Annotated in this window: 115 protein-coding genes and 1 other RNA gene (1 of these 116 running past the window's edge); 62 read left to right on the top strand and 54 right to left on the bottom strand. The window is 62.3% G+C overall.

Features of this window, described 5'->3' with window-relative positions:
• Both AAC029_RS02240 and AAC029_RS02235 read left to right on the top strand, forming a co-directional pair.
• Positions 1-205 carry the final stretch of a glycosyltransferase family 2 protein gene (locus AAC029_RS02240; protein WP_339743500.1) on the top strand. The gene continues 530 nt to the left of window position 1, outside the view, so 205 of the gene's 735 nt are visible here — the last part of the coding sequence; its start codon lies beyond the left edge, outside the window; the stop codon is at positions 203-205.
• A gap of 103 nt (positions 206-308) precedes the next feature.
• Positions 309-728: a hypothetical protein gene (locus AAC029_RS02235; protein WP_339743498.1), complete on the top strand. Its 420-nt coding sequence runs from the start codon at positions 309-311 to the stop codon at positions 726-728.
• A 156-nt stretch (positions 729-884) separates the two neighbouring features.
• Here AAC029_RS02235 and AAC029_RS02230 read toward each other — a convergent pair whose 3' ends face one another.
• Positions 885-1,049: a hypothetical protein gene (locus AAC029_RS02230; protein WP_339743496.1), complete on the bottom strand. Its 165-nt coding sequence runs from the start codon at positions 1,047-1,049 to the stop codon at positions 885-887.
• 394 nt (positions 1,050-1,443) lie between these two features.
• Here AAC029_RS02230 and AAC029_RS02225 point away from each other — a divergent pair, with 394 nt between their 5' ends.
• Entirely contained in the window at positions 1,444-2,019 is a 576-nt protein-coding gene (locus AAC029_RS02225; protein ID WP_339743494.1) for a DUF1003 domain-containing protein, read from the top strand.
• A 33-nt stretch (positions 2,020-2,052) separates the two neighbouring features.
• Here AAC029_RS02225 and phaR read toward each other — a convergent pair whose 3' ends face one another.
• Entirely contained in the window at positions 2,053-2,646 is a 594-nt protein-coding gene (gene phaR, locus AAC029_RS02220; RefSeq protein ID WP_339743492.1) for a polyhydroxyalkanoate synthesis repressor PhaR, read from the bottom strand.
• Positions 2,647-2,804: 158 nt separating this feature from the next.
• On the opposite strand from phaR, the gene phbB reads away from it, so the two are divergent.
• Together phbB and AAC029_RS02210 are read left to right on the top strand one after the other, a co-directional pair.
• Positions 2,805-3,530 (top strand): acetoacetyl-CoA reductase, encoded by a 726-nt coding sequence (phbB, locus tag AAC029_RS02215; RefSeq protein ID WP_339743490.1) that lies wholly within the window; start codon positions 2,805-2,807, stop codon positions 3,528-3,530.
• Between the two features lie 58 nt (positions 3,531-3,588).
• Complete coding sequence (locus AAC029_RS02210) at positions 3,589-4,323, top strand: DUF4908 domain-containing protein (RefSeq protein ID WP_339743488.1); 735 nt, start codon at positions 3,589-3,591, stop codon at positions 4,321-4,323.
• Between the two features lie 9 nt (positions 4,324-4,332).
• Here the strand turns inward: AAC029_RS02210 and AAC029_RS02205 are convergent, their stop codons facing one another.
• Positions 4,333-4,764, bottom strand: coding sequence for a cupin domain-containing protein (locus tag AAC029_RS02205; protein ID WP_339743486.1), 432 nt, complete (start codon positions 4,762-4,764; stop codon positions 4,333-4,335).
• The gene (gloB, locus tag AAC029_RS02200) at positions 4,764-5,534 is read right to left on the bottom strand and encodes a hydroxyacylglutathione hydrolase (RefSeq protein ID WP_339743484.1); all 771 of its coding nucleotides are present in this window, start codon (positions 5,532-5,534) and stop codon (positions 4,764-4,766) included. Before gloB ends, AAC029_RS02205 begins: the two co-directional genes overlap by 1 nt.
• Before the next feature lie 73 nt (positions 5,535-5,607).
• Between gloB and AAC029_RS02195 the strand changes: the two genes are divergently transcribed.
• Together AAC029_RS02195 and hisC are read left to right on the top strand one after the other, a co-directional pair.
• On the top strand, positions 5,608-6,366 hold the full coding sequence (locus AAC029_RS02195) for a class I SAM-dependent methyltransferase (RefSeq protein ID WP_339743482.1): 759 nt from the start codon (positions 5,608-5,610) through the stop codon (positions 6,364-6,366).
• Between the two features lie 9 nt (positions 6,367-6,375).
• Positions 6,376-7,464: a histidinol-phosphate transaminase gene (gene hisC / locus AAC029_RS02190; protein WP_339743480.1), complete on the top strand. Its 1,089-nt coding sequence runs from the start codon at positions 6,376-6,378 to the stop codon at positions 7,462-7,464.
• 6 nt (positions 7,465-7,470) lie between these two features.
• Here the strand turns inward: hisC and AAC029_RS02185 are convergent, their stop codons facing one another.
• From AAC029_RS02185 to ftsE, 5 genes are all read right to left on the bottom strand, one after another.
• Positions 7,471-8,469: a DUF2125 domain-containing protein gene (locus AAC029_RS02185; RefSeq protein ID WP_339743478.1), complete on the bottom strand. Its 999-nt coding sequence runs from the start codon at positions 8,467-8,469 to the stop codon at positions 7,471-7,473.
• 8 nt (positions 8,470-8,477) lie between these two features.
• A complete protein-coding gene (locus AAC029_RS02180) occupies positions 8,478-9,218 on the bottom strand; it encodes a lysophospholipid acyltransferase family protein (RefSeq protein ID WP_339743476.1) in 741 nt (246 codons plus the stop codon).
• On the bottom strand, positions 9,215-9,805 hold the full coding sequence (locus AAC029_RS02175; protein WP_339743474.1) for a YdcF family protein: 591 nt from the start codon (positions 9,803-9,805) through the stop codon (positions 9,215-9,217). The genes AAC029_RS02180 and AAC029_RS02175 overlap by 4 nt, the downstream gene beginning before the upstream one ends.
• A gap of 100 nt (positions 9,806-9,905) precedes the next feature.
• Complete coding sequence (locus AAC029_RS02170; protein ID WP_339743472.1) at positions 9,906-10,811, bottom strand: hypothetical protein; 906 nt, start codon at positions 10,809-10,811, stop codon at positions 9,906-9,908.
• Positions 10,804-11,610: a cell division ATP-binding protein FtsE gene (gene ftsE, locus AAC029_RS02165; RefSeq protein ID WP_339743898.1), complete on the bottom strand. Its 807-nt coding sequence runs from the start codon at positions 11,608-11,610 to the stop codon at positions 10,804-10,806. The genes AAC029_RS02170 and ftsE overlap by 8 nt, the downstream gene beginning before the upstream one ends.
• A gap of 62 nt (positions 11,611-11,672) precedes the next feature.
• On the opposite strand from ftsE, the gene AAC029_RS02160 reads away from it, so the two are divergent.
• The gene (locus tag AAC029_RS02160) at positions 11,673-12,476 is read left to right on the top strand and encodes an MJ0042-type zinc finger domain-containing protein (RefSeq protein WP_339743470.1); all 804 of its coding nucleotides are present in this window, start codon (positions 11,673-11,675) and stop codon (positions 12,474-12,476) included.
• A 26-nt stretch (positions 12,477-12,502) separates the two neighbouring features.
• On the opposite strand, the gene AAC029_RS02155 is transcribed toward AAC029_RS02160, so the two are convergent.
• The 3 genes from AAC029_RS02155 to argH all read right to left on the bottom strand — a co-directional run bounded on the left by AAC029_RS02155 (position 12,503) and on the right by argH (position 16,727).
• Positions 12,503-15,046 (bottom strand): DUF4175 family protein, encoded by a 2,544-nt coding sequence (locus tag AAC029_RS02155; RefSeq protein WP_339743468.1) that lies wholly within the window; start codon positions 15,044-15,046, stop codon positions 12,503-12,505.
• Positions 15,047-15,130: 84 nt separating this feature from the next.
• Positions 15,131-15,301, bottom strand: a complete 171-nt coding sequence (locus AAC029_RS02150; RefSeq protein WP_339743466.1) for a lipoprotein — start codon at positions 15,299-15,301, stop codon at positions 15,131-15,133.
• 10 nt (positions 15,302-15,311) lie between these two features.
• On the bottom strand, positions 15,312-16,727 hold the full coding sequence (gene argH / locus AAC029_RS02145) for an argininosuccinate lyase (RefSeq protein WP_339743464.1): 1,416 nt from the start codon (positions 16,725-16,727) through the stop codon (positions 15,312-15,314).
• A gap of 27 nt (positions 16,728-16,754) precedes the next feature.
• Here argH and AAC029_RS02140 point away from each other — a divergent pair, with 27 nt between their 5' ends.
• Positions 16,755-17,339 carry a TlpA disulfide reductase family protein gene (locus tag AAC029_RS02140; protein ID WP_339743462.1) on the top strand — a complete coding sequence of 195 codons (585 nt, stop codon included), beginning with the start codon at positions 16,755-16,757 and terminating at the stop codon, positions 17,337-17,339.
• 222 nt (positions 17,340-17,561) lie between these two features.
• Here AAC029_RS02140 and AAC029_RS02135 read toward each other — a convergent pair whose 3' ends face one another.
• The 5 genes from AAC029_RS02135 to AAC029_RS02115 form a co-directional block, all read right to left on the bottom strand.
• Positions 17,562-18,491 (bottom strand): FAD-binding protein, encoded by a 930-nt coding sequence (locus tag AAC029_RS02135; protein ID WP_339743460.1) that lies wholly within the window; start codon positions 18,489-18,491, stop codon positions 17,562-17,564.
• Between the two features lies 1 nt (position 18,492).
• The gene (locus tag AAC029_RS02130; protein WP_339743458.1) at positions 18,493-19,242 is read right to left on the bottom strand and encodes an electron transfer flavoprotein subunit beta/FixA family protein; all 750 of its coding nucleotides are present in this window, start codon (positions 19,240-19,242) and stop codon (positions 18,493-18,495) included.
• Positions 19,243-19,372: 130 nt separating this feature from the next.
• A complete protein-coding gene (locus AAC029_RS02125; RefSeq protein WP_339743456.1) occupies positions 19,373-19,978 on the bottom strand; it encodes a hypothetical protein in 606 nt (201 codons plus the stop codon).
• A 234-nt stretch (positions 19,979-20,212) separates the two neighbouring features.
• The gene (locus tag AAC029_RS02120) at positions 20,213-20,761 is read right to left on the bottom strand and encodes a hypothetical protein (RefSeq protein ID WP_339743454.1); all 549 of its coding nucleotides are present in this window, start codon (positions 20,759-20,761) and stop codon (positions 20,213-20,215) included.
• Positions 20,758-21,117, bottom strand: a complete 360-nt coding sequence (locus tag AAC029_RS02115; RefSeq protein ID WP_339743452.1) for a PadR family transcriptional regulator — start codon at positions 21,115-21,117, stop codon at positions 20,758-20,760. The genes AAC029_RS02120 and AAC029_RS02115 overlap by 4 nt, the downstream gene beginning before the upstream one ends.
• 102 nt (positions 21,118-21,219) lie before the next feature.
• On the opposite strand from AAC029_RS02115, the gene AAC029_RS02110 reads away from it, so the two are divergent.
• Positions 21,220-22,725, top strand: coding sequence for a serine hydrolase domain-containing protein (locus AAC029_RS02110; RefSeq protein WP_339743450.1), 1,506 nt, complete (start codon positions 21,220-21,222; stop codon positions 22,723-22,725).
• 65 nt (positions 22,726-22,790) lie between these two features.
• Here the strand turns inward: AAC029_RS02110 and AAC029_RS02105 are convergent, their stop codons facing one another.
• The 7 genes from AAC029_RS02105 to AAC029_RS02075 form a co-directional block, all read right to left on the bottom strand.
• Positions 22,791-23,384 (bottom strand): YceI family protein, encoded by a 594-nt coding sequence (locus AAC029_RS02105; protein WP_339743448.1) that lies wholly within the window; start codon positions 23,382-23,384, stop codon positions 22,791-22,793.
• Positions 23,385-23,512: 128 nt separating this feature from the next.
• Positions 23,513-24,088, bottom strand: a complete 576-nt coding sequence (locus AAC029_RS02100; RefSeq protein WP_339743446.1) for a cob(I)yrinic acid a,c-diamide adenosyltransferase — start codon at positions 24,086-24,088, stop codon at positions 23,513-23,515.
• A gap of 7 nt (positions 24,089-24,095) precedes the next feature.
• A complete protein-coding gene (locus AAC029_RS02095; RefSeq protein WP_339743444.1) occupies positions 24,096-24,305 on the bottom strand; it encodes a twin transmembrane helix small protein in 210 nt (69 codons plus the stop codon).
• The gene (locus tag AAC029_RS02090; RefSeq protein WP_339743442.1) at positions 24,305-25,342 is read right to left on the bottom strand and encodes a Rieske 2Fe-2S domain-containing protein; all 1,038 of its coding nucleotides are present in this window, start codon (positions 25,340-25,342) and stop codon (positions 24,305-24,307) included. Before AAC029_RS02090 ends, AAC029_RS02095 begins: the two co-directional genes overlap by 1 nt.
• An 86-nt stretch (positions 25,343-25,428) precedes the next feature.
• The gene (locus AAC029_RS02085) at positions 25,429-26,355 is read right to left on the bottom strand and encodes a hypothetical protein (RefSeq protein ID WP_339743440.1); all 927 of its coding nucleotides are present in this window, start codon (positions 26,353-26,355) and stop codon (positions 25,429-25,431) included.
• Positions 26,356-26,437: 82 nt separating this feature from the next.
• Positions 26,438-27,298, bottom strand: a complete 861-nt coding sequence (gene gluQRS / locus AAC029_RS02080; RefSeq protein ID WP_339743438.1) for a tRNA glutamyl-Q(34) synthetase GluQRS — start codon at positions 27,296-27,298, stop codon at positions 26,438-26,440.
• Between the two features lie 62 nt (positions 27,299-27,360).
• Positions 27,361-28,452: a HEAT repeat domain-containing protein gene (locus AAC029_RS02075; protein WP_339743436.1), complete on the bottom strand. Its 1,092-nt coding sequence runs from the start codon at positions 28,450-28,452 to the stop codon at positions 27,361-27,363.
• A gap of 133 nt (positions 28,453-28,585) precedes the next feature.
• On the opposite strand from AAC029_RS02075, the gene AAC029_RS02070 reads away from it, so the two are divergent.
• The 3 genes from AAC029_RS02070 to AAC029_RS02060 all read left to right on the top strand — a co-directional run bounded on the left by AAC029_RS02070 (position 28,586) and on the right by AAC029_RS02060 (position 30,409).
• Positions 28,586-29,248 carry a phospholipase gene (locus AAC029_RS02070; protein ID WP_339743434.1) on the top strand — a complete coding sequence of 221 codons (663 nt, stop codon included), beginning with the start codon at positions 28,586-28,588 and terminating at the stop codon, positions 29,246-29,248.
• A gap of 211 nt (positions 29,249-29,459) precedes the next feature.
• A complete protein-coding gene (locus AAC029_RS02065; protein WP_339743432.1) occupies positions 29,460-30,044 on the top strand; it encodes an HNH endonuclease in 585 nt (194 codons plus the stop codon).
• Positions 30,045-30,109: 65 nt separating this feature from the next.
• Positions 30,110-30,409 carry a hypothetical protein gene (locus tag AAC029_RS02060; protein WP_339743430.1) on the top strand — a complete coding sequence of 100 codons (300 nt, stop codon included), beginning with the start codon at positions 30,110-30,112 and terminating at the stop codon, positions 30,407-30,409.
• A gap of 120 nt (positions 30,410-30,529) precedes the next feature.
• Here AAC029_RS02060 and AAC029_RS02055 read toward each other — a convergent pair whose 3' ends face one another.
• Both AAC029_RS02055 and AAC029_RS02050 read right to left on the bottom strand, forming a co-directional pair.
• Positions 30,530-31,009, bottom strand: a complete 480-nt coding sequence (locus tag AAC029_RS02055) for a hypothetical protein (protein ID WP_339743428.1) — start codon at positions 31,007-31,009, stop codon at positions 30,530-30,532.
• A 28-nt stretch (positions 31,010-31,037) separates the two neighbouring features.
• Positions 31,038-31,784 (bottom strand): hypothetical protein, encoded by a 747-nt coding sequence (locus AAC029_RS02050; protein WP_339743426.1) that lies wholly within the window; start codon positions 31,782-31,784, stop codon positions 31,038-31,040.
• Positions 31,785-32,044: 260 nt separating this feature from the next.
• Here AAC029_RS02050 and AAC029_RS02045 point away from each other — a divergent pair, with 260 nt between their 5' ends.
• Positions 32,045-32,356 (top strand): hypothetical protein, encoded by a 312-nt coding sequence (locus AAC029_RS02045; protein ID WP_339743424.1) that lies wholly within the window; start codon positions 32,045-32,047, stop codon positions 32,354-32,356.
• A gap of 28 nt (positions 32,357-32,384) precedes the next feature.
• Here the strand turns inward: AAC029_RS02045 and AAC029_RS02040 are convergent, their stop codons facing one another.
• From AAC029_RS02040 to AAC029_RS02025, 4 genes are all read right to left on the bottom strand, one after another.
• Complete coding sequence (locus AAC029_RS02040; protein WP_339743422.1) at positions 32,385-32,918, bottom strand: hypothetical protein; 534 nt, start codon at positions 32,916-32,918, stop codon at positions 32,385-32,387.
• A gap of 1,509 nt (positions 32,919-34,427) precedes the next feature.
• Positions 34,428-36,017 carry an ATP-binding protein gene (locus AAC029_RS02035; protein ID WP_339743420.1) on the bottom strand — a complete coding sequence of 530 codons (1,590 nt, stop codon included), beginning with the start codon at positions 36,015-36,017 and terminating at the stop codon, positions 34,428-34,430.
• 193 nt (positions 36,018-36,210) lie between these two features.
• Positions 36,211-37,257, bottom strand: coding sequence for a deoxyhypusine synthase (locus tag AAC029_RS02030; protein WP_339743418.1), 1,047 nt, complete (start codon positions 37,255-37,257; stop codon positions 36,211-36,213).
• The gene (locus tag AAC029_RS02025) at positions 37,254-38,492 is read right to left on the bottom strand and encodes a type III PLP-dependent enzyme (protein ID WP_339743416.1); all 1,239 of its coding nucleotides are present in this window, start codon (positions 38,490-38,492) and stop codon (positions 37,254-37,256) included. The genes AAC029_RS02030 and AAC029_RS02025 overlap by 4 nt, the downstream gene beginning before the upstream one ends.
• A gap of 567 nt (positions 38,493-39,059) precedes the next feature.
• Here AAC029_RS02025 and AAC029_RS02020 point away from each other — a divergent pair.
• The 7 genes from AAC029_RS02020 (at position 39,060) to AAC029_RS01990 (ending at position 46,779) form a co-directional block, all read left to right on the top strand.
• Positions 39,060-39,647, top strand: coding sequence for a hypothetical protein (locus AAC029_RS02020; protein WP_339743414.1), 588 nt, complete (start codon positions 39,060-39,062; stop codon positions 39,645-39,647).
• 426 nt (positions 39,648-40,073) lie between these two features.
• Entirely contained in the window at positions 40,074-40,196 is a 123-nt protein-coding gene (locus AAC029_RS02015) for a hypothetical protein (RefSeq protein WP_339743412.1), read from the top strand.
• Positions 40,193-41,197 (top strand): YeeE/YedE thiosulfate transporter family protein, encoded by a 1,005-nt coding sequence (locus tag AAC029_RS02010; RefSeq protein ID WP_339743410.1) that lies wholly within the window; start codon positions 40,193-40,195, stop codon positions 41,195-41,197. The genes AAC029_RS02015 and AAC029_RS02010 overlap by 4 nt, the downstream gene beginning before the upstream one ends.
• A gap of 264 nt (positions 41,198-41,461) precedes the next feature.
• A complete protein-coding gene (gene phnC / locus AAC029_RS02005; protein WP_339743408.1) occupies positions 41,462-42,259 on the top strand; it encodes a phosphonate ABC transporter ATP-binding protein in 798 nt (265 codons plus the stop codon).
• On the top strand, positions 42,256-44,262 hold the full coding sequence (gene phnE, locus AAC029_RS02000; protein WP_339743406.1) for a phosphonate ABC transporter, permease protein PhnE: 2,007 nt from the start codon (positions 42,256-42,258) through the stop codon (positions 44,260-44,262). The genes phnC and phnE overlap by 4 nt, the downstream gene beginning before the upstream one ends.
• Positions 44,263-44,459: 197 nt before the next feature.
• The gene (locus AAC029_RS01995) at positions 44,460-45,662 is read left to right on the top strand and encodes a porin (protein ID WP_339743404.1); all 1,203 of its coding nucleotides are present in this window, start codon (positions 44,460-44,462) and stop codon (positions 45,660-45,662) included.
• 61 nt (positions 45,663-45,723) lie between these two features.
• Positions 45,724-46,779, top strand: a complete 1,056-nt coding sequence (locus AAC029_RS01990; RefSeq protein ID WP_339743402.1) for a substrate-binding domain-containing protein — start codon at positions 45,724-45,726, stop codon at positions 46,777-46,779.
• A gap of 60 nt (positions 46,780-46,839) precedes the next feature.
• Here AAC029_RS01990 and AAC029_RS01985 read toward each other — a convergent pair whose 3' ends face one another.
• A complete protein-coding gene (locus AAC029_RS01985) occupies positions 46,840-48,099 on the bottom strand; it encodes a glycosyltransferase family 1 protein (protein ID WP_339743400.1) in 1,260 nt (419 codons plus the stop codon).
• Between AAC029_RS01985 and AAC029_RS01980 the strand changes: the two genes are divergently transcribed.
• The 5 genes from AAC029_RS01980 (at position 48,098) to AAC029_RS01960 (ending at position 55,946) form a co-directional block, all read left to right on the top strand.
• Positions 48,098-48,301 (top strand): hypothetical protein, encoded by a 204-nt coding sequence (locus tag AAC029_RS01980; RefSeq protein ID WP_339743398.1) that lies wholly within the window; start codon positions 48,098-48,100, stop codon positions 48,299-48,301. The genes AAC029_RS01985 and AAC029_RS01980 overlap by 2 nt on opposite strands.
• A gap of 114 nt (positions 48,302-48,415) precedes the next feature.
• Positions 48,416-51,559, top strand: a complete 3,144-nt coding sequence (putA, locus tag AAC029_RS01975) for a bifunctional proline dehydrogenase/L-glutamate gamma-semialdehyde dehydrogenase PutA (RefSeq protein ID WP_339743396.1) — start codon at positions 48,416-48,418, stop codon at positions 51,557-51,559.
• A 276-nt stretch (positions 51,560-51,835) separates the two neighbouring features.
• Positions 51,836-53,740 (top strand): ribonucleoside-diphosphate reductase subunit alpha, encoded by a 1,905-nt coding sequence (locus AAC029_RS01970; RefSeq protein WP_339743394.1) that lies wholly within the window; start codon positions 51,836-51,838, stop codon positions 53,738-53,740.
• Positions 53,741-53,971: 231 nt separating this feature from the next.
• A complete protein-coding gene (locus AAC029_RS01965) occupies positions 53,972-54,790 on the top strand; it encodes a lipid A-modifier LpxR family protein (protein WP_339743392.1) in 819 nt (272 codons plus the stop codon).
• A gap of 124 nt (positions 54,791-54,914) precedes the next feature.
• Positions 54,915-55,946: a ribonucleotide-diphosphate reductase subunit beta gene (locus AAC029_RS01960; RefSeq protein ID WP_339743390.1), complete on the top strand. Its 1,032-nt coding sequence runs from the start codon at positions 54,915-54,917 to the stop codon at positions 55,944-55,946.
• A 381-nt stretch (positions 55,947-56,327) separates the two neighbouring features.
• Here the strand turns inward: AAC029_RS01960 and AAC029_RS01955 are convergent, their stop codons facing one another.
• Positions 56,328-58,955 (bottom strand): bifunctional aspartate kinase/diaminopimelate decarboxylase, encoded by a 2,628-nt coding sequence (locus tag AAC029_RS01955; RefSeq protein ID WP_339743388.1) that lies wholly within the window; start codon positions 58,953-58,955, stop codon positions 56,328-56,330.
• A 155-nt stretch (positions 58,956-59,110) separates the two neighbouring features.
• Here AAC029_RS01955 and AAC029_RS01950 point away from each other — a divergent pair, with 155 nt between their 5' ends.
• From AAC029_RS01950 to AAC029_RS01935, 4 genes are all read left to right on the top strand, one after another.
• Positions 59,111-60,574: an AMP nucleosidase gene (locus AAC029_RS01950; RefSeq protein ID WP_339743386.1), complete on the top strand. Its 1,464-nt coding sequence runs from the start codon at positions 59,111-59,113 to the stop codon at positions 60,572-60,574.
• A 69-nt stretch (positions 60,575-60,643) separates the two neighbouring features.
• Positions 60,644-61,414, top strand: a complete 771-nt coding sequence (locus AAC029_RS01945) for a tyrosine-protein phosphatase (RefSeq protein WP_339743384.1) — start codon at positions 60,644-60,646, stop codon at positions 61,412-61,414.
• Positions 61,411-62,715, top strand: coding sequence for an aminodeoxychorismate synthase component I (gene pabB, locus AAC029_RS01940; RefSeq protein ID WP_339743382.1), 1,305 nt, complete (start codon positions 61,411-61,413; stop codon positions 62,713-62,715). The genes AAC029_RS01945 and pabB overlap by 4 nt, the downstream gene beginning before the upstream one ends.
• Positions 62,712-63,515 carry an aminotransferase class IV gene (locus AAC029_RS01935; RefSeq protein ID WP_339743380.1) on the top strand — a complete coding sequence of 268 codons (804 nt, stop codon included), beginning with the start codon at positions 62,712-62,714 and terminating at the stop codon, positions 63,513-63,515. The genes pabB and AAC029_RS01935 overlap by 4 nt, the downstream gene beginning before the upstream one ends.
• 49 nt (positions 63,516-63,564) lie before the next feature.
• Here AAC029_RS01935 and AAC029_RS01930 read toward each other — a convergent pair whose 3' ends face one another.
• From AAC029_RS01930 to AAC029_RS01920, 3 genes are all read right to left on the bottom strand, one after another.
• The gene (locus AAC029_RS01930) at positions 63,565-64,107 is read right to left on the bottom strand and encodes an RT0821/Lpp0805 family surface protein (RefSeq protein ID WP_339743378.1); all 543 of its coding nucleotides are present in this window, start codon (positions 64,105-64,107) and stop codon (positions 63,565-63,567) included.
• A gap of 42 nt (positions 64,108-64,149) precedes the next feature.
• Positions 64,150-64,956 carry a hypothetical protein gene (locus AAC029_RS01925; RefSeq protein WP_339743376.1) on the bottom strand — a complete coding sequence of 269 codons (807 nt, stop codon included), beginning with the start codon at positions 64,954-64,956 and terminating at the stop codon, positions 64,150-64,152.
• A 102-nt stretch (positions 64,957-65,058) separates the two neighbouring features.
• Positions 65,059-66,339, bottom strand: coding sequence for a S8 family serine peptidase (locus AAC029_RS01920; protein WP_339743374.1), 1,281 nt, complete (start codon positions 66,337-66,339; stop codon positions 65,059-65,061).
• Positions 66,340-66,431: 92 nt separating this feature from the next.
• Between AAC029_RS01920 and AAC029_RS01915 the strand changes: the two genes are divergently transcribed.
• Complete coding sequence (locus AAC029_RS01915; RefSeq protein ID WP_339743372.1) at positions 66,432-66,962, top strand: sigma-70 family RNA polymerase sigma factor; 531 nt, start codon at positions 66,432-66,434, stop codon at positions 66,960-66,962.
• Positions 66,959-67,708, top strand: coding sequence for a hypothetical protein (locus AAC029_RS01910; protein WP_339743370.1), 750 nt, complete (start codon positions 66,959-66,961; stop codon positions 67,706-67,708). Before AAC029_RS01915 ends, AAC029_RS01910 begins: the two co-directional genes overlap by 4 nt.
• On the opposite strand, the gene AAC029_RS01905 is transcribed toward AAC029_RS01910, so the two are convergent.
• The 3 genes from AAC029_RS01905 to AAC029_RS01895 are packed head-to-tail and all read right to left on the bottom strand — an operon-like array spanning position 67,705 to position 69,294.
• On the bottom strand, positions 67,705-68,244 hold the full coding sequence (locus tag AAC029_RS01905) for a TadE/TadG family type IV pilus assembly protein (protein WP_339743369.1): 540 nt from the start codon (positions 68,242-68,244) through the stop codon (positions 67,705-67,707). The genes AAC029_RS01910 and AAC029_RS01905 overlap by 4 nt on opposite strands.
• Complete coding sequence (locus tag AAC029_RS01900) at positions 68,237-68,797, bottom strand: TadE/TadG family type IV pilus assembly protein (protein WP_339743367.1); 561 nt, start codon at positions 68,795-68,797, stop codon at positions 68,237-68,239. Before AAC029_RS01900 ends, AAC029_RS01905 begins: the two co-directional genes overlap by 8 nt.
• 44 nt (positions 68,798-68,841) lie before the next feature.
• Positions 68,842-69,294 carry a pilus assembly protein N-terminal domain-containing protein gene (locus AAC029_RS01895; protein ID WP_339743365.1) on the bottom strand — a complete coding sequence of 151 codons (453 nt, stop codon included), beginning with the start codon at positions 69,292-69,294 and terminating at the stop codon, positions 68,842-68,844.
• A 272-nt stretch (positions 69,295-69,566) separates the two neighbouring features.
• Here AAC029_RS01895 and AAC029_RS01890 point away from each other — a divergent pair, with 272 nt between their 5' ends.
• The 10 genes from AAC029_RS01890 to AAC029_RS01845 all read left to right on the top strand — a co-directional run bounded on the left by AAC029_RS01890 (position 69,567) and on the right by AAC029_RS01845 (position 79,281).
• On the top strand, positions 69,567-69,725 hold the full coding sequence (locus AAC029_RS01890) for a Flp family type IVb pilin (protein ID WP_339743363.1): 159 nt from the start codon (positions 69,567-69,569) through the stop codon (positions 69,723-69,725).
• Positions 69,726-69,882: 157 nt separating this feature from the next.
• Complete coding sequence (locus tag AAC029_RS01885; protein ID WP_339743361.1) at positions 69,883-70,380, top strand: prepilin peptidase; 498 nt, start codon at positions 69,883-69,885, stop codon at positions 70,378-70,380.
• Positions 70,381-70,496: 116 nt separating this feature from the next.
• Positions 70,497-71,336 (top strand): Flp pilus assembly protein CpaB, encoded by an 840-nt coding sequence (gene cpaB / locus AAC029_RS01880; RefSeq protein WP_339743359.1) that lies wholly within the window; start codon positions 70,497-70,499, stop codon positions 71,334-71,336.
• An 11-nt stretch (positions 71,337-71,347) separates the two neighbouring features.
• The gene (locus AAC029_RS01875; RefSeq protein ID WP_339743357.1) at positions 71,348-72,922 is read left to right on the top strand and encodes a type II and III secretion system protein family protein; all 1,575 of its coding nucleotides are present in this window, start codon (positions 71,348-71,350) and stop codon (positions 72,920-72,922) included.
• A 14-nt stretch (positions 72,923-72,936) separates the two neighbouring features.
• On the top strand, positions 72,937-73,605 hold the full coding sequence (locus AAC029_RS01870) for a CpaD family pilus assembly protein (RefSeq protein ID WP_339743355.1): 669 nt from the start codon (positions 72,937-72,939) through the stop codon (positions 73,603-73,605).
• 22 nt (positions 73,606-73,627) lie between these two features.
• Positions 73,628-75,199, top strand: a complete 1,572-nt coding sequence (locus AAC029_RS01865) for an AAA family ATPase (RefSeq protein ID WP_339743353.1) — start codon at positions 73,628-73,630, stop codon at positions 75,197-75,199.
• Positions 75,200-75,205: 6 nt separating this feature from the next.
• Positions 75,206-76,720, top strand: a complete 1,515-nt coding sequence (locus tag AAC029_RS01860; RefSeq protein ID WP_339743351.1) for a CpaF family protein — start codon at positions 75,206-75,208, stop codon at positions 76,718-76,720.
• Between the two features lie 2 nt (positions 76,721-76,722).
• On the top strand, positions 76,723-77,715 hold the full coding sequence (locus AAC029_RS01855) for a type II secretion system F family protein (protein ID WP_339743349.1): 993 nt from the start codon (positions 76,723-76,725) through the stop codon (positions 77,713-77,715).
• A gap of 10 nt (positions 77,716-77,725) precedes the next feature.
• Positions 77,726-78,724 carry a type II secretion system F family protein gene (locus tag AAC029_RS01850; RefSeq protein WP_339743347.1) on the top strand — a complete coding sequence of 333 codons (999 nt, stop codon included), beginning with the start codon at positions 77,726-77,728 and terminating at the stop codon, positions 78,722-78,724.
• 62 nt (positions 78,725-78,786) lie between these two features.
• Positions 78,787-79,281, top strand: a complete 495-nt coding sequence (locus AAC029_RS01845) for a hypothetical protein (protein ID WP_339743345.1) — start codon at positions 78,787-78,789, stop codon at positions 79,279-79,281.
• Between the two features lie 29 nt (positions 79,282-79,310).
• Here AAC029_RS01845 and AAC029_RS01840 read toward each other — a convergent pair whose 3' ends face one another.
• Positions 79,311-80,105 carry a tetratricopeptide repeat protein gene (locus AAC029_RS01840; protein WP_339743343.1) on the bottom strand — a complete coding sequence of 265 codons (795 nt, stop codon included), beginning with the start codon at positions 80,103-80,105 and terminating at the stop codon, positions 79,311-79,313.
• Between the two features lie 120 nt (positions 80,106-80,225).
• On the opposite strand from AAC029_RS01840, the gene AAC029_RS01835 reads away from it, so the two are divergent.
• The 3 genes from AAC029_RS01835 to AAC029_RS01825 are packed head-to-tail and all read left to right on the top strand — an operon-like array spanning position 80,226 to position 82,809.
• Positions 80,226-81,584, top strand: a complete 1,359-nt coding sequence (locus tag AAC029_RS01835) for a leucyl aminopeptidase family protein (protein WP_339743341.1) — start codon at positions 80,226-80,228, stop codon at positions 81,582-81,584.
• A gap of 32 nt (positions 81,585-81,616) precedes the next feature.
• The gene (locus AAC029_RS01830; RefSeq protein ID WP_339743339.1) at positions 81,617-82,018 is read left to right on the top strand and encodes a MarR family transcriptional regulator; all 402 of its coding nucleotides are present in this window, start codon (positions 81,617-81,619) and stop codon (positions 82,016-82,018) included.
• Positions 81,958-82,809 carry an NlpC/P60 family protein gene (locus AAC029_RS01825; RefSeq protein ID WP_339743337.1) on the top strand — a complete coding sequence of 284 codons (852 nt, stop codon included), beginning with the start codon at positions 81,958-81,960 and terminating at the stop codon, positions 82,807-82,809. Before AAC029_RS01830 ends, AAC029_RS01825 begins: the two co-directional genes overlap by 61 nt.
• Positions 82,810-82,896: 87 nt before the next feature.
• Here AAC029_RS01825 and AAC029_RS01820 read toward each other — a convergent pair whose 3' ends face one another.
• Entirely contained in the window at positions 82,897-83,577 is a 681-nt protein-coding gene (locus tag AAC029_RS01820) for a cytochrome c family protein (RefSeq protein WP_339743335.1), read from the bottom strand.
• Positions 83,578-83,925: 348 nt separating this feature from the next.
• Here AAC029_RS01820 and AAC029_RS01815 point away from each other — a divergent pair, with 348 nt between their 5' ends.
• Positions 83,926-84,450 carry a porin family protein gene (locus AAC029_RS01815; protein ID WP_339743333.1) on the top strand — a complete coding sequence of 175 codons (525 nt, stop codon included), beginning with the start codon at positions 83,926-83,928 and terminating at the stop codon, positions 84,448-84,450.
• Between the two features lie 86 nt (positions 84,451-84,536).
• On the opposite strand, the gene nudC is transcribed toward AAC029_RS01815, so the two are convergent.
• A complete protein-coding gene (gene nudC, locus AAC029_RS01810; RefSeq protein ID WP_339743331.1) occupies positions 84,537-85,460 on the bottom strand; it encodes an NAD(+) diphosphatase in 924 nt (307 codons plus the stop codon).
• A 266-nt stretch (positions 85,461-85,726) separates the two neighbouring features.
• Here nudC and ffs point away from each other — a divergent pair.
• The 5 genes from ffs to AAC029_RS01785 all read left to right on the top strand — a co-directional run bounded on the left by ffs (position 85,727) and on the right by AAC029_RS01785 (position 89,399).
• An RNA gene (gene ffs / locus AAC029_RS01805) (signal recognition particle sRNA small type) lies at positions 85,727-85,825 on the top strand.
• A gap of 69 nt (positions 85,826-85,894) precedes the next feature.
• On the top strand, positions 85,895-87,664 hold the full coding sequence (locus AAC029_RS01800; RefSeq protein ID WP_339743329.1) for a DNA polymerase III subunit gamma/tau: 1,770 nt from the start codon (positions 85,895-85,897) through the stop codon (positions 87,662-87,664).
• A complete protein-coding gene (locus AAC029_RS01795) occupies positions 87,661-87,984 on the top strand; it encodes a YbaB/EbfC family nucleoid-associated protein (RefSeq protein ID WP_339743327.1) in 324 nt (107 codons plus the stop codon). The genes AAC029_RS01800 and AAC029_RS01795 overlap by 4 nt, the downstream gene beginning before the upstream one ends.
• A gap of 19 nt (positions 87,985-88,003) precedes the next feature.
• Positions 88,004-88,609 carry a recombination mediator RecR gene (gene recR / locus AAC029_RS01790; protein WP_339743325.1) on the top strand — a complete coding sequence of 202 codons (606 nt, stop codon included), beginning with the start codon at positions 88,004-88,006 and terminating at the stop codon, positions 88,607-88,609.
• 67 nt (positions 88,610-88,676) lie between these two features.
• Positions 88,677-89,399 (top strand): queuosine precursor transporter, encoded by a 723-nt coding sequence (locus AAC029_RS01785; RefSeq protein WP_339743323.1) that lies wholly within the window; start codon positions 88,677-88,679, stop codon positions 89,397-89,399.
• Here the strand turns inward: AAC029_RS01785 and AAC029_RS01780 are convergent.
• The gene (locus AAC029_RS01780; RefSeq protein WP_339743321.1) at positions 89,396-90,514 is read right to left on the bottom strand and encodes a GNAT family N-acetyltransferase; all 1,119 of its coding nucleotides are present in this window, start codon (positions 90,512-90,514) and stop codon (positions 89,396-89,398) included. The genes AAC029_RS01785 and AAC029_RS01780 overlap by 4 nt on opposite strands.
• A gap of 135 nt (positions 90,515-90,649) precedes the next feature.
• On the opposite strand from AAC029_RS01780, the gene rmuC reads away from it, so the two are divergent.
• The 3 genes from rmuC (at position 90,650) to AAC029_RS01765 (ending at position 93,975) form a co-directional block, all read left to right on the top strand.
• Positions 90,650-92,110 (top strand): DNA recombination protein RmuC, encoded by a 1,461-nt coding sequence (rmuC, locus tag AAC029_RS01775; protein ID WP_339743319.1) that lies wholly within the window; start codon positions 90,650-90,652, stop codon positions 92,108-92,110.
• Positions 92,111-92,141: 31 nt separating this feature from the next.
• Positions 92,142-92,669, top strand: a complete 528-nt coding sequence (gene def, locus AAC029_RS01770) for a peptide deformylase (RefSeq protein ID WP_339743317.1) — start codon at positions 92,142-92,144, stop codon at positions 92,667-92,669.
• 106 nt (positions 92,670-92,775) lie between these two features.
• The gene (locus AAC029_RS01765) at positions 92,776-93,975 is read left to right on the top strand and encodes an MFS transporter (protein ID WP_339743315.1); all 1,200 of its coding nucleotides are present in this window, start codon (positions 92,776-92,778) and stop codon (positions 93,973-93,975) included.
• Here AAC029_RS01765 and AAC029_RS01760 read toward each other — a convergent pair.
• Positions 93,972-94,820 carry a pirin family protein gene (locus AAC029_RS01760; protein ID WP_339743313.1) on the bottom strand — a complete coding sequence of 283 codons (849 nt, stop codon included), beginning with the start codon at positions 94,818-94,820 and terminating at the stop codon, positions 93,972-93,974. The genes AAC029_RS01765 and AAC029_RS01760 overlap by 4 nt on opposite strands.
• Before the next feature lie 167 nt (positions 94,821-94,987).
• Between AAC029_RS01760 and AAC029_RS01755 the strand changes: the two genes are divergently transcribed.
• A complete protein-coding gene (locus AAC029_RS01755; RefSeq protein ID WP_339743896.1) occupies positions 94,988-95,566 on the top strand; it encodes a hypothetical protein in 579 nt (192 codons plus the stop codon).
• On the opposite strand, the gene AAC029_RS01750 is transcribed toward AAC029_RS01755, so the two are convergent.
• The gene (locus AAC029_RS01750; protein ID WP_339743311.1) at positions 95,563-95,928 is read right to left on the bottom strand and encodes a Kazal-type serine protease inhibitor domain-containing protein; all 366 of its coding nucleotides are present in this window, start codon (positions 95,926-95,928) and stop codon (positions 95,563-95,565) included. The genes AAC029_RS01755 and AAC029_RS01750 overlap by 4 nt on opposite strands.
• An 86-nt stretch (positions 95,929-96,014) precedes the next feature.
• Here AAC029_RS01750 and fmt point away from each other — a divergent pair, with 86 nt between their 5' ends.
• Together fmt and truA are read left to right on the top strand one after the other, a co-directional pair.
• Complete coding sequence (gene fmt / locus AAC029_RS01745; RefSeq protein ID WP_339743309.1) at positions 96,015-96,947, top strand: methionyl-tRNA formyltransferase; 933 nt, start codon at positions 96,015-96,017, stop codon at positions 96,945-96,947.
• Positions 96,947-97,690: a tRNA pseudouridine(38-40) synthase TruA gene (truA, locus tag AAC029_RS01740; protein ID WP_339743307.1), complete on the top strand. Its 744-nt coding sequence runs from the start codon at positions 96,947-96,949 to the stop codon at positions 97,688-97,690. Before fmt ends, truA begins: the two co-directional genes overlap by 1 nt.
• Before the next feature lie 9 nt (positions 97,691-97,699).
• Here the strand turns inward: truA and AAC029_RS01735 are convergent, their stop codons facing one another.
• Both AAC029_RS01735 and dapE read right to left on the bottom strand, forming a co-directional pair.
• Complete coding sequence (locus tag AAC029_RS01735; RefSeq protein ID WP_339743305.1) at positions 97,700-98,281, bottom strand: hypothetical protein; 582 nt, start codon at positions 98,279-98,281, stop codon at positions 97,700-97,702.
• Positions 98,278-99,444: a succinyl-diaminopimelate desuccinylase gene (gene dapE, locus AAC029_RS01730; protein WP_339743303.1), complete on the bottom strand. Its 1,167-nt coding sequence runs from the start codon at positions 99,442-99,444 to the stop codon at positions 98,278-98,280. The genes AAC029_RS01735 and dapE overlap by 4 nt, the downstream gene beginning before the upstream one ends.
• A gap of 50 nt (positions 99,445-99,494) precedes the next feature.
• On the opposite strand from dapE, the gene AAC029_RS01725 reads away from it, so the two are divergent.
• Together AAC029_RS01725 and AAC029_RS01720 are read left to right on the top strand one after the other, a co-directional pair.
• On the top strand, positions 99,495-99,965 hold the full coding sequence (locus tag AAC029_RS01725) for a cupin domain-containing protein (protein ID WP_339743301.1): 471 nt from the start codon (positions 99,495-99,497) through the stop codon (positions 99,963-99,965).
• 114 nt (positions 99,966-100,079) lie between these two features.
• Positions 100,080-100,781, top strand: a complete 702-nt coding sequence (locus AAC029_RS01720) for a hypothetical protein (protein ID WP_339743299.1) — start codon at positions 100,080-100,082, stop codon at positions 100,779-100,781.
• 50 nt (positions 100,782-100,831) lie between these two features.
• On the opposite strand, the gene AAC029_RS01715 is transcribed toward AAC029_RS01720, so the two are convergent.
• The gene (locus AAC029_RS01715) at positions 100,832-101,173 is read right to left on the bottom strand and encodes an aspartate decarboxylase (RefSeq protein WP_339743297.1); all 342 of its coding nucleotides are present in this window, start codon (positions 101,171-101,173) and stop codon (positions 100,832-100,834) included.
• A gap of 127 nt (positions 101,174-101,300) precedes the next feature.
• Here AAC029_RS01715 and AAC029_RS01710 point away from each other — a divergent pair, with 127 nt between their 5' ends.
• Positions 101,301-102,581: a TIGR03862 family flavoprotein gene (locus AAC029_RS01710; protein WP_339743295.1), complete on the top strand. Its 1,281-nt coding sequence runs from the start codon at positions 101,301-101,303 to the stop codon at positions 102,579-102,581.
• Here the strand turns inward: AAC029_RS01710 and dapD are convergent.
• The 7 genes from dapD to rpmH form a co-directional block, all read right to left on the bottom strand.
• Positions 102,562-103,386, bottom strand: coding sequence for a 2,3,4,5-tetrahydropyridine-2,6-dicarboxylate N-succinyltransferase (dapD, locus tag AAC029_RS01705; protein ID WP_339743294.1), 825 nt, complete (start codon positions 103,384-103,386; stop codon positions 102,562-102,564). The genes AAC029_RS01710 and dapD overlap by 20 nt on opposite strands.
• The gene (locus AAC029_RS01700; protein ID WP_339743292.1) at positions 103,379-104,107 is read right to left on the bottom strand and encodes a pyrimidine 5'-nucleotidase; all 729 of its coding nucleotides are present in this window, start codon (positions 104,105-104,107) and stop codon (positions 103,379-103,381) included. Before AAC029_RS01700 ends, dapD begins: the two co-directional genes overlap by 8 nt.
• Positions 104,082-105,077: a DUF1036 domain-containing protein gene (locus tag AAC029_RS01695; RefSeq protein ID WP_339743290.1), complete on the bottom strand. Its 996-nt coding sequence runs from the start codon at positions 105,075-105,077 to the stop codon at positions 104,082-104,084. Before AAC029_RS01695 ends, AAC029_RS01700 begins: the two co-directional genes overlap by 26 nt.
• A 19-nt stretch (positions 105,078-105,096) precedes the next feature.
• Positions 105,097-105,669, bottom strand: coding sequence for a ribosome biogenesis GTP-binding protein YihA/YsxC (gene yihA, locus AAC029_RS01690; protein WP_339743288.1), 573 nt, complete (start codon positions 105,667-105,669; stop codon positions 105,097-105,099).
• A 65-nt stretch (positions 105,670-105,734) separates the two neighbouring features.
• Complete coding sequence (gene yidC, locus AAC029_RS01685) at positions 105,735-107,537, bottom strand: membrane protein insertase YidC (protein WP_339743286.1); 1,803 nt, start codon at positions 107,535-107,537, stop codon at positions 105,735-105,737.
• Between the two features lie 14 nt (positions 107,538-107,551).
• Complete coding sequence (gene rnpA / locus AAC029_RS01680) at positions 107,552-107,929, bottom strand: ribonuclease P protein component (RefSeq protein ID WP_339743284.1); 378 nt, start codon at positions 107,927-107,929, stop codon at positions 107,552-107,554.
• A gap of 5 nt (positions 107,930-107,934) precedes the next feature.
• Positions 107,935-108,069 carry a 50S ribosomal protein L34 gene (gene rpmH, locus AAC029_RS01675; protein ID WP_339743282.1) on the bottom strand — a complete coding sequence of 45 codons (135 nt, stop codon included), beginning with the start codon at positions 108,067-108,069 and terminating at the stop codon, positions 107,935-107,937.
• Between the two features lie 131 nt (positions 108,070-108,200).
• Between rpmH and AAC029_RS01670 the strand changes: the two genes are divergently transcribed.
• Positions 108,201-108,962: a VTT domain-containing protein gene (locus tag AAC029_RS01670; protein WP_339743280.1), complete on the top strand. Its 762-nt coding sequence runs from the start codon at positions 108,201-108,203 to the stop codon at positions 108,960-108,962.
• A 19-nt stretch (positions 108,963-108,981) separates the two neighbouring features.
• Positions 108,982-110,457 (top strand): HAMP domain-containing sensor histidine kinase, encoded by a 1,476-nt coding sequence (locus AAC029_RS01665; protein WP_339743278.1) that lies wholly within the window; start codon positions 108,982-108,984, stop codon positions 110,455-110,457.
• Positions 110,458-110,591: the final 134 nt, after the last annotated feature.

Raw genomic sequence — 110,591 nt, 5'->3', positions numbered from 1 at the left:
CGATCACCAGCATCGTTTCCTGCCAGCGCTGATGAATCGAGGCGGCTATTTGTGCGAATTTCGCCCCGTTAGCCATCGTCACCGCACGATCGGCGCATCAAAATATACGAATTTTGGTCGTCTTTTCGCCTCTTTGACAGACATGATGGGAATGATGTGGTTAAATTCACGGGCGCGGAACCCGCGTGGTTCAGACGAGTTATAGTGAGGATCTGATTATGTCAGGTGGCGGGGATAATGGTGTAATGTTGGGTATGATGGCTGCCAATCGCGCACAGCGAGGCGGCCCTGCCAAGGGGAAGAGTTCGATGTTCAATATGTTTCCACTGATGGTCATTCCGGTCATCATCTATGTGATTATCGCTTACACGGTGGGCGGCGCCGACCAGGCTTCAATGGTTGTCACGCTCAATGGGCCGGTTTTCCATATCCCGATGTCAACGGGTCAATGGGCGCTGCCTCTGGGCGATCTGATCGTCATTCTCGGCATGCTCGGACTGTTCGTTGAACAGATCAAAGCGGCCGGTTCCGGCACGTCAACCATCATCAATCACGGCCTCTCCATGGTCGTATTTGTGGTCGCGATGGCGCTGTTTCTGCTCGTTGGAAAATTCGGCACGTCGGCCTTTTTCCTGCTCACGCTGATGGCGTTGATGGATACGGTTGGTGGTTTTGTCGTCACCGTGGTTGCGGCCCGTCGCGATCTCGCGGTCGGCGGCGAAGGCTAAGGTTCTCGCAATCGCACTGGAGCCGTCTCACCAGAGTGAAACGGCTCCAGCTCTTTGAATTTCTGCGATTGTTCTAGAACAGCACGAAGATCAGGGCGGCGCCAAACGCGGCATCACACCAGAAGCCGAAACGTCTCAGGGTCACATCACCAAGCATCAGGCGCGTCGCTCCCACATCGGGGTCGGCGCGCTTTTTTGCGACGCGTCATGATAGGCGCGGCGATAGCGGGCCTGCTCGCTATTCTCGGCACGGATACCGCGACGCGGCGTTCCGGCGATGATCTGGACAATAAGCTCAGCCGTGGCGACCTGCGCCCTCACAGACGACTGCGGCTGGGCCGTAGTTGAATGCGGGGTCGGGACAGGAGCGTGGGCGCGGTCGTGCCGCGGCTGTCGATCATTCGACCCGCGAGCCGAACCAGCCGGCTCAATACGCCGGTTGGTCAGGGTCGGGACAGGATATGGGCTGCGGATCGTGATCATATCGATACCCTCGCAAGGGTGATGCCAAGCTTTAACACCTTATTAACCATGATTCTGGTCGCAACAGCGCACTAAATGCAGCATTTCTGGCCCGATCAGGGCTGACAGCGTCTGGGGCTGGTCTGAAATGATACGAAAGTCTTAACGTGGCCCGAGGGCCAAATTGCCGGTATCGCCAAGCCGTCGACGCTTGGTAAGCTCGATGAGCTTGAAACGAACCAGGAGATTGGCGATGAAACGGGATGCCGCGACGCTTGCGCGTGAAATGTTGCACACGGATCTGGGGGACCTTACCAAAACGGAACGTCGTGTTCTCGACCGCATTGTCGAACGTCGGCAGATCTCGAAAAATCTCAACCGCACCGACGAAGCGGAAAACACCTTCGGCGAACGCATGGCTGACCGGGTCGCCGAGTTTGGTGGGTCCTGGGTTTTCATCGGCATTTTCATGATCGTGTTGTTTGGCTGGATCGGCGCTAATGTGTTGCTGGCCCTGTTTCAGATATCAGCCTTCGACCCCTATCCCTTCATTTTTCTCAATCTGATTTTGTCCATGCTGGCAGCCGTGCAGGCGCCGATCATCATGATGTCCCAGAACCGACAGGCTGCGAAGGATCGTGACGCGGCTACACATGACTATGAGGTCAATTTGAAGGCTGAACTGGAAATCATGGAATTACATGACAAGCTGGACGGGGTGCGCCAGAGCCAGTTGACCAGCCTGCTGCAGCAGCAGGGGCGTCAGATCGAAATGATTGAAGCGTTCCTGGCCGCTAATGGTGGTCAGGCCCGTCCGGTACATGATTGAGCGCCGGGCCTGTGTCCCGGTTGCCCTCACGTGCTATTTTTGTGCTTTCAGCACCTGGTCCAGCTTGTTGCGCATCTCGTCGAGCTCTGCGCGCATCTTGGTGAGGTCGTCTTCGCCGTCCTTGGGGGCGGCCGGCGCGGCAGCTTCGTGAGCCTCCGCCCCAGCAACAAACGGAGTGAACATGCGCATGGTCTTGCCGAAGGCTTCCATATTGCGACGCGTCTGTTCCTCGATCAGCGCCATGGTGGCCTGAGGTGACATCATCGCCTCGCCAACCTTGGTGCGATATTCTTCCTGCTGCTGCGTGAAATTATTCATCGACATCTGCAGATAGCCCGGCACGACGCTCTGAAGGCTATCGCCGTAAAACCCGATCAATTGCCGCAGGAAGTCGACCGGCAGCAAATTGGCGCCGCGCGATTCTTCCTCGAAAATGATCTGGGCCAACACGCCATGCGTCAGGTCTTCGCCGCTCTTGGCGTCGATGACCTGGAAATGCAGGTCCTGTTTCACAAGCTCACGCAAGTGATCGAGGGTCACATATTGGCTCGTCGAGGTGTCGTACAAACGCCGGTTCGCGTATTTCTTGATGATGATGTCCGGCTTGGCGTTTTTGGATTTACTCACCGCGCATTCCCCTATTCGTGTAAAATGCGAGACCCATTGTCGATATTCGCTCGACACGGGCGCGCACCTATTTCATTACGGTTTACGCTCAGCAAGTGGTGTGCTGCAAGCGCGAAGACTTAAAGCCCAACCCACGAACGAGAATTTGAGGATTGATCATGACACGTACGGCGCTGGTTACAGGTGGAACCCGCGGCATTGGGGCCGCGATTTGTCTCGAACTCAAGGCCGCTGGCTATACGGTGATCGCCAATTATGCCGGCAATGAGGAAGCGGCAAAATCCTTCACGGCGGACACCGGCATCGGTGCCGTCAAATGGGATGTCGGCGATTATCAGTCGTGCGTTGACGGCATTGCCGCGGCTGAGGCCGTCGCCGGGGCACCGTTCGACATTCTGGTCAATAATGCCGGGGTTACCCGCGATGGCATGTTCCACAAAATGACGCCGGACCAATGGAATGACGTCATCCGGATCGATCTGACCTCGATGTTTAACATGACACGTCCGATCATTGACGGCATGCGCGAGCGTGGCTTTGGCCGCATCATCAATATCTCATCGATCAATGGCCAGAAGGGCCAGATGGGCCAGGTCAATTATTCCGCCGCCAAGGCCGGTGTGATCGGTTTCACCAAGGCGCTGGCGCAGGAAACCGCGCGTAAGGGCATCACGGTCAATTGCATCGCGCCGGGCTATATCAATACCGACATGGTCGCTGCAGTACCGGCCAATGTGCTGCAATCCATCATCGCCGCGATACCGGTCAATCGGCTCGGAGAGGCCTCGGAAATCGGTGGCCTGGTGACTTATCTGGCTTCGGATGCGGCCGGTTTCATGACCGGATCGGTGCTGACCATCAATGGCGGACAGTACATGGCATGATGATTGGGCGGGCCTCTGCCCAAAAAATGCCGTCTTGCCGGTGTCAATGCTGTCGGTGATGACCCGTATTCTCCTCGTGATATTGACCGCGGCGCTGTTCGCTGGGGCTGCCATCGGGTTTCAAAACCCGTTGCGCGACCGACTCTTGCGTAATGAGCGGGCCGAGGAGAGCGTCGGCTGGTATCAGCGCGCCGATACCGGGGAGTTCTTCCTGTTCGACCGCTCAAGCACGGTTGCCCTGCTGCGCGAGCGTGATGACCCGACTGGCGAAGTGCTCGTGCTGTTTGCCAATCGGGCCCCTGGCGGCGGCACCGCCTACGTCTCCGATACCGGCCGGGAAGTCATTCGTCTCACCGCACTGGGCGGCGCCACCTATTTCCCGGCTGATGCGCCCAATGGCGTCATCGCCGACTTTGCCAGCGCTGCCGGTGGCCTCGCCCCGACGCCGCGCTCGACCGAAGAGGTCCGGCTGCGGGCCGAGGAATTGGTCAATGAACTCAGCGGCGATCTCAACCGCACCATCTCGGTCGGCTATGCGCCAGCCCCGCGCGCCGGGCTCGGGGTCCAATATGACAGCTTGCACATGATCGCTTTGGCTTTCCGCTCCCAGCGCGGCGAACGTCGTCGGCTGCGCGGGATTGAACGGGTGGACATCTCGATCGGTGAACAGCCCGCCGCCTATCGGCGCGATAACAGTCTGGTTGTCGTCATTGCCCCTGAGTTCGGCTTCGCCGGCCGGTCATCCTCGGCCTATATCGCCCGCGCCCTGGTGAGCGAAGACCAGACCAACTGATCAGGCTGGCTACAGGCCGGGCTCCCAGCCGGGCGGTGCCATCTCAAATCCCGAAAACTCGAATCCGGGCGTCACGGTACAGCCGACCAGCGTCCACGCGCCGCAGGATTTTGCACTCTGCCAAGCCTGCGGCTTGATGATCACCTGAGGCTGCTGAGCCCTCGCAATGTCTGGCCCGAGCGTGATCGCAGTCTGGCTCACACCATCTTCGCTGATACCCAGCTTCAGCGCCGCACCGGCATGCCAGTGCCAGATTTCAGTCGCATCGACACGATGCCAGTGCGAACGCTGCCCGGCCTCCAGCAAATAATAGATCGCCGTCCCGCGCGAGCGCCCATCTGCACCGGGCGCATCGCGCCAAGTCTCAACATACCAGCCACCTTCTGGATGGCGTTGCATGCCGAGTGATTCGACGATTTGTGTGGCTGTCAGCCCGGCCATCAGAACGCATCCTTGCGGCGGCGGATCTCGGCAAACACCTCGGCGTCGGCGGCATGGGCAAGATCAAGCCGGGCGCGGATCACCGGATCGGCAGCGCGCACGAAGGGGTTGGCGGCTTTCTCGGCAGCGACTGTCGTCGGCACGGTTGCTTCGCCGCGCGCGCGCTTGGCATAAACGCCGGCCGCATAGGTCTGCAGCGCGCCATTGTCAGGATCGATGCTAAGCGCGAAGCGGGCATTGGCTGCCGTGTATTCATGGGCGCAATAGATCACGGTCTCATCGGGCAGTGCCGCCAGACGCGACAGGCTGGCCCACATCTGCTGCGGCGTGCCCTCGAACAGGCGGCCGCAACCGAGCGCAAACATCGTATCGCCGACAAAGGCGATATTCTCGCCCGGCAGAGAATAGACGATATGGCCGCTGGTGTGGCCGGGCGTGAACATCACTTTCGCCTCGACATTACCGAGCCAGACGCTGTCACCTTCGCTCACCGCAAGGTCAATGCCGGGGATCCGTGAGCGCTCATAGGAAGGGGCAACGATGCGGGCCCCGGTCGCGGCCTTGATCGCGGCATTGCCGCCGGCATGGTCGAAATGGTGATGCGTGTTCCAGATCTGGGTGATGGTCCAGCCGGCCGCTTTCGCCTCCGCCAGGATGTGTTCGGCATCGGGCGTGTCGATGGTCGCGGTTTCGCCGCTCGCCGGATCATGGATCAAGAAGCCGTAATTGTCGGACAGGCATGGAAACTGCCGGATGCTCAGTTCGCTCATTGTTGATTTCGCCGGTTTGGTTAGTGTTGCTTTGGAAGCCCCATGATCGGGGTAAAAGCCTGGAGTGTGAAGCGTGCGCCGCGAAGCTCTCGAACTCGACCGTTTTTATCGCAGTCGCCAGGGCTTGGTGGCGCGAGAAATGATCGGCCGCCGCTTGGCCGCGATCTGGCCTGATGTGAAGGATCTGGACCTGCTCGGTCTCGGTTTCGCCACCCCCTATCTGGACGCTTATCGGGACAGCGCCCGGCGCTGTGTTTGCTTCATGCCGGCGACACAGGGCGCTGTGGTGGCCTCTACGGCCTGTTCCGGCATTGCGCTGGGCGACGAGACGCATTTGCCCTTCCCTGATGCTCTGTTCGACCGTGTGCTGCTGGTTCATGCGCTCGAGGAGGCGGATTCGCTGCAGGCCTCCCTGCGGGAGATCTGGCGCGTTCTGGCCCCGGAGGGGCGGGTCGTGATCGTTACTGCGGCCCGGTCGGGGATATGGGCTTGGCTCGACTCGACGCCTTTTGGCCATGGCCGGCCGTTTTCGCGAGCCCAATTGTCGCAATTGCTCGACGACGCTCTGTTTGAGCCGACCGCCTGGTCGCGCGCCCTGTTCGCGCCGCCGTGGAAATGGAGCACAAACACACGCATCGCCCGGATGTGGGAGGATGCCGGTGAACGGGCTTGGCCGGCGCTGGGTGGCGTCATCATGGTCGAGGCCGTGAAGCGGACCATGGCCTTGCGGCCGCGGCGCGCCACTGCGCCCGTTCGCGGCAAGCCACTTGAAGCCGGGGCCCGGCCCGCGCTATCCCGTCAGGATACGCCCCCCGATCTTTCGGACAGCTGAGGTAGATTCATGGCCATCGAACCGCGTGCCGGCATTCTCGACATCCAGCCCTACAAGCCGGGCGCCGCCGATGCGCCGGGCGTGGCCAATCCGGCCAAGCTGTCCTCGAACGAAAATGCGCTCGGCTGTTCGCTCAATGCGGTCGCGGCGTTTGAAGCGGCGGCCTCACGGCTGCATCGCTATCCCGATGGCGGCGCGACTGTGTTGCGCGACGCGATTGCCCATGAAGAGGGGCTCGAGGCCGATCATATCGTCTGCGGCACCGGCTCCGATGAAATCCTGCAATTGCTCGGCCGCGCCTATCTTAATCCCGGCGACAAGGTCGTGCAGTCGCAATACGGCTTCCTGGTCTATCGCCTTGTGGCCATGCAGTCCGATGCCCGGCTCGTGTCGGCACCCGAGCGCGGCTATACCACCGATGTCGATGCGGTGATCGCCGCGGCCGGTGACGACACCAAGATCGTCTTCATCGCCAACCCCAACAATCCCACCGGCACCTATATCTCCGACGCCGAAGTGCGCCGCCTGCGTGACGCGCTGCCGCCGACGACCTTGCTGGTGCTCGATGCGGCCTATGCCGAATTCGTCGATGCCGCTGACTATGATCCTGGCATGAAGCTGGCCCGTGAGCGTGACGATGTCTTCGTGACGCGGACTTTCTCGAAGATCCATGGCCTTGCCGGTCTGCGGCTGGGTTGGGGTTATGGTCCGAAAGCGATCATCGACGTCCTCAACCGCGTGCGCGGTCCGTTCAACGTCAATCTGCCGGCCATCGAAGCCGGTGCGGCGGCCATCGCCGATCGCGATTTCATGCGGCGCTCGGCGACGCACAACGCGACCTGGATCGCCTATCTGCAGCAGCAGCTCGGCGGGCTCGATCTTGAAGTGACACCGAGCGTTTGCAATTTCGTGCTGGTGCACTTCCCGAAAACGCCGGGCAAGACGGCGGCTGATGCCGATGCCTACCTGACCCGGCAAGGGCTTATCGTTCGGCCGGTCGGCGCTTACGGTTTGAAGGATTCTTTGCGGATCACGGTCGGCAAGGAAGCGGATAACCGGCGGCTGGTCGATGCTCTGGCCGACTTTATGGCGAAGTAATCGGCGTCAGTTGCCGATATCACCCAGTCTGACCGGGCCGAGATAGACGCCGCCATCGCGCAGCCGGAAGGGCAGAGCGACGCCGTCAGGGCCGCGCGGCGCCATCATCGCCGCCAACCGCAGGGCCTGTTCATTTTCTGCCGGCACCAGCTTGGCCTGAACCAAGGCGTCGGCGAGGGCATCAGGGTCGGTGATATGCAGCGACAGGCGGCCATCGGCCCGCGCTGCCGCGTCGAGCGTGAATTCACCCACGCCCGCCAGATGGGCGGGCCCCCATTCCAGCGCCGATTCAGCGATCTGCAACTGACCTCCGGCCCGGCTCCAAGCCCCGGCATCGGCGTCAGTCGCCAGCGTTGCCCATTGTGTCACCGTCAGATCCAGGCGGGCCAGGTCGGCGGTTTGCCCAAAGGCGCGCAACACGTCCGGCGTGAAGGCGGATGCGCTTGTCGACACCCCCGACGCCTCCAAGCGAACCCGCAAGGTGTCCTCTTCGGTGACGATGCCGGAGAGCAGAAGCTTTTCGATCGAAGCAATACTGGGCACATCGCCAGTCACAGGGGTCACCGTGAAATCGTCGAACTCGGCACCGATCCTGGTGGTCTCGCCCAAATTATTGCTGACCAGGCTGATCAGGGCGAGCCTGGCATTGAGTTCCAGTGATGTGGCCGGTGCCTCGCCATATTCGAGCCAGAGCGGTCCGTCGAATTCCACGATCCAGTGTTTGAAATCATAGAACAGCGCGTGTGCCTTGAGCATGGCCAGCTGTGCAACCCAGGCGCCATCGCTTTGCGGTGCTTGGATTTGCGGAGCCGTCAACTCGACCTGAAAGCGGTAGGGAAAACCGGTCACCCGCAACCGGTCCTGCTCGATCACATAGCCGGCGGCTTCCTGGCGCGCGATCCACGACGCAACCTGGACCTCGATGGTGGATTTGGCGTGCAGCCAGTAGACGGTATAGAGCACAAACAGCGCCAGAACACCGATAACGGGGTAGAGGAAACGCATTGGAATTCTCACGCATCGGTCTCCCGGTTGGCGTTGGTGGGAGCCTGCGGGAGCAGGGCGTCGGCGGCGGTATTGATCCGCTCATGCAGGGTGCGCATGAATTCGGCCTTGGGCAGGCCAGGGGCAATCGGTTCGAGAAATTCAACCACGATCAGACCCGGTTTCTTCAGGCCGCAATAGGGGTGTAGGTGGACACCGGAATTGAGCGCGACCGGCACGCAGGGCAGGTTCATTGACTGGTAGAGGCCGGCAATTCCGGGCTTGAATTCAGGATGCTGCCCGGGCTCAACGCGCGTACCTTCCGGAAAGATCAACACCTGACGACCTTCGCCGCCGCGCGTCGCCGCATCACGCAGCATTTTGCGCAGGGCTTTCGAGCCGGCACTGCGCTCGACATTGATATTGCCCAGCTTGACCGCGAACCAGCCGAAGAAGGGCATGTAGATCAGGGAGCGTTTCAGAATGATCGCCGGATCGTCGAGAATCCCCCAGAAGGCCAGGGTCTCCCACATGCTCTGATGTTTGGACGCGACCAGGGCTCCGCCTTGGGGCAGATGCTCGCGGCCCCTGACCTCGAAGCGCACGCCGCAAATCCAGCGCAGTCCGAACCAGATGATCGCCAGATAGAGCCGCAGATAATTGCGTGACCAGCGGCGCGGTCCGAGCAGAAGCGGTGTGCCAGCCAGCCCCATGATCGCCATCAGCCCATACATGTAGAGCTGGAAGATGATGGATCGGACAGCCGTCACGACGCGTGGTCCGACGCCGGGAAGAGTGTCCGGCCAATCCAGACCGTGCTGTATTTGGCGTATTCCTGCATCCAGAGCCGTGCAGCACGCGGATTGCGCCAAGGCGGCTCGGTGCGGACAGGATAGGGGATGAATTCAACGTCAGGCATCGCCTTGTCCATCTCGATCAGACTGCGCGGCAGATGATAGTCTGAGGTCACAATGATCAAGCGTTGATAGCCGTTGGCGCGCACCCATTGCGCCGTTTCGCGCGCATTGCCGACCGTATCCGTCGCCTCGCGGCCCAGCTCGACGCAGCACGAGAATTGCGCATCCGTCAGATCGGTTTGGGCCCGCAATTCCTCGGTCGTCACCGAAGGATGGACCCCGGAAACCAGCAAATGTGCCGACCGTCCGTCCTGCAGTAATTGCACGCCAGCGGTCAGCCGGCCCTGATCCCCGGTCAGCACCACAATCCCGTCGGCCTGCAATGTCGCATCCGGCGGGGCGTAACCGGACACGGTGCCGGCATAGACACCGAAGCCGATCAGGCTGACGGCGACGATGGCAAAGGCCAGTGCTCGCAAAAGGCTACCGCCCTGTTTCATGTGTTCGCTCGCTCCAACGCTGGCGCATGACATCCCATACCCGGCCCGAGGTCCATATTCGTCAGCCAGTTATCGCTGTGATTGAGGCCGATTTTGGCCATTACCAGCGCCCTCGCAAGTCCGAGGCCACCGCCAACCGCGCTGAAACCGCTGCGGTCAGTCCGGCCAGCACGGGCGCCAGCAGCAGAAGTGCGAGTTCGAACGGATCCATCGCCCAGTGCGGCAGGAAAAAAGCCGTGTCGGCAGGGCCTTGGCCAAAACTGGCGGCGACCGCCACCAGGCCAGCGCAAACCGCGCCTGCGGCTCCGGACTTGAGGCCGAGCATGAAAAAACGGCGTTCGAACAATCCGGCGACAAAGCGATCTTCGGCGCCGCAGATATGCAAAGCGTCGATGACATTGATCCGGGCGGCCAGACTGGCGCGTGCGGCGAAGGCGACCACGGCGGCCGCAGCACCGCCGAGCAGCAACATCATCGCCAGCCCGAGCGTCTGCGCCGTGCGTGCGGCGCGCCGGACGGCGCCGGCCCAGCGGCTGTTATCATCAACCGTCGCGGTCAGTCCGGCGGCGTCAAGGGCAGCCTGCAAACCCTCGCCCGGTGCCGGAAGTTCCGGATTGAGCTCAACCTCGACCATTAATGGCAAAGGCAGATCGGCGGGCAGATTGCCCGTTCCGAGCCAGGGCGCTAGCAGCGCCTCGGCATGGGCGCGGTCGTGGGCGATGGCGTTGACAATCCCGGGCAGGCCCATCGCGATGGTCGCGGCCTCCTCTGCATCGGCCTGGGCGTCGCGGCCATCGACGGGGCGGATCTGGATCGTGATGCTGCTCTCCAGATCGGAGGTCCAGTGCTGCGCCTGCAGCCAGGCACCGCGGGCGCCGAGCGCCGCGATACAGGCCAGGAAAACCAGGATAGCGGCGACGACAAACAGCGGCCGGTCACGGCCACCATCGGGCGGCAAGAGCGCACCGGAACCGCCGGGCGGTGGCGGGGGAACCTTGCTATTCATCATGGCCCTCCGCGTCGGTCTGACTCTGGCCGGCGGCGAGGGTGGCCGCAGACCCGGCTTCCGCCAGATCGGCTTCGGCCTGGGCCTGGGCTTGGCGTTGGCTGCGCGGCGGACGGATGTGGAGATGTCCGTTGGACAGCGTCATCACCGGCGCGTCCAGCAGCCGCACGAGGCTGAGGTCATGGGTCGCGATGATGATCGTCGTGCCCAGCTTGTTGAGCTCGGCGAACAGACGCAGCAGCCGCATCCCCATTTCCGGGTCGACATTGCCCGTCGGTTCGTCGGCGATCAGGATTTCCGGCTGGCCCACCACGGCGCGGGCAATCGCGACGCGCTGTTGTTCACCGCCAGAGAGTGTCGCCGGGACGACATCCATTTTCTCACCCAGCCCGACCCAGGCCAGCAATTCGGCAACGTCCTCGGCATAGTCTTGCCGCCGCCGCCCCGCGATCCGCAAGGGGAGGGCGACATTGTCGAACACGCTGAGATGATTGAGTAATCGAAATTCCTGGAACACCACGCCGATACGCCGGCGCAGCAAGGGCATTTCCTTGCGCGTCAGCCCGGCGGCATCGCGGCCGAAATAGGAGATCTGCCCGCTCGACGGTTTGGCGGCGAGATAGATCAGCCGCAACAGCGATGTCTTGCCGGCGCCGGACGGTCCGGTGAGGAATTGGAAAGAACCGCGTGGTAAATCAAATGTGAGATCGCGCAGCACTTCGGGACCATGTCCGTACCGCATACCGACATTGTCGAAGCGGACGACGGGTTCGGCGGCGCTGTTGGGCGATTGGGTCAGGCTCGGGTCGATGGAATTTCTCCATGGGCACGGGTGAAGCAGGCAAGGTGTAAGCGACTCAGATGAGCATAGTACTCAGCTGCCCATCATGTTCTACGCGCTATCGCGCCGATCCGCATGCCATTGGCATGAATGGCCGGCGCGTGCGCTGCGCATCGTGCGCTCATGTCTGGACCGCCGAGGCCGAGGATCCATCGGATCTGCCAACACTGCAACCAGCACCCCCAGACGGCGAGCAGGCCGTCGAGAGCAAACCGCACACCGCCTTCCGCGAACGCCAGGCTAAGAAACGTCGCACCATGTCCGCCGCCGTCGCCGGTAGTGCTTGGGGCGGATTGGCGGTCGCGTGCGCTCTGTTGTTAACATCCTCCTGGATGTTCCGGGTCGATATCGTCACCCTGTGGCCGCGGGCCTCTTCCGCCTATGCCGCTGTTGGCGCCGAAGTGAATCCCTATGGCTTCACGGTCGGCGAATTGACCGTCACACGGGACAACGCCCATGGCGTGCCGCTACTGGTCATCGAGGGCAGTATCAGCAATCTTGATCGCAGGGCGCGCGCTCTGCCCGCTCTGCGCGCCATATTGCGCGACGCAAACAGCGAATCCCTGCTGGAATGGAGTGTGAGCCTGCAAGGCGCCGCCGTTCCGGCCGGACAGATCCGCGAATTCCGCACCGTTGTCAGCGACCCGCCACCGGCCTCGGCCGAGGTCGAGGTCGTGCTGGTCGATGACGCTGTGCCCAATCATGCGCTGGCACCCGAGTCGGTTGTGGAAGCGGCCCCGGAACAGCATGGAGCGGATGAGGTCGTTGATCACACCGCCGCGCCAACCGGTCACGAGGCCGAACCGGCTTCCGGTCACCACTAATTTCCTGAAATGAATATTCGGCCGCTCTAGAACCGGTCGAGCAGGCGCTCGATATAGTCGAGCTCGTCCTGGGGCCGTCCGGCTTCGGCGGCGCGGCGACGCAATTCTTCCAGAATGCTGCGCGCCCTGGCTCGGGCCATTTCCTCAGGGATCTCAACGCCACTGCCATCGGCAAACGCGCCTTCCGACGGACGACCAAGTGGATCGCGTTCCTGCTCGCCCTGACCGGCCTCGCCCTGGGCGTCCTGCATCCGCTCCAGCAGCTCCTGCGCCAATTGTTCGGCACCGGCCCGCAAACCGGACAGCGCCTCGTCCTGGGCTTCCAGCGCCGCGTCGGCATCGCCTTGCCCGAGCGCATCGGCTGCGGCGCGCATCGCATCGCCCGCTTGGGCGAGGGTTTCATTGCCGCCATCGGGCAGCGCTTGCTGCGCCTGGCCAAGTTGCTGCGCCAGCTCGTCCTGCATCGCGCCGAGTGACTGGGCGCTGGCGCCGCCGCCATTCTGGATTTCCGCCATGCCTTGCGGTGCATTGCCGTCCTGCTGGCCGCTCTGCCCGCCCGATTGCGGTTGTGATGGCCCGCCCGATTGTTGTTCCTGGCTGAGGCCGAAAGTTTGGTCCTGCAGATCGCGCTGGCTGCCGATCACATCGCCGAGTTCCTCCAGCGCCTGCTGCATGGCTTCGGAGATCGGATCGTTCTGCTCACCTTCGCCGGAACCCTGACCCATTTGCATCTGCATATTGCGCAGCAATTCGCTCAATTGTTGCAGCGCCTGGCGGGCATCGGCGGTGTCGCCCAGCTCGGCGGCTTCGCGCAACGCATCCAGCATCGCCTGCAGCGACGAGGTGTCGAGCGCCTGGGCATTGGCATCGGCGGTCTCGCCAGAGCGTGCCGCTTCGGCCGCCATCGCCGCCATATAATTATCCATCGCGTCCTGGAAGGCATCGAACAGGGCCGCCAGCTCGGTCTCGTCGGCACCGCGGGCGAGGGCTTCCATTAGCGCTCGCTCGGCGGCGCGCAGGGCCGCTTCGGCATCAGCGAGCGAACCGAGTTCGGCGCGCAGGGCGATCTGCCACAAATCCGCTTCGAGCCCGTCCAGATCGGACTGTTCGCGCGAGCGGCGCAGCCGCTGTACGCTGGTGCGCAGGCCGAGATAGACCACGGCATCATCGAAATAGCGCGCCGGCGCGTCGGTGATCGCGTTGAGGGCGCGAGCGGCGAATTGCAGGCCCTCCGGCGCCCGCTCGATGCGGCGTTCCGGTTCGTCGGCGAGATAGGCCATGCCCGGCGCGACATCTTCGGCATACAGAACCGGACGCGCCGGCAGGGGGGCATAGGCCTGGTCGGCGCTCAACACATTGCGGCGCTGCTCAGCGACGGCGCGGGCGAGGCCATTGAGGAATATCCGGTGCGGCAGGGTGATGCCCAGCTCGGGCGAACGCCCGGTATTTCCGGCGGCATCATCGGCGGCAATGCGGATTGTGACGCGGCTGCCGGCCAGCCTGTGCTGCGCCGTTTCCACCAGAGTGCGAACCCCGTGCTCGGTATCGAGATTGGTGACGCCGGCCGGTGTGAGCTCGATCCGCTCCCACGCGGCATCCGGATTGTCTTCGGGGCGCAATTCCAGCCCATAGGCCGTGGCGCCATAATCATCGACGACGGAGAATTGCAAATCGAGCTCGCCGCTCGAATTGGCGTCGGGCACGGCCAGCAGACGCACGACAGGTGGCTGGTCGGGGATGATGGTCAGTGTCCAGGTCTGGCGCGTCGGGCCGGCGGCGAGACGGACATTGGCATCATCACTGATCGTCAGGCGGGTATCCCAGACGCTGTCGCCAATGACGCTGGCGACCGCACGCTCCGAACCGGCGCCATCGCGGCGGGTCAGCACAGGCGCGCGGCGGCTACCGGCGATACGGGCGATGAAATTCGAGCCGGCGGGGACTTCAACGTCACGGGTTTCGGCGGAGAGGAAGATCGGCGCGCGTCCGGTATAGGCCGGCGGATCGATCCAGGCATCGACGCTGACATCGAGCCCGCCGACCTGGATCGGCGTCAGGCTGAAGGCCTCGCCGAGACGGTCTTGCGCCGCCGGTCCGGCGAGAAACCAGGAAACGAACAGGGCGAGCGCAAGACTGCCGCGCATTGCCCAGCGGTCCTGACGGGCCCAAGCCGCCTTCGGACGCCGTGCCTTGGCGCTCTCCAGCCGTTTGGCCATGCGCGCCTGGTGTTCATGCCAGACCTGCAGGGCGATAGGATCGTCCGTCGGCGGCGTATCAAGCAGGGCTTCATGCGGCCGGGCGCTAATCCCGGAATCTTCCTCGACGCGACGTGCCAGATCGCTGACCTTTGGCCAAGCGAATCCAACCAAGCCTTTGCGGGTCAACCAGATGGCGGCGGCGAGGCTGGCCAGCGCATAGATGGCGCGCCAAGGGTCGCCGATTGTTTCCCACAGGCCGAGCAGAGCGAGCACGGCAAAGCTCACTGTCCAGGCAAGGCCTGGCCAGACCACGGGCACGGCGCGCTCCCACATCAGAGCGCACCATGCAACGATCAGGGACCGACGGTGCATGGATCAAATCTAACACGCTGCGGCGCGCCGGATAGCGCGGTCAGCATTACGTTTTGTTGAAGTCCGGCGCCTGCGGGATAAGCGCTATCGCCCGGCACTGTCATCGGCCGTCTGGTCCGCAGTGTCGGCGGGCTGATCGGCGTCTTGCGGATGGCCCCACATCGGTTCGGGACGGTCGAGATCGCCGCGCAGGCCGCAGGCCGATAGCGAGGCGGTGCCGAGGAGGATCAGGATCAGGCTAGACAGGCGTTTCATAGGCTTTCCTTCATGCCGACAGGCGTGATGTCCAGGCTTCGACTTGTTCGCGCACCCGCACGGGCGAGGTGCCGCCAAAGCTGGTGCGGCTTTGCATCGAGGCCCGTGCACTCAACACCGAATAAATCCGTTCGTCGATACCCGGCTCGACCGATTGCATGGTCGCCAGTGGCAGATCCGACAGCGTCACGCCCGCCGTCTCGGCCAGACGCACAATGGAACCGGAAATATGATGCGCATCGCGGAAGGGCTTGCCCAGCACGCGTACGACCCAGTCGGCCAGATCGGTGGCGTCGGAATAGGCCTCGCCGGCAGCCGCTTCCATCGCCGCGCCATGGAAGGTGAGATCGCCCGCCATACCGGCCATCGCGGCGAGCGCCAGTTCCAGATCATCAATCGCCTGGAAAGTTGGCGCCTTGTCTTCCTGCAGATCCTTGGAATAGGCCAAAGGCAGGCCCTTCACCACGACCAGCAGGCCGGTCAGCGAGCCGATGATGCGGCCCGGCTTGGCGCGGACCAGTTCGGCGGCATCGGGATTGCGCTTTTGCGGCATGATCGAGGAGCCGGTCGACCAGGCGTCCGACAAGGTGGCAAAGCCGAAGCGGCGCGTGCACCACAGCACGATCTCCTCGGCGAAGCGCGACAGATTGACGGCGCAGATCGCCGAGGCGGCCAGCACTTCCAGCGCGAAATCGCGGGCCGCGACACCGTCGAGCGAATTCGCCATCGGCCGGTCAAAGCCGAGCGCCTTGGCGGTCATCTCGCGGTCGATCGGGAAAGCCGTGCCGGCCAGCGCCGCGCAACCGAGCGGGCTTTCATTGAGGCGTTTGCGCGCGTCGCTGAAACGGCCGCGATCACGCTGGGCCAGCTCGACATAGCTCAGCAGATGGTGCGCCAGGGAAACCGGTTGGGCAGTCTGCAAATGGGTGAAGCCGGGCATGACCTGGTCGATCTGTTTGGCGGCCTGTTCGACCAGGGCACGCTGATAGGCCTCAAGCCCGGCATCGATACGGTCGCAGGCGGCGCGCAGCCAGAGGCGGAAATCGGTCGCGACCTGGTCATTGCGCGAGCGCGCCGTGTGCAGCCGTCCGGCCGGTTCGCCGATAATGGCCTTGAGACGGGCTTCGACATTCATGTGCACGTCTTCAAGCGCGGCCGACCAAGGGAAGTTGCCGGCGCGGATCTCGTCGCGCACCTGCGTCAATCCGCGCGTGATTTCCGCAGCATCACCACTTGATATCACGCCGGTGGCGGCCAACATCGCGGCATGAGCCAGCGAGCCGGCGATATCGTCCTCGGCCATGCGCTTGTCGATATCGATCGAGGCATTGATCGCCTCCATCACCGCCGAAGGACCCGCCGCAAACCGGCCGCCCCACATGGCGCTCGCACTGGAAGTTGGTGCCGATTTGGTGTCGTCTGCCATAAGCGCCCCGCCGATCAGGAGAATGAAATGCAAATCTCGCCCGTCAAAGCCGGTATCACGGCCATGCTCGTCATCGGACTGGTCGGGTTTCTATACTGGGTGACCTCCGCGATGGGCAAGAGCGAAACCGGAGCACTCGACAGCTATGGGCGCGGCGAGATGCACAGTTTCGTCACGCTGAGCGATGCGCCGGCGCAACCGGCCCTGGCCTTCACCGACGCCGAGGGCGGCGAGCATCACCTGTCGGATTATCGGGGCAAGGTGATCCTCGTGAATCTGTGGGCGACCTGGTGCGGGCCCTGCGTTGAGGAAATGCCAGCGCTCAACCGGCTGCAGCAGGAATTCGGTGGCGAGAATTTCGACGTCGTCACCATCAGCTTCGATCGCACGTTCGAGCCCATCGCCGAGTTCTTCGAACGCGAACAGATCGATTCCCTGCCGGTGCTGCGCGATGCCAGCTTCTCCAGCCTCAATCTCGTCGGCGCGCTCGGCCTGCCGATGTCGATCCTGTATGATGGTTATGGCCGCGAGATCGGCCGCCTGCCCGCCCCCGCCGACTGGGACAGCGATGAGGCACACGCTTTGATCCGGGCCGCGATCAATCGCGGCTAAAAAAAAGGCCGCCCCGAAGGACGGCCCGAGTGGAATGTTCGGCTCGGAGGGATACCGGACCGTGAGACAAATCCGGGAAGGACAAGTTTCGCCGCTCTGACTATGGACCGGCCACAACAGATTGATGACAGTTGTGCGACGCTTTTGCAGCGCCCGCACCACCCACGAAAACGCCCGGCCAATCTGGCCGGGCGTTTTGCACTCAAGTCTGCTGCAACCGTATCAGCCCAGGGCTGCGTCCAGCTCGGGCAGGGCCACGAACAGATCCGCAACGAGGCCGTAATCGGCGACCTGGAAGATCGGGGCTTCCTCGTCCTTGTTGATCGCAACAATGACCTTGGAGTCTTTCATGCCGGCGAGATGCTGGATCGCACCGGAAATGCCGACCGCGATATAGAGGTCAGGCGCGACGATCTTGCCGGTCTGGCCAACCTGGTAATCATTCGGCACGAAGCCGGCATCGACCGCAGCGCGCGAGGCACCAACGGCGGCGCCGAGCTTGTCGGCGATCGAATCCAGCAGGTGGAAATTCTCACCCGACTGCATGCCGCGTCCGCCGGAGATGACGATCTTGGCCGCGGTCAGTTCCGGACGGTCCGATTTGGACATTTCTTCCGAGACATATTCCGATTTGAACGGGCCGGAGGAGGCCGCCATATTGTCCTGGGTCGCCGAACCGCCATCGGCCACCTTGGCGAAATTGGTCGGGCGGATGGTGATGACTTTCTTGGCGTCGCTCGATTTGACCGTCATCAGCGCATTGCCGGCATAGACCGGGCGCACGAAGGTGTCCGGGCTGACGACTTCGATGATTTCGGAAATCTGCATCACGTCGAGATGAGCGGCGATACGGGGCATGAAATTCTTGCCCGTCGTGGTCGCGGCCGCGAGGATGGCGTCATAGTCGCTCATCATCGGGGTGATCAGGGCGTCGAGCGCTTCCGCGGTTGGCTTGGCGAAGACATCCGCTTCGGCATGGATCACCTTGGCGACGCCGTCGAGCTTGGCGGCCGCATCGGCCACGGCTTGCGCGCCGGAACCGGCCACGAGGACATGAATATCCCCGCCCAGCGCCGTGGCGGCGGTGACGACGGCACGGGTGGCGTCATTGAGTTCTTTATTGTCATGCTCGGCAAAAACGAGAACAGCCATATCAGATCACTCCCGCTTCGTTTTTCAGCTTGTCGACCAGTTCGGCGACAGATTCGACCTTGATGCCGGCCGAGCGTTTTTTCGGCTCTGTCACCTTGACCACAGCCAGGCGCGGCGTGAAATCGACGCCGTAATCGGCGGCGGTCTTGACGTCGATCGGCTTGCGTTTCGCCTTCATGATGTTTGGCAAGGACGCATAGCGCGGCTCGTTGAGGCGCAGATCGGTGGTAACGATGGCTGGCATTTGCAGCTTCACCGTCTGCAGACCACCATCGATTTCGCGCGTCACACTGGCGGCGCCATCGGCGATCACGACTTCGGAAGCGAATGTGCCTTGCGGCCAGCCGAGCAGTGCGGCGAGCATCTGGCCGGTCTGATTGCTGTCATCATCAATCGCCTGCTTGCCGAGAATGACAAGCTCCGGCTTTTCCTCATCGACAATCGCTTTCAGCGCCTTGGCGACGCCGAGCGGTTCGACCAGATCATCGGTCTGCACCAGGATGCCGCGATCGGCGCCCATGGCGAGCGCGGTGCGGATCGTTTCCTGCGCCTGGGTCGGTCCGACCGAGACGACGATGATTTCCGTCGCGATACCCTTTTCCTTGAGACGGATCGCTTCTTCGACCGCAATCTCGCAGAACGGGTTCATGGACATTTTGACGTTGGCGAGGTCGACACCTGAATGATCAGGCTTCACGCGGACCTTCACGTTGTAATCAACGACCCGTTTGATGGGGACGAGAATCTTCATGCCGGAGCTCCGAATTTGGCTGCGCGCGGGGGAGAGCGCAGCTTGAAATGACAGGTCGCGAACCTGCCTATGCCTGCGCTCTAAGTCAATGTGACGGCCCCGCTGACGTGCGCGTCAAATGTCAGTGGGGCTAGTCAGGCCGATTCACAACCCAATGTGTCGCGAGCGGGCCCATATAATCAATCCAGAATTCCTGATCCGGCACCGAGCGGAACACCACCTCCTCGACCCGGTAACAGGCACGCCCCCAGGATAGCGCCCTGGGGACCAGCAATTCGTCGATGCCGCGATAGTAGAAAGCATCGGAGTGGTCCGGCCCCAGCAGGATAATCGCATTCCAGTCGAGACGCGGACTTTCATCCCAATTATAGCGCGCTCCGACTGGCGAGAGCGACAGCCATTGGTCGGTGCGGTCAGGAAAATTCCGCTTCAGATCGCGCAGGGCCGAGTCGACGGAACCGTCGATTCCGATGAAACAAATGACATCATACAGGTCCGGGTCCAGACGATGCTCGACGCTTGGCTCTGCCGAGTCCGCCAGAAATTCGAGTTCGGGCGGACGTTCGATCAAATCGCGCCGGAGCAGGTAGAACTGGAGCCGGTTCTCCACGCCAACTCCGGCACCCAGTCCGATGAAGGGAAACCAGATAAAGGCCCATATACAGAACAGGGAGAAGAGCCCCAGCGGAACCCCCAACGCAATGATGGTCCATTTCAATAGCCGGCTTAGCGTCATTGCTCTGAACCGTAAGACTGAAAACGCAACATGCTTGCCCTCCCGCCGTCGCCCGGAAGTTTAACTGCGGCAAGCGGGCGAGAATAAGGTCAAACGACGACGCTTCCGGTAATGCGGGTCCGGCTGTCGGGTCGGAATGGCGCAACTGGGAAGGGCCGGGCCGAACCTGCGTCTGCCTGCGGACTGGGTCAATGTGGGGCCGTGGCTGACTTCGCCTTTAAATCGCGGCAAACCTCAATCCTTCATCCAGCGTGAGACCGCGCCTCCGGGCGCAACCGCGAAACGCCACAGGGCGTAGAGCCCGGCCGAGACGAGGGCGCATGTCGTCAGGATGGCCGGGATGAACCAGCCGCCGAGCACTTCCTCGGCGCCGTCCTGCGCTTTGTAAGAGAGGGCCCAGTCGCCGCTCGCAAAGTGCCACAGGCCGACACCTTGCGCATTGAACACTTCCATCACCGCCATGTGGAGAAAGATCAGCACGAAGATTCCGGCGACACCCAGCGCGAGAATTGATCCGTAGTGGAGGAGAATGGCCGCCGGCCGGCGCCAGGTCGGTGGTGCGGCGGGCAGATCGCCATAACCGGCGATGGCGGCCTGCAGGCGGGTGAGCTCGTCGCCTTCGGTCAACTCCTGCATCGCATCGCGGATATGGGTCGCGGCTTCGGCGCGGATTTCGGCGCGCTCGGCGGTGTTGAGGGTGCGATTGGCCCAATCGAGGCGGCGTTGAAAATCCTGCCACAGACGGTGCGCCTCGGGCGTTGTGAGGGTCAGCGTATCGGTCATGACGACGTCTCCTGGGCGTCCAGCGCGGCACTCATCGCCGCCCAGATCTCCTTCATTTCGGCGAGCACGTCGGCGCCGAAATAGGTGGTTGTGTAATATTTGCGCGGCGCGCCGCTGTCCTCGGCCACCCATTCGGCGGTGACCAGCCCGTCATTCTTCATCCGCGTCAGCACCGGATAGACCGTGCCCTCGGCGAGGTTTTCGAAGCCGGGGACCTGTTTCAGGCTGGCGACGATCTGGTAGCCATAGGCGCGGCCGGCCTGCAGGCGCGCCAGCAGCAGCATCTCGAAATATCCCTTGCGGGCCTGGGAGACCCAGCGTTCGAGCACGCCTGCCTTGTCAGTTATTTCGGCCATCAGCGCCTCATTCTTCCATTGCCGTTATGGTTATCCCTTGTATTCGGTTATGGCAAGATATATAGCAATGCATAGTAGTCGCTATAGCCAAGGAATTACACCATGCGCACGCTCAACCTTGTCCGACTTGTGGCCGCATTGGCGGCGCTGGGCTGGATGTCTTTCATTGCCGCCGACTGGCGCCCTTTCACCGGAATTGACGCCGATGCCCCGCCGGCCGAAATGGCGGCGCAGCTCGATGGCGTGCTCGACCGGGCGATGCAGCACTATTCGATCGCCGGTGTCGCCGCCGGTGCCTTGCGCGATGGCGAGGTGATCTGGTCAGCACGTCGCGGCGAGGCACGCGAAGACGGCGCGCCCGTCACTGGCCAAACCGCCTTCAATCTCGGCTCGATATCCAAACCGGTCACGGTCTGGGCCGTGCTGACCCTGGCCCGCGATGGCCGCATCCATCTGGACGCGCCGATCCAGCCCTATCTGACCCGCTTCACCCTGCCCGAGAGCGAATTCGACGTCAGCGGCGTCACCGTGCGCCGGCTGCTGCAGCATGTCGCGGGCATCAATGTCCATGGCTATGGCGGCTATAGCCCTGAGGAGGATCAGCCGGCCGATATTATCGAGCTGTCCCAGACCTATGAGCCGCTCGAGCTCGTGCGCGAACCGGGCACCGATCCGAGCTATTCCGGCGGCGGCTATGTTCTGCTGCAAATGATGATCGAGGATGTCAGCGGGCAGAGCTTTGACGCCTATGTACGCCAGCAGGTCTTCGCCCCGCTGGGGATGGAGCATAGCGGCTTCATCGAGGCCGACCTTCCGACCCGTTCGGCGGCGTTCAATTATTATCGCAGCGAGATCACCGATTTGCGCGATGTCGCGCTGGCGGCGGCCGGTGTCTATATGTCTGGTGATGATATGGAGCTTTTTCTGCGCGCCCATCTCGATGGCGGCGGTGTGTTGCCGGCCTCATGGCTCGATCAGGCCTTCGCGCCCTCCGAAGGCACACCCAATATCGGCATGAGCTATACGCGTCTGGAGACACCGCGCGGGATGTTGATCGGGCATGGTGGCAATAATTCCAGCTGGAATGCCCAGATCTATATCCGTCCGGAAACCGGTGACGGCTTCTACTTCATGACCAATGCAACATCGGGTGCCCAGCTAGATTTCGATCTCAGCTGCACCTGGCTCTCCGCCGCACGCGAGATGCCGGTCGAGCAGGTCTGTGATGAGGCCTATGAGCTGACGCACCAGATCAGTCTGGCGGCGGCGGGAACCGGCCTGTTGGCGATCCTGGTCGCCTATTGGCTGTTTGCGGGTCTTGCGGCAGGGCGGCGTCGCTTCGCCTGCCCACCCAGGGCGCGTGGCCCGATTGTGCTGACGGTGCGGCTATTGCTGTGCGCGGTGTTCGTGATCGGGGCCGGCGTCGCTGCCTGGTTCTTCTACACAAATTCGCTGATGTGGCGCACCGAGATCATCCTGATTGATGAGATGCCGGTCGATGAATTCGAGCAACTCTTCCCGGCGGTTGTCGGGGTGCTGAGTCTTCTGGCGTTGAGCCTGTTATCGAGCCCGTTAAAGCGTGCCGTCAAGCCGGCCCCATTGGCTTAGCCGGACGGGTATCGAACCGAAGCCGCAGGCATGCCGGGCCTGCCTGCGGCTTCGGGTCGGGATGTCTATTCAGCGGTCGGGCTCGCCGACACCTCGGTCGACACGAAGATCTCGATCCGATCAGAGATGAAGGGGGCCAAAAAGCCCATATCCCATTCGGAACGGTCAAGCGAACCGGTCGCCGTGAAGCCGAGCTTCGACGCGCCATCGCGGGTTTCACCGCTCTTGTTGAGCTCGACGTCGAGCATCACCGGATGGGTTTGGCCATTCATCGTCAAATCGCCGGTCATCACGCCGGTGATGCCGTCTTCCGTCTCAAAGCCGGTGCCAACAAAATGTGCGATTGGCGCGGCAGCGGTGCCAAAGTAATCGTCTGAATTGAGATGCGCGATGAAGCGCTCGTGATGGCCGCCGGCAAACATGCCATCAATCAAATTGAAGGTGATGTCGACGGAGGAATTGGCCGGGGTTTCCAAGTCGAGAGCAAGCGTGCCGTTGAAATCGGTAAATTCGACCGACTGCTGGGAATAGCCCTGATGGTCCCAGGTGGCGCGGACGACGGAATGGGTGAGGTCCATGGCATAGTCGACCGGTTCGGCCTGCGCGCTGGACATCATCAGAAGGGCAGCCGGAGCGGCAGCCAGGAAAAGGCGGAACATGGGGTCAACTCCGATGTGACTGGAAAGCAGTGTCAGTTTGAAACTGCTCGCAACACATAGCGTGTCTCATCGGGAAAACGAGCCCGCTCGCGCGAAGTTGATGTTTCCATGTGGGAAAGAATGCGGCCTCAGCGTTCGCCGCCGGGCACCCAGAGGACATCGCTGCGGCCTTCATCATTGGCGATGCGCGCCATCACGAAAATCAGGTCCGACAGGCGATTGAGATATTTCAGGGCTGCCGGATTGATCCGGGCGCCGCTGGCGATCAGGGCCGAGAGCTTGCGCTCGGCGCGGCGGCAGACCGTGCGGGCCAGATGCAGCCGCGCCGCCGCCTCGCTACCGCCCGGCAGGATGAAGGAATTGAGCCGCGACAGCCGCGCATTGAGCGCATCGATCTCATGCTCGAGCCGGGTCACCTGGCCCTCAGTAATACGCAGCGGTTCGAAGCCGAGCGGTTCATCGCTTTCGGGCACACACAGATCGCCGCCCAGATCGAACATGTCATTCTGGATCCGCTTCAACATCGGGTCGAGCTCATGGCCGCCACCCAGCGCAGCGCGCGCCAGCCCAAGGGCGCTATTGGCCTCATCGACATCGCCGTAGGCTTCAACGCGCGGGTCGTGTTTGACGGTCAACGACATGTCGCCGAGGCGGGTGGTGCCGCCATCGCCGGTGCGCGTATAGATTTTGTTGAGCTTGACCATGGCTGTGTCAGCCGGGCCAGTGTTCTTTGACGAAAAAGATCAAGACAATCAGCAAAATCGCCGTGAACTGCAACACGATGCGCAAACGCATCAGCTTGTTGGAGCGCGAGCGCGCCTCATCGCCGGAGCGGTAGAGGTTGAAAATACCGAAGCCGAGCACCACCACCACGGCCAGCATGGCGATGTAGAGCAGTCCGGTTAGCAGATCGACGGCCATCAGCTTCTCCAGCGTAAAGTGGCGGGTTTGACAGGATTGACGAAGGGCTCGCCGGTTTCGCGATGCTTCGCCCAGGCGCGTTTGAGGGCAAAATACCATTTCGCCTGCACATCGCTATCGTGGATCAACATCAGGTCGGGATTATAGGCCAGACCAACCTGTTGCGCATTCACCGCCTCGCGGTCCTGCCCGACGAAGACCTCAATCCCCTTGCGGATCAGGAAGTTGGGCGTGATGTGCAGCAAGGGATGGTCCCAATAGACCACGATGGTGATCGCGGTCGAATTCTCATTCGTCGGCGTGACGGCGGTGAAGCCGGTGAAATGCTTGCCGCCAGCCTTGACGTATTCGGTGCGCAGGCCGGGGATTTCAAACCGGATCTCGGTCTGTGGTTCGCCAAGCAGGGCATAGAGATAGGAATTCTTCGACGGCACATGCGGCAGCATTGAAAAGCCACGCCCGACCGGTCCGAATTTCTTCGCCTTGTCGTGGACCGACTTGCCCGAACGCCACCACCATTGCCGGTGAATGAAGGGGATATGCGCCGGATCCATCAGCCCGATCACGGCATGGTCGACATGGCAGTTGAAGACATCATGGATCACCATGCGTGGCTTTTCGCCTTCGGGCAGGTCCAGCTTCGGCGGCGCGATGGTCGGCTCTGCAGCAGGGTCGGAGGCGTGGTAAATCCAGACCAGGCCCTGATCCTCATGGAGCGGAAAGGTGCGGGTGCGGATCTTGGACAGGTCCATCGCCGCCGTCTGCTCTGCCGTCAGCGACGGGATCGCGGCGCAGGAGCCATCGGTGCGGAAACGCCAGCCATGATAGGGGCATTCCACTTGGCTCTCGCCTTCATGGCATTGCATCTTGCCGCCCGACAGCAAGATGCCGCGATGCGGGCAGACATCGAGCATCGCAAAAGCGCGGCCCTCATGGTCGCGGCCGAACAATATCGCCTGACCCAGCAGCTCGCGGTGGAGATGCTGGCCCGGTTTGAGCTCGCTCGAAAGCGCCCCGAAATACCAAAGATCGCGCAAAAACATCTTCGCGTGATAGCGGCTCAGAAGGCGCTTGCCTAGTTCGAGCGCCTGATCCCGGCTGCGGCATGATAGCGGGTGACGCGCTAGCGGCCGAGAAAGGCCGAGACGACGGCGTCCGATGCGACCAGGATTTCCGGCTTGTCGGTGCGTAGCGCAATCCGGTCGCCGGGGAAGAATTCCAGTCCGGGCGGGATCGCGGCCGCCGGTTCGCCATACTGCGCGGTGAGCACTTCGCGCAGCCGCGCTGCATCGCCGACACCCGTGAGGATCCAGGCCAGGGCCAGGCGGCCATCGGCAAAGACGAATTCGATTTTGCGGTCGAAGCCGGCGACCTCATAGCTGAAGCAATCGATCTGGGTCTGGGTCGTATTGCCGGTTGGCAGGCCGGGCTCGTCTTCGAAAGTGCGGGTAAAGCCGCAGGCGGCCTCGATTTCCGGCGCCAAAACCTCCAGTGTTTCGCCCAGACGGATTTCGGCCGGCATCGTAAAGCTCAGGGCTTGCGCCTCGGGCAGGGCGGCTCCGTCGAGGGCGGGATGACGCCAGATGAACAGATTGCTGTGCAGCCCGTCGGGATTGAGAACCCAGACCGTGTCGCTGCCCGCCTCAATCAGCACACCCGCGTCCGGCCAGGCGGTGAAGTCGCGAAAGTTTTGCGCCTCGCCCGGTTGGGTCAGCGCCTCGGCACCGCCTGTGGCATTGACCTGAACCAGTACGCCATCCCCGAGGATAAATACGGCCCGGTCGAGATGGGCGCCGGAGGCCATGTCGAGCCCGTCGCAGACAAAATGCGTTTCGCTTTCAGCCGCGAGCGGAAAGCGCGGGGTGGCGACATCGATCCGCTCCAGACCCCCGCAGCGTTGCTGCAGCAGTGTTTCGAGCGCCGCATCCCCGGCTCCCATGGCGAGAGCCGGATCAATCGCGGCCAGCGGGTCTGCCAAAGCCGGCGCTCCGGCCAGGGCAAGGCTGAGCGCGGCGGCGGCGAGCAGGCGTTGGCGGACTGTCTTTTTCATCGCATCGGGTCCCGAATTTATCTGGCTTCAAAACCTTGGATGCGCGGGGTGGCGCGTCTGGATGCATGACAAATTGGTAAGCTCAACGCAAAAAGATCGAACGCAGCCCCTCTGATGTCTCACCGCTTTCGCGCATCGCCTGCAGTGTCGCCGCCTGGTCACGCTTGGCGAAACGCTTGCCGGTCTCGTCCAGCAACAGGCGGTGATGACGATAGATCGGGGTCGGCAGGCCGAGCAGGGTTTGCAGCAAAACGTGCAGCGGTGTCAGCTCGAACAGATCCTCGCCGCGGATCACATGGCTGACGCCCTGCAGCGCATCATCATGCACCACCGCGATGTGATAGCTGGTCCCGACATCCTTGCGCCCGAGCACGACATCGCCGAGCGGGGTCGGGTCGGCCACCACTTCGCGCGCGCCCTGGCCTTTGACCGTGCTGGCGCCCTCCTCGACAAATCGCATCGCGCCAAACCTCGCCCCGAGATGATCGCGGCAACGATCTAGCGATAGCCGCCAGGCATAGGGCTCGTCGGCCGCGATCCGCGCCGCTTCCTCATCGGCACTCATCGCCGCGCCCGGCCCGCGATAGACCTCGCCAACGCCGTGCGGTGCGCGCGCGATCTCGTCGAGGATTTCGCTGCGGGTCTTGAAACAGCGATAGAGCAGGCCGCGCGCCTTGAGCCGTTCCAGCACGACGGCATATTCATCAAAATGATCGCTCTGGCGCCGCACTGGCTCTTCCCAGTCGAGCCCGAGCCAGATCAGATCGTCAAACATCACCGGCTCGAATTCCCGCTTCGAGCGGATCGTGTCGATATCCTCCAGTCGCAGCAGAAACCGCCCGTCATGATCACAGGCCGCACGCCAGGCGGTCCAGGCCGAGAAGGCATGGCCGAGATGGAGATAACCCGAGGGCGTCGGGGCAAAGCGTGTGACGAAATTCATGGCCCGGTTTCAGACAGCTGGAGGGCGAGGCAAGCGCCGATCCGCCGCAAAGTCAAAACCTTCTAGCGCCATGGCGCGGCCAGTGGCCCCGGTTCGCACTGGCCCATGCCGATGATCGCATCCTGACTGGCGACGATAAGGCCGGTATCCGTGCGAACACCGATCAGCCCATCGCCCATCGGTGCGGCCCAGTATGGCACGCTTGGAAGGCTTGAAATCTCTGTTACATCCCAACCCGTCTCACTTGGGCTCACCCGGTATAGGGCCCCTCCGTTGAAGCCGAGGTGTACGAGCCCCGTCACGGCGATGAACGTCTGGTCGTCAAGCGGAATCAAGGCGACGATATTGTCAGTGATGAGGCGTTGGTCGGTGCTGCCCTCGCGCCAATCCAATTCACCACCCCACTCGCCGTTATTCGAATATCGAAACTCACCGTCCAAAACGGCAAGCGACGAGGGTGCCTCGTAAGCCGGGCCGGGTATCGCTTCTTGGCGCGACAGAACCCTGTTGCGAAATCGGAATGCCTCTGAGGGGCAGATCTCTCGCTCCGCCGTCTGAAGCGGGTATAATCCCGGCGCCGGAAGACTTCGCTCCAGACGTTCATCGTCGGATTTATCGTCGATCGGGTCCGAGCCTGGCTCGCGATTGGCGCTCGAGCTGTATCGCAGCCGGTTGGCCGCTGCCCACGCGCGGGTGCGCACTTCGGCCAGCCAGTGGCCAGCCGCGAGCGCCTCCAGGCGGTCGACATCTTCCGTGCCGCCCAACAGGGCGATGGCATCAATCGCTGCCAGTGTCTCGAACCAATCGGTCGCGTCGAGATGCTCGCGCACCTCGGGCAGACTTGCCGTATCGCCAAAATACCCCAGCACCCGAAGCGTTGCGCTGCGTGCCCGCAGGTCCGGGTGTTCAAGCAGGGGCCGAATTGACGCGGCGGCGGCCTCCCCATCCCGCCCCAAATCAGCGAGTTCGTTCATGCAGCCACTGAACGCAAAAGGGACGATCAGTATTGGTTCGTTCGGCACCCGGACGGCGGGAGGGTCCATGGGAGTCGTGAGCTGGTCTGCTAGCCCCGCACATTCCTCCGCCCAGTGCAGCAGGGCCGGCGCATCGGCGGCCGAGAGCTGCAGGTAGGCCGCGGCAATCAATCCCAACATGTTTAGACCCTTCAGGTGAATGCGGCTTTGAAACGACTTAAGCGCGAGATTGCGCTGGTATCAAGCACGGCGTGGCCTTGGCGAGGATGCTGGAACCGGCTATCTCCGACCCGACACCAAGCAGGAGAACCGCATGACCCCCATTGATGGCCCCCGCCTGGCCCCGCGTGACGGACAGCCGCCGCGCAAGCTGGTGATTTTCCTGCATGGCTATGGCTCGAATGGCGAGGATCTGATCGGGCTCGGCCAGCATTGGGCCGCCGCCCTGCCGCATGTGCAATGGGTGTCGCCGAATGCACCGGAAGCGGTGCCCGGCGCACCAAACGGGTTTCAATGGTTCCCGATCTCCAATCTCGATCCCGACCGTATCGAGGCCGGCGCCGCGATTGCCGGGCCGATCATCGATCGTTTCATCGACCAGGAATTGGCGCGCTACCGCCTGACCGAAGCCGATCTCGTGCTGTGTGGTTTCTCGCAAGGCACCATGCTCTGCCTGCAGGCCGGCCTGCGCCGCGAGCGGCCATTGGCCGGAATTCTGGGGTTTTCCGGTGCCTTGCCGGGCGGGCCGAAGCTGAAGCAGGAGATGCGCTCCAAACCGCCGGTGATGCTGATCCATGGCGATCAGGACCAGGTCCTGCCGCTCGGTTTCATGTTTGATGCGCTGGAAAACCTCGCCGCCGCCGGTCATGGCGCGCAATGGCATATCTCCCAGGGCCTGCCGCATTCGATCGGCCAGGACGGGCTGCAGATTGGCGAGCATTTCCTCAAGGCGGCGCTGTCCGGGCGCTATCGCTAGCCCCCTGCTGCGCCGTGACGCACCCGCTGTGGCCTTGATGTCATAGGCGCGTCACCGAAACGGGTCTAAACTCGCATCAAGGACAGTTGATCCGATTCGCCCCCTGGGCGGACGGTCGGTCCAAGGAGGTGCGTTTTCAGGACGAATGTCCGGGATACATCCTCTCCTCATTTTCGCGGCTTCCGGGCCGGGATGCAAAGGGGAGGCGGCCATGCAGGTGCTTGCTAAAGCGCCGCAGGGATGGCCCTGTCTGGTGCTGAATGCGGACTTCCAGCCGCTCAGCTATTGGCCGCTCTCGACCTGGCCGTGGCAGGAGGCCGTCAAAAACGTCTTCCTCGAGCGCGTTGCCATTGTTTCCAATTACGAGGAGGTGGTGCATTCGCCGACCTTCGAAATGCACGTCCCCTCGGTCGTTGCCCTGCGCGACTATGTCGCCCTCGACCGCACCCCCGCCTTCACCCGCTATAATGTCTGGCTGCGCGACGGCTTTCGCTGCGCCTATTGCGGCCACGACGCCTCCGACGCCCGCAGCGGCACCGAACGCCTCACCTTCGACCACGTCATCCCGCGCCGCGCCGGCGGCAAGACCTCTTGGGACAATATCGTCGCCGCCTGCAGCCCCTGCAATCTCAAGAAAGGCGGCCGCACGCCAAGAGAGGCACATATGCCGCTGCGCCGCCCGCCGCAACGTCCGACCATGTATGAGCTCCAGGCCCAGGGCCGCCGTTTTCCGCCGAAATTCCTGCATCAGAGCTGGCTGGATTATCTGTATTGGGATGTGGAATTGGAGCGGTAGGGGGCCTTCGACGGGCAAGAACGTCTCCCGTTCATAACCCGCAGCGTCTGCCCTATACTCCAACCATGGACAGCACCGACCCAACTCCCAAAGCCTTCCTGCAAACGCCGTGGCGCCTGACGCTTTGGGGCTGTGCCGCGGCACTCTGGCTGTTGCCGGCGCTGGCGATGCGGCTCACCGATCAGGTCAATTGGGCACCCGGCGATTTCGCCGTGTTCGGCGCCATGTTGGCCGGGCTCGTCGGCGGGATTGAATTTCTGTCGGCCTTGCGCCTAGGCCTGCGCAGCAAGATCATTGCCGCCGCCGGGGTGGTTGCCGTCTTCGCGCTGGTCTGGGTCGAGCTGGCGGTGGGGATATTCGACTAGCCCCTGAACAAGCCGGGCAAGCGCGCGCTTATGCCTCAACCGCCCCGTCACCCTCAGCGACAGCCTCGTCTGGCGCATCCTCGGGCGTCATCATCGCGTCAAGCGTGCCCTGAAACGGCATCAGGCAATAAAAGTGGCCGACATTGCGCACCATTTTTGTACCCGTGGCCGCGTGCAATAGGCTTGGCCGGTGAGTATCGTCCGGTCATACATGCCCTGGTCACACAGACCTTCGCGATACAGCATCGACACCATTTCGATGGCGGTGAACAGCGTCACCAGACGCGAGCCAAACCTCTGCTTTTCGGGTCTCGAAAGCAGGGCATCGGTCTCGAGGGTGCGGTGCATGAATTCGGCGCTCTCCTGCGCTTCATACCAGCCGTTCACAATCTCCAGCATTTTCAGGCGCGCCGTTTGGCTGACCTCGGCCCGCGCCAGCCTGTTGGTCTGCTCGCTTTGCAGCCGCGCATGACGCACCTGCAGCCCGACAAAGACCAGCGAGCCCAATATCGCCACGACCGAGATCGTCTGGCCGATATAATAGATGGATTCCAGTGGCAGGGCGTTCGCCCCCCGGCCGGGACGGCGGGCGGTGAACATGGGTGTGCCCCGGTCTATTTCGCGAGCATCATTGCCCCGCAAAGGCGGATTCGAGCTCGTCGACCAGGTCGAGTTCGAGTGTCACGGCCGTTGTCGCGACATCGAGATTGCGGGTCTCGATTGCTGCGCGCAGTGCCGCAAGTGAGGCGGCGAACCGGTCGCGCAAGGCGAGGTCGGAGAGCTGGCCTGCAATCTCGGCCCACTGTCCGTCAGCATAGGCGATGGCCGCGTCTGTATCGTCCCAGCGCGGTGGGGTCGCCGTCAGATCGGCCTGGATGCGGAAACCGGCATAGTCCAGCAAGCTCACTTGTTGCGGGTGATTGGCATCGCCGGGCATGGATTCCACGGTCAGCCTGAAGCCTTCAACGGCGGCAATCGCGATATCGACACTGTTGCCGGCTTGAATGGCAAGTTCGATCTCGTTGTTTCGGACGTCGAGTTGCTCCGCTGTTGCGGCGGGAAGGCTCGGTCGCAATTGCGCGACCGCGGCCTTGGTCTCGGCGAGGAGTGCGTGCAGCTGGCTCGCATCAGCGGAAAAGGCCTGCTCGGTCGTGGCTTCGAACGCTTCTGCAGTTCTGGCGGCCGGTGACATGGTCGAGCTGGCGACCGGGGCGGCCGTTTCAGCGGGTGCGGCCATCTGTGCCGGGGCAGGCGTGCTGCTGGCGGTTTCGGCGGCCGGACTGGTGGTTTGCGATTGTCCGCAACCCGCCAGCGCCAATAAAAGGCTGGCGCCAACAAGTCCGGTCGTCCATTTGCGCGCTGTTTTGATGGTCATGGTCGCGTTCCTCTTTGCGGTTCGCCATTAACCATGAGCCTGTATTCCCGACGCGTAAAGGTGCTTTGGGGGCTGTCCACACCCCGGCCTTCGTCCCCGCGAGGCGGGGTAGTGACCACCCCATGCCGCCTCCGGCGCCACCCCTCCGTCTCGCTGGTTGGCAAGGAAAATATGGATCCCTCCGCGCCAGGGTTGCGAAAATTCCACCGACGGGCACGATTCCGATTCATAGCTCGCCACTTTTGCCCTAGACTGGGCGAATGACCAGCATCAACCCAACTCCCAAAGCCTTCTGGCAAACGCCGTGGCGCCTGGCGCTCTGGGGCTGTGCCGCGGCGCTCCTGATGCTGCCGGCACTGGCGATGCGGGTCACCGATCAGGTCACCGACCAGGTCAATTGGACTCTGGGGGACTTTGCGGTTTTCGGCGCCATGCTGGCCGGCCTCGTCGGCGGGATTGAGTTCCTGGCAGCATCACGCCTTGGCCTGCGAGCCAAGATGATCGGCGTCGCCGTCGTGATTGCCGTGTTCACGCTGATCTGGGTTGAACTGGCCGTCGGGATATTCGACTAGCCCCTGAACAAGCCGGGCAAGCGCCCCCTTATGCCTCAGCCGCCGCCTCACCCTCAGCGACAGCCTCGTCCACCGCGTCCGCGCGCGTCATCATCGCGTCAAGCGTGCCCTGAAACGGCATCAGGTAATAGGCGCGGCCCCCGCTGTGCCACCATTTTTGCACCCGAGGCCGGTTGCAATAGACCTGGCTGGTGAGCATGATCCGGTCATACATGCTCTGGTCGCACAGGTCTTCGCGATACAGCATCGCCACCACTTCGATTCCGGAGAACAGCGTCACCAGACGCCCGCCAAACCTCTGTTTTTCGGCTCTCGAAAGCGGGGCATCGGTCCGGAGGGCGCGGTGCATGAATTCGGCGCTCTCCTTCGTCTGATACCAGCTGTCCAGAAGCTCCAGCATTTTCAAGCCCGCCGATTGGCTCATCTCGGCGCGCGCCAGCGTGTTGGCCTGCTCGGTCTGCAACCGCGCGTGACGCACCTGGATGCCGACGAAGACCAGCGACCCCAAGATGGCGATCACCGAGACCGTCTGGCCGATATAATAAATGGATTCCAGTGTCATGGCGCTTGCTCCCCGCGTTGGGAGGCATTGTGTCAGGTGTTGGCGGATTGTCGCGGGGATTTAGCTGGGGGCGAATTTTCCCTCTCCGTGAGGAGAGGGTCCGGCGAAGCCGGGGGTGAGGCGGGCATCGCCGACGCCCGCCGCGCTGCCACCCTCATCCGGCCCTGCGGGCCACCTTCTCCCTGAGGGAGAAGGACGGGCTGTCGTGGACCGATGGGAAAGCACAAGCCCCGTCAAAAAGCGGCGCACCTCGCGCCCGAGTACCCCATTCATCCCTCGCCGGGCGGACGCACCGCTGGCTGGCATGGGGATGTAAGGTGGAGTGGGAGCGCGGTGGGGCTTCCCAAAGGAACGGCACCTATTCCATTGGGCCCTATGAGTAATAGGTGCCTGTCACCATTTATTTGGAGGTGCCTGTCACCATTATTGTGAGCAGGAAAAATCGGACTTGCCATATCTCCTACATTGTTATACATATCAGTTGCCGGCTAAGCGATGGTCCAAACATCGCTCCCATGAGTCGGTGTTGAAAGTTGATGAGGTCATCAACTGGTGGAGTGCTGAAAATTCACAGTAGAGAAGTGAATAACAATGCGCTCTATAAACATAGAGAAAGGAGAGCCCTATTGCAGATAACGAAAAATCTCTCAGAAATATCGGCAATATACAGGCGATAATTCTGAGAGCGATTGACGAATTGCGTGAGTCAGCATTTGGAGCGGAAATACAGAGAAGTTTGGAGGAAAAAACCGGTAGGAATTTTTCTTTCGGACAGATCTATACAACGCTCGACAGACTCGAAGCGCAGCACTTCGTCAAGTCGCATAAGTCCAATCCTGAGCCAATTCGTGGCGGTCGCAGTCGTAGAGTCTTCCAGTTGGAAGACAAAGGCGTCGAGGCTCTGGATCGGTTTGTGACCGTCACGTTCGCTGCTAGCCGCCCGGAAGGAGTTCCTCGTGGGCAACGCAGTAAGGGGCCCGGAACCGCCTAAAGTGTTCCAAGTGCCCATTTGGCTTTGTGCCAGGTGGGGGCGCCGGGACGAAGAGCTGCACGAGTTCTGCATCTCATTCCAGCGGCAGTGTCGACTGCACGGGTCACGTCAAGCCAAAATTTGGGCTTGTAAAGAGGTGGCCTCATCGATTTGGCATGGTCCAGGTCGACTGGGTTGGAAAGTCTACGTCATCGGGTCGTTTTTGTGGAAGCTCCTGTTGAGCTAAATCGAAACCGAAGCTGGTGAGTGGCCTGGAAAATATAATCCTCAAAGGAGGGGGGTCTCGTGCCGGGATTCCCCTCTTTTTGTACCCTCAGGCGGGGACTTTTCAGTCCGAGAAGAAAGAATGGGTGAAAGGCGCCTGCGATACGCCGTTTCCCTTTCCTCGTTCGTGCCGGCTCAGGGGCGGGGCAACGGAGGCTCGTCACCACTTGTTGTTGCCTCAGATTTCGGATCGCGCGGATGCGCACCTAGGAGAAGTGAGAGTCCGTGACTCTTTTGGCTTTTGATGATGTTCATCAAGCCGGTGGAAACTTAAGTTTGAACAAAAGTTTAAGTATGATTTCGACTAGTTCGCGATATTCTTGAACCTGTCGATCATTAATCGGTACGGTCGAGCGTTCGTGGATCAGTTTGTTCCTCAAACCGTAGTAGAATTCCGCCTTGTCAGACATCGTCGCGCTGAACTTTGGTACTTTTGCTCGCACTTCATTGATCACTGCGGTGCGCTTCCCGAGAATGTCTCTTATCCGGTTGTCCGGATAGTGCAGAGTCGGGAACGCTTTCTTGTTGGTGACGATGTACTCCTTGAGTGCGATTTCAAAATTACTATCCAGAAGAATCAGAGCCGCGCGATTCCGTGTCTCGACCTTAACTCGTGACAGCGATTCCACCATGATCATGGCGTCCACCAAGCCGACCGTCACAGGTTGAGAACTCATCTTCGCCAGGTTCAGCTGGCGCGCCTGTTCTAGATAGGAAGGTCGGCGACCGCGCGGCAGCTTTGGCAGTATCAATTTGGCGCCTTCAGCAATTTCGGTCGGATCAATTTCCTCCGATTCCCCCTCCGGGTACGGGAAGACAGTCTCATCCCAAGTGTTCTTCAGTCGACGTGATAGTTTGCTGTAAAATGTCACGAGCGCGATCAGATTGGCGCGAAGCTGCAAGAACGATGGGTGTGCGATATTCACATCACTCTTGCTGCTGTTCCATGGCATTAATTCAGCGTTGCCATCGAGGCTTACTATGACCCTGCAGAGCGATGCGTCGGGGTGTGGCACACCGGCTTCGCCCGTAACGAAATAGCCGACATCACGCTCGCGCATTTCTTTTACGATCAGCCGGTTGTTGCAGTAGATATATACGCCGTAGTTCTCGGCTTCAGGATCCCGGTCACCGATGAGCCCTGCGTTCATGGTGACGGCGAGCTCGCGCTCACCGTCTGGCAGGATGGTGAAGCTTAGGGTTCGCGGCAGGAACTCTGGCGGGTAGGACCAAACTTCGAACGTTTTGCCCGTTACCGCTGCACCGTTTAGAAAAATTTCGCAGGTGTCGCTGATGTACCGCCCATAGGTCTCCCCAAGGCTGGTTCCCATGCGATGGACGTCGGCTTTGGTAAACGGTTGTCGGAGCTTGGATACCTCGACGATCGTGCATCCGTTGCCGATGGCGGCGGATTCAACATAATCGATATCCCAACTCTCAGTTAGCAGCCACTCGTCATCTATTCTGATTTTGTGAGTTGCCTCGCGTTTGTAGCGCGAACGTATCTCGACCAACTCGCCCAGCGCGACGCCGGCGCGCTTCCCGCCGACCCCGAAGATACCTATGAGGTTTTCCGTCGAGGGCTCACGGCTAGCGCCGGGCGCGATTAGGAGGCGCAAATCGCTCTCTTTGACCCCACCTGCATTGTCCTTGACGGTAATAATTTGTCGCGTCACGTCGAGCTCTACCTCGACTTTTAGCTTGGACGCGCGCTTGCTCGCGACCCAGAAGTCGAGGGCATTGTCCAAGAGTTCACAAAGCCCGGTTTGCAGATCATAGTCGGCAATCATTCCACGAAAAATATGCTTCTCTGGAGTTCCGTCTATTGTACTTTTCGCCGCCATGTCTTGCCCCTTTAAATGCAACATAGCCGAAACCTAAGGTTATTTGAAAGAGCGTCGTTGTGGTTCGATTTTTAGACTAACCCTAATTAGGCGATAGGCGCCGTCGAGGTCAGGCGGCCTCTGCCATCCCCCAAACAAAAAAGAGCCCCAGCGTCTCCGCCAGGGCTCCCCGTTTCATTCAATCCTGAGACCGTCAGTCCGCAAACATATCCGCAAACCGCCGCCGGGGCCGCTTCTCCCAATCCCGGCGATGATACACCGACGACACCATCACCGGCGCGACCGTCGTCGCTTCGGCGAACACCATCTGTTCCAGCGCGACATCGACCTTGCCCCAGGAACAGGCTTCCTTGAGGGTTGAGGAGGAGCAGGCGCCGTCGCGGACGTCGGCGACGGTGATCTGGACGGCGTAGGAATGCATGGGTGAGTCGACGCCGAGGATTTCGGCGCAGACGACGGTGTCTTGGGCGAAGTTTTTCGGGACGCCGCCGCCGACCATGAACAGGCCCGTCTTGCCGGCCTTGATCTTGATCTCGGTCAGCTCGCGGAAATCGGCGACGCTGTCGATCGAGAGATAGGGCTGTTTGGCCTTCATGCGCTCAACCTGGTGTTTGACCAGACCGAAACCGGCGGAGCAATCGGAGAAGGCGGGGCAGAAGATCGGCACGCCGTGCTCATAGCAATCCTGGACCAAGGAGCCGGGTTTCTTGGCATTGCCGTCGGCGAGCCATTTGCCCATCGCCTTGATATAGGAGCGCGAGGAGCGCGGGCCGGGCTCCAAGAGGTTGGCGATCTCGAGCGTGGCGGCGTCGCAGGCCTGCAGTTCTTCTTCGTCGATATAGGTGTCGTAAATCCGGTCGATATAGAGATCGCGCAGGATGCGGTCGTCGGGGATTTCCTTGGCCTGGTAATGCTTGAAACCAAGCGCTTCGAAGAAATCCATATCGACGATGGCGGCGCCGGTCGAGACGATGGCGTCGACCATGTTGTGACGCACCATATCGCGCCAGACATGCATGCAGCCGCCCGCCGAGGTCGATCCGGCCAGCGTCAGGATGACCGAGCAATCGGGATCGGCGACAGCGGCCGCAAGGATACGGGCACCTCGCGCGGCATCGCGCGAGGTGAAGGACATTTTTTCCCAAGCGTCGACCAGAGGCCGACCATCGAATGCCGTAATGTCGATATGCTCGACGGGCGAGGACAGGAGTTCCGCTTTACGGTTCGATTTATCGGTCATGCACGTCTCCGCAATTTCGGACGGCGGCGGCGGGCGCGGGCCAGATTGATGACCGTCGACTCCTCGCCGGTCGCCCGGTCTGGTTGTTGATCGAACATGGATGGCCAGGGGGCATCCGCCACCATCGCCATTTCTGTCGTCCCGAAGCCATTGAAGTTGGACGCAATCGCCGTCCCATAGGCGCCGAGCATGCCGATCTCGATCATATCACCCTCGGCCGTATCGGCCGGGAGCTCAAATGGTCCTTGCATGGCATCAAGCGAATCGCAAGTTGGACCGAAGAAGCGGAACATCGCCGTATCGGCCTGTGACTCTGCGTTGGCGCGGTGATGACGCACCGGGAAGGGCCATTTGGAATGCGCCGCATCGAACAGGCGGCCATAGGCGCCGTCATTGAGATAGAGCGCATCGCCCTTGACCAGTTCGACCCGGACCAGAATGGATTCCGCTTCCGAGACGAGGGCCCGGCCGGGCTCACACCACAGATCGGCGTTTTCCAGCACCATCATCTCTTCGAAGGCGTCTTCGATGGCGCGGATATATTCCATCAGCGGCGGCGGGTTGAGGCCCGGATAGATCGAGGGGAAGCCGCCACCGACATCGACGATGTCGACGGTGACGCCCGCTTGCGCGATCAGGCGCGAAGCCTCCATCATCGCAGAGCGATAGGCCGAAGGCAGCATGCACTGGCTGCCGACATGGAAGCTGACGCCCAGCTCCTCGGCATGCGCGCGCGCCGCCCGGATCAGGTCGGCGGCCTCGAAGGCGGGCACGCCAAACTTGCCGGCCAGCGAGAACACGGCCCCCTCATTGGACACGGCCAGGCGCACGATCAATGTCAGATCGGTCGCGTGATTGGTCTCGTGAAGGATCTTGTCCAGTTCCGCTTGCGTATCGAGCGCGAAAATCCGCACGCCGTACTCGAAATAGGCACGACGAATCGACTCGCGGCTTTTGACCGGATGCAGAAAGGCCATCCTGGCGTCCGGACAGCGCTCGGCAATCAGTGCGACTTCGGGAAGCGAAGCGACATCGAAAAAGCGCGTGCCGGCCGCATAGAGGCCGTCGATAATCCATGGGCTGGGATTTGCCTTGACGGCATAGAGCACTTCACCCGGGAAATTTTCCTGAAACCAGCGGCTTGCGCGGTCTAGACGATCCGGACGTGCACAGACGACCGGCTTCTCTAGGTGCCGTAAGCGGACCAGGTCCAGGGGAGTATGGTACGTGTGCAATTCACGTGACCCCCTGTTAGTTGTTTACCCAATCCGGCATCGTCACCTCCGCCGGGAAAAACGCGAGTAGGGCCTATTGCCGATCGTGTAAAGAAAAAAATATCAGGAAGCGCTGCAGAAGCCCTGCCGGGGCAGGGCTGGTGCGGGGGGTGTCGGAGGCAAAAATGCAGCACTTATGCGCCTGCCGGGCCCCTCGAACCGGGGGTGAATTCGCGCATAATAAATGGTGACGAAATAAATGGTGACTGGCACCTGTTTCAACGCCGCATGACCGGCGGCGAGGGAACAGATTCACTTTCGGGCGGTTGGCGTTCGCTAAATGGTGCCTGTCACGAATTATTTTGGGCGCTCACGGACCCGGCGTTGTTACGTCGTTGCCTTGTGCGCCAAAGCGCCATAGCGTGATTTCACCATCCTCAGTCCTTCAAGAATAAGGACCGGGTGCATGCATTTGGCGCCTTTGGTCAACCGCATCGGCGGATCGCAAAGCGCGCATCGGTGCCGGTATCCATTGGATCGGCGCACCCTGCAGGCTCATCGCAACAAGACTTGAACTGGAGCCATAAAATGCGCACTCTTTTTTCTGCTTTTCTTGTCCTGATTTCCCTGACCGCCGCTGCCGCTGCCGAGAGCTGCCCGGATGTGAACTGGGAAGCGCGCCAGACGATCACCGTTTCGGCCTTGGTACTTGACCCCCCTTCCCGCCCATCCTACAGCGCCACTGCCGGTGGTTATACTGACCTGCGGGACTGCAGTGCGACGATCGGCGGTCTCCACCAAAGAGGCTTCGTGAACTCTAGGCCCGATTTCACGTTCGACGTCTCCGACATGCAATATTTTACCCACATGTACTTCCGGGCCTCGGGCGTGGACCAATGGGGGTCCTCGGACCGCTGCCCCATAATCCTGCTGGTGAGAACGGCCGACGGACGGTGGAAAGCCAATCATCAATTCCAGAGAACTTCATCCAATTATGGAGCGTACGAGGTCACCGAGCCGGAGGTCGTGATTACGGCCTTGAATGGGTTTGGCGCGGCGGCGGGACCCATTCAGGTGTGGGTTGGCACCTTTTACAGTACAGATGTTTGCGCGGTCACGCTGCAACTCATACCTGCGCTTTATGAGCAATCCATCATCGCAAATCGCCGGGAGTGAGGCCACTGTCACCGCCAGCGTGGATGCCGGCGCTGCCTCCCTGCCACTGACGCTAACCTGTCCGGCGCTAACCTGTCCGGCGCGAACCTGCTGGACGCGACCCTGACGTCGTCTTTGGCCACCATGGACCTGCGCGGCGCCACATGGATTGACGGAAGGATCTGTTCCCGCCTCCATTTAGGGGGCTGCCAATAGCGACACGTTTTTGGCGGGTGCCCCCGTTCCCTTGCACGGCCAGAAATAAATGGTGAAAAGAAATAAATGGTGACAGGCACCTATTTCAACGCCGCATGACCGGCGGCGAGGGAACAGATTTATTTTCTGACCCGCCCGCGCGACCTGTGACGCGAGACAGCGACACACGCTTTGGTGACCCAGGACGACGAAGCTGGAACAGGCTCGTGAGTTGATTTGCGTGCGATGTTCATGGACACAGGTTCACAGCTTCAGGGTGATCCGATGCCGGGCGTTGATGGGGTCGACCCTTTCTGGGCCAGCGATGGTCGCGGTGATCGCGGCGTGGCACCGAGGGACGGGGTTGGATTGTGACAAATATTCTGCTCTCACTTTTGATGGGCGCCATTCTCGGCTTTGCTGCTCACCGGGCCGGGCTGTGCACGGTCAAGGCGGCCGCAGAGGTGCTGACCTCCGGCCGCGGACATTTCCTGTGGTCATTCATCAAGAGTGCCGGCTGGGTGATGGCCCTGACGGCGGTGGTCGGCGCTTTCGGTCATGCGACACAGTTCAGCCATTGGCCGCTCACATTGCTGTCTGTGCTTGGCGGCGTTCTGTTCGGCGTCGGGGCGGCGCTGAATGGCGGCTGCACCCTGTCGACCTTGACCCGGGCGGTCGATGGCAATCTCGGCCTTTGGCTGACCGTTGCAGCCTGGCCGGTGGGCATGTGGGCCGCGGCGTCCCTTGCCTTGGCGCGCCCCACGGCCGCCACCTTCCAACAGCCCGACTATCCCTTGGCGGTTCTGGTCATACTGGGTGCCGCTTTGCTGTGGGAAAGCAGTTTGATCGTCAGACGGTTCTGGCGAAAACAATCCCTGCGCAAGGTTCTTGGCGCTTCGGTCTACACGCTGTCGGCGGGGGCCGCGCTGGTGGGGATCTCCAATGCGGTCATCATTGAGGCGACCGGACCCTGGTCTTTCTCGTCCACCATTTTGTGCGGCATAACGGCCAGCTCGAGTACCAGCTGCGCACAGCCAACGCTGGCATGGGGCCTGCTGGGCGCCGCGATTTTGGGAATGGCTTTTTCAAGCCTGCAGCGCGGTTCATTCGTTCTGCGCCTGCCGCGCGGCCTCATGGCCCTCAGACATGTGGCGGGTGGATTGCTGATGGGCGCGGGAACCGTGCTGATTCCGGGCGGCAATGATGGTCTGATCCTGTTTGCGATACCTTCGTTGTCGCCGCACGCCATTCCTGCCTATGCCAGCATTTTCGTCGGCGTGCTCGGAACGCTTTCCCTCATGCGCGCATTCGGCGGCCGGATCCCGACCGTTCAGTGCAGCGGCGATATCTGCCGGACGCGCCAGCAAGCGCGCTGAGATGCGCACCCGATAACCGAGTGCTGCGCCAGCGATTGCCATCCGCCATGAAAAAATCAGTCCTTTGACTGCAATCCCTGCTTCGATGAGCGGCAGGGTGAGAAGGTCGGGAAGCCTTTGTGTACGTGCATCAATCCCGGCCAGGGCGACCAGAGTGCCGAACAAGAGGGGGGGCGCAAAATGAATCAGCGTCATCTTCCTCTTGTCACAAATGTGTCATGCCCTTACGCCACAAAGCCGTGACTATGCAGGGGGACGCCCAAGATGACAGACGCCGCTCTGGCGCTTCACGCCAAAAATCTGAAAATGACATTCGGCGACACCAAAGCGCTCGACGATGTCAGCCTGTCGGTTGGGCGTGGCGAGATGGTCGGATTGATCGGACCGTCCGGTTCGGGCAAGTCGACCCTGTTGCGCGTCGCTGCCGCCCTGCAGATCGCCGATAGCGATAGCGGGCCGGTTTCGGTGCTGGGCCATCGCATGCAGGCCAAGGGCAAGATCGCGTCCGGCGTCCGCGAGCACCGCTCCCATCTCGGTTTCATTTTCCAGCAATTCAATCTGGTCGGCCGGCTGTCCCTGTTCGGCAATGTGCTGATCGGTGCACTCGGCCGGATCTCGCCTTGGCGCGGTGCGCTGGGGATATTCTCGATGGCCGACAAGCAAAAGGCGATGGATGCGCTGGAACGTGTCGGCATTGCCGGCTTCGCCGCCCGCCGCGCCTCCAAACTGTCCGGCGGGCAGCAGCAGCGCGGCGCTATTGCCCGCGCCCTGGTGCAAGGCGCCGAGGTTTTGTTCGCCGACGAGCCGATCGCTTCGCTCGATCCGGTTTCGGCGCGCACCGTGATGGAATTGCTGCGCGAGTTGAACCGCAAGGACAATCTCACCGTCATCGTGACGCTGCACCAGGTCGATTACGCCAGCCAGTTCTGTGACCGGGTCGTGGCGCTCAACAAGGGCCGCATCGTGTTTGACGGGCCGAGCGCGGAGCTCACCCAGGAAAAGCTGATCGAGGTTTACGGCCCTGAATACGAGCAGGCCTTCTACGGGGGAGATGACGAATGAGCGGCTGGATCAACAAGAGCTTGCGCGCGCTGGTCACCGGCCTCGGCCTGATGCTGGCGGCCTGCGCACCGGCCTCCACACCGGATGCCAGTGACACCGCTGACACCGGTCCTGCCGCTTCACGCGGCACGCTGAATTTCGGCATTATCGCCACCGAATCCTCCGCCAACCAAGCCTCCAATTGGGGGCCATTCATCGAGGCGATGGAAGAGTGGACGGGCTATGATATCCAGCCCTTCTATGCCTCCGACTATGCCGGCATGATCCAGGCGATGCGCTATAACAGCGTCCAGTTCGCCTGGTTTTCCAATTTCTCCGGACTGCAGGCGGTCCGCCTTGCCGGCGGCGAAGTCTTTGCCAAGGCGACCTATCCCGATGGCAGCGAGGGCTATAATTCCGTCCTGATCGTGCCGGCCGACAGCCCGATCCAGACGCTCGACGATATCCTGACCTGTGATCGCTCACTCGATTTCGGCATGGGCGATCCCAATTCGACCTCCGGCTATCTGGTGCCCTCGGCCTTCATCTTCGCGCCGCGCAATATCGATCCGGCCGAATGCTTCAATACCGTGCGCAATGCCAATCACGAGGCCAATGCCGTCGCGGTGGCCAATGGGCAGATCGACGTCGGGACCAATAACACCACCAGCCTGACCGTGCTGCACGGCTCGCGTCCCGAGATCGCGTCGCGTATCCGGGTGATCTGGACCTCACCGCCGATCGGCACTGATCCAATCATCTGGCGCACCGATCTCGATCAGGAAGCCAAGCTGCGCCTGCAATATTTCTTCATGAATTACGGCCGCCACGGCACGCCGGAAGAGATCGCCCAAGCGCGCGCCGTGCTTCAGCCCCTGTTTTTCGGCCTGTTTCTGCCAGCCTCCAATGCGCATCTCGATCCGATCGTGCAGCTGGAAATCGTTCGCGACCTGATCCTGGTCCGCAATGATACCGAACTGACCGAGGAGGAGCGCGCCACACGTGTTGCCGAACTTCAGGCCCGTCTGGCCGCAGTCGAAGCCGGCAATTCCGGCTTGGACAGTCTGGCCAGCGCGACCGGCCAAGCGGGAAATGCCGTCAATCACGACGTCGTGGTCACACGTAATTGGCCTCTGCTCGGCGGGCTGGTGATACTGGCGGGCCTGCTCTTGGCCGGGCTCATGTGGGCCGGCGCGCCGCGCGGTCCCGGACCGAAACTGCCTTTGACCGAGCGCCTCGCCAATGCGGTGATCGGTGCCGGCGTGATTATCATCCTGGTCTGGAGTTTCGATCCGTCCGACATGGACCGAAGCTATCTATTGGTTGAGAATTTCGGCGATATGCAGGAATTTCTCGCCGGGTTCTTCCCCGACAATATCGCCAGCGCCGCCTCGCGCAGCGCCTATTGGGTCGATTTGCGGGCCGGCATTATTGAAGCCGTGCCGCAAATGATCATCACGGTGCAGATCGCGATCTGGGGCACATTTATCGCCGTCGTCGCGGCCATTCCCTTCGGCCTGCTCAGCGCCCGCAATGTTGCGCCAGCCTGGGTCGTGCAGCCGGTACGGCGTTTGATGGACGTGTTCCGCTCGATCAATGAGCTGATCATCGCCCTGATCTTCATCGCCGCCGTCGGACTGGGGCCATTGGCCGGGGTGATGGCGCTCGCGGTTCACACCACGGGCGTGCTTGCAAAACTATTCTCCGAAGCCGTCGAGGCAATCGATCACGGGCCTGTCGAGGGTGTGCGGGCAACCGGTGCGCTGCCGCTGCACGAAGTGATCTGGGGCGTGATACCGCAAGTGGCGCCGCTCTGGACCTCGTTCGGTCTCTACCGCTTCGAATCGAATGCGCGCTCGGCGACCGTGCTCGGCCTGATCGGTGCCGGCGGCATCGGCCAGATCCTGTTCGAGGCCGTTCGCGCCTTTGATTACCAGCGCACGGCCGCGATCGTCATCGTCATCATTCTCGCGGTCAGCGCGATCGACATGCTGTCGCAGCTTCTGCGTAAACGCCTGCTCTGATCCACCTCGTGACAAGTTGGATAAAGGGCCCGCAGCGTGACCGCGCTGCGGGCCTTTTTGTGCGGCGTCACTGAAACAAACATGTCACGCAGCCGTCGCAAAAGCGTCACCGAGCGCGACTATCGAGATGTTGTGAAGTCGAAATTTTGAGTGCCGCCGGGGATCGGAGGCGCCATCAGCGTCAGGACGGAAAGACAATGTTCAAACGATATTTAACAAGCGCGGCGCTGGTCGCACTGGCATCGGCAGCCGGCTTGAGCGCAGCGCACGCCGATGACGCTTCGGGTTGGAATTTTGATGGCGTGCCCAGCTGGAGCAATGCCGCAACCGGCGACAGCTTCACGTTCCGTGGCCGCATCTATCTCGATGCTGCGAATATTGATTTTGATCGCGCCGGCGTCACCACGACCTTCAATGATAGCGAGATCCGCACCGGCCGCCTCGGGATCACCGGCCAATTCGCCCATGTCGGATATGTTGCCGAGTTTGATCTGATCAATAACCAGGTCCGCGCCAAGGATGTGGCCCTGACCTTTCACGCGACGGGCTTCGATGTCCTCGTCGGCAATATGAAAACGCCGAACTCGCTCGAAGAGCAAACGTCCTCGCGCTACATCACATTCATGGAACGTGGCACGGGCACGGAATTGTTCGGCCTTGACCGCCGCGTCGGTGTGGCCATCGCTCACCACGGCGACAATTACACCTTCAAGGCTGGTGCCTATGGCGGCGTTACCGGCGATTTGAGCCAGAGCTTCTCGACCGATGACAGCTCGGCCTTTGCGGCGCGCATCACCTATCTGCCGGTACACACCGATAATCTTCTGGTCCATCTGGGCGCTTCAGTGCGGCAAATGGATTACGGCAATGCCGGGACCCGTGTCCGGGCCCGTCCGCGCACCCATTCGACCGACCGCATCGTCACCGCTGATTTCCGTCCGGGCCGCCCGCTCGGCGAGGCCGACAGCTCGACCCTGATCGGTCTGGAGGCCGCTGCGATCTCCGGTCCCTTCCATGCCCACGCCGAATACATGACGATGGAGCTGAACGGCCCGACCGGCAATCCACGGATCAACAGCGCCTTCCTCAATCTCGGTTATTTCCTGACCGGCGAAACGCGCAGCTACAGCACGTCTGGCGGTTCCTTCAGCCGCACGCATCCAACGACTCCGGTCTCGGAAGGCGGCATGGGAGCGATCGAGCTTGCGGCGCGTTATGATTATTCCGATCTCAACGATGTCGCGGCTGGCGAATTGACGACCTGGACGCTTGGCGCGAACTGGTATGTCGAAGATCATTTCCGGGTTATGGCCAATTACGTCACGGGTGAATTGGCCGTGCCGGGCGGACCCAATACCAGTGTGTCCGGACCGCAAGTGCGCGTTCAGTGGGATTTCTAGCCATCACCGGTTCAGGTTCAAACCTGCATCATCTTCTCTAAGTGAAAAGGGAATCAACCGCATGAAAATCACCACCCCTCTCGCCGCCCTGGCCGCGGTCCTGGCGCTCGGCGCCGGTGCGCAGGCCCAGAGCCGCGACCAGATCCGCATTGTCGGTTCCTCGACGGTGTTTCCGTTCTCGACGGCGGTCGCTGAATCTTTCGGCGCCAAGACCCAGTTCGCGACCCCGGTCGTCGAATCGACCGGTTCGGGCGGCGGCTTCCGCCTGTTCTGCGCCGGTGTCGGTCTTGACCAGCCCGACATAACCAATGCCTCGCGGCGGATGCATGCTTCGGAATATGAGCGGTGCCAAGCCAATGGCGTGCGCCAGATCACCGAAGTGCGCATCGGCTTTGACGGTATCGTGCTCGCTGCGGCCGACCAGGGCAATCCTCCGATGGAGATCACTCTGACACAGCTTTGGCTGGCTCTGGCGGCTGAAGTGCCAACCGATGACACTTGCTCGAGTTTTGTTCCCAATCCGAATAATACCTGGTCGGATGTCGACTCCGCGTTGCCGGCCCAGCGGATTGAGGTGTTCGGCCCACCGCCAACGTCCGGCACGCGCGACGCTTTCGTCGAGCTGGTCATGCAGGGCGGTGCCGAGGGTGTCGCCTGTATGGACGCGCTCAAGGACAGCGATGGCGATCGTTTCGAAGGCATTGCCAGCCGTATCCGCGAAGACGGCAAATGGATCGATGCCGGCGAGAACGATAATGCGATTGTTCAGACCCTGATCAATACGCCTGACGCGTTCGGCGTGTTCGGTTTCTCTTTCCTCGATCAGAATTCTGACCGCCTGCATGGCGCCATCATCAATGGCATGGCGCCGGAATTCGACGATATCGCCGACGGGACCTACCCGGTGGCGCGTTCGCTCTACTTCTACGTCAAGAACCAGCACGCCGATCTGGTGCCGGGTCTGCGCGAGTACATCGCCGAATTCACCTCGGATGACGCTTGGGGCGAGTATGGCTATCTCACCGATCGCGGCCTGATCCCGCTGCCCGATGCCGACCGCGAAGCGATGGGCGAAGCGGCCCGCTCGTTGACCGCCATGACGCAGGCGCCGGAATAAGCGCAACTACACACCAGAATGGAAAACGCCGCCCCTCGGGGCGGCGTTTTTGTTTGGGTTTTAGTCCTCGATGCGCCGGCGGCGCAGGCGTTGCCAGAAGCGGCGGCGTTCCGGCTTGGGCTGCGGTTTCAGATTGATGATGAAATCGATCGCGCACTGGTGCCAGGAATGTTTCTCGGCATGGGCACGCGGGGCGGCGCGGTCGATATCGAGGCAATCGAGACAGGCCTGACGCAGATCGTCATTGATGAAGCCGCCACCTGAGCCCGGGATGATGTCCTTGGGGCCGTGCGCCGGGAAGGCCGCGACAGGCGTGCCGCAAGCCATGGCTTCCAGATTGACGAGGCCGAATGTGTCGGTCCAGCTTGGGAAGACGAAGACATCAGCATCGGCGAAATATCGTGCCAGCTCGTCGCCGAATTTCGATCCCGGGAAAACCGCTTTTGGATATTTTACGCCGAGGGATTCGCGCTGCGGTCCGTCGCCGACCACAACCTTGGTGCCGGGCAGGTCGAGCTCGAGGAAGCCCTCGATATTCTTCTCGACCGCGATGCGTCCGACATTGACCCAGATCGGGCGTTCCAGTCCGGCATAGACATCCTCGCCATCGACGAGGCGCTTGTCGGGATTAAATTGCACCGTGTCGACGCCGCGCGCCCAGGGCGTCAAATGCTTGAAGCCGCGCAGAGCGAGATCATCGCGCATCGACGGCGTCGTCACCATCATGCGGCCGCCAGCATTGTGGAACCAGCGCATGAAGGTATAGCCCGCCGCCAGCGGGATGATGGGGAAACGGGTATTGATGTATTCGGGAAATTTGGTGTGATAGCTGGTCGTGAAGGGCAGTTTCCACTTCACGCAGATCGCACGCGCCGCCATGCCCAGCGGTCCTTCGGTTGCGATATGAATCGCTTCCGGTTCGAATTCCTTGAAGCGGCGGGCGATGTCCCGGCGGGCGCCAAACGCCAGCTGGATTTCCGGATAGGTCGGCAGCGGCATTGTCTTATAGCCGAGACCGGGATGGATCACTTCGACCTCATGGCCCATGGCGCGGCATTCGGCGACGGTGCGCGACAGAGTGCGCACGACACCGTTCATTTGCGGCTCCCAGGCATCGGTCACCAGCATGATGCGCTGGGGTCGCTCGTCGCCATTGCCGGTTTCCGGAGTGTCGTCGGAATGTTCGCTTGCTTGGGTCATCGCGTTCAACTGTCTGCCTTCTTGCTGCCGGCGGCGCCAGAGATTGGCCGGCCGGTCCTGTCTGTAGCCCAGCATAGCGGGCATTGAAGGGTCATGAAGCGGCGAAAGCGGTTTGTCCATGCCGCATCGTGTCCCAACCTGTGCCGCCAGCGTGTTGCTCAAGGAAAAGGGCTCGAAATGCAGCGCCGGTCAAGACGAAGCATATTTCTCCGCCACGGCTCGCCGCGATATTTTCATCGCCGCACGGCCCGATTTCACGCGCGGTCCGCAAAGTTTTTCCACACCCGACGCCCGGCCCGGAGGCGATATGGGGCGGTGCTGAACGGGTGCAAACGGCGACACAGCTCACTGGACTTGCCGCGCCGTAATGCCTCGACCATGCTCCGGAAAATTTGCCGGCTGGCTGCCCCCGCCCGCCGGTCATGGAGGATTGGCCTTGGATACTCAGTCTCGTGACCGCATGAATTGGGACGATCTCGATCTGGCGAAATTCGCTGACGAATCAGAATTGGTCAAACACCTTGCCGACCGCACCGGTCTGGACGACGCTGCCCAGGCGCGCATCCGCACCGATGCGATCAAGCTGGTCGAGCGCGCCCGCGCCTCCAGCCGCAATCGTGGACTGATGGAATCCTTCCTGCAGGAATTCGGCCTGTCGAATCGCGAGGGCCTTGCGCTGATGTGCCTGGCCGAGGCCTTGTTGCGCGTGCCCGATGCGGCCACCGCTGACCGTTTGATCGCCGAGAAAATCTCCGGCGGTGATTGGGGCGGCCATGCCGGCAAATCGGAAAACTGGCTGGTCAATGCCTCGACGCTCGGTCTGATGATGACGGGCGGTATCATCGAGGTTGATCCGCTGGCTCGCAAAAACCCGTCTCTCTATATGCGCAAGATGACGCACAAGCTCGGCGAGCCGGTGATCCGCGCCGCTGTGATGCAGGCGATGCGAATCATGGGCGAGCAATTCGTGCTCGGGCGCACCATCAAGGAAGCACTCAAGCGTGGCCGCAAGGCGGGCTCGAACCTGTGTTCCTTCGACATGCTGGGCGAGGGCGCCCGCACAGCCGCCGATGCCGCGCGCTATCAAAAACGCTATCTCGACGCGATTGCCGTCGTCGGTGCGGCCCGCGGTGAGGGTTCGGTCGAACAGGTGCATGGCGTTTCGGTCAAGATATCGGCCCTGCATCCACGCCTGCACGCCGTCAAACGTGAGCGGGTGATGGCGGAAGTCTATCCGCTCTTGATGGAGCAGGCCCGTGCCGCCAAGGCGCAGGATATCGGCCTGTGCTTTGATGCCGAGGAAACCGATCGTCTGGTCCTTACCCTGCAATTATTCGAGCGGCTGGCGCGTGAACCCGAGCTGGAAGGCTGGAACGGGCTCGGCCTGGCTGTCCAGGCCTATCAGAAGCGCGCGCCGCAAGTGATCGAGCGCCTGATCGCGCTCGGCCGCGCCACCAATCGCCGTCTGCTGGTGCGCCTGGTCAAGGGTGCGTATTGGGATACGGAGATCAAGCTGGCGCATCAGATGGGCTGGCCGGACTTTCCGGTCTGGACCACCAAGCCGGCGACCGATCTCAATTATCTCGGCTGCGCCCGCGCCATGCTCGCCGCACCCGACGCGATCTATGGCCAGTTCGCCACTCATAATGCCCACTCGCTGTGCGCGATCCGAGATCTGGCTGACCAGGCCGGCGTCGAAGACTATGAGTTCCAGCGTCTGCACGGCATGGGCGAGCCCTTGTATCTGGCCGCTGCCGAGGCTTATGGCGACCGCGCCGTGCGCGTCTATGCGCCGGTCGGCAGCCATGAAGACCTGCTGCCCTATCTGGTGCGGCGCTTGCTGGAAAATGGTGCCAACAGCTCCTTCGTTCACTCCTTCCTCGATCCGGATGTCGCGGCGGAAGACGTCGCGCGCGGTCCGTTTGAGCTGACCAGCCCGATTGCCCGCCACCCTTCCATCGCAACGCCAATGGCGCTGTATGGCCCGGAGCGTGCTAATTCGGCTGGCATTGATTTGACGCAATTGGCTGTCCGTGACCGTCTCGCCAAGGCTGTCGCCGCGCTCGATGCGGCGGGACCGATTGTTGCCGCGCCGCTGGTTTGCGGGGTGCCGCTTTTGGGCGGCGCCGCCCGGGCGGGTCAGGAAATGCCGGTCACCAGCCCGGTCGACCGCTCGCGCGTCGTCGGCACGGTGCTTGAAGCGACGACCGAAGATGTCGACGCGGCGTTTGAGCATGCGGTCGCAGCGCAACGGATTTGGGATGCGCGTGGCGGCAAGGCGCGCGGCGCGATCCTGCGCAAGATGGCCGACGCGCTGGAAGCCGATGCGGATCGCTTCCTGGCGCTGATGGCGCGCGAAGCCGGCAAAACGCTCGCCGACGGGATTGCCGAAGTGCGCGAGGCGGCTGATTTCTGCCGCTATTACGCCGCCCAGGCCGAGCGCGAATTCGAGACACCGGAACGCCTGCCCGGCCCGGCTGGCGAAACCAATCATCTCGGCCTGAAGGGCCGCGGCGTGTTTGTTTGCATCAGCCCGTGGAATTTCCCACTGGCGATCATGACCGGCCAAGTGGCCGCGGCCTTGGCTGCCGGCAATGCCGTACTCGCCAAGCCGGCCGAGCAGACACCGCTGATCGCTCACGAGGCGGCAATGCTGTTTTTCGAGGCCGGTCTGCCGGTCGAAGTGCTGCACATCCTGCCGGGACGCGGCGAAACTGTCGGCGCGGCGCTGACCAATGATCCGCGCACGGCGGGTGTGGCTTTCACCGGCTCGACGGAAGTGGCGCGGATGATCAATCGTTCGCTGGCGGCACGCGACTGCGCGATCGGACCGCTGATCGCGGAAACCGGCGGGCTCAATGCGATGTTCGTCGACACCACGGCGCTGCGCGAACAGGTTGTCGATGATGCCATCGTTTCGGCCTTCGGTTCGGCGGGCCAGCGGTGTTCGGCCCTGCGTATCATTCTGATCCCTGAAGATACCGCTGACGCGACCATCGCGGCGCTGGCTGGTGCGATGGATGAGTTGGCCATCGGCGATCCGGCCGATCCGGCGACCGATGTCGGTCCGGTGATCGATGGTGAAGCGCGCGAAATCCTGTTGCGGCATATGGAGCGCATGGAAGCCCAGGGCACGGTCATCCGCCATCTCGACTCCGGTTCCTGGGGTGAGACCGGGTGCTATTTTGGCCCGGCCCTGGTGGAACTGCCCTCGCTCGACCTGCTCGAACGCGAAGTGTTCGGCCCGATTCTGCACGTGATCCGATACAAGCGGAATCAATTGTACGATATGGCCGCCGCCCTCGCCGACAAGGGCTATGGTCTGACCTTGGGCATTCACTCGCGGTTGGAGAGTTTCCACAGGCAAATTCAGTCGGCGGTGCCGGCGGGTAATGTCTACGTCAACCGCTCCATGACCGGGGCCGTGGTCGGGGTTCAACCCTTCGGCGGCGAGGGCTTGTCGGGGACGGGACCGAAGGCAGGCGGGCCGCACTATCTGCACCGGTTTGCTGGCGAGCGTTGCGTCACGGTCAATATCGCGGCCCAGGGCGGCGACCCGGAATTGCTCAACCTCTCCTAAGCGAGGCTCGGGCGCTTTCAGGAATTGTTTATGAGCGGCGCCTCGGAGATTAACCGGGTGTGCCGGCTTGCCCTGGTCGTTAATCGGTCATTAACTAAAAAAACCACTTTCGACCTGTATGCCCCGTTGACCGACGGGCAAAGGTTGATCCACTATATGTTGGGTCGGCTGGAGACAGCGGCACACTATACAGGAATTTCCGGCCGTTCAGGCCTGCCGGGTACGCGAATCATTACGCGCGGGCCGCAGGACAGAATTGTCTCGGAGTTGAGGAGCATGACCACCATGACGCCACCGGATTCGGCCACCAGCCGCAAGTTAGACAGCGGCACAGACAGCGTTCGCGCGCCCCGCCGCGGGCAGCCGAAATCGAACGCGGCGACGCATTTGCGCGTGGTGGAATCGATCCGGATTGATCGCAGCCGCGACGCGCTTTTGACTGAATTTGGCAAGCGCACGCTGGAAGACCGCTATCTGCTGCCGGACGAAAGCTATCAGGACATGTTTGCCCGCGTCGCCACGGCCTATGCCGACGATGCCGAACATGCCCAGCGCCTGTATGATTACATCTCGAATCTCTGGTTCATGCCGGCCACACCGGTGCTGTCGAATGGCGGCGCCGAGCGCGGCCTGCCGATCTCCTGTTTCCTCAATTCGGTTGGTGACAGCCTCGACGACATTGTCGGCACCTGGACAGAAAATGTCTGGCTCGCCTCCAATGGCGGCGGCATCGGCACCTATTGGGGCGATGTCCGTTCGATCGGCGAGAAGATCGGAGTCAATGGCCAGACCTCCGGCATTATCCCCTTCATCCGCGTGATGGACAGCCTGACCCTGGCGATTTCGCAAGGCTCGCTGCGCCGTGGTTCGGCGGCGGTCTATCTCGACATCCACCATCCGGAAATCGAGGAATTCCTCGAAATTCGCAAAGCGTCTGGCGATTTCAATCGCAAATCGCTCAATCTCCACCACGGCCTCAACATCACCGATGCCTTCATGGAAGCGGTACGAGACGACGAGGAATTCGAGCTGATTTCGCCGAAGAGCAAAGAGGTCGTCAAAACCGTCAATGCCCGCAAGCTGTGGCAGAAGGTGATGGAGCTGCGTCTGCAGACCGGCGAGCCCTATATCATTTTCTCCGACACGGTGAATGACAATCTGCCGGCCCACCAGCGCAAGCTGGGCCTCAAGGTGCGTCAGTCGAATCTGTGTTCGGAAATCATGCTGCCGACCGGTTTCGATCACCACGGCAAGGAGCGCACCGCCGTGTGCTGCCTGTCTTCGCTGAACGCGACCAAATATCTTGAGTGGAAGGACGATCCCAATTTCATCGAGGATATTTTCCGCTTCCTCGACAACGTGTTGCAGGACTTCATTGATCGCGCCCCGCCGGAAATGAACCGCGCTGTTTATTCGGCGATCTGCGAACGCTCGGTTGGGCTGGGCCTGATGGGCTTTCACACTTTCCTGCAGCAAATGAATGCTCCGTTTGAATCGGCGATGGCGAAATCCTGGAACATGAAAATGTTCAAGCATATCCGCACCCATGCCGATGCCGCTTCGGTGACGCTGGCCGAAGAGCGCGGCGCCTGCCGTGACGCCGAAGAGAATGGCGTCAAGGCGCGCTTCTCGCACAAACTGGCGATCGCGCCGACCGCGTCGATCTCGATCATCTGTGGCGGCGTCTCCGCCGGCATCGAGCCGATCCCGGCCAATGTCTACACCCACAAGACCCTGTCGGGCTCGACCACGGTCAAGAATCCACAACTGGAAGCCCTGCTCGATGCCAAGGGCCTCAATGAGCCGGAAACCTGGTCCTCGATTCTCGAGCATGAAGGTTCGGTGCAGCATCTCGACGCGCTCGACGAGCACGAGAAGGCCCTGTTCCGTACCGCCTTCGAGATCGACCAGCGCTGGGTGATCGAGCATGCCGCTGATCGCACGCCTTTTGTGTGCCAGTCGCAATCGCTCAATGTTTTCCTGCCGGGTGACATCAATAAGTGGGATCTGCACATGCTGCACTGGACGGCGTGGGAGCGCGGCGTGAAATCGCTGTATTATTGCCGCTCCAAATCGGTCCAGCGCACCGCCTATGCCGGCTCGCAGAACAAATCCGAGATCGAGGTCTCGCTCGCAGCCGCCGCGCCGACCGACTACGAAGAATGCCTCGCCTGCCAATAGGCTCGGGCGCATCGCCAAGCCTGAAACGCGCCGGTATCTCCCCAGGAGGTGCCGGCGTTTTTCTGCGCGCCGGACACGCCAATCTCACCCTCGTTTTGGCAAAAATCGACCAAGAATCCTGTATTTGAGTGGACTCGCTCCCGCGAAACCCGTTAACCTTATTCTCCTTTAGGGTGAATCAGGGTGCGTTCGCACTTTGAGTTTGCTTGTATCGCGTCTGGGGAGAGTGCGATGCGTCTGGGACGGACATCACAATTGCTTTGCGCGGGCATTATCGCGTTTTCGGGGGCCAGCTATGTGCTGACGGCGCCCGGGCGGGCGGCGTCCGAATGGGCCTCAACCAGCCAGATGATCCAGGGCCAGTTTGAAGTCCAGCCAGCCGTGCGCCCGCTCTCGCCCTCCGCTGCCCGCGTCGCCCTGACAGCACTTTCGCTCAGTTCCAGCCAAGCCGATCACGACGCCTTTGCCGCGATGACGGTTCAGCCAGCGGCGCAATTCGACTTTGGACCGGCCGGTACAGTGCAGATCGCTCTGCTCGACGATGTTTCACGCGATGCCAGCTTCGGCAGCGTGCGCCCCGGTCAGGACGAGCATTCGCCGGTTGTGGTCGATCCGGCCGGGCGGCGAACCATTGTCGCGGTTAATTATGAACGCCCCTTCGAGACCCGCGGTCAGGGCGATCAGCTCGACGTCTCGCTCACCCCGCGTGCAGCCGTCAGCGTCGGACCCGATGGCTCGGCCGCCGGTGCCGGTGCCGAAGTACGGATCGGGCGCTATCTGGCCGATGATTATCCCAGCTGGTATGTCTTCGCTGGCGCCGACCGACGGGCGCTGATGTATGATCCGGCCCAGGGGATGGATTTCAATCGCGCCGTCTATATGACCTCGCGCGAAGTGATCGGCGATGCCCAAGCCGGCGTCGCGATGCGGATTGGCGATGCGGACCTCTCGCTCGCCTATGTCCAGCGCAATTACCGCTATGTCGTTGGTGTCGACAAATTCCGCGAGAGCGAAGAATTTGGCGCGGTGACGGTGAATTGGCGCTGGTAGACTCGGTTTTCCCCGGTCAAACTGAGTCCAACCCGCATCTAGCTGTAGACGTTTTGCTAACCTAAGACGCAATATGTTGTGTGTCGGGCCAAAACCGATTCCCAATTGTCTGAGGTGTGCCGCTATGACCGAGAATTCCACAAATCTGCCGGGCTTGATGACTCTGAGCCATGCCTACAAGCCGTTTCGTTATCCCTGGGCACATGATTTCTGGAAGAAGCAGCAGCAGGTTCACTGGATGCCGGAAGAAGTTCCGCTCGGTGAAGACTGCAAGGATTGGGCGACCAAACTCAATGATAATGAGCGCAATCTGCTGACGCAGATCTTCCGCTTTTTCACCCAGTCCGACATTGAGGTGAACGATAATTACATGGAGCGCTATGCGCGCGTCTTCAAACCGGTCGAAGTGAAGATGATGCTGTCGGCCTTCTCCAATATGGAGACGATCCACATCGCCGCCTATGCGCTTCTGCTCGAGACGATCGGCATGCCCGACAGCGAATTCTCTGCCTTCATGGATTACAAGGCGATGGCCGATAAGCATGACTTCATGCAAAAATTCGGTGTCGAGACCAACGAGGACGTCCTGCGCACTGTCGCGATGTTCGGCGCCTTCACCGAAGGCCTGCAGCTGTTCGCCTCCTTCGCCATGTTGATGAATTTCCCGCGCCTCAACAAGATGAAGGGCATGGGCCAGATCATCACCTGGTCGATCCGCGATGAAAGCCTGCATTGCGAAGGCATGATCAAGCTGTTCCACGCCTTCGCCGAAGAGACCGGCGCGCTGAGCCAGCAGGTCAAGGATGATATCGTTGAGTGCTGCCGCACCGTCGTGGCGCTCGAAGACAAATTCATCGAACTCGCCTTCGAAATGGGCGAAGTCGAGGGCATGACCCCGGACGATATCAAGACCTATATCCGCTATATCGCCGACTGGCGTCTGGGCCAGCTCGGCCTGCCGAAAATCTACAATATCGAGAAACACCCGCTGCCCTGGCTGTCGGAAATCCTCAACGGCGTCGAACACGCCAATTTCTTCGAAGCCCGCGCCACGGAATATTCCAAGGGCGCCACCAAGGGCGACTGGCACGGCGATGACGGCGTCTGGTCGATGTTTGATCAGGGCAAGACGAAGAAGGTCGAGCCGGCGGAGTAGATCAACCGGGGACATGCTCCCGCGTCAGCGGGTGCGTGTCCCCACTAGGTGGGTGTGCGCTCACCACGCGAAACGGGACACGCACCGGCCTCGTTGAGGCCGGATCATGTCCCGGTGTGGGTAGGGCATTGCGGACGATCCGTCGGGAAGTCTGCGTTTGTATGCGGGGGTAGTGATCCCTGCGGACCGTCCACAACCCGGTGAAGCCCGGCTCATTCGAGCCAATTGAGGGCGGCCTGATCGCGGCCGGCCCGGCGCCACCCGTTCGTCCTTTCCTGTGCACCGGTCGGGGCGAAACGTGGGGCTATTATGGGCGTGGCTCACCGGGGCGGGGATAAGCTTTGGCTACCAAGGCGCAAGGCACTGTCTCAACGTGTGAATTCACAACGCTGACCGGGGACAAGGTTCCGCGTCAGCGGGTGAGTGTCCCGCCTGGATCACCGCCTCGGCGGCCGGCTCGCGCATATTATAGTTCGACGCCATCACCCGCCCGTAGGCGCCACCATTGGCGATGAGGAAGACATCGCCTTCGAATGTCTCCGGCAACAGACGCTGGGCGCCCATGCGGTCGGCGGTTTCGCAGATCGGGCCGACGATATCCGCGACATAGGCCGGTGAACCCTCAAGCCTCGTCAGGTTGAAGATCTCGTGTCTTGCGCCGTAGAGCGCGGGGCGGATCAGGCTGTTCATGCCGGCATTGATGCCGACAAAGCGCGCATCGGGCGTCTGTTTCAGCTGGGTGACGCGGGCCAGCAATACGCCGGCCTCGGCGATGATGAAGCGGCCCGGCTCGAGCCAAAGGCTGTATTGTGGGAAGGCGGTGTGGAGATCGGTCAGCACGGCGCCAAGCGCGTCCATATCGATGCGGCGCGCGCCCGACGCCTCATCAACTCCGAGACCGCCGCCGAGATCGAGAATCCGCACATCGGGCAAGGCGCGCGCCGTCTCCGCCAGGAAGACGCCGACGCGGCGCCAGTGATCGGGATCGCTGATGCCGCTGCCCGAATGCACGTGCAGGCCGATGATTGTCGCCCCGGCCTTCGCCGCAAGCTCGATGCCCTCGGGCAATTCGTCAGCATGCAGGCCGAATTTCGCGTCGGGCCCGGCAGTGCGGACATGTTTGTGATGGCCCTCGGGACGCTGGGGATTGATGCGCAGCGTGATCTCGGAGCCGGTGAAAATCTCCGGCCAGTGTCGCAGCGGGTGCAGCCCGTCGAGGGTGAGGTGAATGCCCAGATCGATCGCCTCGGCATATTCACCGCGCGGCGCGAAATTCGGCGTGAACAGGATGCGGTCCACCGGCAGGCCGGGCATGGCGGCCATCGCTGCATGCACTTCGCCAATCGAGACGCACTCCACGCCGAGTCCGGCGGCCACCGCGGTGCGGATAACATCCGGATGGCCATTGGCCTTCATCGCATACCAGCCGCGGTCCAGATGCGGCAGGCCGGCAACGGCCCCGGCGCGCGCCTTGACGGTTTCCAGATCATAGACATAGAGCGGCGCATCGGCTGGGCAGAGCGCCAGCAGGGCGTCGCGTTTTGTGCGCCACCAGGCGGCCGGGCCGGCCGCGCCGGTGACGGCATCACTCTGACCGATCTCGCGCCAGCTCGGGCCGAAGGTCGGGTCGAGCGGTTTGGGCTGGATCAGCTGGTCATGCAGACGGCGGCAGAGCGGCTTGCCCTGGTCCTCATCGACGACGACTGTGAGGTTGAGATCATTCGCGGCCTGGCTGATCAGGCGGACGGGATAATGGGCAAAGGCCTCCATTGCCGGCCCCAGTTGGGACAGCAGGGCGCGCACGCCGCGCCCGACCATGGAAACGGCGGCGCAATTCTCGATCATCTCCACCCGGGCGATGGTGGCCAGCTCGTTCTGGAGCGCGGCCAGTACGGCCGGGGTGAGGCTCGGATCGGCATCAAGCGAGACCGTGACGGAGGTCTGTGAGGTTGAGACCAGATCGATCGAGACGCCATGGCGGGCGAAGGGCTCAAACGCGCTGGCGAGGAAGCCGGCCGCATGCCACATGCCATCGCTCTCGAGCGTGATCAGGCGGACGCCGAACTTGACGGAGACGGCCTTCAGGCGCGGGGCGTCCTCGGACGGGCTGGCGCTGATTTTCGTGCCGCTCATCTCCGGGCGGTGGGTGCACAGCACCTGCATTTCGATCCCGGCCTTGCGTACCGGCGCGATGGCGCGCGGATGCAGCACCGAGCCGCCCATCGAGGCGATTTCCTGGGCTTCGTCATAGCTCAGCGCCTTGATCTGGCGCGCTGCACCAGTCAGGCGCGGATCGGCGGAGAAGAAGCCGGGGACATCGGTCCATATTTCCAGCCGCTCGGCGCCGAGCTTGGCCGCGAAATAGGCGGCCGACGTGTCCGAGCCGCCGCGGCCGAGCAGGGCGGTATCACCATCGGGGCGGCGGGCAATGAAGCCTTGCGTGAGGGTGACGCTGGACGCTGCATCATCGAGTCGATGATGCAGATCGGCGTCAGGGGCATAGCTGCAGTCCGCGCTGAGATACCCGCTGACCGCGCCGCCGGTGCGGCTGGTCAGCAGATCGCGCGCGTCGAGCCACTGGCATGCGAGGCCGGTCTGATTGAGCCAGGCGGCGCTGAGGCTCGTCGCCATCAGCTCGCCCTGCGCCATGATGCGGGCGCGCGAGCGCGGCGAGGCATCGCCGGTCAAGGCCAGTCCGGCGCGCAGCTGCATCAGTTCGGCGAAGAAGGGCGCCAGCACGGTTTCGCCATCGAGGCCCAGTTCTTCCGCGAGCTCGATATGCTGAGCTTTAATCGCCGCGAGTTCCGCCTCGCCCTGGCCCGCCATGGCCGCCGACATGAGCGCTTCGAGCTGGTTGGAGATGCCGGCCAGCGCGCTATGGACCACGAAGACGCGCTTGCCCTCCGAGCGAAGGGTTTGAATGCGTTTGGATATCACGCGCCAATTGGCCAGCGACTTGACGCTGGTGCCGCCGAATTTCAGAACGATCCAGTTTTGTGCGTTATCCATCATTGTCTCCTGCCCGTTTGAGGGCGCCCGGCTCCTTACAGGCTTGGTGGCTTGCGGCCAATGGATAGTTGGCTATCAACCTGCACCTCGCGGGTTATGCCTGCATCCGGGAGTTTCGCGTTTACCCTTGCTGAGATTCGTGCAAGAGACTGGCGATGATGCCTTTTCAGATCGCGAATTCGCCTTCCGACGCCGTTGATCAGCTTGTTGTGCTGTACCAGGCCTCCGTTGTGCGTCTCCAGACCGCCCTCAAAGCCTTCCTCGATGGCGGTCCTCCACCCAGTCCTGAAGCCCGTGCCGCCGGTGCTTTCGCCTATCCCGAATTGCGGGTGACCTATTTGCCGGACGGCCCGCCGCCGCCGGTCAGCCGGGCGTTCGGAAAGTTTACGGATACCGGCGTTTACGCCATTTCGATCACCCATCCCGAACTGTTCCGCGACTATCTGATCGAACAATTGACCCTGCTCAGTGACGAGTATGAGATCACGATCGAGACCGGTTTGTCGTCGGTTGAAATGCCGTTTTCCTACGCGCTCGATGATACCGATCATCTCGACATGGATGCGGCCAGCCCGGCCGAACTGGTCAGCCATTTCCCCTATGCCGATCTGAGCAAGGTCAATGATGATCTGCCCAATGGCCTCAGCCCATCAACCCCGGGCGAGGTGCGGCCGCTGAGCCTGTTTGCCGCGCCGCGCGTCGATTTTTCACTGCAGCGGCTGCGCCACTATACCGGCACACCCTATGAGGATGCGCAGCAATTCATCCTCTTCACCAATTATCACCGCTATGTCGATGCCTTCACGGCTTGGGCGATCCGGCAGCTGAAGGAGGATAATCATTATGAGTCCTTCTCCGCCGCCGGCTTTGTCGAAGTCGATGCGGAGACGCCCAATGCCCACGCCGTCGTCGAGGGCGCGCCCTGGCGGCGCTTCCAGATGCCGGCCTACCACCTCAAGGCACCGGGCGGCCGCGGCATCACCCTGGTCAATATCGGGGTGGGTCCGTCGAATGCGAAAACCATCACCGACCATCTCGCTGTGCTGCGGCCGCAATGCTGGCTGATGATCGGCCATTGCGGCGGGCTGCGTCATTCCCAGCGTCTAGGCGATTACGTGTTGGCCCACGCCTATCTGCGTTATGACGGCGTGCTCGACGAAGACCTGCCGATCGAAGTGCCGGTGCCGCCGATTGCCGAGATCCAGATCGCGCTGGCCAGTGCCGTTGCCCGCGTCAGCGGCGATAAGGGCGAAGCGCTAAAAGCACGCCTGCGCACCGGCACCGTCGCGACTTTCGCGGACCGGAATTGGGAATTGCGCTATGCCGCCCAGGCGCGGCGGATCAACCAGTCGCGCGCCATCGCCGTCGATATGGAATCGGCGACGATTGCCGCCAATGGCCTGCGCCTGCGCGTGCCCTATGGCACTTTGCTCTGCGTTTCCGACAAGCCTCTGCATGGCGAGTTGAAACTGCCCGGCGCCGCCAATCTGTTCTATCAGCGCTCGGTGTCGGAACATTTGGCCGCCGGCATTGAGACGGTCGAGATCCTCAAGCGGGATCGCGGCGCGGCACTGCATTCGCGCAAGCTGCGAAGTTTCGATGAGCCACCCTTCCGCTAGGGCGTCAGCGTGTAAAGATTGTCGCCGTCATGTCTTGCCGCGCTGCCCGCGATTGCGTACCTCCAAGCCATGACACGGATCCAATCGCTCGACGGCGTCCATAATTTTCGCCATTTCCACGGTTATGAGGCCGCAGACGGCGCACGCGTGCGGGCCGGGCTTTATCGCTCCGGCCATTTCGCGCGCTCCAGCGAGACTGATCGCGAGCTGGTGCGCGCTTTGGGGATTTCGGTTATCGCCGATCTGCGCCGTCCGCGCGAACGCAACGCAGAGCCCTCTGTCTGGCCAATGGATCATGCGTTGCGGGTGATTTCATCCGACGCCGATGATGATGGCGAGCCACCGCATCTCAAATTCCTGCGTACTGGCGATCATTCGCTCGAGGCCGTGCGCGGCTATATGCAAAGCGCCTATCGCCGCATCCCGATGGAAAAGGGCAATCAGTCAGTGTTCCGCGAAGGCTTCAGGGCTTTGGCCTCGGGCGAGGCCGATAGCGGCTTCCTGGTGCACTGCGCGGCCGGCAAGGACCGGACCGGGATCTTCTGCGCACTGGTACTCGAGGAGCTTGGCGTCAGCCAGGACGAGATTGTCGAGGATTACCTGCTGACCAATACGGCGGTGGATTTCGACAGTCTGGTGCCGATGGTGCGTGAGCGCCTGCAAGCCGCTTACGGCCATGTCATGCCTGATGAGGTGATGCGGGCCTTTCTCGGAGTCGATGCCGATTTGCTGACGACGGCTCTCGCGACGATTGGTGATCGCGATCGCTATCTGCGCGATGTGCTCGGCATCACAGATGAAGAGCGTGCGGCGCTGCGGGAGCGTTGGCTGGAGCGATGAGCCCTTTGCCGCAGGCCCGGCCCTTGCTGGAGATCGTGCGACCCTGGCGCGACCCGATCGTGGCCTTCGCGCCGCTGGCGGGTGAGGACAGGGCTCTGCTCCTGCATGACGGACGCAGTGGACGAGCGCGGATTTTCGCTTGGCCGTCACAGGTTTTCGACGACGGTTCGCGGTCCGGGTTCGAAGCCCTGCAGGCGGCCTTTCGCACCCCCGAAGCCGAGGGCATGCTGGCCGGCCTGTTTGGCTATGATCTCGCCTCGGTCTTTGAGGCTCTACCCACACGCCCGGCCCGTTGGCCGGCGCTGGCCTTTGCGCGCTATCCGGTCTGGGCCGAGTTTGACCAAGCGGCCGGCAAATTGACGGTGCGGGGGCGTGACCCGGACTTGATGACCCGCCTTGCCGATCTGCTGGAGCGCGCTCCGGTGCCCGCGAACCCGATGGCGCCTGCAGGCCCGGCGCGCTGGTCAGGCCGCTGGTCGCCGACACGCTATCTCGCCGCCGCCAGCCGCGCGCGCGACTATGTTCATGCCGGCGATGTCTTCCAGGTCAATCTTTCGCAGGCCTTCGAAGCCGAACTGGCCCAGGGTGACGAGCCCTATGCGGTGTTTGAACGGCTGTGCCGCGCCAGCCCGGCACCGCACGCCGCCTATTTCCGCCTCGACGCGACCCATGTGATCCTGACCAATTCGCCGGAACGATTTGTCTCCGTGCGCGCCGGCCAGGTCGAAGCGCGCCCGATCAAGGGCACGCGCAAGCGCTCGGTGGATCCGGTGGAGGATGCGGCTCTGGCCAGCGAGCTCGCCGCCAGCGCCAAGGACCGCGCTGAAAACCTGATGATTGTCGATCTGATGCGCAATGATATTTCGCGCGTCTGTGCCTCCGGTTCCGTGCGGGTGCCGGTGCTGTGCGCCGTGGAAAGCTACGCCAATGTCCATCACCTTGTCTCGGTCGTGGAGGGCGAACTGGCCGCCGGCCAGGACGTGTTTGACCTGGTCACCGCCAGCTTTCCGCCCGGCTCGATCACCGGTGCTCCGAAAGTGCGGGCAATGCAGATCATTGCCGAGCTGGAAGGCGAATCGCGCGGGCCCTATTGTGGCGCGCTCGGCTGGATCTCCGAGGCCGGCGATATGGACCTCAATGTGATGATCCGCACCGCCGCCATGCGGGTGGAAGACGGTGTCTGGCACGCCACGATCCGCTCCGGCGGCGGTATTGTTGCCGATTCCGACCCGCAGGCCGAATATGAGGAAACCCTGACCAAGGCTTCGGCCCTGCGTCGGGCGGTGGAGGGGGCGCAATGACGGTCTGGCTGAATGGTGATTGGCTTGATGACGCCGCAGCGGGCGCCGCGCCGAATGATCGCGGCCTGCTGCTCGGCGACGGGCTGTTCGAAACCCTACGTTTTTCCGGCGGACGCGTGATGCGTCTGGCAGCGCATGAGCAGCGCCTGCGCGCGAGCTGCGCCGCGCTGGGGATGGACTGTCCGCTCGATCAGATCACGCTGGCCCCGCTCATCGAGGAATTGGCCGGTCGTAACGGATTGTCAGACGCGGCGATCCGCTTGACCCTGACCGCTGGCGTTGGCGAGCGCGGCCTCGCCCGGCCCGTAGCGACGATGCCGTCCTGCCTGATCACGACCGCCCCGCTGGCCACCCCGCCGGCCGCCATTACCTTGGCGACGAGCACGCTGCGGCGTTCCGCCACCAGCATTGCGGCCCGGCACAAGACGTTGAGCTATATTGATAATGTCATGGCGCGACGTGAGGCTCGCGCGGCCGGCGCCGATATGGCGCTCTTGCTCGATACTGAGGACAATCTCTCCGGCGCTGATTGCGCCAATCTGTTCTGGCGGCGCGATGGCCGCCTGTTCACGCCGTTGCTGGATTGCGCGGTTCTGCCGGGCACGGTGCGGGCAGCGTTGATCGCAGGGCTGGAGGTCGAACAGGGCCGGTTCGCCGTGAGCGAATTGGCTGATGCGCGGTGTGTTTTTGTGACCAATGCTCTGATGGGGGCGGTGCGGGTGAGTCAGCTTGATGGGCGGCACATCGGACGAGATGGCAGGCTCCCCGCTGAGGTGGCAGCCTTGTTGGGCGAGGCCTGAGCGAAACAGGCCCTGACCGCACAGGGGAGCGTGCGGTCAGGGCGCTGGTCTACCGGTTGCTGCGGCGTTCGAACTGCCACTGGCCGGAGCCGTCGCGGCAGGATTCAAATCCGAAGCGCTGGTAATCGCCGTCGGCGTCAAACGTCTCCGCTTCACCCGACAGGCAGTCGCGGCCGCGCGAACGGTAATGATCGTGGGGCCGGATCGTGCCGCGTCGCCCGGTCTCCGGGTTCTGCCAATAGCTCGCATGATTGCCGCGATAAGCGTCTTCATAGGCGTAGCTGAACTGGTCGCGATCGCATTGCGACCAGCTGCGGCCGAGTGAAGCATCGACTTGTGCGACGCCGCCCAAGCCAAGACCAAGGCCAAGCCCGCTGGTCCGCCGCTCGCAGGCGGGCGGATAATAGGTGAAGCGCTGGCGATCATAACCGCGTTCGTAATAATGCGGGTGAAAGCTGTGGCGCGCGTCGTGATGCCGGGTCTCCTGTCGCTGTTCGAGCAGAAGGCCCAGGCCTTGGGCGTCGGCCGGGACTGCCGAGCCGAGGCTGACAGTCGCGGCGGCGAGGGCACAGGCTAAGAGTGAGCGTTTCATATCGTCCTCCTGAAATGATGCAGATAAACAAGATGGTGCAGGTCAGGCCGTGCGTCGGCCTTGGCCGAACCGGTGTGTGAGGCCAAGCAGCAGCGCGATCAGTAGACCGGCAATGATGACCGGCCAGACGCTGGTGGAATCTTGTCCACTGGTGGACCGGCTCGACGCTGCCGCAGGCGGCGTTTGCGGTTCGAAGCGGATTTCTGCCGCAGCTGCCTGGTTTGGCTGTGTTCGTGCGGTGGTCTGCGGGTCATGCACGATCACGGTCTCACGGTGAGTGGTGCGATACCCGCTCGCCGGCGGACCCGAGCGATTAACATAGGTGACACGGGCAGGAGCCGGTGCGGTCGTTGTCAACCGGGCAGACGGGGCCAGGGCCAGCTGCGGCGTTGGTGTCGAACGCGCCTGGATTTCGGCGAGCTGTTGGCGGACGGCCGCCTCCAGGCTTGTCTCGCCAGACGCCTCGGCATTGACTGTTTCAGCCGTCCGGGCCGTTTGCGCCGTTTCGCTGCGTGCGCCTGCGACGCTTTCAGCGCGGACTATGCCGGCCTCGGTTGCCGACTGACTCTGAATGCGAGCCTGGCTTTCGGCTTCGACGGCTGCGGCCTCGCTTGCGCGGCGCGCAGCGCGTTCCGCCTGGCGAGCTCTTAGTGTTTCGATCCGGCTGCGCGGTCCGCCGAAGCGGGATGTGTTGAGGTCGGTTCCGGTTTGGCCAATTTGTTCGGCCAATGCCGGATCGCGCGCTTGCTCGACGGCGGAACCGGCTGTGCCGGTGACACCTCCGAGCTGGGCTTGGGCGGCGCTGCACAGAAGCAGGGCCGGCAGCATGGCAATCATCGCGGTTTTCATGGCAATTCCCCTCTTGTTTGACCTTCGGCCCGGTGATTGACCGGGCCACATAAGGGACAACGAGGGGCAGCCGGGTTTTCTTCCCGGCCGGTATGAATTATTTCAGCGCGACGCTGTTTCCGCCGCCGAAATCTGTGCCAGGCCAATCGTGCCGGCACCGTAAGTCCGGTCCCGGCCGCGTCGGCCCCGATCCTCGGCGCTGGCCAGCAGAGCCTCGATGGCACGTGCCGCTGCTTGCGGATCAGGACGGGATATTTGCGCGGCCAGCAGACCGGTCACGTAGGGGGCGGCGAAGGAGGTACCGCGTACCGCGACGTCGCCGCCGCCCGGTTCAGCGGCATATCGGCGAATGCCCGGAGCAGCGATATCGACATGATCGCCTCGACACGCCTCTGGCAGAACACGGCCGCGCGCATCGACACCGGTAACCCCGACAACGCCGGGATAGGCGGCGGGATAGAGCGGGTTTGCGGCGGGGCCGTCATTGCCGACGGCGGCGACCAGGATATGGCCGCGGGCGACCATCATCGCGACGATGCGGGCGAGCACGCGATTATCCGGACCGACCAAGCTGATATTGATCACCGCGACGTGTTCCTCGGCCATCCAGCCAAGCGCCGCCAGCAGTGTCGAAACACTGCCGCCGGTCGGGTCGCCACCATAGATGTCGGCCGAGAGCAGGGTGGCACCGGGTAGAACGGCGCCCAGCCGATCAGACCGGCCGACCAGCAGCGAGGCGATCTCGGTACCGTGTGGTGCCGGTGAATAGGTTTGGCCCTCGAAGGCGCGGGTGAGAATCTCTCCCCCCGCGAAGTCCGGATGGTGGGTGTCGATGCCGGTGTCGATCAGCCCGATCCGGTATTGGCCCGCCGCGCTGGACGGGGCCGGATCGGTTGTTGCGGCAGCCGCAAGGCCGGTGCCTGACTGCGAGTAGAGATGATTGAAGTCATACACACCGCCGGGATCCAGCCGGCGCACCAGATCCAGCGCCCGCCGGGTCGACAGGGCGGGTGGCGCGTTCAGTACCAGCATGTTGACGCCGAGCCCGGACAATTCGCGCTGGCTCAGGAGAGAAAAGCCAGCCGCGAGGATTTGGGTCAGGACCTCAGTGGACGGTGCGACGGCGGTGATCTGGCTGCGCAGGATCACCGTGCGGCCCGGGCCGCGTTCCAGCCGTCGCGGATTGGCGCGCAATAACTGGTCGAGCGTATCGCGCCGGACACGCCGCAAAGAACGATCGGTCTGTTGCACCCTGTCACGCAGCTGGTCACCGAGTCGGCCGGTGCTGATGTCTGGAACATCGAGCGGAACCGGCAGCTGTGCCGGAGCGGGCTCAGCCAGCAATGTGATAATCAGACTGGCCAGTATCAGTATCGAACGCATGGCGCTGACTTTCTGTTCGTTTCCGTGTCACGCTGCTTTATGTTTCAACGAATGGAAGAAACAGTTTCTTCCTAACGTTATCGGATCAGGACATGGCCGCCAATTCGCCCGATAGCCACGCCCGGCAGGCGGTACGTGATGAGATCATCGCCCTGCTGCCCCGACTGCGCCTGTTCGCACGCTCGTTGACGCGTGACGCAGCCGACGCGGACGACTTGCTGCAGCTGACGGTCGAGCGTGCGCTCGTGAAGCAGGAACAATGGACGCCCGGCACGCGCCTGGATAGCTGGATGTACCGGATCATGAAGAATATCTGGATCGATGAAATTCGCGCCCGCACGCGCAGGACTGATGTGTTCGCGCCGGAATCGGCCGGCGAACATGTCGGAGCCGAGGATCCACATTTCGAAAAGCGGCTGCGCGCCATGTCGGTCGAGCAGGCGATGGACACGCTTCCGGACGAACAACGCCTGGCGGTCGGCCTGGTTCTGGTCGAGGGCCTGTCTTACCGCGAGGCCGCCGCCGTGATGGATGTGCCGATGGGCACGCTGACCAGCCGTTTGGCACGGGGCCGCGCCGCACTGGAAGCCAGGCTCAACCCGCAGGAAGGCAGCGCGTCATGACGTTTGATGATGAAACCCTGATGGCCTATGCCGATGGCGAACTGGACGATAAGCGTCGCCGCGAGATCGAGGCGGCGCTGGCGCTTGATCCCGAGCTGGTCCGTCGTGTTGATGCGCACCGGCGATTGCGCGCCCAAGTCTCGGATCATTATCAGGCCGAACTCGAAGCGCCGGTGCCCGACGCCGTGATGGCATTATTGCAGCCGGCGCAAGCCGATGCTTTCGAACCAGAGAGCGACACGCGCGTTTTGCCCTTCATCGCTCCGGCCGTGAACGACCGACGGGCGGTGTGGACGAATTTGACAGCGATCGCCGCGAGCTTGTTGATTGGCGCCCTGGTCGGCAGCCAATGGCTGGGCCGCGATTCCAGTGCGGTATTGCTGCAGCCAACGCCGGACGGTCTGTTTGCGGCCGGCCCATTGGAGGCGGCTCTGACGGGGGACGCCTCCGGGACAACGGGTCGCGACGGGATCCGGATGATTCTGACCTTTCCGGCCACAGATGGCAGCTATTGCCGAAGCTTCACGACCAGCGGCGTCGCCGGGATCGCCTGTCGCGACGATGCTGGCTGGCAAGTGCGCTCAACAGGCTCGCTTCCGGTCTCCAGTGGTGGAGAGATTCGGACCGCCGGCTCGACATTCCCCGCAGTTTTGCTTGAAGAAATTGACCGGATCAGCGCTGGCGATCCGCTCGACTCGAGCGGCGAAGCTGAACTGATCGCGCGCGGTTGGCGCCCTGCAGACTAACCCCGTGCGACGACGATCGATTGGCGCGGGCGCAGATAGAAGACTTCGCTGATATCGAACTGACTGACGCCGAGTTCACTGAACATGGTGTCGTAGCGGTACTCGACTTCAACCATGATCACCGAGCGATTGCGCTGGAGCACGCCAGTCGGCACCGGTGCGGAACCACCCGCCGCATAGGGCGAGAGACCGATCGCATCGCTCCATTGGACTCTGACTTCGTCGGAACCGTTCATCAGCACGCTGGTGATGCGGATCTGCAGTGGGCCGGTATCGAAGGGCGCGACGATGACGCGGCCGGCGGTCATGATATCGGCCATCTCGCCATCGGTAATGACATCGTCCTGGGCGACCAGGTCGGCGAGGGCGCTGGCGGTGCTGGTGATTTTACGGTCGATGGACAGTGCGAGGCTGATTTCGACGGCGCCGAGATAGAGCAGAATCATAAAGGGTGCGATCAGCGCGAACTCTACCGCTGATGCGCCGCGGCGATCACCAATCAGGCGCCTGATACCGGATTTAAGGGCCTTAATCATTGAAGGGCTCGTTGCGGAAGACTGTCGCGGCCGTAAGCAGCCGCTGATTGCCCGACATGTTTGACAGGGCGCCGCCGAAATTCGGCGTCAGCAAGGACCAGCGATAGAAAACACGCACCAGCACGATATCGCCCGCACCGCCCGGGTCCCAGCCGAAGCTGGCGCTGTTCAGTGAGCCATCTTCTTGGACCGGGCTGGTCTGGTCGACGGTATCGAAACCGCTGAAGACACGAACGTCGAATTCAAGCCGGTCGCAATTGCCGACGACTTCGATGCGCCTGCAGATCTCGTTCTGAAAGCCGCCGCTGGTCATGCCGGCCGCTTGTGCTTGGCCGGTGCGGATTTCCCGCCCGGTCTCGAGGACGGCATTCTCCAGCACAGTGCTGGTGAAAAAGACCGCCGCAATTTCGATCATCGCGAACAAAAGGAAAAAGAACGGTGCAGCAATGAGGGCAAACTCAACTGCTGTCGCCCCGGACCGGTCACGCCGGGCGCGGCGCAGCAAGCGGCTCAGCGGCATGCCGGACTTGGAGGACGACAGGCGGCTCATCATTCATGCTCCACGGGTTGATTGGGCTTGCGGCGTGCTGATGCGGTTCAGGACGGGTCGTCAATCGCTGACTGGGCGGTCGCCAGACGGGCCGCCTGCTGATTGTCGAGCCAGGTCACCCGTGTCGGGTCGTCACCGACGCGGGGCACTTCATCGCAGGTCTCGGCGCAGGACATGGTGGTGCGATCGGGACCACGGAAGAGCGCGACCTGACCGGGAACCGGATTGGTGACCGCGATTTCGCTCGAATAGATCACCCGTCCGATGCGATCCATTGCAATGACATTGGTGCGCCCTTGCAGCCGGCCGGTCAGAACCAGTGTGCGGCCATCATGGACCAGCGCGTCGGCGATGGATGGATTGCCGACGATCACAGTGGAGGCGTCGCCAGGAAGGCGGATGACCTGCGCATGCTCAACAGCGAGCATCAAATCCTCGGCGGATGCCGGGGCGCTGCATACGAGGGCGAAAGTCAAGATGGATGCGATACGGCAGATCATGGGGGCACTCCGTCCACACGGGTGATCGTGTATGGGCATCATCTCGCGCGCGTCTGAATCTTTCCTAAACGGCGACGCAATTGTTTGATGGATAGTACAGGTGTCGTTATTGTCATTTTGTTTACTATAGCCACGGTTCGCTGATATATAGATTTTGTTAATCACGAATATTTACCGGCCTTAAATTCTTCTCGTGTCTATTGGTCAGCGTTCAGGAGGGGTCGGGACGGATCGTCTCCTGGTGGTGTGGAACTTTCACGGGAGTAAAAAAAATGAAGATGATTTCTCGCTTTTTCAAAGACGAATCTGGTGCCACTGCAATCGAGTACGGCCTCATCGCCGCTCTGATCGCCGTTGTCATTATCGGCGCTGTCACGGCGCTCGGCACCGAGCTGTCCGGCAATTTCACCGCGATTACCGCGGCGATCTAAACCGGCACCCAGAATACCGGGTAAAAGCGAGGCCGCTCCGAAAGGGGCGGCCTTTGTTTTGCGTAGCCGTCACTGTACTGTCGATATATTGCATATCGCCAACCAGCTATTAATGCTCTCGCGCTAGTTTCACCCCGTTGCGAACGGGGACTCAGATATGCTTCTTCAAATTACCAGCCTGGCCCTGATCGGCCTGGTTCTGTTTGCGGGCTTCTGCGACGCGACCCGGTTCACCATCCCCAATTGGCCTGCCATCGCCATTATTGCCCTGTTTCCGATCGCCGCTTTGCTGGCCGGGCTGGGTTGGGCCGAGCTTGGCAATCATCTCCTGGCGGGCGTCCTGGCTCTGGTGTTCGCGATGGCGCTGTTTGCGCCCGGATGGATCGGTGGCGGCGACGGGAAATTGTTTGCAGCGGTCGCGCTCTGGTTTGGTTGGCCCGGCGTCATCGTGCTGCTGGCGCATACGGCATTGGTCGGCGGCGCTCTTGTCCTGCTTTTGCTTTTGCTCCGCTTTTCTCTGCCTGCACTGGGTGTTTCGCCCGAAAAGCTGGCGGGAACGGCGCTCGCGACCGGCGCTCCAGTCCCCTACGGGATTGCGATCGCGGGTGGGGTGATATGGAGCCTGCCGGCTACGGTTTTTGCAGTCACGTTCTAGGGCGCGGCGGAAAATTGCATGATAGGCGGCAATGATACGCAATAATTAACGCGACTTTGAGGAATTGGACGTCTCATCACAGGTGTATTTGTGTGCCTGAGAGGTTTGAGCGTCCTATGAACGCCGTCCGTATTGCCATTCTGGTCGCTGCAGCGATCGCCGCCATCGCCGTCGCATTCTTTGTTCGTCAGGCGATGACGACACCGGCTGCGCCCGAGCCTGTCGTGGTTGAGCAACGCCCGGTCGTACGCATTCTCGCGGCGCGGCGTGATCTGGCGATTGGCGAGCGCGCCAGCGCCGCTGATTTCTATTGGCAAACCTGGCCCGACGAGGCGATGAGCCCAGGCTATATCGTCGAGAATCAGGGGCAGGGTATTGAAGATTTCGCCGGTTCCGTGGTTCGTGCCCCAATCGGGGAGAGTGAACCGATCACCGGCCGCCGCTTGGTACAGCCCGGCGATGCCGGCTTCATGGCTGCCGTATTGGCGCCGGGCATGCGCGCCGTTGCGGTGCCGATTTCCGCCGAACGCGGTGCAGGTGGCTTCATCCTGCCGAATGACCGCGTGGATGTGATTGTTTCCTTTGAGGAAGATGTGCAGGGACAGCGCGGCTCAACCCGCGCCTATGTTGCCCGCACCATCGTTGAAAATGCGCGCGTGCTGGCGATCGACCAAGCGTTTGGTGGCGAGAACGGCGCAGAAAATGTTGTCGGCGAGACTGCCACACTGGAACTGACGCCGGATCAGGCGCGAGCCGTTTCGCTCGCCATCGCGCGCGGCGATATTACGCTCGTGCTGCGCAGCCTGCTCGATAATGAAGGCGGCCCCGTGCTGCTCAATGGCGGCGAAGCGCCGACCCGCGCTGGCGACAGCGAATCCTCCAATTCCAGGCAACGCAATGTGACCCTGATCCGTTACGGACATTCACAGACCGTCGCCCTCGCTGACGATAATTGAGGTCTGAGGTGATGATCCGCTCCCTGTTCCTGTTCGCCGCATTGGCGATGACTGCGCCCGGCCTGGCGCAGGCGCCTGGCACTGAGCGCGGCAACACCATGCAGGTCAATATTCGCGCGCCCGGTGATGGCCCGGTTTCCCAAAGCTTGCTGCTGCCGCTCGACAAAGCCGCCGTGATCAACCTGCCGGTCGATGCGGCCGATGTTCTGGTGACCAATCCCGCTATCGTGCAGGCCGTGATCCGCACGCCGCGTCGCGCCTATCTGCTCGGCATGGGGGTTGGGCAGACCAATGCTTTCTTCTTCGATGCCGATGGCCAACTCATTCTCGATCTCGATCTGCGCGTCGAGCGTGATCTCGACCCACTGCAGGAATCGCTCAACCGCTTCCTGCCCAATGCCCGCGTCACGGCCGAAGCGATGAATGACCATATCGTCCTGTCCGGCTCTGTGCCGAGCGCGAGCGATGCCGATACGGCGCTGAGCATTGCCCAACGCTGGGTCGATGATCCGGCGCAAATTCTCTCGATGTTGACTGTTGAGGGCCGCGACCAGGTGATGCTCAAAGTGCGCATTGTCGAGATGCAGCGCTCCATCGTGCGGCAATTGGGCGTCAATTTGAACGGCACCACCAATTTCGGCGAGTTCGTGCCGCCGGTCCGCGTGCCGCGCTATCAGAATCTCAATGGCCTCGACGTCCCGGTGCTCGACACCAATGGCAATCCCGTCGTCGACACGATCTCGGCCGGCTCCTATGGCAGCTCGACCAATGTCGGGACGCAGAATGGCTATGGCGTCGCCGGCCGCGCTCTGGGCGGTTTGCTGATGGGCGGTACGCTCAACAACATGGTCGATGGCGTGTTGCAGAGCTCGATCGGCGCGACCCTGAATGCGCTTGAGCGCGTCGGGCTGGTGCGCACTTTGGCCGAGCCCAATCTGACGGCGATCACCGGCGAAGCAGCCAATTTCCTCGCCGGCGGCGAATTCCCGGTCCCGACCGGCCGCGACCGCGACGGTAATGTCATCATCGAATACAAGCCGTTCGGCGTCGGGCTCGGCTTCACGCCGGTCGTGCTGTCGGAAGGCCGCATCAGCATGCGGATCTCGACCGAGGTTTCCGAATTGTCGTCCGAGGGCTCGTTGGTTCTCAACCAGACGGTCACCACTGACGGCGCCGGCAATCAGGTCATCGTGCCCGGCTTGACCATTCCGGGCCTGACGGTCAACCGTACCGAGACCACGGTCGAACTGCCCTCAGGCGGCAGCCTGGTCCTGGCGGGTCTGATCCGCGAAGAGACCCGGCAGAATCTCGACCAGGTTCCAGGTATCGGCAATGTACCGATCCTCGGCTCGCTGTTCCGTTCGCGCGACTTCCTCAACCATGAGACTGAATTGGTCATCCTGGTCACACCCTATCTGGTCGATCCGACCAATCCCGCCGCGATGACGACGCCTGCGGACGGATACCAGAATGCCAATGAGTTGGATGCCAATCTGTTTGGCCGCCTCAACCGGATCTATTCCGTGCCGGGCGCCGATACCGGCAACCGGGCCTGGAATGGTCCCATTGGCTTCCTGTTTGAATAGTGGAGTATCTGATCGTGTTGAAATCCAGCGCCAAACTCCTGCTGATCGCCCTGTTCGGGTCGGTGACGCTGGCTGCCTGCTCGACGACGCCAGTCGGTCTCGACCTGCCGCAACCGACAGCGGTCGCCGAGACCTATCGCGCCGACATGGCTGTCGATCCGCGCGATAATGGCCTGACCTGGGCTCAGCAAGGCATGCTTTCGGCTATCGCCACCGAGTACAAGGTGCGCGGCCATGGCCCGTTGGTGATCAGCTATCCGCAGGGTGCCGCCAATGAAGACGCCGCGATTGGCGTGATCGCCGCATCACGCACCTATCTCTATGAGCAAGGCCTCGACTGGCGGCAGATCGCTGGCGGTGCCTATGATGCGCGCCGGCAGGGCAATGCCGCCGTGATCTTCTCGTTCACGCGCTATCGCGCCGTCGCTCCTGATTGCATGCAGAGCTGGGAAGATCAGCGTCCGGATTTCGACAATCGGCATTCGGAACGCTTCGGCTGTTCGCTGGCGACCAATCTGGCCGCGATGATCAGCGATCCGCGTGATCTGATCGCGCCGCGCACGATGGGGCCATCGGATGCCGGGCGCCGGCAGACTGTTCTCGAAGGCTACCGGGCCGGCGAATCAACAACCAGCGAACGCAGCGACCATGAAAGTGGCGCCGTTAGCACTATCGGCAATTAGTCCAGGGGTGGAAGGAGCGATCATGGCTGACGCAAAACATGCCCTGAACAGGGACGCAATTTTGGAGGGGGACGACCCCTTTCTCGACGCTTCGGATATCGAGCGGCTGATGCTCGGCGAGCCCGCACCGAGTGCTGCGCCGGTCTCCGCGCAGGCCGAGGCGCCGTTCGAGGCGGAGCCTGAGCGAGGCGGGCGCCGTTTCGGAGCCGGCGCACCGCTGGTCGAGGATGAGTTCACTGACAGTTTCCAGTCGGAAGCCCCGGCGCCTGCGCCAACGCCTGCGACGCCGCCGCAAAGCACGCTCGATGCCGAATTTGCGGAGTTGCAGGACGAATTCATGGCGACGCAGGCGGCGATGCCGGCCGGCGAAGCCCTGTTCGGCGAAATCGACCGCGATGTCACCGACCAGCCAGTGCCGCGAATCTCGATTGCTGCCTTTTGCGAGCGCCCCGAGACCGGCGCCCTGGTTCACAATGCCGCCGGCGACCGGCGGTTGGCCAAGGCGCATCTGACCGTTGAACTGGGCGGGCTGCCTGCTGCGATCGAACGCTATCATGATGCGACGACGCCCAATTTGCTGATCGTCGAATCCGGCATGCGCGGCCAAGGCCTGTTCGAACAGCTCGAAGAGCTGGCCAGCGTCTGCGATCCGGACACCAAGGTGATCATCATTGGCGCCGCCAATGATATCGCCCTCTACCGCGAATTGATGAAGCGCGGCGTTAGCGAATATCTCGTGCCGCCAATGACGCCGCTGCACCTGATCCGCTCAATTTCCGACCTGTTCCTCGATCCCGATCAACCCTTTGCCGGAAAGACCATCGCCTTTATCGGTGCCAAGGGCGGGGTCGGCTCATCGACCGTGGCGCATAATTGCTCCTGGGCGCTGGCGGAAGGCCTGCACACCGATGCTGTGCTGGTCGATCTCGATCTGTCCTTCGGCACCGCTGGTCTCGATTTCAACCAGGATCCGGCCCAGACTTTGGGCGATGCGCTCAATGAGCCCGACCGGTTGGATGACGCGCTGCTCGACCGGCTTCTGGTGCGCTGTACCGAACGTCTGAGCCTGTTTTCCGCCCCGGCCACGCTCGACCGTGACTGGGAGTTCTCCCCGAGTGAGTACGAGATGGTGCTCGATAAAGTGCGCCGTCAGGCACCCTATGTTGCCCTCGACCTGCCGCATCTCTGGATGCCCTGGGTGCGCCAGACCTTGCTTTCTGCCGACCAGGTTGTGGTTACCGTGACGCCGGATCTGGCCTCGCTGCGCAATGCCAAGAATCTGTTCGACCTGATCGCCGGCGCGCGTCCCAACGACGACTTGCCGAAAGTCGTGGTCAATATGGCGGGCATGCCGAAGCGGCCGGAAATTCCAGTGAAAGATTTTGCCGACGCGCTCGGCACGCAACCGGCCTTGGTGCTGCCGTTTGAGCCGCAATTATTCGGCAAGGCGGCCAATAACGGCCAGATGATTACCGAGCTCGACCCGAAATCCAAAGCGGCTGATGGCTTCGCCCATCTTGCCGGTTTGGTCACCGGGCGCACGGCCGCGCCGCTGCGCAAGCGCTCGCTCGCCTCAAAATTGTTCGGAGGCTAACCCGTCATGTTTGGCAAACGGGCTGGAGGTCCTTCACCGACGCCGGCACCGGCGGCGCCAACCCAGCAAAAGGTTGAGCCCCGTGCTGAGCCCGTTGCCAGCAGCGCGACGCGCCCGGCCTCAAACTCAACGGCGGGCGCTGGCGGCAAGCTGACCGCAAAACCGGCTGCCAAGCCGGTCAACAAGCTGGCCGCCAAGGCTGCGCCGCGCGTCGCTCGTGCGTCGGCCGACCAAAGCGGTGGCCGCTCCGAAGAATATTACGCGATCAAGACAACGATCTTCAACGCCCTGATCGACACGATCGATCTGGGGCAATTATCGCGTTTGGACCAGGAGACGGCCGCGGAGGAAATCCGCGACATCGTCACCGAGATCATCTCGATCAAGAATGTTGCGATGTCGATCGCCGAGCAGGAACAACTGCTCCAGGACATCTGCAATGACGTGCTCGGCTATGGCCCGCTTGAGCCCTTGCTGGCGCGCGACGACATCTCCGACATCATGGTCAATGGCGCCGACGCCGTCTTCATTGAAGTCAATGGACGGGTCGAGAAGACAAATATCCGCTTCCGCGACAATGCCCAGCTGATGAATATCTGCCAGCGCATCGTCAGCCAGGTCGGCCGCCGGGTCGATGAGAGCTCGCCGATCTGCGATGCGCGCCTCGCCGATGGCTCCCGCGTCAACGTCATCGCGCCGCCGCTGGCGCTGGACGGACCGACCCTGACGATCCGGAAGTTCAAAAAAGACAAGCTGACCATGCCCGATCTGGTCAATTACGGCTCGATCACACCAGAGGGCGCCAAGGTTCTCGCTGTCATCGGCGCCAGCCGCTGTAACGTGCTGATTTCTGGCGGTACCGGTTCCGGCAAGACGACGCTGCTCAATTGTATGACCGGCTTCATTGAACTCGATGAGCGGGTTGTGACCTGCGAAGACGCCGCCGAACTGCAATTGCAACAGCCGCATGTGGTGCGCCTTGAAACCCGGCCGCCCAATCTGGAAGGCAGCGGCGAGGTCACTATGCGTGATCTGGTCAAGAACTGTCTGCGCATGCGCCCTGAACGCATCATCGTCGGCGAGGTCCGCGGACCTGAATCCTTCGATTTGCTGCAGGCCATGAATACCGGCCATGACGGCTCGATGGGCACGCTGCACGCCAACTCGCCACGCGAGGCGATGGCGCGGATTGAATCCATGATCACGATGGGTGGCTATAACCTGCCGACCCGCACGATCCGGGAAATGATCGTCGGTTCGATTGATGTCATCGTTCAGGCGGCCCGCCTGCGTGACGGATCGCGCAAGATCACCCACATCACCGAAGTTGTCGGCATGGAGGGCGAAGTGATCGTCACCCAGGACCTCTTCCTCTATGAAATCCAGGGTGAGGATGATGATGGCCGTATTACCGGGCGTCATGTCTCCACCGGAATTGCACGTCCGAAATTCTGGGACCGCGCCCGCTATTTCGGGCTCGACCGCGAATTGGCCGCTGCGCTCGACGCGTCGGAGGCCTGACCGTGAGCCCCGATTTTGCCTTCATCCTCGCCGCTGCAGCTGCCTTCTTTGCGGTTGGCGGCGTCGGCTGGGTTACCCTCGGCGCGATGGGTGATGCCCAGTCGAAGAAGCGGTTGGACCGCGCCGTTGGCGGCCGGGCGACGCGCGGCAAACGCACCGCCACAGTCCTCGATGGTGCCGCCCAGCGCCGCCGTCAGGTCCAGGATTCGCTGAAGGATATGGAGCAGCGCCAGAAGGATATCCGAAAGAAAGCGATTACCCTCAAGGCGCGCATCCAACAGGCCGGCATGACCTTCACGCCGAGCGCGTTCTGGATCGCTTCGGCGGGCATGGGCGTTGCGGGGCTTCTTATTGCGCTGGTGACGGGGCAGAGCCTGCTGGTTTCGGCTGGCATTGCGCTGGTGTCCGGGATGGGCATGCCGCGTTGGACGCTGGGCCTGTTGTCGTCACGCCGGAAAGGAAAGTTCACCGGCGAATTCGCCAATTCCATCGACATCATCGTGCGCGGCGTCAAATCCGGTCTGCCGCTGAATGAGTGTCTCAACATCATCGCGCGCGAATCCCCCGAGCCGATCTGTTCCGAATTCCAGCTTTTGACCGAAGGGCTGCGGGTTGGCCAATCGCTCGACGACGCGCTCGAAAAAATGTGCGAACGCATGCCTTTGTCCGAGTTGAATTTCTTTCGCACCGTCTTGGTCATCCAGCAGAAGACGGGCGGCAATCTGGCCGAAACCCTGGGCAATCTGTCCGGCGTTTTGCGGGCGCGCCGTATGATGCGCGAGAAGATCGAAGCGCTGTCCGGGGAGGCCAAGGCCTCGGCCTTTATTATCGGCTCGCTGCCGCCCGGCGTGCTCGCGATCGTCTACGTCACAACGCCCGATTATATGAGCCAGATGTTCGTTCACCCGACCGGGCAGCTGATGCTGCTGGGCGGCGCGACCTGGATGGCGATCGGCATTTTCGTGATGCGCGGCATGATCAACTTCAAAATGTGAGGCGATGAACATGTTCGGCATCAGCTTCAACGCGATACGCGACTTCCTGACAGATCCCCAATCGCTGGTGATGATGGTGTCGGCCATTTTGGTCTTCGCCACGATTGTCACGCTGTCGGCGCCGATGATGGGCGGCGACAATCTGGACAAGCGGGTCAAATCGGTGCGCAACCGGCGTGAGGAGTTGCGCAAGCGCAATCGTGAGCAGCTCGAGGCCAATTCACGCGGGCGGAGCGGCGGTTCGATTCGCAGTGTCGAGGCCAAGGGCGTGATGCGCAAGGTTGTCGATTCGCTCAATCTGCAAAAGGCTTTCGAAGACCCGACCCTGGAGTTGAAGCTGCAGCAAGCCGGCTTTCGCGGCAATCGCCCGACGGTGACGTTCTACTTCTTCCGCTTGACGATGCCCTTCGTGCTGTTGTTCGGCGCCCTGTTCTACGTCTTCATGGTCGATGATTTCGGCCTGCCGACCATAACCCGTATCTGCTTCTCTCTCGGCTTCGGCCTGCTCGGCTATTACGCGCCAAATCTCTATCTTTCCAACGCCGCCGCCAAGCGCCAGCAATCGATCATGGGCTCCTTTCCTGACGGGCTGGATCTGCTGTTGATCTGCGTCGAGGCCGGCATGTCGATCGAGGCGGCTTTCCATAAGGTTGCCTCGGAAATCGGCACTCAATCGCTCGAACTGGCTGAGGAATTGTCGCTGACGACCGCCGAACTGGCCTATTTGCCGGATCGCCGCATCGCCTATGAAAACCTCGCCAAGCGCGCCAACCACCCCGGTGTGAAGGCCGTGTGCACCTCGCTGATCCAGGCTGAGCGCTACGGGACGCCGCTGGGGCAGGCCTTGCGGGTGATGGCAAAAGAAAATCGCGACATGCGGCTGGCCAATGCCGAGAAAAAAGCCGCCGCCCTTCCCGCCAAATTGACAGTGCCGATGATTGTCTTCTTCCTGCCTGTGTTGTTCGTGGTTATCCTCGGACCCGCCATCATTCGTTTCAATAGCATGTGATGGTTTTGGATTGGCGCGCTACTTGAATGGCGAGCCGCATGTTGGACAGGTGGACACAGCCCATGTTTTCCGGGCGCAAATCGGCGGACAAGCTCCGCGACCAGATCGAAGCGGCTGATCAGGCCGTTGCTTCTGCCATGGCGGCCATCGCCGAGGAGGATGTCGCACTGGCACGCCGGGAATTGTCTGCGGCCCCCAAAACCCATTTTGCCGATATGGGCTGGAAGGTCGATCTCGCTACAGCGATGATCGAGCTCAAATCGGGACGCCGCAAACAGGGCATCCAGAAACTGATCAATATCTGTTCCCGGCTCGACGACACCTCGATGGGCCGCGACGACAAGAATTACCTGCGACTTTATGCGCTCTACCGTGCCAGCGAGGCCTCAAAGGGCGGCAAGGCTCCGATGGAGATGCGGGTGCTGGTGGAGGATTTCCGCTTCGACCACACGATGGTCACGCCGCTCTTGCGCAAAGACTTCCCGCTCAAGAAAATGGATGACGCCGAAATCGCGCCGCCACCCCCGCCGCCACCGGTTCCTGTCACTGGAAACTGACTTACGGTTTTGATCGTTGCGGGACCAGTTTAGTCGGTGCGCAGCGAATCATAGCTGCGGCGTGAGGTCAGCATTGAGCGGATATAGGCCATGTTGGCCTGTGCCATTTCGGGCGTCACATCGTAGCGCGCCATTTGTTCTGCCTCGTCGAATCGGCCCTGCAAGGCAATCACCAGCGCTAGATTTTGCCGGACAGTCGCCTCGGCGCCGGGCCGGGCCATCGCTTCACGCAACATGCGTTCCGCCATCTCGGCTTCACCTGAGAGTGCGTGGGAGAGCGCCAGGTTGGACATCACCGATGGTTCGCCAGGGGAGAGGGCGAGCGCGTCGCGAAAATACTGCTGGGCCTGCGCCGAGAGGCCGCCCTGCTCATAGGCAACCCCCAGCGTGTTGAGGATGTGCCAATTGCCCGGATCGGCTTGCGCGGCGCGTTGCAGGGATTCGGTCGCGCGCGAGCCGCGGCCAATCGAGGTGAGGGCGGTGCCATAGGCGAGCAAGAGCTGCGGGCTGTCCGGGTGAAGGGCGAGCGATTGCTGCGCAATCTCGATCGCGCGCTGTGGGTTACCCAACTGGCGCAGCGCGTTGGACAATTCATAGGCGGCTTCGAGATCGGACGGGTTGAGCTCGTGCGCTTCGGCCCAGAACGTCGCCTGGGTCAGCATGTCCTGGCTGCGGATCGCCGTGCGCTGCTGGTCCGTCGCGGGCACGATGCTGCGGGCGTCAAGCGAGGCGGCCAGTGCCTGTTCGTCGTCGGTGCGGCCGGTCGTTGCGCAGGCGCTCAATGTCAGGACGGCGAAGGGGAGAAGAATATGTGAGATGCGCATGATCGGACCATTTACTGCGAGCGTGGCTTGAATCTGCGCCCGCCCGGTCAAGAATGCGTTAAGACAAATATGTGCCGCCGGTCTGGCCGCAGACGGACTCCACAAGAAAGGTTAACTGCCATGAATGCCTTCTTTTCCACGTCCGCTTTGGCGCGGACCGTCCGTTTGGTGACCCAGGACAAACGCGACGAGGTGATCGCCCAGTTGCCCGCCGCTGAACGTCCGCTCGCGGCTGGTTTCACAGCCAAGCCGGGGCAGATCGTGTTGCTGCCCTCTGACAGTATTTGCGGCGCCCTGTTTGGCGTTGGCAACGGGCTCGACGCTTTTGCGCTTGGGGCGGCGGCGTTTGGCCTGCCCGAGGGCGATTGGCAGGTCGACGAAATCCCTGAGGCCCTCAATCCGGGCATGGTTTCGCTGGCTTGGGCACTGGGCAGCTATCGATTTACCCGCTTCAAGGCCGCTGAGCGCGCGCCTGCGCGTCTCGTGCCGCCCGCGGGCACCGATATCACCGAGATTGCCTCCATCGCCTCTGCGGTGATGCTGACGCGCGATCTGGTCAATTCGCCGGCCGACATCATGGGCCCGGAGGGGCTCGAAGCGGCTTTTCGCAAGCTGGCCAAGGAGCATGGTGCCAAGGTGAATGTGACCAAGGGCGATGCGCTGTTGAAGCAGAATTTCCCGATGATCCATGCCGTCGGCCGCGCCGCCGGGGAGGCGCCGCGCCTGCTCGAACTGGAATGGGGCGATCCGGCCCATCCGCGTCTGGCGCTGGTCGGCAAGGGCGTGTGTTTCGATAGCGGCGGGCTCGATCTGAAACCGGCCTCCGGCATGCGCTGGATGAAGAAGGATATGGGGGGCGGCGCCAATGCGATGGGCTTGGCCCAGCTGGTGATGGCGGCGAAATTGCCGGTCAGGCTGCACCTCTTGGTTCCGGCAGTGGAAAATGCGGTCGGTGCCGATGCCTTCCGGCCAGGCGACATTCTCGTCTCACGCAAGGGTATTACAGTCGAAATCGACAATACCGATGCGGAAGGCCGCCTGGTGCTGGCCGATGCCCTGGCACGGGCCGTCGAGGATGAGCCAGACCTGTTGCTCGACTTCGCGACGCTCACTGGTGCAGCGCGGGTGGCGCTTGGTCCTGAGGTGATGCCCTTCTACACAGGCGATGAGGCGCTGGCGTCTGAGATTGCCGCCGCTGGCGATGCCGTCGGCGACCCGGTCTGGCGCATGCCGCTCTGGGACGGCTATGACCGCGAAATCGACGGCGATATCTCTGATATCGTCAACAGCGCCGCGATACCGATGGCCGGCTCGATCACGGCGGCCCTGTTCCTGCGCCGCTTCGTCGGCACATCGAAATGGGTGCATTTTGACATTTTCGGCTGGAATCTGAAGGACCGGCCCGGCCGGCCCAAGGGCGGCGAGATGCAGGGCGCGCGCGCCGTTTACCAAATGCTCAAACAGCGCTTCGTAAAATAGCTTTGAATCGATAGCCGTTTCGGGGTTGCAGCATGGCTTCACAGGCGATGACATCGCTTGAGATGATGCGACGTGTCTCTTCAGACGCGGTGCGCGGCGCTGCGGCTGATCTCACAGCGCGGCAATTTGCGCTGTTGCTGGCGATCTTCATGCGTCCTGGGCCGCATAGCGTGCGCGAGCTGGCGCAGGTGCTCGACCTGCCCAAACCGGCGGTGACCCGGGCCCTCGACGTCTTGCAACGCCATGGCTTTATCCGGCGCAAGCGTGATCAGGCCGACCGGCGCGATGTCTCGGTACACCGGACTGTCAAAGGCGCCGTGTTTCTGTACGATTACGGTGAAACCGTCGCCCATCGCGCCGAGGAGACTGCCACTTGCCCGCCCTGGATCCCCGCCTCACACCCGCACGCCCCGATCTCGCCGCGGCCCATCTGAAGGGCCAGGTCGAGGCGGAGCGCTTTGTCGAACCGGTTGATCGCCAGGCCATTGCCGCCTCGGTGCCGATCCGCCGTACGCCAGAACCGCATGGCGCCGTCGATGATCAGCTGCTGGCCGGCGATATCTTTGCCTTGCTTGAGGAGAAGGATGGCTGGGGCTGGGGTTATTCCCGTGCCGACGGCTTTGTCGGCTGGGTCGAGTTGCTGGCGCTGAGCGAGGACGTCGAACCGGTCGATCATCGCGTCACGGCGCTGCGGACCTATGCCTTCTCCGAGCCCGACTTGAAATCTGAACCCAATCTTCTGCTGTCGCTGAATTGCAGTTTCAGGGCGGGCCGCCGCGAGAGCCGCTATGTCGAGGCGATCGGTCTGGGCTGGGTCTTCACCCCGCACGCCGCGCCGCTGGACGAGCATGCCGACGATTTCGTCGCGGTCGCGGAGTCCTTTCTCGGCGCACCCTATCTGTGGGGCGGCAAGGAAAGTCTCGGGCTGGACTGCTCGGGCTTGGTGCAGATGGCTTTGTTGGCGACCGGCATCCCGGTGCCGCGCGATTCGGATCAACAGGAGGCGCACCTCGCGGCCAGCTGGACCGATGTGACCCAGAGCCCAACGCGTGAGCGCGGCGATGTCGTCTTCTGGCCAGGCCATGTCGGCATCATGACCGATAGCGAACATCTTCTGCACGCCAATGGCCATTGGATGGATGTAACGCTGGAAGCCTTCGATGAGGCGGAGCAACGCATCCGGGAAGGGCATGCCCCGGTCCGCAAGATTTTTCGCCCGGTCTGACGTCCAGATTCAAGCTGGGTTTCGGGCAGAAAAAGGCCCCCGGAACTGATGTTCCGGGGGCCTTTTTGTACTCAGTGCGTTTGAGGCCTAATGGCCTTCGCCCGGGACTTCAGCAGGCGCTGTGGCATCCTGCGTCGCAGGTATGTCCGTGGCAGCCGCAGCGTCTGTCACGGCCGTGTCGACAGCGGCCGCAGTCTGAACTGGCAGTGGATCAGGCAAAGCAACAGGCGCTTCTGAAAGGCTGCGCAGATAGGCGATCAGGTCCATGCGCTGGCCTTCGTCACGCAAGCCGGCAAAGGTCATCGCCGTGCCTGGTGCATAACGGGCCGGGCTTTCGAGGAAAGCGTTCAAGCGCGCATAATCCCAAGCGCCGCCAAGGGCGTGCAGGGCGTCGCTGTAATTAAAGTCTGGCACGCTCGCGATCTGGCGGCCGACGACATCCCAAAGGTGTGGACCGGTGCCGTTGGCGCCGCCATTCTCAAAATTATGGCAGGACTGGCATCGGCGGGCGACGCGTTCGCCGGCGCTGGCATCCGCGCTCGCGAGCAACAGACCGTAATCGGTCGGGCCTGCGACAACGGCCTGTTCCGTCGTTGCCGAGCCGCTCTCAAGCGCAGCCCAGTTGACCGGATAAGCCGTGTTCTCGGCCGTCAGCGCCTCGGGTGCGTGGGATTTCACCAGCATATGCCCGACTTCAGTGATGACCAGAATGGCAAGAATGCCGCCAATAATGACGCCAGCAATCTTGTTAAAGAAGAGATCGCCCATCGACGCCCCCGTTACGATTTAGCCGAAAGTTGGAGCCGTGTTTGGCATGCGCCGCGCCTACAGGCAACAGGCCAGGGTGTTCTTGTGCATGCGGTATCACGCCGCATTACCCGTCTATCCCAAGTACATGCGCGATATCTGCGGCCCCCTTGCGGGCGTGCGCCCGCCTTCCCACTTGCCCTATCTGGGAAAATCCGACCTCGCGGCCCCGGCTGGCTACAGACTGTATTTGCCGCAGAAGTGCCACATTCACAGCCTTGAAAATGCGGGAGAGCGGGGCGAAATCAAAACTCTCGAAAGCACGCATGTCGCGTGCATTACAAGTATGTAAGCTAGGGTTATATCATCATGATGCGTTCCATTCTCGCTGCTTCCCTCTCGGTTCTCGCGCTCGGTTCGATCGCGCAGGCCCAGGACGCAAGCTACACCCTCGGCGCCGGCTATGAGCGATTTAGCGGTGACGGTGTTGATCTCGATTCCGTCGTGTTTCGTGGTCGCTATGACTTCAACCAGTATTTCGGTGTCGAAGGCCAAGCCAATATCGGTGTCGGCGACGACAGCGTGACCGTGCTCGGCACGACGGCCGATGTCAGCCTCGACTACGCTGTTGGCGTGTTCGGTGTTGTGCGTCCGTTCAGCAATGAACACGGCAATGTTTTCCTGCGCGCCGGCTATACCAACTCGCAGATCGACGCGAGCGTTCCTGGCTTCTCGGCCAGCGCCGACTCTGATGCCTGGGCTTATGGCGTTGGCGGCGAATACCTGATCGACGGCCGTAATGGCGTCCGGTTGGACTACACCAATTTCGACTATCAAGATGGTGGCAGTTCTGACGTCTATGGTGTCAGCTATGTGCGTCGCTTCGGCGGCTAATCGGGTCGAACCGATAATGGGAGAGGGCCGTGCGCTGAGCGTGCGGCCCTTTTCATTGGGCGCGCTCTGGAGGTGGTGACGCGGCCTCAGATTTCCCTGTCAGCCCATAATTCGACCAAGCGCCGTGCAATGGCGACCGAGGGCGGCAATTGTGCCTCGGCATGTTCGCCGGCAAGCATGGCGCGGACCTCGTCGCGGCTGAACCAGCGCGCATCCTCGAGCTCATTGCGATCAACCTTGATCTCGGCTGTTGTGACCGGCGCGACCAAGCCGATCATCAAGGATGAGGGAAAGGGCCAGGGTTGGGCCATCACATAGCGCGTGGCGGCAATATCGGCGATGATGCCGGCTTCTTCATGCAATTCGCGGGCACAGGCCTCTTCGATGGTTTCCGCTGGCTCGACAAATCCGGCCAGCGCCGACCAGATACCTGGCGGCCAGCTCGCCTGCCGGCCGAGCAGGCAATGCTCGCCGTCCACAGCCAGCATGATCACGACAGGATCAACGCGTGGGAAATGCTCGGCCTGGCAGTCGCCGCAAACCCGCTTCGCCCCGCCGGAAACAATCGCGGTCGCTGCGCCGCAATTGGCGCAGAAACCATTGCGCTCATGCCAGGCGAGCAGCGCCTTGGCATGGGCGAAGATTGCCGCTTCGCTTTGGCTCAGCGCCATCGCGGCCTGGCGCGCATCCATGAAAGCGAAGTCGGCCTCCACTGACGGTTCCTGCAATAATTCGGTCGCAAAGACCGGATCCCCACGCAATTCGCCGAGATAGACTTGCAACAGCGCAGGACCATAAAGCCGGGTGCAGTCATCGAGCTTCATCCAGCCCAGCGCGCCACCGTCAGCGATTCCCGGCAGGCCGCGAAACAGGACCATCGTCCAAGCATTCTCCCGTTCGGCCTGGGCCGCGAGCTTGTTCGCGTCGCGGCGCAGCAGCTCGCCGCGATCAAGCGGTGATCCGGCAAACACCAGCGGCGCGCGATTGATCAGGATGGAACGGTCACTCATGGCAAAATCCGGGTTGGGAGAGATTGACAGCAGGAGGAGGCTTACAAGGGTTCCATAGCGGCTTCAACGGGCTGCCCGGAAATAGAAGTCCCCAATCCGCCTATTGATTCCGGGCCGGCGTTAGCGCGTCGGGGCGGGCGCTCTGCTGATGGCGAAGGGCGTGTGGGGTGCGTCGGTGCTGCAGGCCCCATCGATGCGCGCTGTTTTCACCGGCCAGAGTGATGCCCCGACTTGCACCATCCCGCCCGGCTTGCGATATAGACAGCGGAAGATCGGCGGTGGACGAGCTCCTCGCCAACCCGGTCAGGTCCGGAAGGAAGCAGCCGTAACGAGTTTTGGCACGGGTCGCTGTCCGGTCTTCCACTCAGATCAGCGCAATCAGGCCCGGCGAAATCGGGTCCGGCGCCAGGAGTTTTTCAGTCAAGCGAGCCGATATGGACGATACGCCGCTGCCATCCGACGAGACAGGCGCAGCGGAGGCGCTGATGCCGGGGCTCGATCTGCCCACGGCTGGCCCTGTTCCCGGCTATCAGGTCCTGGCGCGCAAATACCGTCCCGACACCTTCAAAGATCTCATTGGCCAGGACGCGATGGTGCGCACGCTGACCAATGCCTTTGCCGCCGGCCGCATCGCTCATGCCTATATGCTCACCGGCGTGCGCGGGATCGGCAAGACGACGACCGCGCGTCTGATCGCGCGGGCGTTGAATTTCCGCAATGCCGAGATCAACCAGCCCTCCATGAAGCTCGATGTTCGCGGCGAGCATTGTGATGCCATCGCGCGCTCGGCCCATGTCGATGTGATGGAGATGGATGCCGCCTCGCGCACCGGGGTCGGCGATATCCGCGAAATCCTCGAGGGCGTCCGCTACGCCCCGGTTTCGGCGCGCTATAAAGTTTACATCATCGACGAAGTTCACATGCTCTCGAACCAGGCCTTCAACGCCCTGTTGAAGACGCTGGAGGAGCCGCCCGAGCACGCCAAATTCATTTTCGCCACCACCGAGATCCGTAAAGTCCCCGTGACGGTGCTGTCGCGCTGCCAGCGTTTTGATCTCAAGCGGATTGATCGCGAAGTTCTGACCAATCATCTCGAGCGGATTTGCGGCCTCGAATCGGCCGCCATTGATCGCGATGGCCTGTCGCTGATTTCCCGCGCCGCCGAAGGCTCGGTCCGCGATGGCCTGTCGCTGCTCGACCAAGCGATTGTCCAGGGCGCCGAGGCCGATGGTCCGGTGACCGCGATCCAGATCCGCGACATGCTCGGTCTGGCCGACCGCGCCCGTGTGCTCGACCTGCTCGAACACGCGCTGGCTGCCCGCACCAAGGAAGCGCTGGCCGAGCTGTCCTCGCTTTATGATGCCGGCGGTGATCCGGTCGTGGTGACGCGCGATCTGCTCGATTATGTCCACGCCGCCTCTCGGGTGAAAGCGGTCGGCTCCGGCGCCGATCTCGGTGAGGCTGCCGATACGGTACAGCGTCTGGCCGTGATTGCCGAAAGTCAAAGCCTGGCCCAGCTGACACGACTGTGGAAACTCCTGCTCACCGGTCTGGAAGATGTGCGCACTGCGCCCGACCCGCTGGCGGCCGCCGAGATGACGCTGTTGCGCATGGTTGCGGCGTCGATGTTGCCACCGCCGGAAGACGCGGCCCGCCTGCTCGCCAGCCAACCGCCAGCGGCGGCTGACAGGGAGGCGCCGGGAAAGCCTGAGCCGGCCGCTGCGCCGGCCGAGCCAGCCAGCCCGGCCGAGGCCGGTACCGCGCCGGAACCCGCCGAGACAGCAGCGATCCAGCAGGGCCCCGGCTCGTTCGAAGACCTGATCGCGATGTTGCAGGAGCGCCGCGACATCATCCTGCAACTCGACGTCGAACGTTGTGTCCGCCCGGTTTCGTTCAAGCCCGGTGCGATGACCTATCAGCCGGCCGAGGATGCCCCCTCCGATCTGGCGCAGCGTCTGTCCAAACGCTTGCAGGAATGGACCGAGACGCGCTGGATGATCCTCGCCGACGCCAATGCCAAGGGCGCCGAGACCTGGTCAGAACGCCGTCAGCGCGGCAAGCAGGAAAGAATGGCCGATATCCGCAGCGATCCCGCCGTCGAGGAGGCGATGCGCCTCTTCCCTGGCGCCGAAATTGTCCGCGTTATCGAGGCTGCCCAAACCGAACCAGACGATGAGACCAAGCAAGCGGAGAATCGCGCATGACTGACCTGATGGGATTGATGAAGCAGGCCCAGGCCATGCAGCAGAAAATGACCGAAGCGCAGGAAAGACTCGGTGCCAGCCAGGTCGTCGGTGAAGCCGGTGCCGGTCTGGTGACGCTGACCCTGAGCGGCAAGGGCGAAATGCGCGCTTTGTCGATCGACCCGTCTCTGCTCAACCCGGCCGAGGGCGAAGTCGTTGAAGATCTGGTGATGGCGGCGCACAACGACGCCAAGCGCAAGATGGAAGCGATGCAGCAGGAAGTTATGAAGGACGTAACAGGTGGTTTGCAGTTACCGCCCGGTATGTCACCGCCTATCTAACGCGACCGGAGTAGACCTGATGCGCACCGCCTCCGCCGGCCCAGAAATCGAACGCCTGATGGCCCTGCTCGCCAAGCTGCCAGGCCTCGGCCCACGCTCCTCTCGCCGCGCCGCCCTGCACCTGCTTGGCAAGCGTGACAGCCTGATGCGTCCGCTCGCCGAAGCCTTGGCCGACGCCGCCGACAAGATCGGCGCCTGCGGCGAATGCGGCAATCTCGATGTGACCAATCCCTGTGCCGTCTGCGCCTCGCCCGGCCGGCAGCCCGCCGCGCTGTGCGTCGTTGAGACCGTCGGCGATCTGTGGGCGCTCGAACGGGCTGGCGCCTTTAAAGGTCGCTATCACGTGCTCGGCGGCGTGTTATCGGCGCTCGACGGTGTGCGGCCCGACGATCTCAATATCACCAAGCTGATCGAACGCGCCGCGCGCGAGGAAATCGTCGAGATCGTGCTGGCGCTCAACGCCACAGTTGATGGTCAGACCACGGCGCATTATCTCGCCGACAAGTTGCAGCCAACCGGTGTTTCGGTCACATCCTTGGCCCGCGGTGTGCCGGTTGGTGGCGAACTCGATTATCTCGATGACGGCACGTTGGCGGCGGCTTTTCGCAGCCGCGCGGCGGTATAATCAAGCCTGTTCAGAAAACCAAATCGCTCTATGGTCGATGCCGCAAGCTGGAGGAGGTCGATGGGGCATGCAGGACGATTCTGAGCGAAGCCTGCATGATGCCGGTCGTCTGACGCGCAAGGCCATCACGCTTTTCTTTTGTATCGGCCTGTTCATGGTGAGCTTGGTGCTCGCCGCCATGACGGCGATCAAGCTCCAGGAATTCCATTTCGGCGGTCTGTCCGTGCTGGTGCCTGCAGGCACCATCGCCTTCGGGCTGACTTATCTGGCCACCGACGCGATCAGCGAGGTCTGGGGCCGCAGTTACGCGCTTTGTGTGGTGCTGGTCGGACTCGTGATGCGGGTGTTGATGATCGTCCTGGTGCTTTACGCGGTTCACGCCGAGGACGTGTTCAGCTTCATCACCGTCGCCGATAATTGGACCCCCGAGCGCCAATCCGCCTTCGCTTCAGTCATGTCGAGCAGCAACCGGCTCAATATTGCCGGCATGGTTGCTTTCGGTATCAGCGCCAGCGCGGACGTTCTGATTTATCACTATTTCCAGCAACGCGACGCTGGCAAGAATCGGCTCTGGTTCCGTAATAATATCTCGACCATGGTGTCGCAAATGCTCAACAGTGTGATCTTCATCTGTGTCGGATTTCTCGGCACGGTGCCTTTGGCGGCGATCGGCAGCCTGATTCTCGGCCAGATAATTGTCAAAATTCTGGTCGCAGCCTTCGATACGCCAGCAATTTATCTGATCCGGAATTATGCTGAGGGCCGGCGCCTTCTGGATTGGCGCGGTTAGAGCGAGAAAGCCCGGGCGAAGCTGGCCAGACGTGGCGTGAGCTTCGCTTCGAAGGCGCAGGCCTGCGACCAGCGCCGGCGCAGCCGGACCGGAATTTCGGCGAATTTTTCGGGCATTACGCGCGCCGCAGACTCGGCCATTTCCCAGCTTCGAATGCCCAAGGATGCCAAACCCGGCCGCAAGGTGCGACCCTGGGCCAGTGGCACGTCGTAACTGCGATAGTATTTTTTATAGTGCCCGCCGCCCGCACCTAGATCGACCCGCCTGACGCCGCGCTGACAGGCCTCGCGAAACAGCCCGTGCATCAGCAGCAGTCCGGGAGAATACTTGGACAGTTCCGGGTCATAGGCGGGGAACCAGGAATGATAGACATCGTCGGCCACGAGCCCAAACTCGACCGCGGCGAGCCGGTCACCAAACCAGAGCGCAGCCGTTAGTCCGCCAAATTCGCCGCCCTCGCTCTGGCGCAGGTCGGCCAGCACGGCCTGGACCCAGTCGATCCCGAACACATCGAGCTTGGCGGTCTTGCGGTATTGTTCCTGCTTCCAGCGGCACAGACGGTCAAACATTTGTCCGTCGGGGTCGCCCAGCTCCACACGAACCGGTCCGAAATCGCGCTCGGCATTGCGCTGCAACCGCGCCGTCTTGCGGAAGTGCGAGGAAAACTCTGCGGTGCGAGCGGCGAAAAATGCGTCGGCGCCATCGGCGAGGTCCACGATGGTTGAACCGTCTAAACTACGCGTGTCACCGGCCTGGCCCGTGTGGGCTCCGCACCAATTGTCGAAGACGAGGGCGGAGCCGCGCGCGGCGGCCAGCGCCGCGACCGGATCGAGCACCTGGCCCGGTGCTGCGATAATGCCCTGATAATCACTCATCGGTGCGCCGACCGGGCGGACGACGCCCTCGCGTGCCAGATGATGCGGGAAGAAGCCGATGACCTCGCCATGCTCTTCGAACAACGCGACGCGCACATCCTTGCGGGCGCGGGCGACGGATTGGGTGAATTCAAAGCGCAAATACGGACTGATCAGACGCCCGGATGGCGCTGCCCAGCTGTTCCAATTGAGGATCATCTGGTCTGTAATGTCCTCGATCGGGACGATCCGTACGGTCATTTCGCTTCCCCGGCTTCGCTTGAGGTGGGAGACGCAAGTTGCGGGCCGAAAAGATCGCGCCTAATTGCAGGCGACAGCTTTTGTCCGGGCCGGCATGTTAGGCTCGGCTCGACCAATCAGATTCGGACCCATGCCATGGATATCGCCAATCTTCTTCTGCTCGCCGGGCTCGCGCTTGCGATCGTGCTCCTGGTGCTGCTGCTGGTGCGTAAGCCGGCATCCGCTGCTGCCGGCGAGTCGGCGCAAATCAACGAGTTGAAACAGGAACGCGACGCCCTGCGTGGCATGACCGAACGCCAAACGGCCGAACTGCTGCAGGCACGCGAGGCCATCGCGCGCACCGAGACGGTGGTGGAGGAGCGCGACCGGCTGCGGACCAAGACCGAGGCGCTGGAGGCGAAAAGGAGCAAGCTGGCCGCCGATTTTGCCAGCCTGAAGGCCGAGTATGATACAACGATCCGGCACCATGATGAAAAGCTCATCGCGCTTGAACAGGCACACGAGAAGGCACGCGTACGTCTGAACGAAACGTTCAAACTCACCGCAGACGAAATCATCAAAACCAGTGGTGCCGAGCTGAACAAGAAGGGCGCCGCAGGGATCGAGGTTTTGCTCAAGCCCTTGCGTGACCAGTTGGTCGATTTTCGCACCAAGGTGGAGACGGATGCCAAGGAACGCTCCAATCACGCCGGTGAAATCAAGGCGTTGATGGATATCGTCCGCAAGGACGCGACCCAGATGTCCCAGGACGCGAAGAATCTGACCAATGCGCTCACCTCGTCCTCGAAGGTTCAGGGCGATTGGGGCGAGCTGCTGCTGTCGAGCATTCTCGAGCAGGCGGGGCTTCGCAAGGGGCAGGAATTTTTCGTTCAACAGAGCGAAACCCTGTCGGACGGTACCCGGCTGCGTCCGGACGTGGTTGTCGAGCTGCCGGGCAAGCAAAAGCTCGTCATCGACTCCAAGGTCTCGCTCAAGGCCTTCAATCGGTTCAGTGCGGAAGACGCCACCGAGGAAGTTCGTGGCGCGGCGTTGAAAGCCCACCTCGTCTCATTCAGGGCGCACGTGAAAGAGTTGAGCGGGAAGGATTATGGCGATCTCTACCAGGGGGTCGATTTCACGATCATGTTTGTCCCGCTGGAGGGCGCGACGACCCTGGCGCTGAACAATGATCCGACATTGCCGCTCGATGCAGCGGCGCGCAATGTGATGATTGCGACCCCAACGACTCTGATGATGGCGATGCGGACCGTTCAAAACCTCTGGGCCATCGACAAACAGAATCGATACGCGCTGGAAATCGCCGATCGTGCTGGCAGGCTGTACGACAAATTCCATGGTTTCGTCACCGATCTCGATTCGATCGGCGTCAATCTCGGCAGGGCCGACACAGCCTGGCGGGCCGCCAAGAACAAGCTGACCGAAGGTGCTGGAAATATCGTCGGCCAGACCGAGAAGCTCAAATCGCTCGGTGCCAAGGCGCGCAAATCCTTGCCGGAGGAATATCTCGATGCAGTAGATATCGACGACGTGTCGTTCGACGAAGCGCCGCGAGCCCTGGCTGCCCCGGTGGCGGACGACGAAGCGTCGGATTCTTGATTCGCTAACCCGCTCGCCCTATCTAGGGAGCATGGCTATCAGAGAAATCCTCGTTGTTCCCGATCCGCGCCTGAAACTGGTGTCCAAACCCGTTGCCAAGGTGGACGACAAGTTGCGCGATCTGATGGATGACATGCTGCAGAGCATGTATGCCGCCGATGGGATCGGTCTGGCCGCGATCCAGGTTGGCGTGCCCAAGCGCGTCATCGTGATGGATCTGGCCAAATCGGGCGAGGCGCCCGATCCGCGCTATTTCGTCAATCCGGTCCTGTCCGACCCGTCCGACAATCTGGAGCCCTATGAAGAGGGCTGCCTGTCAGTGCCGACCGTGTTTGACGAGGTCGAGCGCCCCGACCGGATCAAGATCAAATATCTCGATTATGACGGCCAGCCCCGCGAAGAGATCGCCGAGGGCATGTTTGCCGTCTGTATCCAGCACGAGATGGACCATCTGGAAGGCGTCCTCTTCATCGACTACCTCTCGCGCCTGAAACGCCAGCGGGCGGTGCAAAGGGTCAAAAAACTGGAAAAAGACAAGTCCCGCGAAGACGCGGCCTGAGGACTTTCAGCCTACGCATTGTCTGCTTGATATGCGGCGTCGAACGGTGAAGTCTGGTCCTCCGCTGCAGGACTGAGAGCGGTTATTTCCTTACCAGAAACCGCCCATGCACAAATCCGCCGCGCATCCCTTGCCCAAAATGCCCGCAAGCGTGTGGGTTCTCGGCTTTGTCAGCCTGTTGATGGATGTCTCTTCGGAGATGGTGCATTCGCTGCTGCCGATCTTCATGGTCACGACACTGGGTGCGAGCGTGTTTGTGGTCGGGCTGATCGAAGGGCTGGCGGAATCGACGGCGCTGATCGTCAAAATCTTTTCTGGCGCGCTGAGCGATTATCTCGGCAAGCGCAAGGGACTGGCCGTGATCGGCTATTCGCTTGGCGCGCTGAGCAAGCCGCTGTTTGCGCTCGCACCCACAACCGGGCTGGTCTTCACCGCGCGCATGCTCGACCGCGTCGGCAAGGGCATTCGCGGCGCGCCGCGTGATGCGCTGATCGCCGATGTCACACCGGTCGGGATGCGCGGCGCCGCCTTCGGTCTGCGGCAGGCGCTCGACACGGTCGGCGCCTTTGTCGGGCCTTTGTTGGCGGTGGGATTGATGCTGTTGTGGGCGAATGATTTTCGCGCCGTCTTCTGGGTTGCGGTGATACCCGGCGGCTTGGCCGTCGCCTTGTTGCTGGTTGGGGTAAGCGAACCGAAGACCAAAAATGAAGCGCCGCGCACCAACCCGATCCGGCGCGAAAATCTTGTGCGGCTGAGCGCGGCCTATTGGTGGGTGGTGGGGATTGGTGCCGTCTTCACTCTGGCGCGGTTCAGCGAAGCCTTTCTGGTGCTGCGAGCACAGGCGGGCGGCGTGCCGGTGGCACTTGTGCCCCTGGTGATGGTGGCGATGAATGTCGTCTATGCGCTCACGGCCTACCCGTTTGGCAGGCTGTCCGACCGGATGAGCCGCTCAACCCTGCTGGCGCTCGGCCTGGTCGTGTTGATCGCCGCCGACCTCGTGCTCGGCATCAATGATTCCTGGGGCGTGGTACTGGCCGGTGTCGCGCTGTGGGGCGTGCATATGGGCATGACCCAAGGCTTGTTGGCGACGCTGGTCGCCGACGCGGCGCCGGCAGATCTGCGCGGCACCGCGTTTGGCTTCTTCAACCTGGTCAGCGGCCTCGCCATGCTGGTGGCGAGCGGCTTGGCTGGCTTGATCTGGGACCGGCTCGGCCCGTCATGGACCTTCCACGCCGGCGCCGTCTTCTGCCTCATCGCCCTGGCGGGTTTGGGTTGGCGCGCGGTGTGGTTGCGGCGGGCAGCCTAGAACCGACCCGCCTGAAAATCCGTCACCGCCTGTTGCAGCTCGGCCTGGGTGTTCATCACGAAGGGACCATAGCGCGCGACCGGTTCACCCAGCGGCTGGCCGGCCACGAGCAGGAAGCCCGCGCCCTTGGGCCCCGCCTTCAACTCCACGGCATCGCCATTGGTCAGCACGGCCAGGTCTGGATCCTTGACGGTCTCGCTGCCGGCGGAAACCTCGCCCATATAGACCGAGATGAAAACGGTATGCCCGGCCGGCACGGCCTCGGTGAATACGGCACCTGGCTCAAGCGAGACGTCGAGCAGAAGCGGCTTGGTCGCGATCTGTTCGACCGGACCGGTGGTGCCGCTGGCGCTGCTGCCGGCCAGTATGCGGACCGGGCCGCTGGCGCGATCCTCGACGGGGATCTGGTCGGCATCGAATTCCTGGTAGCGCGGCGTCGTCATCTTCTGCTTGGCGGGCAAATTGACCCAGAGCTGGAAGCCCCACATGCGGCCATCTTCCTGCTCGGGCATTTCGGAATGGACGATGCCGCGCCCGGCCGTCATCCACTGGATGCCACCGGGTCCGATCACGCCCTTATGGCCCTTGTTGTCGCCATGGCGCATGCGGCCATCGAGCATGATGGTGACAGTCTCGAAACCGCGATGCGGATGGCTCGGAAAGCCGGCGATATAGTCGTCGCGATTATCAGACCGGAACTGGTCGAGCATCAGGAAGGGGTCGAGGTAATCCAGCCCCTGATGACCGAGCATGCGGGTCAGCTTGACGCCGGCACCGTCGGAAGTGGGCACGCCGCGCGAGATCTGGCTGATGCGGCGGGCTTTGGTCTTGGTCGTAGCGGTCATGATGCGCTCCTGCGGGCTGGCTTGAGCTTTAAAATAGGCCCTTGCCGGCGGGAAAACAGCTATCCGGGCGAAAAGCATTGTTTCCGCTGCGGACAGGATCGCTTGTCGCTTGACCAGCACGGACGGGCGCGGGATCGTTGTGAAATGATTTCAAGGGGATTGTCGTGATGAAACTGATCCATGCCAGCGCCGCGCTCGGTCTGATAAGCCTCGCCGCCTGTAGTGCGCCATTATCGCCGCGCGGCGGCGAGCACATGTTCGCCGAGCTGTCGCAGTATTGCGGCCAGGCCTTTGAGGGCCAGGTCACCAGCGATGATCCGCGCGATGCCGACTGGGCGGCCGAGACGCTCACCATCCATTTCCGAGATTGCAGCAACGCCCAACTTCGCATCCCGCTTCATGTCGGCGACGATCGCTCGCGCACTTGGCTGATCACCCGTGAGACGGATGGCCTGCGCCTGCAGCACGATCATCGACATGAAGACGGCAGCGAGGATGCCGTGACCATGTATGGCGGTTCCACCATCACGCCGCCGGTCGATGGCCGCGCCGAATTCCCGGCCGACCAGTTCTCGAAGGACCTGTTCGAGCGCGAAGGCCTTGAGGTTTCAGTGACCAATGTCTGGACGGTCGCGCTGACCGATACGGCGCTGACCTATGCCCTCGATCGCCCGGAACGTCATTTCGAAGTCAGCTTCGATCTGACCCATCCGGTCGATGTCCCACCGGCGCCCTGGGGTGGCTAGCTGCCGTCAGCCTCGCATTGCCCGTCCCGCACCACGCTGACGCCAGCCGCTGCCGCCGTGCAGGCATTGCCATAGGTCTGGCCATCACAACCGCACACGGGGCGGTAGTCGCGGGTGCAGGCTTGTGGCATGGGCGTGCAGATGCCGGACTGGTCCGCCGCGCCGCATTGAGCTGTCTGCTCGTAGCGGCAATAGGCACCGCTATCGGCGCAACCAATGCCCATCATCCCGCCGCACATACCGCCAATCTCCGCCGATTGACGCGGATCGCTTGACGAAGCGTCTGGCGCTGATACTGCACAGGCGCCGAGCGCCAAGAGTCCGAAAACGAGGGCGATGAGCATGCCGGGTGATCGTGTCATGGTGTCGCTCCTGCTTGGCGGTCAACCTATATCAAAGTTAAGACAGCGGGAAGAATTCGATTGATTTTGATGGGAACCTGCCGCGCATGACGCTCCGCCTCGCCTTTATGGGCACGCCCGACTTCGCCGTTCGCTCGCTGGCCGAGATCGCCGCAGCGGGCCACGAGATCGTGCGCGTTTATACCCAGCCGCCGCGCAAGCGCGGGCGCGGCCAGTCGGAACAGAAAACGCCGGTGCATCAGCTCGCCGAAGTGCTGGGAATCCCGGTTTCAACCCCTGGCAGCTTTAAGGATGATGCGGTGCTCGACGAGTTCGAGTCGCTCGATCTCGATGCCGCCATCGTCGTCGCCTTCGGGCAAATCCTGCCACAGCGCGCCCTCGATGCGCCGCGCCTGGGTTGCCTCAATCTGCACGGATCCTTGCTGCCACGCTGGCGCGGCGCGGCCCCGATCCAGCGGGCGGTCATGGCCGGTGACCAAGTCACCGGTGTGCAGATCCAGCAAATGGAAGCCGGCCTCGATACCGGCCCGATCCTGCTCTCCGAGACGGTGGCGATCAGCGAAACCGACACCGCTGCCAGCCTGCATGACAAGCTGATGGATGCTGGCGCCCTGATGTGGTCTCGGGCACTGGCGGCGCTGGAGCGCGGCTCATTGCAAGCGTCGGCGCAATCGGAAGTGGGCGTCACTTACGCCAGGAAAATCACACCGGAAGAAGCGCGCATCGATTGGTCGCGGCCGGCCAGCGAACTCTCACCGCATATCCGCGGCCTCTCGCCTTTCCCCGGTGCCTGGTTCGAACTGGCGACCGAGAAGGGGCCGGTTCGGGTCAAGGTCTTGCTGGCCGCCAGTGAGTCTGGCGAGGGCGTGCCGGGCACGGCGCTTGATGATGAGTTGCTGATCGCTTGCGGCACCGGTGCCCTGCGCCTGATGCGGCTGCAGCGCGAGGGCAAGGGCGCGATGAAGGCGCAGGACTTTCTGCGGGGCACCTCGGTGCCGGCCGGAACGGTGCTGCGCTGATGCCGCGCTACAAGCTCACGCTGGAATATGACGGCACGCCGTTCTACGGCTGGCAATGGCAGGATCACGGGCCCTCCGTGCAGGGCTCGCTGCAACGCGCGGCCGAAGCGCTCAACGGCGCGCCGGTGATCGTGCAAGGCGCCGGGCGCACCGATAGCGGTGTGCATGCGCTGGGGCAGGTGGCGCATCTCGATCTGGACAAGGATTTGCGCTGTGACCGGGTGCGCGATGCCCTCAATCACCATCTCCGCCCCGACCCGATTGCCGTGCTCGATGCCGAGAAAGTCACCGAGGAATTCCATGCGCGCTTCTCCGCCACCAAGCGGCATTATCTCTATCGCCTGATCGACCGTCGCTCGCCGCTGACCCTCGACAAGGGCCAGATCTGGCGCGTGCCGCAGCAGCTCGACAGCGACGCCATGCATGCCGCCGCCCAGACCCTGGTCGGCAGCCATGATTTTTCGACCTTCCGCGATGCGCAATGCCAAGCGGAAAGCCCGGTCAAGACCCTCGACGAGATCCGCGTTTCGCGCATTGGCGAAGAAGTTCAAGTGACCTGTTCGGCGCGCTCCTTCCTCCACCGCCAAGTGCGATCCTTCGTCGGCTCGTTGGTCGAGGTCGGGGTTGGCAAATGGTCGGTGCGTGATTTCAAGGCCGCGCTTGATGCCGCAGATCGCAAGCGCTGCGGCCCGGTCGCCCCGTCGGACGGGTTGTATCTGGTAGCGGTTGATTATCCGGACTGATCGCTCGCGCTATCCGGCGGGGATGGCTGGTGCCATCGCGAGCGAAATCAGGATCACCATGATCTTCGCCGCCAGGATCGGTACGGCACAGGCCGCCGCCGAGGTGATGGTTGGCGTGCCCAGTGCGATATAGGCGATGCGCCAATGCACCAGAATGCGCAGATAGCCATACAGGCCGGACATGATGCCGAGGATCTGGATATTGATCAGCCCGGCGAGGAAGAGCGTCCAGAAGCTGGCCTGCACCGCGAACAGCAGGATCGAGCTCCAATTGTGCAGTACCACCCAAGCTGCCCAGCGTCCGCGCGCACCGACAATGTGCGCCGCCAGCGAGGCCGCGAACGGAAACACCACCCAGGACAGTGAGTAGACGAGCAGGTCTTCGAGCCCATAGCTGCGCTCGCCGGCTGAGCCGTGCCAGGCGCTGAGCAGGATCAGCGCGACCAGTGGTAGTGCGAAAATGGCGGCGGAAAAGGAGTGCCAGAGTCCGCCCATCGAGGTGTCGAAACTGGATTCCCAACCATCCTTGAACGTGACGATGCGCCAGACGCCTTGCAGCGCCAGCCAGGCTTCGGCGACCAGACGCATCATGCCGGCGTGTCCGTGAAATAGGCCGTCAGGATGCGGGTATAGATCCGCGTCAGCGTCTCGATATCGGCGACGGGCACGCATTCATCGATCTTGTGCATGCTGGCGCCGACCAGGCCAAATTCGGCAACCGGTCCGTAGTGGTGAATGAAGCGGGCATCGCTGGTGCCGCCGCCGGTGGTGAGCGCGGCGCGGCGGCCCGTCTCCGCCTCGATCGCGTCTTGCAACAGCGTTGTGAATTCGCCGGCCGGGGTCAGGAAAGCCTCACCGGTGACGTGGATATCGCACACCACTTCGCCATCGAAGGTCAGCGCCACCAGGGCCGCCTCATCCTCAATCCAGCGGGTCAACTCGTCGCCGGTATGGGCGATATTGAAGCGGATATTGAAGCGCGCCTCGGCATGGCCCGGGATCACATTGGTGGTTGGATTGCCGACATCGATGCTGGTGAGCTCCAGATTCGAAGGCTGGAAATTTTCCGCGCCGTCATCGAGCAGGCGCGCCGTGAGGCGGCCGAGCAGGGTGAGCAGGACAGGGATCGGGTTCTCGGCACGCTCCGGATAGGCGACATGGCCCTGGCGGCCGGTGATGGAAATCTGGCAATTGAGACTGCCGCGCCGGCCCGACTTGATCGTCTCGCCCATCGCGGTCGGATTGGTCGGCTCTCCGACCAGACAATGATCAAAGCTCTCGCCCTCGTCAGCGAGCTGCGCCAGAGCAGCCTTGGTGCCGTTGATCGCCATGCCCTCTTCATCGCCGGTGATCAGAAAGGCGATCGAGCCGTCCGGTTCGCCGTCTTCGCTCAGCAAGCGCTGGACGGAAGCGATCATCGCCGCGATGGCGCCCTTCATGTCGGCCGCGCCGCGCCCCCACAATACACCGTCGATCGCTTCGGCCGCGAAAGGCGGGTGGCTCCATTTGGCGTCATTGCCCGAGGGCACGACATCGGTATGGCCGGCGAACATGAAACAGGGCGAGGCCGTGCCGCGACGAGCATAGAGATTGTCGATCTCGCCGAAGGGCAGACGCCGGCAGGCAAAGCCGAGGCTTTCCAGTGCCTGTTGCACCACATCCAGCGCCCCGGCATCGGCCGGCGTCACCGAGCGGCAGCGGATCAGGCGTTGGGCGAGCGCGAGCGGATTGGAAAGATCGTGTTGTGTGTTCATAATCGAAACATAGCCGGTTCGCCCGGCCGCGCCAGAACGAGGATGCAGCCATGAGCACGTTCGCCGTCAGCGATGTCGATGAAAGTTCGAAATGCGGCTATCCCACACCCATCAACGAGCCATGCAAAAGACGCCATGTCCGCCGCCTCGGTGAGGCTGCCGGCCTGTCCCAGTTCGGCGTCAACCAGGTGCGGCTTGAGCCCGGAGCCTGGTCGTCACAGCGCCACTGGCACAGCCACGAGGATGAATTCGTTCAGGTTCTCGTCGGCGAGGTCACGCTGGTGATGGATGGCGGCGAAACTGTGCTGCGCCCAGGCGATTGCGCCGGCTTCCGCGCCGGTGTCGAGGATGGCCATCATCTGGTCAACCGATCCGCCAGCGACTGCGTCTTCATCGCCATCGGTACGCGCATCGACGAGGATGCCTGCAACTATCCCGATATCGATATGAAGGCCCTGCCGGAACGCTATGACCGGCCCGGCACGGGCACATTCGTCCACAAGGATGGCACGCCGTATTGATTCCATTTGGGTTTCTTTGAGCGAGCGGGTTGCGTTCGGCGCCATGCCCCCTAGGGTGACGCCGTCGCACCCTGCGGTAACTCTCCGAGAAAACCCAAGGTGTGGATCATCCTCATGAAAAACTTCGCCATTGTGATCGCTGCGATCGCCGCATTGTTCGGCTCAGCCGCCGATGCGCAAAAGGACGTGACAGCCACCGCGGCCGTCACACCACGCGTCAGTCAGCCGGGCGAGGAACTCCTCTTCATCGTGCGTGGTATCGAGTACAATTGTCTCGCGCGGCACCCGGATGGCGGGGTCTTCCGTGAGCCGTGTGTGAATGGCGCCACAAATCAGCACTGGGGAATTTTGAGCGACCCCGGCGGTTATCGTCTGGTCCATCGCAATGGCGGATGCCTGAACCCCGGTGAACCCATGACCAGCCGCTATCTCGGGGCGGCCTACCTGGAAGCTTGCGCCCTGTCGCCCACTCAGGGCATTAACCCGCGCCACCTGCTTGAGTCTCAGGACTACGTGCTGGTCATCCTCGATGGCGGGCGGCGCACTGTTATGCGTAGTGGGGAGCAACCGCGCGACGAGAGGATCATTGAGCGGTACTTCGCGCTGCGCCGGACGTTCAACTGGAGCGGATATGATGAATTCCTCGTGGATGAACCCATCGGTGCGAACCCGGGCGAGGTGACGGGCTTCGGCGCCGGGAGGGTGCCCGTGCAGCATCCAACCCGAGCGTATTTTGATGCCAATCAGGAAGGCCCGTCGTCGGAGCCTGATCGCCGGATCCTCTGGCAGATCATTGAGTACGAAGAGCCCGGCTGAGGCGCACCTGACCTCGCCCCAGGGTGAGGGACATGTACCTCGTTGAGACCCTAATGCCCGCGACCGTGCGTCTCGCGATAGCGTTCCATCGAGATCGAGATCTTGAAGGTTTCGCGATATTTGGGCGATCCTACGGGGCGCGGCGGGTGCTGGGCGGTGAGGGCGAGGATGCGTTCCAGCGTGTCATGGGCAGCGCCGCTCTGGCCGGCGCCGATATAGGCGTGCAGCTCGACCAGCGCGTCTGACAGGGGGTCGCCGCCGCGGATGATGAAATAGGGCTCATTGGCGTCGAGCCGTTTGAGGACATCGAATTCCGACGGGTTATTGGCGGAGCCGTAGGGCGCGGCCGGATTGGCAGCATCCGGATTGGCTTTGGTTTTCACGTCGCTCACGGCAATATCCTTCATGTTTCCTGATCTGACGCGCATTGCATCAGATTCGGGCGCCCCGTGACAGGGCTGGATCAGCGCACTGGGCGGATTTCTGGCTGTTTCGCCAGGAAACGACTAGAACCCGCCCATGACCGAACAAACCCCCAAACATATCGCCATCATTGGTGGCGGCCCCGCCGGCCTGATCGCTGCGGAACGCCTCAGCGCGCGCGGCCATGGCGTCACCGTCTATGAACGCATGCCGACCCTGGGGCGCAAATTCCTGATGGCCGGACGCGGTGGGCTCAACCTGACCCATAGCGATGACCGGGAGGCATTCGGCGCGCGCTATCGCGAGGCCGCGGACTGGATGTCGTCCTGGCTGGAGGTTTTCACGCCGGCCGATCTGTGTGCCTGGGCTGAGAGCTTGGGGCAGGAGACGTTCGTTGGCTCGAGCGGCCGCGTCTTTCCCAAGACGATGAAGGCGTCGCCGCTACTGCGCGCCTGGATTGCCCGGCTGGAAGAGCAAGGCGTTGAGTTTCGGTTGCGTCATCAATGGACGGGCTGGGGCGAGAGCGGTGAGTTGCTGTTCCACACGCCCGATGGCGATCTGGTTGTCGACAAGCCTGACGCGGTGCTGCTGGCGCTGGGCGGGGCGAGCTGGCCTAAACTGGGTTCCGATGCCGGCTGGGTTGAAGCCCTGCGCGGCCGCGATGTCGAGATCGATGATTTCGCCGCGGCCAATTGCGGTGTCGAGATCGCCTGGAGCGAGATCATGAAATCACGCTTTGCCGGCAAGCCGTTGAAAACAATCTCAATCAGCCTCAATGGCGAGACCGTGCGCGGCGAGGCGATGATCTCGAATTATGGGCTGGAAGGCGGCGCGGTCTATGCGCTCTCGACCCCGATCCGCAAGGCCTTGGCGACCGGCTATCCGGTGACGGCGACGATCGACTTGCGGCCCAATCACAAGATCGCTGAAGTCATCGCCCGCCTCAGCGACGCAAAAAAGGGTCAGTCACTGGCCAATACGCTTCGCAAGGCCGGCCTGTCGCCCGAAGCGATCAGCCTGCTCCGCGAGAGCGGCGAATTGCCAATCGCGCCAGCCGATCTGGCACGGCGGATCAAGGCGACGCCGGTGACCATCACTGGTCAAACCGGGCTGGAAAGGGCGATTTCCTCATCCGGCGGCATTGCCCGCGAGGGCCTCGATATCGGCCTGATGCTGAAAGCCCTGCCGGGCGTTTTCGTTGCTGGCGAAATGATCGATTGGGAAGCGCCAACGGGCGGCTATTTGCTGCAGGGCTGTTTCTCGACCGGCATTGCCGCGGCGCGCGGGATCGAGGTCTGGATGGGCCTGAAATCGGCGGTGGAGGCACCGCACTCAGACGATCCAGTGGCAGATGAAACTAGCGAAGTAACTCATTAATCGAGGTTTTTGAGCGTGTCTGGGCATCGACGCGTTTGACGATCACGGCGCAGGCCAGTGATGGTCCGCCCTTGGGGTCGGGCAATGTGCCTGGAACAACAACCGAATAGGCCGGGATTTCGCCGCGGGTGATTTCGCCGGTGGCGCGGTCGACGATCTTGGTCGACTGGCCGAGGAAAACCCCCATCGAGATCACGGCGCCGGTGCGTACGATGACGCCCTCGGCAACTTCCGAACGGGCGCCGATGAAGACGTCATCCTCGATGATCACGGGGCCGGCCTGTAAGGGTTCCAAAACGCCGCCAATGCCGACGCCGCCCGAGATATGCACCCGCTTGCCTATCTGGGCGCAGGAGCCAATTGTCGACCAGGTATCGACCATTGTGCCTTCATCGACATAGGCGCCGAGATTGACATAGGAGGGCATCAACACGACGCCTGGCGCGATATAGGCCCCGCGGCGAACGGCGCAGGGCGGTACGGCGCGAAAGCCGGCGGCCTTGAATTCGGTCTCGCCCCATCCTTCAAATTTCGACGGAACCTTGTCCCACCAACCGGCCCCGGCGACGCCGCCATTGATCAAACCCATTGGATTTAATCGGAAACCCAGCAGCACCGCTTTCTTGAGCCATTGATTGACTGTCCAGTCACCATTACCCAACCGTTCGGCTACTCTTGCCTTGCCGCTATCCAACTGCCCGATGGCTGCTTCGACGGCCTCGCGCACTTCGCCAGATGTTTCGGTGGAAATGCTGTCGCGATTGTCCCAAGCGGTTTCGATCAGGCTCTGGATCCGGTTAGTCATGGATGGTCTCCGCTGTCGTCGATGTCCGCATCTCGCCCAAAAACTCCGTCAGGCTGTCGGCGGCGAAATTCACATGGTCGGGTGTGTCACCCGGTGCGATGTGGTCTTCAGTGCGCAGGCCTTCCTTCGCGCGGATCAGGACGGTTGTGAAGCCCATTTCGTGCGCGGTTTTCAGATTGCGGACCGAATCCTCGAACAGGACCGATTTCGGGACCGGCAGGTCAAAATGGGCGGCAAAGCGGTCGAAACCGGCGCGGTGGGGCTTGGGCGTGAAGCCGGCCGCCTCGACGTCGAAAATATCGTCGAACAGGTGATCAATGCCCAGATGCGCCAGAACGTTCTGCGCATGTTTGAGCGAGCCATTGGTGTAAACGAGGCGCTTGCCGGGCAGGGCGGCCAGATGGCGGATGAGTTCCGGATTGGCGGGAATGACGTTGTGATCGATATCGTGCACGAAATCCAGATATTCGTGGATATCGATGCTGTGATTGGCCATCAGCCCGTTGAGTGTGGTGCCGTAATTGCGCCAGTAGGACTTCTGTACGATCTGGGCTTCACCGAGCGGCAAGTCGAGCAGGCGGGCGACATAGTCGGTCATCCGGGCACTGACCTGGGCCATCACCGGCGCATCAGAGGGGTAGAGCGTGTCGTCGAGATCGAACACCCAATGATCGATATGGCTCAGATCCGGGCGGTCATCGATCACGTCGTGGGCCCGCAAAATCGGATTCCTCAATGGTGACCCGCACGCCGCCATCGGCCGGGTCGGGGATGCGCCGGAAATTCGCCGTCGCATAGCCGCGATCAGCGCAGCCGGTGCGTTCCTCGGCGAGGAAGCGGGCGGGAGCGATACAGAAGGCGTCCTGGCCGCCATTCAGCGCCAGGCGCGTGCCGGCATTGATCCGTTCGGCGTAATAATAACTGCTCGCCGTCTCAAGCCGCGCCGCCAGTAGGCGGGCGCACTCGCCAGCATGCAGACGCCACCAGCCGCGTGATTGCCAGATCTCGCCGACGCGGTAACCGATCGCGGCGGCGATGTCGCCATCGGACTGGTTGCACACGGTTAGCCCGCTCTGGGCATTGCGAGTCATCGCACGGCTTTCGAGCGCATCGATCAGGGCGCCATTGGCCGGCCGGCTGGTCAGCCCGGCATCGGTCATGAAGCGCGCGACCGCGCGGTCGGTGCCGCGACCGTCATAGCCATCGACAGCAGCGACCGGATAGCCCGCCGATTGCAGCAGGCGCTGAATCCCGGCGATCTCGGCATGCTGGTTGTAATTGTCCGGCCCAACCAGAACGGTGCGATCACGCTGATCGCCTTCACGGGTGATGAAATCGCGGCTCGCCAGGCCGAGCGATTCGCAGCGCGTATTGGCGACGACGTCGAAATCAGCCTCGTCAACACAGAGCGCGGTTGAGCCGCGCCATTCGCGCACGCCGCCGAGATAGGCATCGCTGGTCTTGGCGTAGAAATAGAGCGGCTGGTCGTCTGCGAGATCGACGCGTCGCGCCACTTCTTTGCACTCGCCGGGCCGCACCCGCATCCAGCCCTGGATCGCAACCCCGCCCTCAACGGGCCAGCCCGTTGCGGCATGGACGATATAGCTGGTCTGGTTGCACAAATCATAGGCGCGCGCCGGGGCATTGGCGAACAGGACAAGGCCCAACAGGATCGACAGACGCATGAACATGGCGGAACGCTTCCTGGTTTTATGCTCTCGGTAGCAATGATGCGATTTCGGCGCGCAGATCGTCCAGCCCCTGATGCTTGCTGCTGGAGGTCGCCACCACGCGCGGAAAGGCGGCCGGGCGCTTGCGGATGGCGGTCAACGTCTCTTCGATCGTCCGCTCGACCTGGGGCGGTTTGATCTTGTCGCATTTGGTTAGCACAAGCTGATAGCTGACGGCGGCCTCATCGAACACGTCCATGATCGCATTGTCGACGGGCTTGAGCCCGTGGCGGCTGTCGATCAACAGGTAGACGCGCTTGAGATTGACGCGGCCGCGCAGGAAGGCGCGCGTCAGCCGGGTCCATTTCTCGACCACATCCTTGGGCGCTTTGGCAAAACCATAACCGGGCAGATCGACCAGACGCAGGCTGCTGCCTTCGAGATTGAAGAAATTGAGCTCGCGCGTCCGGCCCGGCTCGCCCGAGGCGCGGGCCAGTCCGACCTGATTGGTCAGCCCGTTGATCAATGAGGACTTGCCGACATTGGAACGGCCGGCGAAGGCGACCTCGGTGCGGTCAGGCGGGGGCAGATGATCGAGATCCACCGCACCCATCAAAAAGGTGCAGGTGCGCCCGAACAGGCGCCGACCTGTTGGCAGATCGAGATCGTCGGTCGCGGTCAGCTCCGGCCTCCCATGATCTTTTCCTTGAGGTGGGCGATCAGCTTGTCGAGTTGGGTCTCATTCCCGTGGCGACGCATGATGATGTATTGCTGGGTCACCGAGAGCGCGTTGTTCCAAGCCCAATAGATCACCAGGCCGGATGCGAACTGGGCCAGCATGATGGTGAAAACGAAGGGCAGGAAGGCGAAGATTTTTGCCTGGGTCGCATCGGCGGGCGGCGGATTGAGCGCCTGTTGCGCGGCCATGGTGAAGCCCATCAGGATCGGCCAGACGCCGATTGCCAGAACACCGCCCAACAGTCCGCCGACCAGCGGCAGAGCCGAAGGGTCGAAGGGCAGAAGGCCGAACAGATTCCACATCGTCGTCGGGTCAGGCGCTGCCAGATCATGGATCCAGCCGAAGAAGGGCGCATGCCGCATCTCGATGGCGTTGAACAGGGTCTGGTAGAGCGCGAAGAAGATCGGAATCTGCGGCAGGATCGGCAGACAGCCGGCCAGCGGATTGATCTTCTCCTTCTTGTAGAGCTCCATCATCGCCTGTTGCTGTTTTTGTTGGTCGGCCGCGTAGCGTTCCTTGATCTCGGCGACTTTCGGCTGCACCGTTTTCATCTTCGCCATCGAGGCAAAAGCGCGGTTGGCGAGCGGGAACATCACGATCTTGACCATCAGCGTCAGGGCGAGAATGGCGAGGCCGACATTGCCCGTCAGCTGTTCGAGATGGTGCAGCAGCCAGACGAAGGGACGGGTTAAAAACCAGAGCCAGCCCCAATTGATCGCCATGTCGAATTTCTGGATGCCATCATCATTCTGCACCGCCTGAAGCACGTCGAGTTCCTTGGCGCCGGCGAAGATGTGCGAGGTCGAGCTCAACGACCCGCCGGCTGGCAGGACCTGGGCGGTTTCGACATAGCTCGACTCGAAGGCCATGATGCCGGCGCGTTCGATAGTGCGGAAGCGGGCGGTGAAATTGCGGCTCTGATCAGGGATGGCGGCGGCCATCCAGTAACGCATGGTGATGCCGGCCCAGCCGCCAACGCCGCTGGCTTCGTCTTCTTCGCCATCTTCAAGCTTGGAAAATTTACGCTCGATCAAACGTCCGTCGACCACCGCCAGTGCGCCTTCGAACACCGACATATTGCGGGTCAGATCAGTCGGCATGCCTTCATCGCGCACGAGGCCGTAGCGCTGCAGTTCAACATCATTGCCCGTTGTGTTGGTGACGACATCGGAGACGGTGAAGAGATAATTGTCGTCGACGCTGATCGTACGCTCGAAATGCAGGCCTGACGGGCTGTCATAGCCGATCACGACCGGGCTGTTAGCTGTCAGAACACTGCCTGAGAGCAGGGTCCAGGCAGTGGTGCCGCCGGGCAGATCGGCGAAGCCGGGCGTTGGCGACTGCCAACCATCGCGGACGTAAAAGACATTGTCGCCGCCGATCGGATTGAGCAGGGAAATCAGCTCGGTGCCGCCAACATCAACCGTGTGGCGGCGCAGTCTCAAATCGTCAAACCGGGCACCGGTGAGGGAGAAGGAGCCCTCGACGCTCGGCGCGTCGATCGTGACGCGTTGCGAGGTCGCGAGCGCTTCGGGACGATCAAGTGCCGAGGTGGTGGGGTCCGCTGTCAGTGCGGCTGGAAGATTGGGGTCAGCTTCCTGGTCCAGCAGCGCGACCTGCGCCGCCTCGATGGCGCTGCGCTGGCGCTCCTGCGCCGGACCGGTAATAAAGGTCTGATAGCCGAGCATGATGACCAGCATCAGTCCCAGCGCGATAAACAGATTGCGTTGTTCTCCGCCCATAATCGTCAGGCCTCTCAGGCTCGTTGTTTCGCGTTGCCCGGGGCCTCGTCGGACGCGAGGCTCACCAATGCACTTTCAACATCTTGCAGCAAATACGGCCAGGCCCGGTCGGCGGTGGTCGCGCGCGCAATGAATACATAGTCAAAGCCAGGCCGTCCGTGGAGGGGCAGTAGCAGCCGCGCCGCTTCGCGCAGGCGCCGCTTGACCCGGCTGCGTACAACCGAATTGCCGACTTTTTTTGTTGCGGTAAAGCCTGCGCCCAAATGCAAAGCGCCGTCCCGCTGGCGTGCCTGAACGACAACACCAGAGCGGACGGCCTTTTTGCCTTGCGCGCAATACAGGAATTGACGCCGCTTTTTCAGCCGGTCGATGGCTGGCGGCGTGCTATCCATAATCGTTAAGCGGAAAGCCGCTTGCGACCCTTGGCCCGGCGGCGGGCCAGGATGATACGGCCAGATTTGGTGGCCATGCGTGCCCGGAAGCCGTGCCGGCGTGAGCGGACGAGCTGGGACGGTTGAAAAGTGCGTTTCACGGTCGCGCTCCATCGGCGATCAATTCAAGAGCGGCGCTAATACGCATATGTGGAGCAGGCGTCAAGCGCGCAGGCGGTTATTCACATGCAGACAGAGTGCCGAAATTGCAGTGGCAGTGTAAGAGGTGAGCATGCAAGAAGCCGCTGCGAAATCTGGATCGGCGAAGACCGGGCGCCTCCGTCTGCGTCTGGTGATCGGTGCTGTGCTTTTGGCATTGATGCTGGCAGCGCTGGCTTTGGGCGCCTCGCCGCAGGGCTTGCCAGAGCTGGTGCAGGCGAGCCATGCGCGCTGGGCAGGATGGGTCAGCAGCCATCTCCTGCTAGCGGCTGCCGGCTATGCGCTGTTCTACATGCTCGCTGTCACCATCTCTCTGCCGGGCGCACTGTGGTTCACCATTGGTGCCGGTTTTCTGCTCGGCAGTACGGCGGCGATTCCCGCTTCACTGTTCGGCATTACTTTTGGCGCGGCCAACGCTTGGCTGATCATGCGCTATCTGGCAGGGCCAGATTTGCGGCAACGCTTCGCGGATCGCATCGCGCGTTTTGCCTCCGGCTTTCGCCGCGATGAATTCACCTATGTCGTGCTGCTGCGCGTGCTGCCGCTACCCTTCTTTCTCGTCAATCTGGCGGCGGCCCTGCTCGGGCATCGATTCCTGGCCTATTTTGCCGGAACCCTGCTGGGCTCGCTGCCCTCGGTCGTCCTGTATGCCAATCTCGGCGCCGGACTGGGCGAGCTGGTCGAGGCAGGGGTGCAGCCGGGTCTGTCGGATCTGACCCGGCCCTCGTTTTTGATCGCGATTGCCATGGTCGTTCTGATGGTCGGCGTCGCTGTCCTGCATCGCGTCTGGACCCGGCGCCAGGCAAGAGACCGCTTGCCGCAAACCAGGCGCTAGGATATGGCGCGGTTCAATCATGGTTGAGACACCCACATGCTCCGGTGCCCCGCGCGGTACCCTGACCCGGTTCGGCGAGGCGATGGCTGTCCTTTGCCGCGGCTTGGTCGAGAGCCTGCCGGGGCAATTGCTGATGCTGACCGTCGGCCTGATCGCGATTGGCGTCGTGCTGGTCTATTTCCCGGCTTCGTCGGGATTTCGCGTCCAATGGATGATGGACCGGGCCGAGGCGGCCCACTTGGCGGCGCTGGCGGCCGATGTCGCCCCGGGCGGAGCGCTGGGCGAGGAAGAGGTCGGAGCGCTGCTGGCGGGCGCTGACGCTGTCGCGGTGTCGCGAGTGCGCAATGGTATGAACGAGCTGGTCCTCTATGCCGGTCCGATTGAAGGGCCGCTGACCGAGAGCGATTTGCGCACCACAGGCTGGATCGGCAATGTGCGCGACACATTGGACACGCTGATCGCGCCGCCCGGCCGCTTTCTGCGCATTCGTGCCACGCCGTTGGGTCTGCCGGGCGAGTTGATCGATGTCATCGTACCAGAAGCGCCGTTGAAAGCGGCGCTGGCGGCCTTCTCACGCCGCTATCTTGCCTATTCCGTGCTGGTCGCGGTGACGGTCGGTGCGATCATCTATCTGTCTCTGTTTTACCTGTTTGTGCGTCCGATGCGGCGGCTGGCGACGGCAATGATCCGTTTTCGCGACGCGCCGAATGATCCGGCACTGACGATCAGGCCCGGCGGCGCCCGCAATGAGATCGGCCAAGCGGAGACCGAACTCGCCCGGATGCAAACCGAAATCCGTCAGGCCCTGCATCAGCGCGAGCGGCTCGCCGCGCTGGGTGAGGCGGTCGCGACCATCAATCATGATCTGCGCAATGTGCTCGCCAGCGCCCAACTGGTCTCCGACCGGCTGGCGACCGACAGCGATGAGCGGGTGCGCGGTATGGGCCAGCGGCTGGTGCGCGCCGTCGCGCGCGGCGTGCGGCTGTGCGAGGCGACGCTCGAATTTGGCCGGGCCGAGGAAAGCCCGCCTGTGCGCCAGCACATCGCTCTTACCGAATTGCTCGAAGAGGCCGCCAGTGATGCGCTGTTGGTTGAAGGCGATATGGTGATCGGCTGGCACAATCAGGTCGGGCCGGAGCATATCCTGCATGCTGATCCGGATCATGGTCACCGCATTTTCCTCAACCTGTTCCGCAATGCGATCCAGGCGATGGCCGGCAGCGGGCGCGATGCGGTGCTCATGGTCAGTGTTAGCGGCGAGAATGACGGCGGCGCGGCCGGGTTTTGCCGGATCGAAGTGCGCGATAGCGGTCCCGGCGTGCCGTTACGCGTGCAGGACAAGCTGTTCCGCCCCTTTGCCGGATCGACCACGCGCGGCGGCACCGGCCTCGGCCTGTCGATTGCGCGCGATCTGGCGCGGGCGCACGGCGGCGATGTCGAACTGGCTTCGACCGGGCCGGACGGGACGGTGTTTGTGGTGCGGTTGCCGGTTTGATTTGGGTGGCTGCATTTTCGAACCGCAAAACCGGGTCCCACTTTTGCTGGAAATGCTCAGGTTTTAGTGGTCGCATTTCCGAACCGCAAAACCGGGTCCCACTTTTGCTGGAAATGCTCAGGTTTTAGTGGTCG

The sequence above is a fragment of the uncultured Maricaulis sp. genome, from assembly GCF_963975345.1.
In the GTDB taxonomy this organism is placed as follows: domain Bacteria; phylum Pseudomonadota; class Alphaproteobacteria; order Caulobacterales; family Maricaulaceae; genus Maricaulis.
This window is presented reverse-complemented; position numbering and strand designations above follow the sequence as displayed.

Excerpts from the sequence above, each read along its gene's own strand:
- AAC029_RS02235 (WP_339743498.1), top strand. The coding sequence starts at position 309 with ATGTTCAATATGTTTCCACTGATGGTCATTCCGGTCATCATCTATGTG.
- AAC029_RS02225 (WP_339743494.1), top strand. The coding sequence starts at position 1,444 with ATGAAACGGGATGCCGCGACGCTTGCGCGTGAAATGTTGCACACGGAT.
- phbB (WP_339743490.1), top strand. The coding sequence starts at position 2,805 with ATGACACGTACGGCGCTGGTTACAGGTGGAACCCGCGGCATTGGGGCC.
- AAC029_RS02210 (WP_339743488.1), top strand. The coding sequence starts at position 3,589 with ATGACCCGTATTCTCCTCGTGATATTGACCGCGGCGCTGTTCGCTGGG.
- AAC029_RS02205 (WP_339743486.1), bottom strand. The coding sequence starts at position 4,764 with ATGGCCGGGCTGACAGCCACACAAATCGTCGAATCACTCGGCATGCAA.
- gloB (WP_339743484.1), bottom strand. The coding sequence starts at position 5,534 with ATGAGCGAACTGAGCATCCGGCAGTTTCCATGCCTGTCCGACAATTAC.
- hisC (WP_339743480.1), top strand. The coding sequence starts at position 6,376 with ATGGCCATCGAACCGCGTGCCGGCATTCTCGACATCCAGCCCTACAAG.
- AAC029_RS02185 (WP_339743478.1), bottom strand. The coding sequence starts at position 8,469 with ATGCGTTTCCTCTACCCCGTTATCGGTGTTCTGGCGCTGTTTGTGCTC.
- AAC029_RS02175 (WP_339743474.1), bottom strand. The coding sequence starts at position 9,805 with ATGAAACAGGGCGGTAGCCTTTTGCGAGCACTGGCCTTTGCCATCGTC.
- AAC029_RS02170 (WP_339743472.1), bottom strand. The coding sequence starts at position 10,811 with ATGAATAGCAAGGTTCCCCCGCCACCGCCCGGCGGTTCCGGTGCGCTC.
- AAC029_RS02160 (WP_339743470.1), top strand. The coding sequence starts at position 11,673 with ATGAGCATAGTACTCAGCTGCCCATCATGTTCTACGCGCTATCGCGCC.
- AAC029_RS02155 (WP_339743468.1), bottom strand. The coding sequence starts at position 15,046 with ATGCACCGTCGGTCCCTGATCGTTGCATGGTGCGCTCTGATGTGGGAG.
- AAC029_RS02150 (WP_339743466.1), bottom strand. The coding sequence starts at position 15,301 with ATGAAACGCCTGTCTAGCCTGATCCTGATCCTCCTCGGCACCGCCTCG.
- argH (WP_339743464.1), bottom strand. The coding sequence starts at position 16,727 with ATGGCAGACGACACCAAATCGGCACCAACTTCCAGTGCGAGCGCCATG.
- AAC029_RS02140 (WP_339743462.1), top strand. The coding sequence starts at position 16,755 with ATGCAAATCTCGCCCGTCAAAGCCGGTATCACGGCCATGCTCGTCATC.
- AAC029_RS02135 (WP_339743460.1), bottom strand. The coding sequence starts at position 18,491 with ATGGCTGTTCTCGTTTTTGCCGAGCATGACAATAAAGAACTCAATGAC.
- AAC029_RS02130 (WP_339743458.1), bottom strand. The coding sequence starts at position 19,242 with ATGAAGATTCTCGTCCCCATCAAACGGGTCGTTGATTACAACGTGAAG.
- AAC029_RS02125 (WP_339743456.1), bottom strand. The coding sequence starts at position 19,978 with ATGACGCTAAGCCGGCTATTGAAATGGACCATCATTGCGTTGGGGGTT.
- AAC029_RS02120 (WP_339743454.1), bottom strand. The coding sequence starts at position 20,761 with ATGACCGATACGCTGACCCTCACAACGCCCGAGGCGCACCGTCTGTGG.
- AAC029_RS02115 (WP_339743452.1), bottom strand. The coding sequence starts at position 21,117 with ATGGCCGAAATAACTGACAAGGCAGGCGTGCTCGAACGCTGGGTCTCC.
- AAC029_RS02110 (WP_339743450.1), top strand. The coding sequence starts at position 21,220 with ATGCGCACGCTCAACCTTGTCCGACTTGTGGCCGCATTGGCGGCGCTG.
- AAC029_RS02105 (WP_339743448.1), bottom strand. The coding sequence starts at position 23,384 with ATGTTCCGCCTTTTCCTGGCTGCCGCTCCGGCTGCCCTTCTGATGATG.
- AAC029_RS02100 (WP_339743446.1), bottom strand. The coding sequence starts at position 24,088 with ATGGTCAAGCTCAACAAAATCTATACGCGCACCGGCGATGGCGGCACC.
- AAC029_RS02095 (WP_339743444.1), bottom strand. The coding sequence starts at position 24,305 with ATGGCCGTCGATCTGCTAACCGGACTGCTCTACATCGCCATGCTGGCC.
- AAC029_RS02085 (WP_339743440.1), bottom strand. The coding sequence starts at position 26,355 with ATGAAAAAGACAGTCCGCCAACGCCTGCTCGCCGCCGCCGCGCTCAGC.
- gluQRS (WP_339743438.1), bottom strand. The coding sequence starts at position 27,298 with ATGAATTTCGTCACACGCTTTGCCCCGACGCCCTCGGGTTATCTCCAT.
- AAC029_RS02075 (WP_339743436.1), bottom strand. The coding sequence starts at position 28,452 with ATGTTGGGATTGATTGCCGCGGCCTACCTGCAGCTCTCGGCCGCCGAT.
- AAC029_RS02070 (WP_339743434.1), top strand. The coding sequence starts at position 28,586 with ATGACCCCCATTGATGGCCCCCGCCTGGCCCCGCGTGACGGACAGCCG.
- AAC029_RS02065 (WP_339743432.1), top strand. The coding sequence starts at position 29,460 with ATGCAGGTGCTTGCTAAAGCGCCGCAGGGATGGCCCTGTCTGGTGCTG.
- AAC029_RS02060 (WP_339743430.1), top strand. The coding sequence starts at position 30,110 with ATGGACAGCACCGACCCAACTCCCAAAGCCTTCCTGCAAACGCCGTGG.
- AAC029_RS02055 (WP_339743428.1), bottom strand. The coding sequence starts at position 31,009 with ATGTTCACCGCCCGCCGTCCCGGCCGGGGGGCGAACGCCCTGCCACTG.
- AAC029_RS02050 (WP_339743426.1), bottom strand. The coding sequence starts at position 31,784 with ATGACCATCAAAACAGCGCGCAAATGGACGACCGGACTTGTTGGCGCC.
- AAC029_RS02045 (WP_339743424.1), top strand. The coding sequence starts at position 32,045 with ATGACCAGCATCAACCCAACTCCCAAAGCCTTCTGGCAAACGCCGTGG.
- AAC029_RS02040 (WP_339743422.1), bottom strand. The coding sequence starts at position 32,918 with ATGACACTGGAATCCATTTATTATATCGGCCAGACGGTCTCGGTGATC.
- AAC029_RS02035 (WP_339743420.1), bottom strand. The coding sequence starts at position 36,017 with ATGGCGGCGAAAAGTACAATAGACGGAACTCCAGAGAAGCATATTTTT.
- AAC029_RS02030 (WP_339743418.1), bottom strand. The coding sequence starts at position 37,257 with ATGACCGATAAATCGAACCGTAAAGCGGAACTCCTGTCCTCGCCCGTC.
- AAC029_RS02020 (WP_339743414.1), top strand. The coding sequence starts at position 39,060 with ATGCGCACTCTTTTTTCTGCTTTTCTTGTCCTGATTTCCCTGACCGCC.
- AAC029_RS02015 (WP_339743412.1), top strand. The coding sequence starts at position 40,074 with ATGGACACAGGTTCACAGCTTCAGGGTGATCCGATGCCGGGCGTTGAT.
- phnC (WP_339743408.1), top strand. The coding sequence starts at position 41,462 with ATGACAGACGCCGCTCTGGCGCTTCACGCCAAAAATCTGAAAATGACA.
- phnE (WP_339743406.1), top strand. The coding sequence starts at position 42,256 with ATGAGCGGCTGGATCAACAAGAGCTTGCGCGCGCTGGTCACCGGCCTC.
- AAC029_RS01995 (WP_339743404.1), top strand. The coding sequence starts at position 44,460 with ATGTTCAAACGATATTTAACAAGCGCGGCGCTGGTCGCACTGGCATCG.
- AAC029_RS01990 (WP_339743402.1), top strand. The coding sequence starts at position 45,724 with ATGAAAATCACCACCCCTCTCGCCGCCCTGGCCGCGGTCCTGGCGCTC.
- AAC029_RS01980 (WP_339743398.1), top strand. The coding sequence starts at position 48,098 with ATGCCGCATCGTGTCCCAACCTGTGCCGCCAGCGTGTTGCTCAAGGAA.
- AAC029_RS01985 (WP_339743400.1), bottom strand. The coding sequence starts at position 48,099 with ATGGACAAACCGCTTTCGCCGCTTCATGACCCTTCAATGCCCGCTATG.
- AAC029_RS01970 (WP_339743394.1), top strand. The coding sequence starts at position 51,836 with ATGACCACCATGACGCCACCGGATTCGGCCACCAGCCGCAAGTTAGAC.
- AAC029_RS01965 (WP_339743392.1), top strand. The coding sequence starts at position 53,972 with ATGCGTCTGGGACGGACATCACAATTGCTTTGCGCGGGCATTATCGCG.
- AAC029_RS01960 (WP_339743390.1), top strand. The coding sequence starts at position 54,915 with ATGACCGAGAATTCCACAAATCTGCCGGGCTTGATGACTCTGAGCCAT.
- AAC029_RS01955 (WP_339743388.1), bottom strand. The coding sequence starts at position 58,955 with ATGGATAACGCACAAAACTGGATCGTTCTGAAATTCGGCGGCACCAGC.
- AAC029_RS01950 (WP_339743386.1), top strand. The coding sequence starts at position 59,111 with ATGATGCCTTTTCAGATCGCGAATTCGCCTTCCGACGCCGTTGATCAG.
- AAC029_RS01945 (WP_339743384.1), top strand. The coding sequence starts at position 60,644 with ATGACACGGATCCAATCGCTCGACGGCGTCCATAATTTTCGCCATTTC.
- pabB (WP_339743382.1), top strand. The coding sequence starts at position 61,411 with ATGAGCCCTTTGCCGCAGGCCCGGCCCTTGCTGGAGATCGTGCGACCC.
- AAC029_RS01935 (WP_339743380.1), top strand. The coding sequence starts at position 62,712 with ATGACGGTCTGGCTGAATGGTGATTGGCTTGATGACGCCGCAGCGGGC.
- AAC029_RS01930 (WP_339743378.1), bottom strand. The coding sequence starts at position 64,107 with ATGAAACGCTCACTCTTAGCCTGTGCCCTCGCCGCCGCGACTGTCAGC.
- AAC029_RS01925 (WP_339743376.1), bottom strand. The coding sequence starts at position 64,956 with ATGAAAACCGCGATGATTGCCATGCTGCCGGCCCTGCTTCTGTGCAGC.
- AAC029_RS01920 (WP_339743374.1), bottom strand. The coding sequence starts at position 66,339 with ATGCGTTCGATACTGATACTGGCCAGTCTGATTATCACATTGCTGGCT.
- AAC029_RS01915 (WP_339743372.1), top strand. The coding sequence starts at position 66,432 with ATGGCCGCCAATTCGCCCGATAGCCACGCCCGGCAGGCGGTACGTGAT.
- AAC029_RS01910 (WP_339743370.1), top strand. The coding sequence starts at position 66,959 with ATGACGTTTGATGATGAAACCCTGATGGCCTATGCCGATGGCGAACTG.
- AAC029_RS01905 (WP_339743369.1), bottom strand. The coding sequence starts at position 68,244 with ATGATTAAGGCCCTTAAATCCGGTATCAGGCGCCTGATTGGTGATCGC.
- AAC029_RS01900 (WP_339743367.1), bottom strand. The coding sequence starts at position 68,797 with ATGATGAGCCGCCTGTCGTCCTCCAAGTCCGGCATGCCGCTGAGCCGC.
- AAC029_RS01895 (WP_339743365.1), bottom strand. The coding sequence starts at position 69,294 with ATGATCTGCCGTATCGCATCCATCTTGACTTTCGCCCTCGTATGCAGC.
- AAC029_RS01890 (WP_339743363.1), top strand. The coding sequence starts at position 69,567 with ATGAAGATGATTTCTCGCTTTTTCAAAGACGAATCTGGTGCCACTGCA.
- AAC029_RS01885 (WP_339743361.1), top strand. The coding sequence starts at position 69,883 with ATGCTTCTTCAAATTACCAGCCTGGCCCTGATCGGCCTGGTTCTGTTT.
- cpaB (WP_339743359.1), top strand. The coding sequence starts at position 70,497 with ATGAACGCCGTCCGTATTGCCATTCTGGTCGCTGCAGCGATCGCCGCC.
- AAC029_RS01875 (WP_339743357.1), top strand. The coding sequence starts at position 71,348 with ATGATCCGCTCCCTGTTCCTGTTCGCCGCATTGGCGATGACTGCGCCC.
- AAC029_RS01865 (WP_339743353.1), top strand. The coding sequence starts at position 73,628 with ATGGCTGACGCAAAACATGCCCTGAACAGGGACGCAATTTTGGAGGGG.
- AAC029_RS01860 (WP_339743351.1), top strand. The coding sequence starts at position 75,206 with ATGTTTGGCAAACGGGCTGGAGGTCCTTCACCGACGCCGGCACCGGCG.
- AAC029_RS01850 (WP_339743347.1), top strand. The coding sequence starts at position 77,726 with ATGTTCGGCATCAGCTTCAACGCGATACGCGACTTCCTGACAGATCCC.
- AAC029_RS01845 (WP_339743345.1), top strand. The coding sequence starts at position 78,787 with ATGTTTTCCGGGCGCAAATCGGCGGACAAGCTCCGCGACCAGATCGAA.
- AAC029_RS01840 (WP_339743343.1), bottom strand. The coding sequence starts at position 80,105 with ATGCGCATCTCACATATTCTTCTCCCCTTCGCCGTCCTGACATTGAGC.
- AAC029_RS01835 (WP_339743341.1), top strand. The coding sequence starts at position 80,226 with ATGAATGCCTTCTTTTCCACGTCCGCTTTGGCGCGGACCGTCCGTTTG.
- AAC029_RS01830 (WP_339743339.1), top strand. The coding sequence starts at position 81,617 with ATGGCTTCACAGGCGATGACATCGCTTGAGATGATGCGACGTGTCTCT.
- AAC029_RS01820 (WP_339743335.1), bottom strand. The coding sequence starts at position 83,577 with ATGGGCGATCTCTTCTTTAACAAGATTGCTGGCGTCATTATTGGCGGC.
- AAC029_RS01815 (WP_339743333.1), top strand. The coding sequence starts at position 83,926 with ATGATGCGTTCCATTCTCGCTGCTTCCCTCTCGGTTCTCGCGCTCGGT.
- nudC (WP_339743331.1), bottom strand. The coding sequence starts at position 85,460 with ATGAGTGACCGTTCCATCCTGATCAATCGCGCGCCGCTGGTGTTTGCC.
- AAC029_RS01800 (WP_339743329.1), top strand. The coding sequence starts at position 85,895 with ATGGACGATACGCCGCTGCCATCCGACGAGACAGGCGCAGCGGAGGCG.
- AAC029_RS01795 (WP_339743327.1), top strand. The coding sequence starts at position 87,661 with ATGACTGACCTGATGGGATTGATGAAGCAGGCCCAGGCCATGCAGCAG.
- recR (WP_339743325.1), top strand. The coding sequence starts at position 88,004 with ATGCGCACCGCCTCCGCCGGCCCAGAAATCGAACGCCTGATGGCCCTG.
- AAC029_RS01785 (WP_339743323.1), top strand. The coding sequence starts at position 88,677 with ATGCAGGACGATTCTGAGCGAAGCCTGCATGATGCCGGTCGTCTGACG.
- AAC029_RS01780 (WP_339743321.1), bottom strand. The coding sequence starts at position 90,514 with ATGACCGTACGGATCGTCCCGATCGAGGACATTACAGACCAGATGATC.
- rmuC (WP_339743319.1), top strand. The coding sequence starts at position 90,650 with ATGGATATCGCCAATCTTCTTCTGCTCGCCGGGCTCGCGCTTGCGATC.
- def (WP_339743317.1), top strand. The coding sequence starts at position 92,142 with ATGGCTATCAGAGAAATCCTCGTTGTTCCCGATCCGCGCCTGAAACTG.
- AAC029_RS01765 (WP_339743315.1), top strand. The coding sequence starts at position 92,776 with ATGCACAAATCCGCCGCGCATCCCTTGCCCAAAATGCCCGCAAGCGTG.
- AAC029_RS01760 (WP_339743313.1), bottom strand. The coding sequence starts at position 94,820 with ATGACCGCTACGACCAAGACCAAAGCCCGCCGCATCAGCCAGATCTCG.
- AAC029_RS01755 (WP_339743896.1), top strand. The coding sequence starts at position 94,988 with ATGAAACTGATCCATGCCAGCGCCGCGCTCGGTCTGATAAGCCTCGCC.
- AAC029_RS01750 (WP_339743311.1), bottom strand. The coding sequence starts at position 95,928 with ATGACACGATCACCCGGCATGCTCATCGCCCTCGTTTTCGGACTCTTG.
- fmt (WP_339743309.1), top strand. The coding sequence starts at position 96,015 with ATGACGCTCCGCCTCGCCTTTATGGGCACGCCCGACTTCGCCGTTCGC.
- truA (WP_339743307.1), top strand. The coding sequence starts at position 96,947 with ATGCCGCGCTACAAGCTCACGCTGGAATATGACGGCACGCCGTTCTAC.
- AAC029_RS01735 (WP_339743305.1), bottom strand. The coding sequence starts at position 98,281 with ATGATGCGTCTGGTCGCCGAAGCCTGGCTGGCGCTGCAAGGCGTCTGG.
- dapE (WP_339743303.1), bottom strand. The coding sequence starts at position 99,444 with ATGAACACACAACACGATCTTTCCAATCCGCTCGCGCTCGCCCAACGC.
- AAC029_RS01725 (WP_339743301.1), top strand. The coding sequence starts at position 99,495 with ATGAGCACGTTCGCCGTCAGCGATGTCGATGAAAGTTCGAAATGCGGC.
- AAC029_RS01720 (WP_339743299.1), top strand. The coding sequence starts at position 100,080 with ATGAAAAACTTCGCCATTGTGATCGCTGCGATCGCCGCATTGTTCGGC.
- AAC029_RS01710 (WP_339743295.1), top strand. The coding sequence starts at position 101,301 with ATGACCGAACAAACCCCCAAACATATCGCCATCATTGGTGGCGGCCCC.
- dapD (WP_339743294.1), bottom strand. The coding sequence starts at position 103,386 with ATGACTAACCGGATCCAGAGCCTGATCGAAACCGCTTGGGACAATCGC.
- AAC029_RS01695 (WP_339743290.1), bottom strand. The coding sequence starts at position 105,077 with ATGTTCATGCGTCTGTCGATCCTGTTGGGCCTTGTCCTGTTCGCCAAT.
- yihA (WP_339743288.1), bottom strand. The coding sequence starts at position 105,669 with ATGGGTGCGGTGGATCTCGATCATCTGCCCCCGCCTGACCGCACCGAG.
- yidC (WP_339743286.1), bottom strand. The coding sequence starts at position 107,537 with ATGGGCGGAGAACAACGCAATCTGTTTATCGCGCTGGGACTGATGCTG.
- rnpA (WP_339743284.1), bottom strand. The coding sequence starts at position 107,929 with ATGGATAGCACGCCGCCAGCCATCGACCGGCTGAAAAAGCGGCGTCAA.
- AAC029_RS01670 (WP_339743280.1), top strand. The coding sequence starts at position 108,201 with ATGCAAGAAGCCGCTGCGAAATCTGGATCGGCGAAGACCGGGCGCCTC.
- AAC029_RS01665 (WP_339743278.1), top strand. The coding sequence starts at position 108,982 with ATGGTTGAGACACCCACATGCTCCGGTGCCCCGCGCGGTACCCTGACC.